General features: G+C 45.8%; 93 protein-coding genes and 1 riboswitch. Of the genes, 55 read left to right on the top strand and 38 right to left on the bottom strand.

Translation table 11 applies throughout. The features are described from left to right. Positions 1-57: 57 nt before the first annotated feature. Positions 58-1,566: a RagB/SusD family nutrient uptake outer membrane protein gene (locus AC1DFM_RS16930; protein ID WP_477077918.1), complete on the top strand. Its 1,509-nt coding sequence runs from the start codon at positions 58-60 to the stop codon at positions 1,564-1,566. Positions 1,567-1,738: 172 nt separating this feature from the next. Here the strand turns inward: AC1DFM_RS16930 and AC1DFM_RS16925 are convergent, their stop codons facing one another. Beyond that, on the bottom strand, positions 1,739-2,773 hold the full coding sequence (locus AC1DFM_RS16925) for a glycosyltransferase family 2 protein (RefSeq protein ID WP_477077917.1): 1,035 nt from the start codon (positions 2,771-2,773) through the stop codon (positions 1,739-1,741). Positions 2,774-3,296: 523 nt separating this feature from the next. Here AC1DFM_RS16925 and AC1DFM_RS16920 point away from each other — a divergent pair. Together AC1DFM_RS16920 and AC1DFM_RS16915 are read left to right on the top strand one after the other, a co-directional pair. Continuing rightward, a complete protein-coding gene (locus AC1DFM_RS16920) occupies positions 3,297-4,472 on the top strand; it encodes a glycosyltransferase (RefSeq protein WP_477077916.1) in 1,176 nt (391 codons plus the stop codon). A gap of 10 nt (positions 4,473-4,482) precedes the next feature. Then, the gene (locus AC1DFM_RS16915; RefSeq protein WP_477077915.1) at positions 4,483-5,613 is read left to right on the top strand and encodes a glycosyltransferase family 4 protein; all 1,131 of its coding nucleotides are present in this window, start codon (positions 4,483-4,485) and stop codon (positions 5,611-5,613) included. Here AC1DFM_RS16915 and AC1DFM_RS16910 read toward each other — a convergent pair. From AC1DFM_RS16910 to AC1DFM_RS16890, 5 genes are all read right to left on the bottom strand, one after another. Beyond that, positions 5,552-6,610 carry a glycosyltransferase family 2 protein gene (locus AC1DFM_RS16910; protein ID WP_477077914.1) on the bottom strand — a complete coding sequence of 353 codons (1,059 nt, stop codon included), beginning with the start codon at positions 6,608-6,610 and terminating at the stop codon, positions 5,552-5,554. The genes AC1DFM_RS16915 and AC1DFM_RS16910 overlap by 62 nt on opposite strands. Before the next feature lie 8 nt (positions 6,611-6,618). Then, on the bottom strand, positions 6,619-7,719 hold the full coding sequence (locus AC1DFM_RS16905) for a glycosyltransferase family 2 protein (RefSeq protein ID WP_477077913.1): 1,101 nt from the start codon (positions 7,717-7,719) through the stop codon (positions 6,619-6,621). A gap of 257 nt (positions 7,720-7,976) precedes the next feature. Further along, a complete protein-coding gene (locus tag AC1DFM_RS16900; RefSeq protein WP_477077912.1) occupies positions 7,977-10,190 on the bottom strand; it encodes a rhamnosyltransferase WsaF family glycosyltransferase in 2,214 nt (737 codons plus the stop codon). A gap of 32 nt (positions 10,191-10,222) precedes the next feature. Continuing rightward, positions 10,223-11,977 (bottom strand): erythromycin esterase family protein, encoded by a 1,755-nt coding sequence (locus AC1DFM_RS16895; RefSeq protein WP_477077911.1) that lies wholly within the window; start codon positions 11,975-11,977, stop codon positions 10,223-10,225. A 103-nt stretch (positions 11,978-12,080) separates the two neighbouring features. Then, on the bottom strand, positions 12,081-12,629 hold the full coding sequence (locus AC1DFM_RS16890) for a hypothetical protein (protein ID WP_477077910.1): 549 nt from the start codon (positions 12,627-12,629) through the stop codon (positions 12,081-12,083). A 486-nt stretch (positions 12,630-13,115) separates the two neighbouring features. Between AC1DFM_RS16890 and AC1DFM_RS16885 the strand changes: the two genes are divergently transcribed. The 3 genes from AC1DFM_RS16885 to AC1DFM_RS16875 are packed head-to-tail and all read left to right on the top strand — an operon-like array spanning position 13,116 to position 17,588. After that, positions 13,116-15,407 (top strand): peptidase domain-containing ABC transporter, encoded by a 2,292-nt coding sequence (locus AC1DFM_RS16885; RefSeq protein ID WP_477077909.1) that lies wholly within the window; start codon positions 13,116-13,118, stop codon positions 15,405-15,407. Between the two features lie 3 nt (positions 15,408-15,410). After that, positions 15,411-16,766: an HlyD family secretion protein gene (locus tag AC1DFM_RS16880; RefSeq protein WP_477077908.1), complete on the top strand. Its 1,356-nt coding sequence runs from the start codon at positions 15,411-15,413 to the stop codon at positions 16,764-16,766. A gap of 24 nt (positions 16,767-16,790) precedes the next feature. Further along, positions 16,791-17,588, top strand: a complete 798-nt coding sequence (locus tag AC1DFM_RS16875; RefSeq protein ID WP_477077907.1) for a beta-1,6-N-acetylglucosaminyltransferase — start codon at positions 16,791-16,793, stop codon at positions 17,586-17,588. A 131-nt stretch (positions 17,589-17,719) separates the two neighbouring features. Here the strand turns inward: AC1DFM_RS16875 and AC1DFM_RS16870 are convergent, their stop codons facing one another. After that, positions 17,720-19,381 carry a RagB/SusD family nutrient uptake outer membrane protein gene (locus AC1DFM_RS16870; RefSeq protein ID WP_477077906.1) on the bottom strand — a complete coding sequence of 554 codons (1,662 nt, stop codon included), beginning with the start codon at positions 19,379-19,381 and terminating at the stop codon, positions 17,720-17,722. Positions 19,382-19,392: 11 nt separating this feature from the next. Next, a complete protein-coding gene (locus AC1DFM_RS16865; RefSeq protein ID WP_477077905.1) occupies positions 19,393-22,560 on the bottom strand; it encodes a SusC/RagA family TonB-linked outer membrane protein in 3,168 nt (1,055 codons plus the stop codon). Positions 22,561-22,861: 301 nt separating this feature from the next. Here AC1DFM_RS16865 and AC1DFM_RS16860 point away from each other — a divergent pair, with 301 nt between their 5' ends. Together AC1DFM_RS16860 and AC1DFM_RS16855 are read left to right on the top strand one after the other, a co-directional pair. After that, positions 22,862-23,611, top strand: coding sequence for a DeoR/GlpR family DNA-binding transcription regulator (locus tag AC1DFM_RS16860; RefSeq protein WP_477077904.1), 750 nt, complete (start codon positions 22,862-22,864; stop codon positions 23,609-23,611). A 70-nt stretch (positions 23,612-23,681) separates the two neighbouring features. Next, the gene (locus AC1DFM_RS16855; protein ID WP_477077903.1) at positions 23,682-24,335 is read left to right on the top strand and encodes a hypothetical protein; all 654 of its coding nucleotides are present in this window, start codon (positions 23,682-23,684) and stop codon (positions 24,333-24,335) included. Positions 24,336-24,444: 109 nt separating this feature from the next. Here the strand turns inward: AC1DFM_RS16855 and AC1DFM_RS16850 are convergent, their stop codons facing one another. After that, positions 24,445-25,953: a serine hydrolase domain-containing protein gene (locus AC1DFM_RS16850; protein ID WP_477077902.1), complete on the bottom strand. Its 1,509-nt coding sequence runs from the start codon at positions 25,951-25,953 to the stop codon at positions 24,445-24,447. A gap of 224 nt (positions 25,954-26,177) precedes the next feature. On the opposite strand from AC1DFM_RS16850, the gene AC1DFM_RS16845 reads away from it, so the two are divergent. The 5 genes from AC1DFM_RS16845 to AC1DFM_RS16825 all read left to right on the top strand — a co-directional run bounded on the left by AC1DFM_RS16845 (position 26,178) and on the right by AC1DFM_RS16825 (position 34,426). Further along, on the top strand, positions 26,178-26,723 hold the full coding sequence (locus AC1DFM_RS16845) for an RNA polymerase sigma-70 factor (RefSeq protein ID WP_477077901.1): 546 nt from the start codon (positions 26,178-26,180) through the stop codon (positions 26,721-26,723). Between the two features lie 90 nt (positions 26,724-26,813). Continuing rightward, complete coding sequence (locus AC1DFM_RS16840) at positions 26,814-28,073, top strand: FecR family protein (RefSeq protein ID WP_477077900.1); 1,260 nt, start codon at positions 26,814-26,816, stop codon at positions 28,071-28,073. 119 nt (positions 28,074-28,192) lie between these two features. Beyond that, the gene (locus AC1DFM_RS16835) at positions 28,193-31,765 is read left to right on the top strand and encodes a SusC/RagA family TonB-linked outer membrane protein (RefSeq protein WP_477077899.1); all 3,573 of its coding nucleotides are present in this window, start codon (positions 28,193-28,195) and stop codon (positions 31,763-31,765) included. 10 nt (positions 31,766-31,775) lie between these two features. Then, positions 31,776-33,296 carry a RagB/SusD family nutrient uptake outer membrane protein gene (locus tag AC1DFM_RS16830; RefSeq protein WP_477077898.1) on the top strand — a complete coding sequence of 507 codons (1,521 nt, stop codon included), beginning with the start codon at positions 31,776-31,778 and terminating at the stop codon, positions 33,294-33,296. A gap of 17 nt (positions 33,297-33,313) precedes the next feature. Further along, positions 33,314-34,426: a redoxin domain-containing protein gene (locus AC1DFM_RS16825; RefSeq protein WP_477077897.1), complete on the top strand. Its 1,113-nt coding sequence runs from the start codon at positions 33,314-33,316 to the stop codon at positions 34,424-34,426. A 34-nt stretch (positions 34,427-34,460) separates the two neighbouring features. Here AC1DFM_RS16825 and AC1DFM_RS16820 read toward each other — a convergent pair whose 3' ends face one another. After that, the gene (locus tag AC1DFM_RS16820) at positions 34,461-35,585 is read right to left on the bottom strand and encodes a serine hydrolase domain-containing protein (protein ID WP_477077896.1); all 1,125 of its coding nucleotides are present in this window, start codon (positions 35,583-35,585) and stop codon (positions 34,461-34,463) included. A 142-nt stretch (positions 35,586-35,727) separates the two neighbouring features. Between AC1DFM_RS16820 and AC1DFM_RS16815 the strand changes: the two genes are divergently transcribed. From AC1DFM_RS16815 to AC1DFM_RS16780, 8 genes are all read left to right on the top strand, one after another. Then, positions 35,728-36,126 carry an NUDIX hydrolase gene (locus AC1DFM_RS16815; protein ID WP_477077895.1) on the top strand — a complete coding sequence of 133 codons (399 nt, stop codon included), beginning with the start codon at positions 35,728-35,730 and terminating at the stop codon, positions 36,124-36,126. Between the two features lie 116 nt (positions 36,127-36,242). Further along, positions 36,243-37,022, top strand: coding sequence for an AraC family transcriptional regulator (locus AC1DFM_RS16810; protein WP_477077894.1), 780 nt, complete (start codon positions 36,243-36,245; stop codon positions 37,020-37,022). Positions 37,023-37,093: 71 nt separating this feature from the next. Next, positions 37,094-37,945, top strand: coding sequence for a class I SAM-dependent methyltransferase (locus AC1DFM_RS16805; RefSeq protein ID WP_477077893.1), 852 nt, complete (start codon positions 37,094-37,096; stop codon positions 37,943-37,945). 131 nt (positions 37,946-38,076) lie between these two features. Next, a riboswitch (cobalamin riboswitch) is annotated at positions 38,077-38,284 on the top strand. 107 nt (positions 38,285-38,391) lie between these two features. After that, positions 38,392-40,461: a TonB-dependent receptor gene (locus AC1DFM_RS16800; RefSeq protein WP_477077892.1), complete on the top strand. Its 2,070-nt coding sequence runs from the start codon at positions 38,392-38,394 to the stop codon at positions 40,459-40,461. Continuing rightward, positions 40,458-41,609 (top strand): YncE family protein, encoded by a 1,152-nt coding sequence (locus AC1DFM_RS16795; protein WP_477077891.1) that lies wholly within the window; start codon positions 40,458-40,460, stop codon positions 41,607-41,609. Before AC1DFM_RS16800 ends, AC1DFM_RS16795 begins: the two co-directional genes overlap by 4 nt. 17 nt (positions 41,610-41,626) lie before the next feature. After that, positions 41,627-43,102, top strand: a complete 1,476-nt coding sequence (locus tag AC1DFM_RS16790) for a hypothetical protein (protein ID WP_477077890.1) — start codon at positions 41,627-41,629, stop codon at positions 43,100-43,102. A gap of 47 nt (positions 43,103-43,149) precedes the next feature. Next, positions 43,150-44,079 (top strand): DUF4465 domain-containing protein, encoded by a 930-nt coding sequence (locus tag AC1DFM_RS16785; protein WP_477077889.1) that lies wholly within the window; start codon positions 43,150-43,152, stop codon positions 44,077-44,079. A gap of 68 nt (positions 44,080-44,147) precedes the next feature. Next, positions 44,148-45,665 carry a hypothetical protein gene (locus AC1DFM_RS16780; RefSeq protein ID WP_477077888.1) on the top strand — a complete coding sequence of 506 codons (1,518 nt, stop codon included), beginning with the start codon at positions 44,148-44,150 and terminating at the stop codon, positions 45,663-45,665. A 69-nt stretch (positions 45,666-45,734) separates the two neighbouring features. Here the strand turns inward: AC1DFM_RS16780 and AC1DFM_RS16775 are convergent, their stop codons facing one another. From AC1DFM_RS16775 to AC1DFM_RS16760, 4 genes are all read right to left on the bottom strand, one after another. Then, positions 45,735-47,444: a RagB/SusD family nutrient uptake outer membrane protein gene (locus tag AC1DFM_RS16775; RefSeq protein ID WP_477077887.1), complete on the bottom strand. Its 1,710-nt coding sequence runs from the start codon at positions 47,442-47,444 to the stop codon at positions 45,735-45,737. 24 nt (positions 47,445-47,468) lie between these two features. Then, entirely contained in the window at positions 47,469-50,594 is a 3,126-nt protein-coding gene (locus tag AC1DFM_RS16770; RefSeq protein WP_477077886.1) for a SusC/RagA family TonB-linked outer membrane protein, read from the bottom strand. Positions 50,595-51,161: 567 nt separating this feature from the next. Continuing rightward, on the bottom strand, positions 51,162-52,352 hold the full coding sequence (locus tag AC1DFM_RS16765; RefSeq protein ID WP_477077885.1) for an MFS transporter: 1,191 nt from the start codon (positions 52,350-52,352) through the stop codon (positions 51,162-51,164). 75 nt (positions 52,353-52,427) lie between these two features. Further along, positions 52,428-52,703 (bottom strand): ArsR/SmtB family transcription factor, encoded by a 276-nt coding sequence (locus AC1DFM_RS16760; protein WP_477077884.1) that lies wholly within the window; start codon positions 52,701-52,703, stop codon positions 52,428-52,430. A gap of 148 nt (positions 52,704-52,851) precedes the next feature. Between AC1DFM_RS16760 and AC1DFM_RS16755 the strand changes: the two genes are divergently transcribed. From AC1DFM_RS16755 to AC1DFM_RS16745, 3 genes are all read left to right on the top strand, one after another. Next, positions 52,852-53,451 (top strand): hypothetical protein, encoded by a 600-nt coding sequence (locus AC1DFM_RS16755; RefSeq protein WP_477077883.1) that lies wholly within the window; start codon positions 52,852-52,854, stop codon positions 53,449-53,451. A gap of 224 nt (positions 53,452-53,675) precedes the next feature. Beyond that, on the top strand, positions 53,676-54,857 hold the full coding sequence (locus AC1DFM_RS16750) for a histidine kinase dimerization/phospho-acceptor domain-containing protein (RefSeq protein ID WP_477077882.1): 1,182 nt from the start codon (positions 53,676-53,678) through the stop codon (positions 54,855-54,857). 27 nt (positions 54,858-54,884) lie between these two features. Continuing rightward, a complete protein-coding gene (locus AC1DFM_RS16745; RefSeq protein ID WP_477077881.1) occupies positions 54,885-56,234 on the top strand; it encodes a sigma-54-dependent transcriptional regulator in 1,350 nt (449 codons plus the stop codon). 71 nt (positions 56,235-56,305) lie between these two features. On the opposite strand, the gene AC1DFM_RS16740 is transcribed toward AC1DFM_RS16745, so the two are convergent. Further along, positions 56,306-57,655 (bottom strand): outer membrane beta-barrel protein, encoded by a 1,350-nt coding sequence (locus tag AC1DFM_RS16740; RefSeq protein WP_477077880.1) that lies wholly within the window; start codon positions 57,653-57,655, stop codon positions 56,306-56,308. A gap of 356 nt (positions 57,656-58,011) precedes the next feature. On the opposite strand from AC1DFM_RS16740, the gene AC1DFM_RS16735 reads away from it, so the two are divergent. The 7 genes from AC1DFM_RS16735 to AC1DFM_RS16705 all read left to right on the top strand — a co-directional run bounded on the left by AC1DFM_RS16735 (position 58,012) and on the right by AC1DFM_RS16705 (position 68,536). Further along, on the top strand, positions 58,012-58,554 hold the full coding sequence (locus AC1DFM_RS16735; RefSeq protein ID WP_477077879.1) for a hypothetical protein: 543 nt from the start codon (positions 58,012-58,014) through the stop codon (positions 58,552-58,554). Between the two features lie 270 nt (positions 58,555-58,824). Further along, positions 58,825-59,430, top strand: coding sequence for an RNA polymerase sigma factor (locus AC1DFM_RS16730; protein WP_477077878.1), 606 nt, complete (start codon positions 58,825-58,827; stop codon positions 59,428-59,430). Positions 59,431-59,508: 78 nt separating this feature from the next. Continuing rightward, complete coding sequence (locus tag AC1DFM_RS16725) at positions 59,509-60,636, top strand: FecR family protein (protein ID WP_477077877.1); 1,128 nt, start codon at positions 59,509-59,511, stop codon at positions 60,634-60,636. Positions 60,637-60,806: 170 nt separating this feature from the next. After that, positions 60,807-64,256: a TonB-dependent receptor gene (locus tag AC1DFM_RS16720; protein ID WP_477077876.1), complete on the top strand. Its 3,450-nt coding sequence runs from the start codon at positions 60,807-60,809 to the stop codon at positions 64,254-64,256. A 28-nt stretch (positions 64,257-64,284) separates the two neighbouring features. Continuing rightward, entirely contained in the window at positions 64,285-66,177 is a 1,893-nt protein-coding gene (locus AC1DFM_RS16715) for a RagB/SusD family nutrient uptake outer membrane protein (RefSeq protein WP_477077875.1), read from the top strand. A gap of 49 nt (positions 66,178-66,226) precedes the next feature. After that, the gene (locus tag AC1DFM_RS16710) at positions 66,227-67,435 is read left to right on the top strand and encodes a DUF4959 domain-containing protein (protein WP_477077874.1); all 1,209 of its coding nucleotides are present in this window, start codon (positions 66,227-66,229) and stop codon (positions 67,433-67,435) included. Between the two features lie 30 nt (positions 67,436-67,465). Further along, positions 67,466-68,536 (top strand): DUF4998 domain-containing protein, encoded by a 1,071-nt coding sequence (locus AC1DFM_RS16705; RefSeq protein WP_477077873.1) that lies wholly within the window; start codon positions 67,466-67,468, stop codon positions 68,534-68,536. An 87-nt stretch (positions 68,537-68,623) separates the two neighbouring features. On the opposite strand, the gene AC1DFM_RS16700 is transcribed toward AC1DFM_RS16705, so the two are convergent. Beyond that, complete coding sequence (locus AC1DFM_RS16700; protein WP_477077872.1) at positions 68,624-69,370, bottom strand: hypothetical protein; 747 nt, start codon at positions 69,368-69,370, stop codon at positions 68,624-68,626. Between the two features lie 187 nt (positions 69,371-69,557). On the opposite strand from AC1DFM_RS16700, the gene AC1DFM_RS16695 reads away from it, so the two are divergent. Together AC1DFM_RS16695 and AC1DFM_RS16690 are read left to right on the top strand one after the other, a co-directional pair. Further along, on the top strand, positions 69,558-70,376 hold the full coding sequence (locus tag AC1DFM_RS16695; protein WP_477077871.1) for an AraC family transcriptional regulator: 819 nt from the start codon (positions 69,558-69,560) through the stop codon (positions 70,374-70,376). A 41-nt stretch (positions 70,377-70,417) separates the two neighbouring features. Next, positions 70,418-72,001, top strand: a complete 1,584-nt coding sequence (locus AC1DFM_RS16690) for an FAD-dependent monooxygenase (protein WP_477077870.1) — start codon at positions 70,418-70,420, stop codon at positions 71,999-72,001. On the opposite strand, the gene AC1DFM_RS16685 is transcribed toward AC1DFM_RS16690, so the two are convergent. Continuing rightward, entirely contained in the window at positions 71,998-72,921 is a 924-nt protein-coding gene (locus tag AC1DFM_RS16685) for an AraC family transcriptional regulator (RefSeq protein WP_477077869.1), read from the bottom strand. The genes AC1DFM_RS16690 and AC1DFM_RS16685 overlap by 4 nt on opposite strands. A 93-nt stretch (positions 72,922-73,014) precedes the next feature. Between AC1DFM_RS16685 and AC1DFM_RS16680 the strand changes: the two genes are divergently transcribed. The 10 genes from AC1DFM_RS16680 to AC1DFM_RS16635 all read left to right on the top strand — a co-directional run bounded on the left by AC1DFM_RS16680 (position 73,015) and on the right by AC1DFM_RS16635 (position 86,289). Further along, complete coding sequence (locus tag AC1DFM_RS16680; protein ID WP_477077868.1) at positions 73,015-74,091, top strand: Gfo/Idh/MocA family protein; 1,077 nt, start codon at positions 73,015-73,017, stop codon at positions 74,089-74,091. Between the two features lie 81 nt (positions 74,092-74,172). Then, the gene (gene ilvD, locus AC1DFM_RS16675) at positions 74,173-75,918 is read left to right on the top strand and encodes a dihydroxy-acid dehydratase (RefSeq protein WP_477077867.1); all 1,746 of its coding nucleotides are present in this window, start codon (positions 74,173-74,175) and stop codon (positions 75,916-75,918) included. Continuing rightward, the gene (locus AC1DFM_RS16670; RefSeq protein WP_477077866.1) at positions 75,899-76,759 is read left to right on the top strand and encodes an amidohydrolase family protein; all 861 of its coding nucleotides are present in this window, start codon (positions 75,899-75,901) and stop codon (positions 76,757-76,759) included. Before ilvD ends, AC1DFM_RS16670 begins: the two co-directional genes overlap by 20 nt. A gap of 68 nt (positions 76,760-76,827) precedes the next feature. After that, positions 76,828-79,899: a SusC/RagA family TonB-linked outer membrane protein gene (locus AC1DFM_RS16665; protein WP_477077865.1), complete on the top strand. Its 3,072-nt coding sequence runs from the start codon at positions 76,828-76,830 to the stop codon at positions 79,897-79,899. A gap of 10 nt (positions 79,900-79,909) precedes the next feature. After that, the gene (locus AC1DFM_RS16660; RefSeq protein ID WP_477077864.1) at positions 79,910-81,565 is read left to right on the top strand and encodes a RagB/SusD family nutrient uptake outer membrane protein; all 1,656 of its coding nucleotides are present in this window, start codon (positions 79,910-79,912) and stop codon (positions 81,563-81,565) included. A gap of 2 nt (positions 81,566-81,567) precedes the next feature. Then, the gene (locus AC1DFM_RS16655; RefSeq protein ID WP_477077863.1) at positions 81,568-83,934 is read left to right on the top strand and encodes an alpha-L-rhamnosidase-related protein; all 2,367 of its coding nucleotides are present in this window, start codon (positions 81,568-81,570) and stop codon (positions 83,932-83,934) included. 8 nt (positions 83,935-83,942) lie between these two features. Then, complete coding sequence (locus AC1DFM_RS16650) at positions 83,943-84,863, top strand: alpha/beta hydrolase (RefSeq protein WP_477077862.1); 921 nt, start codon at positions 83,943-83,945, stop codon at positions 84,861-84,863. 141 nt (positions 84,864-85,004) lie between these two features. Further along, positions 85,005-85,334, top strand: a complete 330-nt coding sequence (locus AC1DFM_RS16645; protein ID WP_477077861.1) for an ArsR/SmtB family transcription factor — start codon at positions 85,005-85,007, stop codon at positions 85,332-85,334. A 27-nt stretch (positions 85,335-85,361) separates the two neighbouring features. Beyond that, positions 85,362-85,787, top strand: coding sequence for a VOC family protein (locus tag AC1DFM_RS16640; RefSeq protein ID WP_477077860.1), 426 nt, complete (start codon positions 85,362-85,364; stop codon positions 85,785-85,787). A gap of 25 nt (positions 85,788-85,812) precedes the next feature. Continuing rightward, on the top strand, positions 85,813-86,289 hold the full coding sequence (locus tag AC1DFM_RS16635; protein WP_477077859.1) for an SRPBCC family protein: 477 nt from the start codon (positions 85,813-85,815) through the stop codon (positions 86,287-86,289). Positions 86,290-86,293: 4 nt separating this feature from the next. Here AC1DFM_RS16635 and AC1DFM_RS16630 read toward each other — a convergent pair whose 3' ends face one another. Further along, positions 86,294-86,647 carry a winged helix-turn-helix transcriptional regulator gene (locus tag AC1DFM_RS16630; protein WP_477077858.1) on the bottom strand — a complete coding sequence of 118 codons (354 nt, stop codon included), beginning with the start codon at positions 86,645-86,647 and terminating at the stop codon, positions 86,294-86,296. Between the two features lie 110 nt (positions 86,648-86,757). On the opposite strand from AC1DFM_RS16630, the gene AC1DFM_RS16625 reads away from it, so the two are divergent. Then, positions 86,758-87,642, top strand: a complete 885-nt coding sequence (locus AC1DFM_RS16625; protein WP_477077857.1) for a PhzF family phenazine biosynthesis protein — start codon at positions 86,758-86,760, stop codon at positions 87,640-87,642. A 72-nt stretch (positions 87,643-87,714) separates the two neighbouring features. Here the strand turns inward: AC1DFM_RS16625 and katG are convergent, their stop codons facing one another. The 8 genes from katG to AC1DFM_RS16585 form a co-directional block, all read right to left on the bottom strand. Continuing rightward, entirely contained in the window at positions 87,715-89,994 is a 2,280-nt protein-coding gene (katG, locus tag AC1DFM_RS16620; protein WP_477077856.1) for a catalase/peroxidase HPI, read from the bottom strand. A gap of 408 nt (positions 89,995-90,402) precedes the next feature. After that, positions 90,403-91,107 (bottom strand): hypothetical protein, encoded by a 705-nt coding sequence (locus AC1DFM_RS16615; protein WP_477077855.1) that lies wholly within the window; start codon positions 91,105-91,107, stop codon positions 90,403-90,405. A gap of 106 nt (positions 91,108-91,213) precedes the next feature. Beyond that, positions 91,214-91,927: a hypothetical protein gene (locus AC1DFM_RS16610; RefSeq protein ID WP_477077854.1), complete on the bottom strand. Its 714-nt coding sequence runs from the start codon at positions 91,925-91,927 to the stop codon at positions 91,214-91,216. Positions 91,928-92,177: 250 nt separating this feature from the next. Further along, positions 92,178-92,639, bottom strand: a complete 462-nt coding sequence (locus AC1DFM_RS16605; protein ID WP_477077853.1) for an SRPBCC family protein — start codon at positions 92,637-92,639, stop codon at positions 92,178-92,180. Positions 92,640-92,651: 12 nt separating this feature from the next. Then, positions 92,652-92,975, bottom strand: coding sequence for an ArsR/SmtB family transcription factor (locus tag AC1DFM_RS16600; protein ID WP_477077852.1), 324 nt, complete (start codon positions 92,973-92,975; stop codon positions 92,652-92,654). Beyond that, a complete protein-coding gene (locus AC1DFM_RS16595) occupies positions 92,956-93,408 on the bottom strand; it encodes an SRPBCC family protein (RefSeq protein WP_477077851.1) in 453 nt (150 codons plus the stop codon). The genes AC1DFM_RS16600 and AC1DFM_RS16595 overlap by 20 nt, the downstream gene beginning before the upstream one ends. Positions 93,409-93,538: 130 nt before the next feature. Further along, a complete protein-coding gene (locus tag AC1DFM_RS16590) occupies positions 93,539-94,381 on the bottom strand; it encodes a hypothetical protein (protein WP_477077850.1) in 843 nt (280 codons plus the stop codon). A 159-nt stretch (positions 94,382-94,540) separates the two neighbouring features. After that, the gene (locus tag AC1DFM_RS16585; RefSeq protein ID WP_477077849.1) at positions 94,541-94,936 is read right to left on the bottom strand and encodes a cytidine deaminase family protein; all 396 of its coding nucleotides are present in this window, start codon (positions 94,934-94,936) and stop codon (positions 94,541-94,543) included. 111 nt (positions 94,937-95,047) lie between these two features. Here AC1DFM_RS16585 and AC1DFM_RS16580 point away from each other — a divergent pair, with 111 nt between their 5' ends. Next, positions 95,048-95,437 (top strand): DUF7793 family protein, encoded by a 390-nt coding sequence (locus AC1DFM_RS16580; protein WP_477077848.1) that lies wholly within the window; start codon positions 95,048-95,050, stop codon positions 95,435-95,437. A gap of 8 nt (positions 95,438-95,445) precedes the next feature. Here the strand turns inward: AC1DFM_RS16580 and AC1DFM_RS16575 are convergent, their stop codons facing one another. Further along, positions 95,446-95,844: a DoxX family protein gene (locus AC1DFM_RS16575; protein ID WP_477077847.1), complete on the bottom strand. Its 399-nt coding sequence runs from the start codon at positions 95,842-95,844 to the stop codon at positions 95,446-95,448. Positions 95,845-95,960: 116 nt separating this feature from the next. On the opposite strand from AC1DFM_RS16575, the gene AC1DFM_RS16570 reads away from it, so the two are divergent. Then, complete coding sequence (locus tag AC1DFM_RS16570; protein WP_477077846.1) at positions 95,961-96,302, top strand: winged helix-turn-helix transcriptional regulator; 342 nt, start codon at positions 95,961-95,963, stop codon at positions 96,300-96,302. A gap of 133 nt (positions 96,303-96,435) precedes the next feature. Here the strand turns inward: AC1DFM_RS16570 and AC1DFM_RS16565 are convergent, their stop codons facing one another. Further along, complete coding sequence (locus tag AC1DFM_RS16565; RefSeq protein WP_477077845.1) at positions 96,436-97,506, bottom strand: acyltransferase family protein; 1,071 nt, start codon at positions 97,504-97,506, stop codon at positions 96,436-96,438. Positions 97,507-97,745: 239 nt separating this feature from the next. Here AC1DFM_RS16565 and AC1DFM_RS16560 point away from each other — a divergent pair, with 239 nt between their 5' ends. The 4 genes from AC1DFM_RS16560 to AC1DFM_RS16545 all read left to right on the top strand — a co-directional run bounded on the left by AC1DFM_RS16560 (position 97,746) and on the right by AC1DFM_RS16545 (position 100,385). Beyond that, positions 97,746-98,414 carry a porin family protein gene (locus AC1DFM_RS16560; protein ID WP_477077844.1) on the top strand — a complete coding sequence of 223 codons (669 nt, stop codon included), beginning with the start codon at positions 97,746-97,748 and terminating at the stop codon, positions 98,412-98,414. A gap of 71 nt (positions 98,415-98,485) precedes the next feature. Continuing rightward, positions 98,486-99,262 (top strand): pseudouridylate synthase, encoded by a 777-nt coding sequence (locus AC1DFM_RS16555; protein WP_477077843.1) that lies wholly within the window; start codon positions 98,486-98,488, stop codon positions 99,260-99,262. Between the two features lie 46 nt (positions 99,263-99,308). Continuing rightward, positions 99,309-100,022 (top strand): ATP-grasp domain-containing protein, encoded by a 714-nt coding sequence (locus AC1DFM_RS16550; protein WP_477077842.1) that lies wholly within the window; start codon positions 99,309-99,311, stop codon positions 100,020-100,022. A gap of 42 nt (positions 100,023-100,064) precedes the next feature. After that, a complete protein-coding gene (locus AC1DFM_RS16545; RefSeq protein WP_477077841.1) occupies positions 100,065-100,385 on the top strand; it encodes a S24 family peptidase in 321 nt (106 codons plus the stop codon). A 21-nt stretch (positions 100,386-100,406) separates the two neighbouring features. Here AC1DFM_RS16545 and AC1DFM_RS16540 read toward each other — a convergent pair whose 3' ends face one another. After that, on the bottom strand, positions 100,407-101,186 hold the full coding sequence (locus tag AC1DFM_RS16540; RefSeq protein ID WP_477077840.1) for a hypothetical protein: 780 nt from the start codon (positions 101,184-101,186) through the stop codon (positions 100,407-100,409). Between the two features lie 357 nt (positions 101,187-101,543). Then, entirely contained in the window at positions 101,544-102,329 is a 786-nt protein-coding gene (gene xth / locus AC1DFM_RS16535) for an exodeoxyribonuclease III (RefSeq protein ID WP_477077839.1), read from the bottom strand. A 175-nt stretch (positions 102,330-102,504) separates the two neighbouring features. Here xth and AC1DFM_RS16530 point away from each other — a divergent pair, with 175 nt between their 5' ends. The 4 genes from AC1DFM_RS16530 to AC1DFM_RS16515 all read left to right on the top strand — a co-directional run bounded on the left by AC1DFM_RS16530 (position 102,505) and on the right by AC1DFM_RS16515 (position 105,432). Continuing rightward, positions 102,505-103,098: a hypothetical protein gene (locus AC1DFM_RS16530; RefSeq protein ID WP_477077838.1), complete on the top strand. Its 594-nt coding sequence runs from the start codon at positions 102,505-102,507 to the stop codon at positions 103,096-103,098. A 21-nt stretch (positions 103,099-103,119) separates the two neighbouring features. Continuing rightward, positions 103,120-104,376, top strand: coding sequence for a hypothetical protein (locus AC1DFM_RS16525; protein WP_477077837.1), 1,257 nt, complete (start codon positions 103,120-103,122; stop codon positions 104,374-104,376). An 86-nt stretch (positions 104,377-104,462) separates the two neighbouring features. Then, complete coding sequence (locus AC1DFM_RS16520; RefSeq protein ID WP_477077836.1) at positions 104,463-104,843, top strand: PH domain-containing protein; 381 nt, start codon at positions 104,463-104,465, stop codon at positions 104,841-104,843. 82 nt (positions 104,844-104,925) lie between these two features. Further along, positions 104,926-105,432 (top strand): hypothetical protein, encoded by a 507-nt coding sequence (locus AC1DFM_RS16515; protein WP_477077835.1) that lies wholly within the window; start codon positions 104,926-104,928, stop codon positions 105,430-105,432. Positions 105,433-105,437: 5 nt separating this feature from the next. Here the strand turns inward: AC1DFM_RS16515 and AC1DFM_RS16510 are convergent, their stop codons facing one another. Then, complete coding sequence (locus tag AC1DFM_RS16510; RefSeq protein ID WP_477077834.1) at positions 105,438-106,073, bottom strand: response regulator transcription factor; 636 nt, start codon at positions 106,071-106,073, stop codon at positions 105,438-105,440. Beyond that, on the bottom strand, positions 106,063-108,051 hold the full coding sequence (locus tag AC1DFM_RS16505) for a tetratricopeptide repeat-containing sensor histidine kinase (protein ID WP_477077833.1): 1,989 nt from the start codon (positions 108,049-108,051) through the stop codon (positions 106,063-106,065). The genes AC1DFM_RS16510 and AC1DFM_RS16505 overlap by 11 nt, the downstream gene beginning before the upstream one ends. Positions 108,052-108,271: 220 nt before the next feature. Here AC1DFM_RS16505 and AC1DFM_RS16500 point away from each other — a divergent pair, with 220 nt between their 5' ends. Next, positions 108,272-108,655, top strand: coding sequence for a hypothetical protein (locus tag AC1DFM_RS16500; RefSeq protein ID WP_477077832.1), 384 nt, complete (start codon positions 108,272-108,274; stop codon positions 108,653-108,655). 101 nt (positions 108,656-108,756) lie between these two features. On the opposite strand, the gene AC1DFM_RS16495 is transcribed toward AC1DFM_RS16500, so the two are convergent. The 6 genes from AC1DFM_RS16495 to AC1DFM_RS16470 form a co-directional block, all read right to left on the bottom strand. Beyond that, a complete protein-coding gene (locus AC1DFM_RS16495; protein ID WP_477077831.1) occupies positions 108,757-109,317 on the bottom strand; it encodes a dihydrofolate reductase family protein in 561 nt (186 codons plus the stop codon). Between the two features lie 81 nt (positions 109,318-109,398). Beyond that, positions 109,399-110,184, bottom strand: coding sequence for a helix-turn-helix domain-containing protein (locus tag AC1DFM_RS16490; RefSeq protein ID WP_477077830.1), 786 nt, complete (start codon positions 110,182-110,184; stop codon positions 109,399-109,401). 33 nt (positions 110,185-110,217) lie between these two features. Continuing rightward, on the bottom strand, positions 110,218-110,883 hold the full coding sequence (locus AC1DFM_RS16485) for a hypothetical protein (protein ID WP_477077829.1): 666 nt from the start codon (positions 110,881-110,883) through the stop codon (positions 110,218-110,220). A gap of 38 nt (positions 110,884-110,921) precedes the next feature. Then, positions 110,922-111,233, bottom strand: a complete 312-nt coding sequence (locus AC1DFM_RS16480; RefSeq protein ID WP_477077828.1) for a DUF1905 domain-containing protein — start codon at positions 111,231-111,233, stop codon at positions 110,922-110,924. Between the two features lie 107 nt (positions 111,234-111,340). After that, complete coding sequence (locus AC1DFM_RS16475) at positions 111,341-112,276, bottom strand: PorP/SprF family type IX secretion system membrane protein (RefSeq protein WP_477077827.1); 936 nt, start codon at positions 112,274-112,276, stop codon at positions 111,341-111,343. A gap of 20 nt (positions 112,277-112,296) precedes the next feature. Continuing rightward, a partial coding sequence (locus tag AC1DFM_RS16470) for an Ig-like domain-containing protein (RefSeq protein ID WP_477077826.1) occupies positions 112,297-115,343 on the bottom strand: 3,047 nt, incomplete at its 5' end.

Here is a 115,343-nt window from a genome sequence, read left to right as displayed (position 1 = left end):
GCTCAATCAATCATAAGAACCACCCGTCTTGCAATAGTATTTACCTGCGTCCTCACAATGGGTGCCTGTAAAAAATCTATTGATTTACAACCTCAGAACGCACTTCCTGCAACCATTGCCTTTAGTACAGCTGCCAATGTTGAATTGGCTGCTATTGGCATGTATGGCACCGCCCAGGCAGCGATCTTTAATGGCGATGAAATTATACATAATGAATTGCGTGGAGAAGATATGGTATCCAGCGGATTTAGTCCGAATATATACCTGAACAACATCATTACAACGGATGGTAACATAGGTAGTGCCTGGAGTGAGCTCTATGCAGTCGTAAATCAAACAAATACCTTTATTGACGGTGTGCATACCGCATTGGGAAAAGGGATACTTACGGCGGCAGCTGCGGCGTCTTATGAAGGAGAAGCTCGCTTCCTGAGAGCATTGGCGCACCATGAAATAGTGATTAATTTTGCCCGCCCGTTTTCGGATAATGCAGGTGCAAGTCCTGGTGTACCTTATCGCACCATTGCAGTGAATACGCCTGCCGGATTAACTGCGGCCCTGGCAGTAGATAGAGGAACTGTGAAGGATGATTATACGCAGCTGCTGGCAGATCTTGATTATGCCGAAACTAATCTGATCGATAATAAATCGTACACGATCTCCCGCGCCAGTAGGGGAGCAGCCATTGCACTTAAAACACGTATTAAACTGCACATGGGAGACTGGGCCGGTGTGATGGCGGAGGCTACGAAACTAGGAGCCAGTGGTAGTGGAGGCAATTATATCAGCCCAATAGGGGCCTATCAGCTCACCGCCAGTCCTGATGGCCCATTTGTGGACAATAGTCATAACTCAGAATCTATTTTCTCGATTGAAAATACGGCCAGCTCTAATGCGGGCGTTAATAACGCATTACCAGCACTCTTCGGTTACACAGATGGAAATGGAAGAGGGTTCTATATCACCAGCCCTAATTTTTATAATGCTGCTTTTTGGGTGTCCAGTGATTCCAGAAGAACATTATTACAGATTCAGAATACCAGTCCGGGCGCTTCCGCATTTTTCTTTAACAATAAATATCGCGACCTGGCAAATTTAACCGACTGGACACCGATCATCAGATACGCTGAAGTATTATTAAATGCTGCCGAAGCTGATGCGCGTATCGGCGCTACTACGGATGCACTCCATTTACTTAATGCCGTCCGTAACCGGGCCGTAGCTGTTCCCGATCAATATACCAGTACCTCCTTCCCAACAGCAAAGGCTTTAACACAAGCCATATTAAATGAAAGACGCATTGAATTTGCCGGAGAAGGATTAAGATGGCCTGATATACAACGCTTGTCTACAGATCCCATCTTTTCAACGGGAGGTATTCCGGCAAAAGTTTCCTATACAGACGTCAACGCAGATGGTTCCAACTACAATATCATTACCCGCCCGGTTTCTCCATCCAGGATCGCGGCAGTACCTTATACCGACCACCGGTTTATCTGGCCTTTTCCTCAAAGTGAAACGAATACTAATCCATTGATGGCGAAGGAACAAAACCCGGGTTATTGATGATCATTTTTTTACTGAAAGCTGATACGGCGTAGATGGGCCGTGGTACTATCCATTCAATGTTAATACTAAAACCGAAAGGGGGATGTCTCAAAAGGGCATCCTCTTTTTTTAGGGCGCCCCATTTGGTAGAAGCGGATTCTACAAGGTTTTTTTTCTGCACATCGGATGTCTATTTTCCGCGTCGTCTAAAAGAAAGATTAAGAAAAAGAGTTTGTTTGAATACTTTACGCAATTCCTTAAAAGTGACAAATTGCCATTCAAATAATCTACTTCCAAAATATAAAGGAAGAATTCCTTTTTCTTTTTTATGTCTCAACAATGAAAACCATTTTTTGTAGAGTATTTCATTGAATATATCGATGGAATAATTCCTGGATGTAGCATTACCCTGTTTTAAGGCCTCAAAAACCTGTAGAAATTCTTTTGAGCTTCTGGATGAAAACCGATAATTGAAGTAATCATGATGAATCCGAATTAGATTTTCATTTGTAGGAATACCCAGGTTTGTATGGATGTTTTCGATGATACGGAGTTCTGCGCTGAGAGCTTTCTCATGCTGAGCCTTTGAAATGTTATTGCTGTGAAGGCGGTAGGCGACAAGGACCTCGTTAAGATTTGCTACCGGATGATGTAAAGCGATTCTGTAAGAAAGGTCATAATCCTCCGCGGGAGAATAATCTCTATATCCACCTGCCTCCAGCATGGCTGATCTTTTGATCATTAAGGTTGAATTGGTAAAAGTATTGTGAAATACCAATTCGGGAGATATATTCTTCTCTCCGGCTATCACATTTAAGTCTCCGGTCTGTTTGCCGGATTCATCAATAGTGATGGCTTGTCCGCCACATATTGCGATTTCAGGATTTGAATCTAAGAAAGTAATTTGTGCTTTAAGACGATCAGGCATAGCTATATCATCGCAGTCCAGAATTGCGATGTATTGTCCTTTAGCTTCTTCAATCCCACGGTTACGGGTGAACGTAAGACCTTTATTGCCATCATTGTGAACTAAACGAATTCGGGGATCAGTAAATTTACCAATTATCTCAAGTGTACCGTCCGTAGAGCCGTCATTAATAATTAGTAGCTCAAAATTAGTAAAGCTCTGATCGAGGACACTTTGTATGGCCTTTTCAATATAAGCTTCACCGTTAAAGGCGGGCATAAAAACAGTCACTAAAGGGGTATTTACATTTTTATCCATGCGAATGCTATTATTCAATTGTTTTTTAGTTGAGCAGATGGTCAGGTTCCTTTTGATAGGCCTCTTTTACCTACGAAAAATAAGAGTGCTACTTTACCGGATGAGCAAAAGGTGGAGAAGATAATCATCCAGTGATATAATTAAAAACCCCTATGCTGCGGAGTTTTTAGGTGTAGAATGGCCAACCGGATATTCGGAATGTGAAATTTAATTCCTCCTTTATTATTCCAAAATGCGTATGAAGTCATATGTAGGTGTAGCATATAAAATTGATAATACAGCTATAATAATGATTGTAATATCATTATATATTGCCCAAATTTACAGTTAATCGATGAATTTTCATGAATCATATTATGTTGTATGTTTTAATGCTGATGATTTAAAATTCACACAACGAAGTTGAATCGGTAATAGGCGTTGGCATTCTCATGTCTTTGCAGATACGGTTGTTTCACCCCGTTTTAGGGAAAATGCCTTAGTTTTACAGCCTTATTTACAATTCTAAAAACGACAATAGCACTTGAAAAGGATACTCTATTTTTTTCCGTTAAATCCCATTGAGAAAAGAGGGGGAAGTCAGACCCGTGCCCTACACCTGCTGAAATACTTTAAAGCAAGGGACATGAAGGTGGACTTTATTACGAAGTCAGTGTGGGGTCAATACACGCCAGAAAGTGTGAAAGCCCTTGAAGACAGTGGTTTGGCGGAAAATATATGGGTGCTGGACCGTAAACCTGTGAAAGGCAATCCGGTAAAATATTTCTTTTCCTATAAGCTATGGCATATCCTGTATGAGCGGAAATTGAAGCTGGTACCTGGATCTTTCCCAAACCATACCACGCTGAACCTGCGTAGGCAGTTTGATGATATTCTACGCCGCCAGCAATATGACTATATCATTATCAGCTATGCTTACTGGGCTGATTTTATCCGCGATAATCCATTGGTGGGAAATGCGATGACCATCCTCGATACGCATGATCTGCTAGCTTCTCAGCACCAGCATGATGCTGGTTTTGATAGAGGGGCAGCTCTGGGCGATGAGCTGCGCAGGTTAGGACAGTTTCAACAGATATGGGCTATTTCGCCGGAAGAGACTTATTTCTTCGGACAGTTCCTGAAGGAAAAAGTAAAATATATCCCGATGATCATGACCGCGCCCGAACCTGTGAAAGAGGCGGTACATAAAGACTTTGACCTGGTGTATGTAGCATCGGACAACCCGCATAATCTCCGTTCAGCTGCCTGGTTTTTTAAAGAAGTATATCCCTTGCTGCCTGTTGATATTAAAATCTGTGTGGTGGGAGTTATTACGGCGCATATCAGCAAAGATTATCCCAATGTTACGCTGGTACCATTTGCTGATAATCTCGATGACTATTACCACCGGTCGCGGGTGGCGCTTTGCCCGATGCTGACGGGTACAGGAGTGAAGGTAAAAGTGGTGGAGGCTATGTCGCACGGCATGCCGGTGATTTGTTCAGAACGTGGCCTGGATGGCCTGCCGGATAAAACCGACAATGGCTGCCTTTCTGCCGACGACCCGCAAACTTTTGCGGCGAATATACAGCAGGTATTGTCGGATAAAGGATTGTATGAATTGTTGAGCCGCCAGGGACAGGCCTATTTTCAACGACACTTTTCCGTGGAAAGCGGATATCAGAAACTGGATAAAGCAATGGGAGTTACACGCTAAAAGCTAGTACATGGAACCGAGGAAAGTATGGTTAATATCGTTTAATGGGAAATCTTATGCTGGTGGCGTGGAGCGAGTGGTGTACTATCTGGATGAGTATTTGCATAGCCGTGGTATTGAAACAAAGTTGATCGATGAGGACTATCTTATCCATCATACCTTGTTTGGCGGGTTGTTTAACCAATTATTCCGGTACAAGCATTTTAGGAAACGTAAAATGCTTTACCTGGCACGTTATACTTCTGCTTTACTTTGGCTGACACGCAAGCGGGGCAGGGTAGTGATCTCCCAGGGAGAGTCGGTGCCTTTTTTTCCGGTAGATGTGACTTTTCTGCATGGCAGTTATCACTGTATGGAAGTCGCTTATGGGAGAACCGCGCCGGGACTGAGCCGTATGGCTGCCCTTCAACAGCGGGCCTGTAAAGTGGCAAAATTGGTAGTGGCTGTTGCTGCAGAGGTAAAAGAAGACCTGATCAACTACTACCAAACAGCGGCCCATAAGATCGTGGTATTGAACAATTGTGTGGACGCGACTAAGTTTCACCCATTCGAAAAGAAGGACACCACGAGACGCACCCTCTTATTTGTAGGCAGGATGGAAGGGCCAAAGGGGATGGATGTGTTGCTGAAGCTGGCGCCGGTCATTGAACAGTCGGCGCAGTGGCAACTGCTAATTGTCTGCAATCACTCACCTAATAGTGCTGCCTTTAAAGGGCTGGCGCATACCACAGTGAAAGAAGGCCTGCTGATCGACAACATTGGTCCCGAAGCCTATGCGCTGGCCGATATGCTCATATTACCTTCCAAATTTGAAGGGTTTGGACTGGTGGTGATTGAAGCATTGTCTGCTGGCATACCCGTAATCGGTAATCCGGTAGGAGCTATACAGGAATTGAGCAAACGGTCGTTCCCGGGAGTGTATTTATTGCGTGAAAAAGACCGGGAAACTCCCGATGCCGGTACGCTTGCTTACTTCGACCAAATATTGGATGCCTTTACAGCAGCCATAGATCCGGAAACATTGCATCAGCAGGTGGCAGCGGAATTTGGCATTGAAACATATTTTGAACAGCTGGACACTATTTTGGGGCCATTGTTTTTTCGTACCAACGGAAAAAACGGTGCGCCATCGAAGGGCTGACACGGCTGATAGCAGCGCCGATATTTAAAGCAACAATTCGTTTACGATATCCCCTGTACAGTCCTTTCCGGTCCATCGTAAGATCGCCCCGGTGTTGTTGCAGCTGTGCTATAAATATCTGCCAGTCAGCGGCCTGCGATGGCCTGTCTGACACATAGATGTCCATATAGCCACCATATTGCAGTATCCGGGTGTTATGGTACGCATAATAATAGGGACGATATTTCTCAAAGATGTTTTTTGACAGCAGAAATTGTTTCATTAATGCATCAGCACTATAAAAGCTGGTAATCTTGCGGTCATTGATTGGAGTCGAAGTAACTGACTGTCGGGTGGTATCTTTTTCCTGGATAAAATAAGCGTAAAAGGTTGCTGCCAGGCAATGAATATGGCGGGCAGCATATACTGCCTCCAGGAAAAAGGGAGAGTCTTCAAAAGTGGCCTGGCGGAAACGGAGCTGGTGCGCTTCAATGAAGGACCGCAGGTAAAATTTTCCACAGGTGGAAGTGTTGAGCTTATCTTTCCGGTGGGTAGCTTCGCTAAAAAAGCTAATGATATAATCGCTGCCGCTAAAGCTGGCGGGCTGATATATCCACGGCTCTCCCTCTACCAATGCCTCTCTTTGCTGGTAAACTTTCCGGAAACCAAAACAAACAATATCTGCAGCATGCGCCTGGGCTGCTTCCACACACTGGGCTACTGTTTCCGGAGCTATCCAGTCATCGCCATCCACAAAGAGCACATAGTCGCCCTGCGCGTGGTCCAGTCCTGTGTTCCTGGCTGGACCAGGACCGGCGTTGTCCTGTGAAATAATTTTTATCTGTGGATGTTGTTGCCAGGATTGTAATACTTCCAGTGAATTGTCGGTAGCACCGTCATTCACAAATATCAGTTCAAGCCGGGTATACGTTTGCTGTAAGAGTGATGCTATGCAGCGTGGCAGGTAAGGAGCCAGGTTGTATACAGGAACGATAATAGTGACTAATGGATGCTGCATTATATTTTTTAGTATATAATTAATAATGTAAAAACGATTATAAACAGGATCAGTTTAATGATCCGCCACCGATTGGTCCGGAAATGGTGCGGCGGTGCAAAATCGGAGTTGATCCGTTGCATAAAGGACGCGATACGTCCCTTTTGGGCAGCGGTTTTCAGGATGCTCCAGTCGCTGCATCCTTTCAACAAGGTCATATACCAGGCTACTTTGATACTATTATAACCTGCGGCCCTGGCTTTTCCGTAGTTGATCAGCAGTTCTATGAATGGAACGGCGAGCAGCAAAAGCAGCCATTTTTGCCAGGTAAGGAATAGGAGCAACAATGGTGCAGCGAGAAGAAATAACACGATTGACTCAACGGGATTGGGAAAGGCATACCAGCAGTATTTCTTAAATCTGGGGGCCAGCAACACCAGTACGCCGCCGTAGCGGGCAAAACGTCTGTAATTGGGCTGTCCGTCATTAAACCAGGGATGCAATATACGGGCGTCTTTCAGGCAAACGAAACTGGAGTTGTTCTGGATGCTCATCTGGGCGCCCAGGGCTTTGTCTTCGCCAGCACCGAATTTTGATAATTCGGCATCAAAGCGGAGCCCTTGCATTGCGGAGCGCCTATACATAATATTGGCAGTACCGCCCCAGGGAAACCTGTCTTTTTTGCGGGCAATGGTAGAAACGGTGGTGAGGCCAGCTGCGTCCAGCGCTTCCGTGAACGCATTGAATGGCGGGGGAAAATCGATCAACCCGATAAAGCCAATGGCATCGGGATGCTGTTCGATGCCCTTTACATATTGCAGCAGCAAGTCCTCGTCCGCTGTTACATCATCATCCAGACATAAGATCCATTCTCCGGTACCCTGGTCGATGCCCTTGTTGCGGGTTTCGCCGGGGCCAAGGTTTTTCTCGTTGATGATCAGGTGAATGAGGCCCTGTTCTGCCAGCTGTTTCAGGGCCTCGCCGGGCCGGCCCTGTGGATTATCTACAATGATATAGTAATTAAACTGCCAGCCTTCCGGTTTGGATAACCGGATCAGCGGCAGTAAAATACGCTCATCAGGACGAAATGTAGGTATGATGATATCGATAGAATATGGTGATGCTAACATAAGCTGCGAAGGTAATAATAAAATATTACCATGTGAGGGCAGTAGGATAAGGTTGGTCAGAGAGGCATCGCCATCGGATTAAACCAAACATTGCTGGCTATACGAATTCTCCCTTTTTTCTTGCCCTGCATGGTTTAGGAATTAAAGATCGGATCAGTAAAGCTACGGATATGAATAACGTTTTGGATCGATAAACGTATGTTACGCAATATTTGCTATATGTAATCGTACATCCTCCGAAAAATTTGTTAATAGTATTAAACAACACTCAGTCGCTTCCTTTTTTTTAAATCAGGAGCAACGGCACAATAATCATATATCAGAAAATCGCCGATTGCCTTTATGATGTTTTGCGGAAAGTCATGTTGTTCTTGCCGCCGCTCCAGTATTTTGGTTACCCAGGTCTTCAGGGCATCGGACCGCTCCTGTGGAATAAAATACAGTCTGGCATTAGACGTTCCTATGGCCGCATGGAGCGCTAGTTCTTCCACCGTGTGATCGATACCCCATTGATCAAAAGTGCCGGACAATAGTTCGATCGTATTTTGTTTCTGTGTTTTAAGATATTCCTCCCGGATGTTATTGGAAGAGATGCGGTAGAAAGTGAGGCAATCGGGAATATTAGCGGTTTTATGACTTTCGTTTATTCTTATCCATAGCTCATAGTCTTCGCAATATTTATATTCATCTGAGTATTGGTAGGAATTTAGTATGACGCGCCGCATCATGGTGGTAGGATGTGAAAATGGATTCATAAAGGGGAGCAGTGCTTTTATTTCCGGGTCTTCAGCCGGATATTCTTTCAATCCGATAGTTTTCCCATTTGAGTCTATGAGATAATGCCAGGACCCTACCAGTGAAATGTCCGGATGTGCCTCAAGATATTGTACCTGTTTCTCCAGGCGGCTGGAATGCATCTTATCGTCACTATCAATTCTTGCAATGTATTTACCCTGGGCCTGAGACAGTCCCTTGTTCAGGCTATAGACGATACCTTTATTTTGGCTATTTCTGGTATACCGGATTCGCGGATCATCATATTTTTCAATAATGGAAGCAGAATTGTCTGTGGAGCCGTCGTCAACAATGATGATTTCAAAGTTTTTCCAGGTTTGGTGCAGTATGCTGTCGAGGCATTCCCCGATATAAGCGGCGCCGTTGTATATTGGCAGGATTACACTCACCAATGGTGGCGGCATTAATATTTTAACCTTCCGGATATTCTCAGAAGCTTTGTCGTGGATCAGCTTTTCGTAAGTAGCGATAGTTTGTCCAATCATTCTCTTTACAGAAAACTGATTTTTTGCATAAACTTTTGCCTGTTGGCCATAGTTGCTGGCGATATCTTCGTTTTCAATCAGGTATAGTATTTTTCTGGACAGATCTTTTGCGTCAATACCAGCGGATGTGTCCGCGAGGTTCAGCTTTACCTTCAGTCCGCAGCCATCAGGAACCATTTCTTTGAGCCCATCTACGTTAGCTACGATAACGGGAAGCCCTGCACTCATCATTTCAATGGCAGTATAACTGCACTGCTCAATATAGGAGGGAACAATGCCTATGTCGGACATTCCATAAAATTCATACAACTGCTTCCTGGATAAATTTCCGGTTAGGGTAATTTTTGACCAACTGGTCTTGATGGCTTCCAGTAGTTTACTATGGTCGCCGGCACCAGCAAATATTAATCGCCAGCTTTTGCCAGGATAACGGCTCACGAGTTGATCAAATGTTCTCGCCAGATCAAAGGCGCCCTTTTTGTCCGTGACCGCCCCCGCAAAGAGAATAACCTTTTCGTTGGCGGGGATATTGTACCTGGCCCGCAATATGGCTTTTTTTTGCTGCATCTTTTGCAGATCAGGAATGGAGATGCCATTATAAATGACAGAAACTTTATTAGCGGGATAACGTAGTATTTTAGTCAATGATTGTTTACCTGATGCTGTAACAGCAATGATGTGATCCATTGACTCGTAAAACCATTTTTCCCTCATCAATACCGGAGATATAATACTTAACGGGGAGCCTTTGCCCTTCATCAGGGTATTTAGCCGCAGGAAGGTGGGGTATCTGTTGCTTATCATATCCCTCCAGGGAATACAATGCTTCGTCAGCAATGTTATGCAGTTTATTTTTTGTTTTAGCAGATGTCCAAAAGGGCAATGGTTGACCCAGTTGAAATGAAATATAATATTTTCCTTTCCGGCAGTTTCCTGCGCAAGGTAGTCGGCAGCCTTCTGATCAAATCTGTTCGGATCATTCCACGCTGCAATATGTCCGGGAAGATAATAGTGGGTAACTCCAGCTACCATCTTTTTTTCGATTGTTTTAGACACGGTACTATCTGTCCACACAAAATTTAAATTGATGCCCGGCTGTTTTGACAGCTGTTCCTGTAGCTGCGTAACGTAGGTGTTAAGACCATTGCGTTTGATGACGGTATAATAATCTACTATATAAATGTTCATCATAGTGTCGCTATCTGTAGTTGTGGAATAGGATTTTAATTTGGGAGGCTTTTACTGCTGTTGATAAGCTGGGCATACTTCGTTCTTTTTTCATAAAAGAAGTTTAGCATAAAGCGGAACCAATCCTTGTTAATGTTGGTGAATGCCCGGCTGTTGCCGGTATATATGCAGGCATCAAAACGGTCAGACAAACTGGTGAATTTGAAAGCATTTTTGTGCTGTCCGACCCGGGAGATGTTTGCAGCAGAAATAACTGTACTGTCGATATACCTTGTGGGGTAATAAAAGAAGGGGTAGTTTGTTTTTAAAGCGGCGTACTCAAAACTGTTAACTGGAATGGTTTGCAATGAATCATCTATTATTTTGACTGCCGCCATGCAGCTGTCCTGACAGAAGGTGCCCGAACCAAACGTGAAGTTAAGTGCATGATAGCGTGCGCCGTACCTTTCAGCAAGCAGGTTGCCCAAGGTAGATTGATATTGCTCATCAACCAGGTCGATTTTCTGAATATGACTCGAGTGTGCGAGTATGGCTATTTTTTCGTTGGGAGAGGTGAAAAGGCTATCGAGATAAGCGACCCGTAAAGCCATGTTCTGGTCCCGCTCCGAAAAACGTTCTTTTTCATCTTTGCTGAATTTGTCTCCCAGGGCGTGTAGGAAATAGGCGTAATTTTTTTCCCCCAGGGTACTCCTGATGCCTGCATCTTTTCGGGCAATTGCTGCTGCATCTTCGATCTGATTACTATAGAATTTCTGCAGATACATAGCTCCTTTCTCCTGGCCCAGTAATGCCAGTATATAATCCATCAATGGTATTGGCATGTTGCCTGAGCTGGAGTTGTCGATGCCTATGATATGCACTTTCTGATTCGTGGCGGAGTTATATTTTTTTAGCCATTTCAAAAACGACATCATCGGATGAACATCCATCCCTATTTTAAGATATTCCGCAATGATGGCTTCAGTAGTGTCATTGGTAAGGCCCTGCACGTAAAGATCATATAGCATTGGAACGTCGAAGTGTATTTCCAGCAATACCAGTTTGCATTGATGGCTGGTGATCAGATTTTTTAAAAAGAGGATTCTTGCATTTGCTATCGTTTCGCTACCATGGGTACATTCTCCCAGCGCTATTATCTTTTTGTTTTCAAGTGAGGGGACGCTCTTCAGCATATTGATGCTGTCTGTTGATTCGAGCGGTATTATTTTATCAGCGGCCAGGCTGGCCTGCTGCTTGCATTCTGTCTGCTGCATGTTTTTGCCATCCATCCGGACATTCAGTTTTTTCAGACTAATTTTCTGATCAGCCTTGGTGTTCCCTTTGAACCGTATGTATACATTGAATGCTTTTAAGTTTTCAGCGGGGCAGGTAACGGTTATGTCTTTCTCCTGCGAACTATTGTAAAGATGACTACTTTTTTTTAAGATTATTTTCTCATGCCTGTCTATCCCAACAATCGTGAGTGAGAGCGCGCTATCGGAGGTATTCCTTGCCAGGAGAGATACTTCCAGTGTCTTATAGTTTCCTGGTGGAAGAATAACATGTTTGTTGAGTGTGAACTCCATGTTGTCGGTGGGCATTCCGGCCCTTCGTTCATATGCTATCTGAAGTGAGCGGACTTTGGAAGCGTTATCGTACCCGATGCTGCAATTCCGCTTAAAATTGAGCCAGTCCCAATTGCAATCGTTAAATGCCTTGAAATCCAGGTCATAATATTGTGCTGATAGCTGTGCTTTGCAGAAAGTGAAGCATAACAGACATATGGTGGTGAGAAGTACTTTAATTTTCATCAGGAGTGTAATTGTACCAGTTTTCAACGCCTTAAATATAATCAAGCAAAGTTAAAATCTGTTGGATATACTTTGCTTGATTATTCTGAAGAGTTATCCTGGTCTAGTATCCATATGTTCCTATAATCCTTGGGTCCGTTTTGCTGATGGTGCCTGTTACACCAGATTGAGGATCATAGTAATAGTATTGGCCGGAGCTCGCATTGCCGGTAAGAACAATAGCGTGTCCGTTGCCTCCGCCATTGTTCAGGAATGCCACGGATTGGTCGCCTGATACGGAGTAACCGGATGCGCCATGAGGGGTGTCGCCAACATTAGTTAGCCCCATGTACTGGGCAAAGGCGGCGGCATTGTCGAAAGTTACACCGTTGGTCACCAGGTCATATTGCCAGTATCCGGAATTATGTGTACCTGTTGACGACGACATAAAGGCGCCATAGGCACTATACACTTCGTCGTAAGGCCTGCCGGTAGCAAAAGAAATTGCTTCGATCACGCAGTCGCTCCAGCCAGACACATATCCGCCTTTGAATGCATTTGACTCTACTGAGCTAAGTGCTTCCATTTCTTTCTCGAGCAGGTCGAATGCCAATTTTGCTTTATTACTGGTAACGGTTTTTTTCTCTCCCGTTGAGAGGGGTTGTTTCTGCATAGTGTGGATTTTTTGGGTGCTTATTGATTAATGAATATTTCCTTGGAAAAAATCATCATGTGCAGGAGGGTCAATGAAAATTGGAAAATAAGGTCAGCATATTTAGCGCATTATCCATTGAGCGGAAATGATGCGTTATAAATATAATAGTGCATAAAAAAGAGAATTTTATTAGCTGATACTGGTTAAAGTCAGGAATTGGTCAACCCGGTCAATGCTCATTGCTACTCACTTTTAAGGGTATATTTGGTTCACTGAAATTGTAGTGTTATTATGGAAACTGGTAAACGGAAAAAATAAAACAGGAATGTTTCTACAGTAAAATAAGTTTTAAATTGAATAATTCAGGAAGTATTTCTAACTAGATAAGATATAGATGAAGTTTGAGTTTAAGGAGATGAATGATCTTTATAATTTAGTTTTGAATCAGTTGTTTGGAATCCTTTTTTACTTTAAATTACAGAAGGTGAAAATGAGAAAGCCCCTATGTTAAAAACGTTCCCGTGTGACCGACAACTCGATATAATGGATTGCGGTCCTGCCTGTCTGAAGATGATAGCCAAACATTATGGAAAATATTATAGCCTACAATATCTGCGAGACAGATGTGGAATTACGCGGGAGGGAGTGTCGTTCCTGGACCTTAGCCATGGAGCTGAAAGTATAGGAATGCGGACTATTTCCCTGAAGGGAACTATAGAGGATCTGATCATAAAAGTTCCGCTGCCGGCGATCGTACACTGGGATAACAGTCATTTTATAGTTGTATATAAAACAAATCCGAAAAACGGAGATGTATATGTATCTGATCCTGCAAAAGGGTTGATACGGTACAGGAAGTCGGTGTTCATGGAACGGTGGATAAAGCACGAAGAGAGTAACAGGGGAATATTAATGGCCATAGAGCCGCAGGCAGAGTTTTATCAACGAATGGATGGTGAACGTATTGAACGGAAGAAAAACTTTGAAAATTTTATCGGCTATTTCAGACCCTATAAAAAGAGTTTTGTAAATCTTTTTGTGGTAATGTTGCTGGTTACCGGGCTACAAGGCATATTGCCCTTTGTTGCCAAGTCCATTATTGATGTTGGTATACAAACGCATGACCTGAATTTTATCAACCTCATGCTAATTGCCAATATTGCAATTTATGCGAGCATATTGCTCAGTAACGTGGTGAGGGATTGGATACTGCTGCATATCACTTCACGAATCAACATAGCACTTATATCAGATTATCTGATCAAACTGATGCTGCTCCCCATCACATTCTTTGAAACCAAGTTAACAGGCGATATTCTGCAACGCGCCAATGACCATGAGCGTATCCGGAGTTTTATTATGAATAACTCCATTAACATGGTTTTTTCATTGCTGACTTTTCTTGTTTTTGGTGCCATCTTGTTTGTATACGATACCACTATATTCTATATTTTCCTCATCGGAAGCGTCTTATATGTTGCGTGGCTGCTTGCATTTTTGCGACTTAGAAAAAAACTGGATTGGGAGTATTTTGATTTGGTATCTAAAAATCAAAGCTACTGGGTGGAGACGATCGAAAGTATGCAGGACATCAAGATCAATAACTATGAGAAACATAAACGATGGAAATGGGAAGGACTGCAGGCAAGGATCTACCGGGTTAATGTGAGATCGTTGAGTATTAGTAATGTACAGAATCTGGGGGCTCAGTTTATTGACAATATCAAAAACCTGGGAATAACTATTTTCTGTGCAAAAGCTGTTATCAAAGGTGAAATGACATTTGGTGTAATGATTTCCACGCAGTTTATTATTGGCATGTTGAATGGGCCACTGGTGCAGTTTATTCAGTTCATCGTTTCTTTTCAGTTTGCGAAGATCAGTTTTCTACGACTGAATGAAATACATCAGCTGAAAGACGAACATGAAGAGGTAGGATCGAACCCTATTGAATTACCTGAAAATAAAAGTCTTTTTATACAGAATGTTTCCTACCAGTATACACAAAATGCCCCGTTGGCCCTAAAGGGAATTCATCTCGTTATTCCGGAAAAGAAGGTAACTGCTATTGTTGGCGATAGCGGCAGCGGTAAATCAACGCTACTGAAGCTGATTTTACGCCTTTATAAACCTTCCTTTGGTGAAATACTAATAGGGAATATGAATATTAACAATATCAATCTGAAACAGTGGCGCGACAGATGTGGCGCTGTTTTGCAGGATGGAAAAATTTTTAATGACACGATTTTGAATAACATCGTGTTAGATGATGATAGAATAGACTATGTGAAATTGAAGAAGGTGTTGGATACCGCTAATATAGCAGCAGAGATTGAGAAACTACCGTTGGGTTATCAAACAATGATGGGAGAGCAGGGAAGAGGACTTAGCGGAGGACAACGGCAGCGGATATTAATCGCCCGGGCGCTGTATAAAGACCCTGATTATCTGTTTTTCGATGAGGCCACCAATTCCCTGGATACGATAAATGAACAGAAGATTGTGGCAGCGCTGGATAATGTATTTAAAGATAAAACAGTGATAGTAGTGGCGCACAGATTGAGTACCGTGCGTAAGGCCGATCAGATAGTAGTAATACAGAATGGGCAGGTAGTGGAGGTGGGCGACCATGAAAGTCTGATGAAAAGAAGGCAACGATACTATCAATTGGTAAATTCACAGATGAATCTGGGTGATGCGGAGCTGCTACGGGCAGAAACCATCGCCGAGTCGGGAGACTCCAGGTCTCTCAGCGCTGAAATGTCCACTGTACCCATCACCCCGGTAACTGAATAGCCAATGAACACAAATCCACCTGACGTTACCAATTCTTCCTATGCGGATCAGGCAAAATATCACAGCGCTGAGCGAACCGAGGAAATCAGGGATATTATTGAACGGATGCCCACGAAGTTTGGTCTCTGGATAAGCGCTATTGTAGTGGTAATTTTCCTGTTACTCCTCGTTTTTGGGTGGATTATCCGGTACCCTGATGTGATACTGGGGCAGGTTACGCTTAATACCGCAGTATCTCCCATCAAACTAATTGCGAATAATGCCGGAAAGATGCAGTTAAATAACCGGATGTCTCAGTCTCAGGTGAATAGTGGTGATGTTATTGCATATATCGAAAGTGCTGCCTCTTTTGATACGCTGCTGATGATAAAGGCAATTATTCATGAATATGATCCCAATAGCTCTTCCAATACAGAAGTATTGGCAAAATTGCCGCCTAAAGTAGCTTTAGGGGAACTTACATCCAGATACTATGTATTCCTTAGTGCCCTGCATCAGATAAAGAATTTTAAAAATGACCGGTTATATGAGAAACAGATCAATAGCCTGGAAAATCTGCACCAGCATGAGATAAATGAGGTCCATAACAGCTTCGAAAGGATATCCATTAATAAAAGTAACATGGAATATTCCGAGAAATTTTTTAGAAGAGATTCAATATTGTATCTGGACAAAGTTGCTGCAGAAGCGGAACTCGATCGTGCCAAAATGGACTACCTGAATAGCAGGGCTGGTTTTTCCAATGCCAGAAGCAATCAGATTGACGCTGAAAAACAGGCGCAGCAAACGCTCAGCAAGATTGCGGAAATAAATGTTCAGAAAAGTGAGAAACAACAGGAACTCAACATTGCACTGCTGGCTGCTTATAATGACTTAGTGGATAATATTGTGCTCTGGGAACAACGCTACCTTTTTAAAGCGCCGTTTAAGGGGCGTGTTCAGTTTCTTCGATTTTGGACTAACAATCAGTATGTGCAGTCCGGAGAACCTGTTTTTACCATTGTACCGGATGATAGTGAGCCATATGGACAGGTTATTTTGCCTGCCATGGGCGCTGGTAAAGTAAAAGTTGGTCAGGAAGTAATCATTAAGCTGGACAATTTTCCCTACAACGAGTATGGCTCCATATCAGGGGCCATCAACAGCATTTCGCTAACCACCAATACCGAGAAAAGTGCACAGGGTAATAATATAGAAACCTATTTGGTAACCGTCAAATTTCCCCGGGGACTGATTACGAATTACGGGAAGCCAGTGGCGTTTAAACATGAATCAAAAGGCACGGCAGAAATCATTACCAGGGATAGAAGACTCATAGAACGACTATTCGATAACCTGAAATATGTACTGAATAATTAGTCAGAAGACCAACGGAATAATTGTATGAATATCGCTTACCTCATACTGGCACATAAAAATGCTACCCAGGTGAATCGTTTGATAAACAGCCTGAAAGGACCGGGAACTTCCTTTATTATACACATTGATGACAGTGCTGATATCGATGAATTCATCTGCACTACAGCAGGTAATAGTGCCAGGATATTATTTGTAGAAGACAGGGTTTCCTGCTTGTGGGGAACCTTCAGTATTGTGCAGGCAACAATAAACAGTCTTATATTTATCCAATCTAATGTAAAGGAAGCCGATAGAGTGGTGTTATTGAGCGGACAGGATTACCCCATCAAAAGCCGGCAATACATCGATGATTTTTTTGCTGCAAAGCCGGCTGCGATATTCATGAACTATTTTACAATTCCGTATGAGAACTGGTCAATGGGTGGCGTTTTTCGCTTTCCTAACTTTGAAAAGGTTAATGCATTCATGACTATTTATGGCGGCTCACAATGGTGGTCTATGCCTATGGACGTTGTAAGAGAGGTGCTCCTGCTTTGTGATAAATATCCTGTTTTTGGGCGTTATTTTTCAAAAGTGAATATACCTGACGAAAGCTTTTTTCAAACATTGATATTTAATGCGGGTGATGCTGTATCACATCATATTGTTAACGACAATCTGAAGTTTACATTCTGGGATCTGCCGGATAATAATAGAAGTATTCTCAATATTCATGATTTCGACTTATTAAAAGAAAGCAAAGGCTTATTTGCCCGGAAGTTTGACGAAAAAATGGATGATGCTATTCTAAATAAAATTGATGTTGAATTTTTGAGTGTATGACCTATTTGTGGATCGTTTTTTCAATAGTTTGCCTGACATAAAAGCTGCTATTATCCAGGGTATCTGGACTTACAAATAGAACAGCGGTTTCGGACGAATGTCTGAAACCGCTGTTCTATTTGTAAGATATACTATTGCCATCCCGGGTTCTGTGATAAATTACCGGATGGATACAAAGCTATTTGTCCGCTGGGTATCGGCTGGAAATAATTTTTAGGATCGATGAAGCTACGTTGTGCAGTAGCAGCGGTATATGGTGTAATATAGCCATCTGCATCCCGGAGCACTTTCCCGTTGTCGGGAACTTTAGCCCCGCGCCAGATATCTTTATTGCTGGTATTCATGTAGCTACCTTTGGCCCAACGCATCAGGTCCTGGAATCGGAAGCCATCGAATAATAATTCCGTTCTTCTTTCTCTTCTGATTTCCCAGATGAGAGAGGGTACGGTGGCATCTTTGGCAGGGTCCGTATAGGCGGTACCGTTCACTGCCACCTGTTGTGCTCCTTTATATTGAAGCGCGGGAAGGGTAGCGCGAACGCGGAGCAGGTTGATGGATTTGTCGAGATCAGCTTGTGAGAAACTGTATTGAGCAAGATCATCCAGTTCAGCGGCGGCTTCGGCGTAGTTCAGTAATATTTCTGCCAGCCAGAATACAGGTGCATCTGTATCGTTGTAAGGCGCCAGCACGTTAGCTACAGCGGGTTGCAGGAATTTAGCCGGACGGTAGCCGGTACTGCTGCTGCGGCCATTAACGAGGTTGCCGTTGTAGCACAGTACGGTATCGATGCCCTGTAGCAGGCGTTTGTCTCTGTTGGTGCGGATATTGGTCAGGTTGTCATCGCCTTTGTAAAGAGGAGATAGTTTGATAGGTAACCCATCCGAACATAGGAAGGCGTCAATAGCTGATTTGCTGGGGCCAGCCATGGGAGTACTGCTGGTGAGATATCCTATCAGCGAGTGGGTGAGATATCCTGGCAGATATTTTTTGTAAAGCAACACTTCCTTGTTCCCGGCGAGGTCGAGCGAATTGTAAGTGGTGACGTAATCGGCATTTAGCACTGCTCCACTTGCCATTACTTTTTCGCTGGCATCTTTTGAGGCCAGTAAAAATTTGGCGGCGCCGGGAAGTTGCGGGGTATTGTGATATTTACGCCAGGTTCCTTCGTAGAGGCATATACGTGATTTAAGTGCCAATGCCACATTTCGGTTTATGGTGTTGTCCAGGTCTTTTACACGGATATTGGTAGTAGCGAAGTCAAGATCTGCGAGTACACTATCCATCACTACCGTGCGGGGATCGCGTGATTTATAGATATAGCCGGTATCGCTGACATCCATGGACCTTCCCATCCAGGGTACATCTCCGTAATCTTTCACACGCGTAAAATAAACGAGTGCGCGGAAAAAGCGAGCCACACCTTTCCAGTGATTTTTTGCTTCGTCTGAAATAGGGGCCCGGTCTATTCTTTCCAGCATGATGTTAGCTTTGCGCACATCGCTAAAGTTCCAGGCGCTGGAACTGGCGGGAACGTTTTGCGTGAATTTTGTGAAAGCGGTGCTGGCCTGGTCATCGGAAAAGGAAGTGAAGTAAAAGTCGCCGAAGCTATTACCGTTACCATAGCCCAGGAAATTTTCATAGAAAGGCCAGTTGTACGAACGGATGTTATCTTCTGACCGCCAGAAGGTGTTGTCATCAAACTGATCGGGCAGGCCTTTGTCTACGTATTTTTTACAGCTGGTGCCAGCTATCAGACATGTTAATATAACGGAGAAGTATATATGCTTTTTCATGGGTGCTTAGTTTAAAGGGTGACCTGTAATCCGAATGACCAGGTTTTTTGAAATGGCCACGTTCTGCCGAGGATATTTCCTTCGCCGGTAGTGATTTCAGGGTCCAGTGGTACCCCTACATTGGAAATGGTAGCAATGTTTTGGGCGCTGCCGTATATACGTAACCGTTGCAGATGGATTTGTTTGGTGATATTGGCGGGGAGGGTATATCCCAGCGTAATATTTTTCAAACGCAGATAAGCGAGGTTCAACAGGTATTTCGACTGCGGATAAAAGTTATTACCACCAGATAGTAAACCAGAGATCTTGCCATTGGCATTGCCCGGATAGGGCCGTGGATAGTAGGCGTTGGTGTTGGTAGGAGTCCAGTAGTCCAGTTGGTGGTCATACATGATATCACCGGCGCGGTACAGCGGCAGGGTGATGTCTCCCAGTCCCCAGTAGTTTACTTTACCTACGCCCTGGAACAATACATCGATATCAAATCCTTTATAGGTGCTGCCGAGGCGGAAACTGTACTGATAGCGGGGGAGGGAGTTACCCAGCAGTTTCAGGTCGCCGTGATTGCTGCGGGTCACTTTTCCTCCATCGATAACGCCGTTGCCGTCCAGGTCTTTATATTTGACGTCACCCGGGCCAAATGCGAAGTTGCCGTCTGCCAGTTTCGACTGATCAGGTAGTTTACTGAGGTCATCATCTTTCGTAAAATAACGGTCTGTTTCAAACCCCCATATTTCCCCGAGCATCTTTCCTTTATAGTTCAGCGATAACAATTCGGAGGGGTTGTTCCATTCGGTGAACATTGTTTTGCTGTCCCAGAAAGCCACGGTGCCATAGAGCGCCCATTCTTTTGTGATATTGTAATTGGCGTCTATTCCAATTTCGTAGCCGCGGGTACGGAGGGCGCCATTATTTTCGCGTGGGGCGTCTGTTCCAAAGGTGGCCGGTACGGCTCTGTTGGTAAGCATTTTATCGGTAGTGCGTTCGTACCAGTCTACGGTAACGCCTATATGATTATTAAACAGGCTGATGTCTGTACCAATATCGAGGGTACGCACTCTTTCCCAGGTAAGGGAGGCTGCTACTGCGCGGGGCGCGTTTACACCGGAAGCGTAGTTACCGCCATTCATCCAGTTGACCTGGGTGTTGGTCGTCATGGCAGGTATGTACCATTTTCCACCCATGTCCTGATTGCCCAGCGTACCATAGGATGCCCGGATTTTCATATCTGACAATACTTTTTTGAGTGGGTCCATAAACTTTTCTTCCGTGAGGCGGTATCCTACAGAGGCCGATGGGAAGAAGGACCAGCGGTCGGCGGGAGGAAAGGAGGAGGCGCCATCGTATCTGCCATTCAATTCCAGTAACCATTTATTTTTGTAGCTGTAGTTGATTCTTCCAAAAAAACCTGCGTAAGCATTGGCCAGATGGCCGCCACTTACCAGCTGGTCGCCGCTGGCCAGTGGAATTTCTGCTTTGGTAGGATCTAATGGATTGCGGCGATAGGCGCTGAAGTTCAGGGTATCTTCATCTTCCGCATTGACACCGGCAATAAATTTCAGCTGATGATTGGCGCTCAGTTGTTTATCGTAGGTAGCATACAGGTTAAAGGTGTTTACTTTATAGTTGCCGGCTGCATAACCTACCACATCCTGTGAAGCGGTGGCGATATTGGTGAGAGGCATACCGGAGGCCCAGAAGTCCCAGGCCATTACTTTACCACCTACTTCATGACGCGTAATATTATCCCGGCCAATGGTATACTCTGCACGAACGTTTAAGTCTTTTGTCAACTTCAATGTAGCGCCGAGGTTTACGCGGGTATACGCGTCGGTAACGGTGCTGGTATTGGCATTGGCAAGGTATCCTGGTGTGTGATGGAAGTATTTCCCCTGGTAGGTACCATAAGGGAAATAGGCGCCCCATCGCCACATGTATTGAAAGTAGTTTTGGTATTGGTAAGGGTAATCGTATTCAAAGTTGCGGTACATCATGCGCACGTCCATGTCCAGCCATTTGGTAACGGATGCGTTGACGCTACCGGTGATGTTGTATTTTTTCAGGTTGTCGGGATTCATCTTCAGGATACCTCCGGTATTACTGTATCCGCCGGACATATAGTAGGAGATTTTTTCGCTGCCACCTTGTACGCTGATATTCTGAATTTGCTGAGGAGTAGATTTTTTAAGCAGCATATTTTTCGCATCCCATACTCTGTAGAAATAGGTGGGGCCGCCATTGGGATCAATTTCAAAATCTTCTCCCGGCACCATTTCAATGCCTTTGCGGTTATTTGCGTATTTCTCCTGCCAGTTTTTGATGCCATCGCGCAACTTGAGTAGTTGCATACCGAATAGTTCCGGCGAGGTAGTACCTGCGCGTACACCGGCGTCATATAGCCCTGTCAGTTCTTTTACGGGATCGGCAAAGTTGGGCAGGGAGGTAGGGTTACTCCAGGAGAAGTTGTTGGAGTAACGTACCCGGGTAGGCATGTTGCGGATGCCTGTTTTCGTTTTGATCAGGACCACACCGAAGGCGGCGCGTGCGCCGTAGATAGAAGTCGAGGCGGCATCTTTCAGGACGGAGATGCTTTCGATATCATCGGGGTTGATCATCGTCAGGTCAGGGGTTTCCACGTTATCGACCAGGATGAGCGGGCGTCCGCTTCCGTTTACAGAACCAATACCGCGGATGTTGATAGCCGGCGCCTGGGTAAGCCCTCCATTGGCGAAGGAGATGTTGAGGCCGGGTACAATTCCCTGCAATGCTTTGGATGGATCGGTAATCGGCCGGCTTTGCATGGTTTTGGCCACATCCACGGTGGTCACAGCTCCGGTCAGATTGGCTTTTCGCTGGGTGCCGTAACCTACTACTACCAGCTGTTCGAGCGAGTGTTCATCAGCGCTCAGCACAATCGTGTATTCTTTACCGTTGTTTAATGGAATTGTCTGCGATTTGTACCCCACAAATGTGACGTGTAAAGTGGTAACGCCTGTTGGTACCTGCAGCGTGAATTTCCCGGCCGGGTCGGTAACAGCACCATTTTTTCCGGCCATAATGGTGGCGCCAATAATGGGTTCCTGGCTACTTTTATCTATCACGGTACCGGATATATGCTGGGCCCATGAACTGGCATAAAACAGCAGGAAAGCGAAAGTGATGAGTATCCTTTCTTTCATGTTGGGAAGGTTTGAATTTTGGTTGAACAAGTGATTATGCTGACAAAAAATTGAATTACAGTATTTTATATGTCCACAAGTTAGATTTATCGGGTTGCACAGTTCCTTTCTGTTCTGATATGCTGCAGCTTTATTGCAGGTATTTGCGGTTTATTGCATGAATATAAAGCAGAAATGCGATATTTTGTATTAATAAATGTTTAAACGCGTTTTTATTGTATTTTAAACATGCTAAAACACGCATAATCAGATTGGATTACTTTTTTTTAAATTTGAGCAGTTTTAAAAACACACGCCGCCAATGTTGAAAGATGAACGTCAGGCCTTTATCATGAGGCAGATCAACCTGCATAACAAAGTATTGTCAACAGATATCAGCGCTATGTTGAGCATTTCAGAAGATACCGTTCGGCGCGACCTGAAAGAAATGGCGGAAGAAGGAAAGGTGTTAAAAGTACATGGCGGTGCCATTGGCCGCTCTTTTCATTATCCGTTTAATGCAGATAATACCGTGTATGCGCAGTCGGCCAAGCAACAGATTGCACAAAAAGTGATTAAACTCCTGAAGAATGATATGGTGGTGCTGACCGGCGGAGGTACTACTATGATTGAACTGGCCAAAAGTATCCCTGATAGCCTGCGTGCAACATTTTTCACCATCAGCCCACTCGTGGCGCTGGAACTGGTGGAACACCGCAACCTGACCGTCATCAGCATCGGTGGTCAGCTTTCCCCCAGCTCTCATGTACATATGGGTGCAAGCGTGATCAATCAACTGGCGGATATTAAAGTAGACCTTTGTTTGCTTGGCGCCAACGGCTTCTCCGTTCAGGATGGTATGACCGACTCCGATTGGGAAGTAGTACAGGTGAAAAGAGGCATGATTCGCGCTGCGAAAAAACTGGGGATTATGAGCATCGCAGAAAAACTGAATTCTTCTCAACGCATGAAGGTGTGCGACCTTAACCTGATCAACTACCTCATCACAGAGCTGGAGCCGGATAACCATTTTCTTTCTCCTTACCAGCACCTGGACCTGGAATTACTTTGATAAATTATAGAGGCATACCCCGATCTGGAATTGTTTTGAATAATGTGGTAAGAATATTATTTTGCGCCCCATGCTTTACAGAAAAATCTATCTACCGCTGCTGGCATGCGCAATGTCCGCCTGCAGTAAATCAGACAAAGAAAAGCCGAATGACACCGATCCGGCCGACTTGAATAGTATATCCATTACTATCACAGGAGAGGCTAACCAGAAAATCGAGGCCCGTGGTCAGGATGTGCATGTCGGCTTACTGAACTTCACCAAAACTTCTCTGGAGGGATTTGCTGTGGGTGGCTTGATACCTGATGCCAACGGCAATCTCAAAACTGAAGCTTCCACTGGCTTAATGACGCTGCAGTTGCAGGCAGGCGCTGAACAAGCTGGAGCAGCTACCGGTTCTGTAACACTACGAAATGGAAGCAGCGACGTGGGGTATTCCGGCCAAATGTATTTTCTCTACTACGAGACGGATATTAATGGAAGCAATAGTAAAGCTTATCTGACGCTAACAGAAGTAAAGGATACCGCTAATCTGTTGAAGTTAACAGGACAGTTTAGATACAACGCAGCTTATGGACCCGATACGCAATCCGATGCCTGTGTGATKGACGGTATCCACAATAGTGGCCGTATGCCAATGTACAACCCGGACATTTGTGGTGCTAAAAAAGTGAAGGTAGCGGGTAAATTCACGATCTATCTCGACAAAGTAATGCAGCACTAAATAAATGCTTTCACAATACCATTGATAGCGCTTATCAATATCTGTATGACAGGTGTTGATAAGCGCTATTCGTAAATATAACGGGCTGGTGGAATAAGGCTATGCGCTCTTAATTCGCTATCGACACCGGAAATACTTCATTGATGTGATGCGTATCTTCTTTTATGGATACTTCATTTCCTTTATCGCCGGTTTTAAAGTCAATCAGGTATTTATTAATCTTTGACAGCTGATTAAATTCGATCTCAAATTGGTCGGAAGTTTTCCAGTATCCTCTTAACGCATAAAGATGCCCTGAGCCCGCATCCTGATAAAACTTATAGGCCGCATCAACGCCTAAAGGGTAGGTAATAATTGGTTCACCGGTTTGCTTTAAGCGGAGCGACAAGTTTCCTTTGTTCCATATAATTTCTGCGCTTTGAATCGCTAAACTATTGGTGGGGAAAATAATCTTTTGATTAAACAACGCCTCTTTTTTAGTCGTATGTACAATCGAATTGTCCGCTGCCAGTGCGGCCTGACGTTCTATTTTCTTGAAGCGGCTGAAAGCTGCCGGATCACTATTCAGTTTTTTATCCGGGAAGAGGGCATGGCCAATCAATTCACCAATTCGTTCCTTTTCCTCGTTTTTAAGTCCGCCGGCAGTAACTACCACAATTGCCTGGTGTATAGAGTCGATGTGTAATCGCTGTGTCCCTCTGCCTTCCGCATTGTAGCCGTTATCTTTATCGATCCAAAACCCATAGCCGTAACCGTTACCATTTGGAAATACGGTATTCATCGACTTCGATTTTCTAATCCAGTCTGCAGAAATGATAGTTTTGTTATTCCATTTTCCACCATCCAGTAATAGCTGGCCTATTTTGGCAAGATCAATTGGTTTCAACGCAAGATCTCCCCAGCCATAATTAATACCACGGCTATTCTTCGACCAATAAACGGACGTTATCCCTATATCATTAAAAAGGTGTTTTTTAGCAAAATTTTCAGGAGATAATTTAGTAGCCCGATAAATAATCTCTCCCAGCAAATAATAATTACAGCTACAGTAAGAAAATTGCTGCCCGGGACTGGTTACAAAAGGAATATTGAAAATAAATTGAGGCCAGTTGTTTGACGGAAATAATTTATTGAACAAACTATCTTCATTGGAGAAGCCGCAATCAAACCCCGACTTCATCGTGAGCAGGTCTTTAACAGATAATGTTTCAAAACCTTTACCGGTTAGTTTGATCTCTGGAAAGAAAGATGACACCAACTGCGCTTCACTCTTTATATATCCTTTATCGATGGCAATGCCAATCAGTAGGGAAGTGATTGACTTGGTACACGACGCCAGGTCGTGTCGTAAATCTGCGCGGAAGGGATAAAAATAGGCATCCAGTATGATCTTCTTATTCCGTATAATTAACAGGCTATGAATATTGATTTTATTATCTTTCGCATAAGTAAATATCTCACTCAGTCCTTTTGAAGAAAAGCCTTCCTCTTCCGGTGTGGAAAGAGAAAACAGGTCATGTTGCTGTTTAGGAGGGGTAGTTGTCTGGGAGAACGTCAATGCTGTTTTGAATAACAATAGTAGCAATAGTGTTATCTGCTTATAATAGGGCAAGTGCATAATTGGAATTTATGGATGGATGAAGATAAAGAAAATCGCGGAGCATGACGCATCCACTGCTGCATTCATAGTTCGGTATCCCGCCGCTTTTTACGCTCCTGCACATAGAACTACGCAATCCTTTGATTATCTTGGCGTAAATTTTATCTTTGAAAGGTATCTGTAGGCTAAAAGTTGTATGAGTATTGCAAAACAGTGATTTACATAGTGGGAAAGATTTGATTGTGAGTATAAGCGATGGTGATGTAGCCGCATTCGACCAACTTTTTATGGAGATGTATCCCGCGCTTTGTCTGCTGTCGAACAAGATTGTAAGCGACGAGGCGACCGCTAAAGACATCGTTTCTGAGGTTTTTCTTCAACTATGGAAAACCAGGACCTCCCTGCATGAAATCAAAAGCATCGATGCCTATCTGTATATCGCCACCCGTAATCGTTCCCTAAACTACCTGAAAAAACAAAAGCGGGACGAAAAGAAAGCACAGCAAGCGTACGAAAAGCAACTGAGCGAAAAAACGTATGAAGATATTTTGCAGCATGTTTTTAATGCAGAAGCCATTCGTGTTTTACATGCAGCCATATTAACACTCCCTCCCGAATGCACCAAAGTAGTCCAATTAAATATTGAAGGACTTACCACCAACGAAATTGCGTTGAAACTGGGGATCTCTCCGTCGGCAGTCAGCCATCAAAAAGCCAGAGCCATCAGATTGCTGCGGGAAAAAATTGCTCCCGGCATGGCGCTTCTTAGTCTGTTACTGGCCGATTAATTCATCTCTTTAAAAAAAAATTAAAAAAAAGTGACTGCGGAAGTCAAATCCGGTAGCCGAGCGTTGTCTTATAGTAAATAGAGATTGTCCATGATGAATGACGCCGATATACCGGAGGATGATTTATCTGCATTACTGCGGGCTGCAAAGCTGACGGCTTACGAGAAACTGGATCAGTTGTCGGAGGCGGAACGGCAGGAGTTAGCCACGTGGCTGCAACAAAAATCGCAGCACGGGGATTGGCACACCTGGCTCCAGGAAGGTGACGGTCTTTCTCAGCTGAACGAAGAATACATTGCTTTTAAAGCCGCCGCCGCAAAGGAGCTGGAAGCATTTCACCGGGAGCACCTTTCAGCACCGGAAGTAACGGCGCCTGTCGGCAGGATTCATTGGCTGCGCCGTCCCTGGACCCGCTATGCGGCAGCTGTATTGCTACTGGCGGCAGGTACCTGGTTCTTTTGGCCGGAAAAAAATAAGGTGCAGCGTCCACCACTGGCATCAAAAGAAGTACAACAAATTATGCCGGGGCAGGATGGAGCCATTCTTACATTGGCAGATGGTTCAAAGATCCTGCTGGATTCTGTTGGGAATGGAATTGTAGCCCGGCAGAGTGGCGCTGTATTGTCTGTGAAAAATGGTGAACTCGAATATACAACAGCCGGAAAAACGGCCGGCGAAGAAACGTTTAATACACTGGTGACAACCAAGGGGCGGCAATTTAAAATGCTGCTGCCCGATGGTACCATGGCATGGCTGAATGCAGCCAGCTCCATTCGCTTTCCCACACAGTTTACGAAGGATGTTCGCCGCGTGGAGATCAGCGGGGAGGTATATTTTGAGGCGGCTCCCATGATCACCGCCGGAAAAGTAGTGCCCTTTATTGTGAATGCAGATAACAGGTTTGAAGTAACGGTACTGGGTACACATTTTAACGTGAATGCCTATACGGATGAACCTACGCTGAATACCACGCTGTTGGAAGGTAAAGTGGCGGTAACCATGAAACGGCCGGAAGGAAAGCAGCAAATAATATTGCAGCCCGGCGATCAGGCCAGGCTGACCATGAGCGGTGATATGGTAAAAAATATGGTGGTTAAAGCCGGCGATATCGGAAAGGTGATGGCCTGGAAAAATGGTGTTTTTGATTTTGAAGATGCCAAAATTGATGAGGTGATGCGCCAGTTAAAAAGATGGTATGATATCGATGTTAAATATGAGTCCGGCGTACCTGACATTGAGTTTGTCGGAAAAATGACGCGGGATATTCCCCTGAATGGGTTGTTGATTGCACTGGAAAAATCAAATGTTCATTTTCGTCTCGAGGGCAGAACGCTGATTGTCATGCCCTGATACTATGCCGCTGAAATAAAAAGCCGGAACCGATTGGCCTCGTTTCCGGCGGTATTTTAGTTGATTATAAAAGGTTTCGCAAACCGTTTTTTATTCACAACCAAAACTAGTCACAAGTTATGCAAAAAACTGCTTACGGTGGCCTGTATTTCCCTGCGCGCCGGGGAAGCAGGCTGCGGGCACAAATTTCAAAAGTAATGAGGCTGCTACCTGTATTTCTGATCACGGCCCTGGTTTCCGTGAAGGCGGCTGTTTCTGCCCAATCGGTAACGCTTTCAGGGAAAAATCTTCCACTGAAAAAAGTATTTGCGGTTATCGAAAAGCAAACAGGCTATGTGCTGTTTAGCAATAAAGAATTGCTGGCGGCAGCAAAAACCGTTTCCCTTGCTGTTAAAGATGTTCCTTTAAACAAAGTACTGGACCTGGTATTGAGAGATCAAAACCTGGATTATGTGTTGCAGGGAAAAACAATTATCCTGTCCGGAAAACCTTCGGTGGCTCCTGCCTCCACAGCGGTGGCGCCGGCGCCTGTGAAAGTGATCACTGGCCGGGTTACCGACATGCAGGGCACTCCATTGCCCGGTGTGACCATCCAGGTGAAAGAAACTCAAAAGGGAATCGCAACGGCGGCGGATGGTAGTTTTTCGGTGAGTGTTAGTGAAGGCAATACACTTCGCTTCTCTTATGTAGGCTATACCTCCCGTGAAATTACGGTGACCGCAGACATGCTCAAAGAAGGACAACCGGCATTAACGGTAAAGTTGACGCAGGCTTCTACCAAACTCGATGAAGTAGCAGTGACGGTAGTTAATACCGGGTATCAGTCTATCTCCCGCGAAAGGATGACGGGCGCTTATTCTTCTGTGCAAACAAAGCGACTCGAAGGTAAATTGCAACCCAGCCTGTTGACCATGCTGGAAGGGCAGGCAGCCGGTGTAGCGGTTACCAAAGAGGGTAAAGTAGAAGTGCGCGGCAGATCTACCTTCCTGGCCAATGGTGATCCATTGGTAGTGATTGACGGATTTCCGGCACCCGGTGGACTGGAATCAGTGAACGTGGACAATATTGAAACCCTCACGGTGCTGAAAGATGCGGTAGCTGCCTCTATTTATGGCGCCCGTTCTTCCAACGGTGTAATTGTGATCACCACCAAAACACCTAAAACCGGAAAGATGCAGGTAGGCTATAAGGGTAGTATGGGAGTAACACTTCGTCCAAAATTATCTTACCTCCACAAAGCGAGTGCGGCAGACTATGTAGATGCCGAAATAGACTACTACAACAGCGATGCAGCCAGTATTCTGGAGGATTATGAAACTAATTCAGCTTACGGCCGTGTTACGCAGCTAATGATCATGAAGGACCAGGGACTCATGTCCGAAGCGGAGGTGAATAAAGAACTCGACCAGCTGAGAAAAAATAACACCCAGGATCAGCTGGAAAAATATTTATACCGCAGAAGTTTAACACAACAACATAATCTTTCTATTTCCGCTGGATCAGACAAATTCTCTACCAATGCGGCTATTCGTTACATCACCACACAGGGTAACATGAAAGGTGTTGACAACAATCGACTGATTCTGGATCTCAAAAACGATTGGAAACCAGTGAAGCGCGTTACCTTTAAAATGTTCTCCAACATCAACTTTTACAATAGTAAAACACCGATGGATGTTGCCGACATGCTTGATTTTACCAGCTGGAAAACCATGAAGCCTTATTATAACCTGGTGGACCAATCAGGGAACCCACAGAACCTCCCTGTTGGAAGACCGGATCTGCTGGAGCGCTATGCCAACTACGGCCGCCTTAAATCGATGGAATACAACCCGCTGAACGACCTGGGATTGAACACTTCCCGGAATCAGACCTTTCAGGCGAGATTGGGCGGTAGTCTGGCCGTAGACATCGCGGACGGATTAAGCGCCGAAGTAGGTGGTTCCTGGACCCGCGGGAGTGGTTTGCTGCGCGCCCTGCGTGACGCCAACTCTTTCTATGTGCGGTCACTGTATAACGCTGCTTCTTCTATCTCCAGCCCAGGTAAACATTACCTGCCGGAAGGCGCTATATTAAATGAAACTCGTAGCCAGAGCGAGGCCTACACATTCAGAGCACAGGCAAACTATAATAAAACCTTTAATCGCATTCACCGTATTTCATTGATTGCAGGTAGTGAAGTAAATAAAGACCTGGTCGATAACAACGTGGTGCCCGGCAAAGTGGGTTATAATGATCAGGCAGGCACTTTTGCACCATTCAATTACCAGGATTTCAATACCAATGCTTATGCAGCAGATTTCCTGTTCCCGGCTGGTGCAAAGATTATTAACTATGGTTCCTACTCACTGCGTGATAACCGTTTCTTCTCTGTATATGCCAACGGTTCCTATGAATATGATAATCGCTTTATTCTGAGTGGTAGCGCGCGAATTGACCAGGGCAACCTGTTCGGTACCAATCCTAAATACAGGTATAAACCCAATTGGTCTGTTGGTGGAACGTATAAACTGGGCCAGGAGAAATTCTTTCATGTGCCTTGGATAGATAAACTGGATATACGTGGTTCCTATGGTATCAACGGAAATATTTCTTTTACACAAGGACCGTTTTTATTGGTAACACCTGCGCAGTACTCTGCAACCACAGGAGGAATTCCTTATTCCATCGCTTCTCTGCCAGATAATAATCTGCGTTGGGAACGTACTATCATCTCCAATATAGGAACTGATGTGCGTTTGCTGAATGGAAGACTGAATGTATCCATCGATTATTATAATAAACTGAGTAAAGATCTGCTGGCGCCTGATTTTATTGATCCTACTTATGGAAGACCAATGATTACCCGAAATGCAGGTTCCGCAAAGAATACCGGTATTGAGCTGTCTTTGGAATCAGATGTGGTAAAGGCCGACAAATTCGGTTGGAATATCCTCTTCAATGGTAGTTATAATAAGAGCAAGGTATTACAGTTCAATTACGACTATCCAAGTCCTAACTTCCTCACCTTCGCCTTTTCCAACACTATTCTGGGAAGTAATGCCGGCGGTGCGGTATTAAGAAGCGGCTATCCGTTGGATGCGATTTTCAGCTATCAGTTTGCTGGATTGGATGATACTGGTACACCACAATATTATTCTGAATCAGGAAAGAAAATATATGGAAACGACCTGGCGGTGAAAGACATGGTGTATACCGGAACGGCCAGACCTAAATTTATATTGAGTTTAACCAACACGTTCACCTATCAACGCTTTGATCTCTCCTTTATGGTGATCGGGCAAATGGGTGGCGTATTCCGCAGGGATACTTATAACGGAGATAACCTGGATCATAAAGACGCTGTCCTGCGCTGGCGCAAACCAGGGGATGAGAACAGTACCATTTATCCGAAGCTCGCTGCTTTTAACTCAGACAAATATTTTTTCCCGTATACGTCTATGATGATTCAGAAAGCAGATTTTCTGAAACTCCGGGATCTTACATTGGCCTACCGGCTCAACAATAAAATATGGGGGAATACGGGCCTGAACAATGCAAGAATTTATTTCCAGGGTCGCAATTTGTTGATGGTAACAGCGAACAACGTAGGCATAGATCCCGAAACACTAGAGCAGGTGACGAGCTTCCCGGTGTTAAGGGGACTTCCTATGAGACCCGAGTTCTACATCGGATTTTCAGTAAATCTCTAATCTAATTATTATGATCAATCAAAAATATATTATACTCGTTGCAGCTGCTTTACTGGCAAGCTCCTGTAAACGATACCTCGACGTAAAGCCCAAAGGGAAACTGATTCCATCTACCGTAGCAGATTATGATCACCTGATGGATAATACCAGCACCGTAGATCTCAACTTTCTGGATGGTAATAAAGGATCGATATTGGCTACCCTGGGTGATAATCTTGAAATAACAGAAGGACAAGGCAAAGTAGGATTTGTACTCAACAGTCATCCGAACGTGGAGCGTTACTACGCGCATATCTTCCGTCAGCCTTACAAAAATCCTAATACGGATGATCAATTCTGGAGTTCAGGTTCAGCTGGAATTTATCCGCAGATATCGTATTTCAACAACATCATTGAAGGGATTAGGGGTATTGGCCAGAAAACAGCGGAGGATGAGACATTTGGTAAAGCCACGGTGGCACAGGCAATAGTGGCAAGGGCATGGTGTTTCTTCAATGCTAACATGATATACGGACCGGTATACAAACCCGGTACGGCCAATGCCACCAAAACCATCCCTTATGTAGTGGCTGGTGATGTAAACATGCCCATTCCTGAATTATCTACCACCGCAGAAGTAGCTACCCGCGTACTTCGCGACCTGCATGAAGCATTACCGGATCTGCCGGTAAGAGCTACCTGGCCTTCCCGCGCCGGTAAGGCCACTGGTCATGCCATGCTGGCTTATTATCATCTCTTTACCCATCAGTATGATAGTGTAGTATATTATGCTAACCTGGCCTGGACAGCTGCTGGCAACCCGGCAGCCGTGTTATACGATTACAATAAAATCAAACTGGCAGATCCTTCCAAACCACTTACTTCGTTGTTGGTGAGCTCCCAGGATGGCTTCATTAACCTGGTAAATAGCCGGGAAATGTTGTTTTACCGGGCCACCGACAGAGATGCCGGCGTAGCGGCTTCGCTGTCTTATCCTTCTGCGGAGTTACTGGCATTGTATGACCGGACCAATGATCTCCGGTTCAGTTTATTCTTCCTCAATGCACCTGGCTACAAAACAAACCTGGGTGGTGGCTTTGATGATGGTATGCGCATCAGCACTTACCGCTTCCGGAAAACAAAAATGACGGACGGCTTCTCCTGGCCGGAAGTATTGCTCATGCGTGCAGAGGGATACGCCAGGACGAATAAACTGGAGCTGGCCATTGCCGATCTGAATACACTGCGCCAATACCGCTTTAAACCCGGTACGCCGCAGCTGACAGCAGGTACCCAGGATGAAGTGATGCAACAAGTGCTGGAAGAAAGAAGACGGGAGCTGCCAGTGGGCGGTTTCAAAAGATTCCTGGACCTGAAACGCTTTGCATTGGAAAATGGTAAGCCCTGGTCTAAATCACAGATTACGCATAAAGTAGGTAGTCAGACTTACACCGCTACCATCGATTCAAAAGATTTTATTGTGCCCATCAGTAATGTGGTGCTACGGTATAATCCTCAATGGGGTATTCCACTCGAAACCCGTTCCTATTAACCGTTTAATGTATGCCGATGCAAAAAATATTTTCAGTTTTACTAATGATGGGATGTTCCGCCGGTGTGATGGCCCAATCAAAGCTGGTGATTAAAGGAACTGTAAAAGGGGATCTGGAAGGATATAATAAGATGTATGTGTTGGAAGAAGGAAAGAAGAAGGATTCTGTTGAAATAAAAGATGGCCGGTTCACTATCAATCTTCCCTGGGTAAAAAATGCGGCTCCTCAGCTTCGTACGGAGTATGAAATGCGGCAGAAACCCATTCCTTCGCCGCTGTTCGTAGTTGCGGAAGGTCCGGGTACTATTTATGTAGATGTAGCGGATATCACCAAAGGGACTCGCTCGGCAAAGATCCGTGGAAGTCGTTCAGCGATTGCGTTTCAGGAATTTGAAGCAGGGAGGGAAAAGGTGAGAATAGAAATGACGAATGCCATAAATGAACGTTTCCCGGATAAATCTGGTCGCGATTCAGCCAGAGGCGCCGCTTTCCAGGAATTGGTGCAAACACGGATGATCCCTTATGTCTGTAATTTTATAGAAACCCATGCAGATAACTATGTCGGTACGTTTATCCTTGGCCGTTATCAAGCGATAATACCACCAGCAGACCTGGAAAGGCTGTATAATAAACTGAGCCCAATTCAAAAACGTTCTGATTTTGCTAAGGAAGTTGTGGCCCGTTTGGGAGGTATAAAAAATGAGACAACAGGTTTTGAGGTAGCAAATTTTACATTGAATACGCCGGAAGATCAACCGCTTAATCTCCATAGTTTTCGGGGGAAGTATGTGTTGATTGATTTCTGGTCGAGCTGGTGCGGCCCCTGCAAAGCCTCCTTCCCACACATGAAGGAGCTATATAAAAAGTACCGCAGCGATAAATTTGAGGTGCTCGGCATTTCCATCGACCAGGATAAAAACGCGTGGTTGAATGAATTGAAAAAACAGCAGCTGCCCTGGCCACAGGTGTTGGATACTAAAAAGGTGTCCGTGAACAACTTCGCTGTAACGGCTGTTCCCACTGCTTATCTGATTAGTCCGGATGGAAAAATAGTGATGAAGCAAATAGGATTTGGGGAAGCTGGTGATGGAGACATAGAGAAAAAGCTAAAAGAGTTATTTGGCATATAAAACAAAAAAGCGCACTACGGTGCGCTTTTTTTGTTTATAACAGCTTTGAAAGAAGTTCATTTTTTAAATCAGCTAATCTGTCCTGGCCACTGCTGTCGTTTACCAATAGGATAATGGCGGCATCATTATCCGGATAAAGGTAGCACAGCGCTGTAAAACCGCATCCATCCCTGCCAGTATGCATAATAAAAGGAACCCCATTGTCTTCTTTATCTAACATCCAGCTTAACCCGATATGCATGCCATCCGGCTTTGTAAAAGTAATGTTATGACTGAGGGCAAGCGCCGCGTTTTTGTTGTGGAGATTAGCCATTGCATATTTTAGCATATCTGCTGGTGTTGAAAACATGGAAGGAGACGCCCGGAAGCCATTATCAGGAATAAAAGCTAATACTTTGCCGTCCGCATCATGGCCGGGAAGCAATTGTTTTTCTTCCGTTGCCGATAGCATGGGCGTGGTGTTGGTGATGCCGAGTTGTTTCTTCAGAAATGACGTCACCAGTTGCTGATAAGGCATATGATATACCCGCTGTAATATCGCGATAAGCACCATCATGCCGTTTCCATTGTAACGATATTTCGTGCCGGGAATGGTATCCAATGTAAACTGATGCATATCCCGGAATAAACTATCCACCGTATAAACGCTGTAAAAATGCCGGAATGCCAGCGGTTTCAAATTGGTTACACTGTCAAGATATTTATCGTCATATGTTCTGGACATGCCCGGTAAGGCAGACGTATGGTTGGCCAGATCCACCACCCGAACCGGATGCCCCTGGTATTGTAAATTAGGATAGCTACCTGGTAAATATTTCCGGATATCATCCGTGAGTTGCAGTTTTTTGTCAAGTACCGCCTGTGCCAGCATCATGCCGACAAATGTTTTGGCGATGGAACCCAGACCATAGATCCGGCCGCCTTCACTAACTGCACCCGCTCCACGATGAAAAGTATATTGATGCGGCAGCCCATTTTTAATGATACCAATGGATAAATCAAAGGTGGCCGGAGATTGCATATAATGTGCTGCCGCCTGCTGCACGGCGCTATCCAGCGGGGTTTTCAGCGGGTTATTACTTTTAATAACGGATGCCTGCCCATAGCAGTAGGTTGATAGAAAAAGGAGTGCCGTGAGAATTTTTAACGGTGTCTTCATCTGTAACGATATAAAGCTTGAGACAATAAGCTACATAAAACATTGTTTTTTTCAAAGCGGCTCTTTCAGAAGATAAAAATAATTGCCAATACATTTCTCATAACGCGTTAATTTTGACGCTACCATTGCTTAAATAAATTATATGAAAGTCATCGATAAACTCGCCTGGATAGAAATAGAAAACAAGGCGATATTATCTACCAAATCTTTTGGTAAACAAAAATATTATATCCCTGGTGGCAAAAGGGAAGAGAATGAAAATGATCAACAGGCGCTGTGCCGCGAAGTGCTGGAAGAGTTGACTGTTGAGCTGGACGTGCCATCCATAAAGTTTGTGGGCATATTCGAAGCGCAGGCAGACGGCCATCCGGAAGGCGTGTATGTAAGAATGACCTGCTACAGCGCCAGTTATAAAGGGGTATTAAAAGAAAGTGCAGAAATAGAAAATTTCAGCTGGTTAAAGTATGCCGACAAAGACAAGGTTTCTGAAGTGGATAAGTTAATATTTGATTTTTTAAAGGAACAAGACCTGATCGACTAGTAACCAATCAAAAGGGGCTGTCAGAGCTTGATTAACATGCTTTCCGCACCTTGTCTTTAAATTTGGTAAATTTGGGTATAGGAAGATAAATACCGATCACTTTACTTTACGCAAAKATGGATGCCAGGATCATATTACCCGTAGCGCCGCTTCGAAAATATATTCGTTTCTTTTGGCTATTGGAAAACAACAGTACCGATGTTATTGAGAAATTTAAAGTGATTCCTGACGGAGCACCAGGACTGGTCTTTCAGGAAAATCCCACCGCAGTATACAAAGACAATCAAACACTGCCACAATCCTTTCTATTCGGACAAGCCACGCAATACCTGGAGATGAGTGCCAGAGGACACTTCCGGAATATAGGCGTCAGCTTTCAGCCAACGGCATTACAACCTGTTTTCGGGGTAGCGCCAATTGAATTAACACAACGGCATGTTGACCTTCACGATATCCTTCACACCACCATCAGTGATCAACTCGTTAATGAGTCATCATCTGTAGCGCGTATTGCTGCATTGGAGCAGTTTTTCCTGCAACTCACCAGGAATAGTAAAAATGAAGATGATCCGGTGAGATATGCCATTGCTCAGTTTCAGCAGGGCGGAGAATTAAAACAGGTGCAAACATATCTGCAGATATCAGAACGTTCGTTGGAACGGATGTTTAAAAAACATGTGGGCATATCTCCCAAATTGTATGCAAGGATATGTCGCTTCCAGGCTACGTTGAAAACGCTGCGTACCACGCCGATAGCATCATTAACAGCGCTGGCCTACGGGGAGAATTATTTCGATCAGTCCCATTTTATCAGAGACTTTAAGTTCTTTGCAGGGACTACGCCCGGCGCTTTTTTACAGCAGGCCAGGGAACGATTCCCTGATTTCAGTGCTTAAATGAAGGGCTGTCGGGTTTATACAATTCCTTCAAATGAAGGAGCGTTAATTTTGCAACATCAACAACAAGCATGATGGAAACAAATAACCCAATACAACCTGATAACACCGCACTAAGAACGGCTTTGTGGAGAGCCTTACACGTACAGACAGATGCAAAGCCGCATGTGCTGGAAGATGAAATAGGATKGCAGTTAATAGCACCGCCAGACGATTGGCAGGAGCGCCCCGATATGAAGTATACGAAGCGGCTCAGGGCCTCTATTGTAGCCCGTTCCCGGTTTATTGAAGACCTGGCGAAAGAACAGATTGCCAAAGGCGTAAAACAGTATGTGCTGCTCGGCGCAGGATTGGATACGTTTGCGCAGAGAAATAAAGCCATCAGCGCACCAGTAGATATATACGAGATAGACCAACCCAATACCCTGACCTGGAAGGCAGCACGACTCCTTGAAAAAGGATACCCCATGCCCGATAATCTTCATTTTGTGCCGGTTAACTTTGAAGTGTCCTCCTGGTGGGAAGAGCTGTTGCACAGCGGCTTCCAGGTACAGCAACCCGCTTTTGTTTCCTGCACAGGTGTTACCCTTTATCTTACCCGGGAAGCAATTATAGACACGCTCCGGAAAATGATGTTGCTGACATCTGGATCATTGATAGCTATCGCCTTTTATTTGCCGGTAGCATTGCTGGAGCCGGAAGATCAGCCCCTGCTGGAAATGGCGATTAAAGGAGCTGCTGCTTCAGGAACACCCTTTGTCAGTTTTTTTTCAGAAGAAGAAATCGTCGCATTGGCGAAAGAAGTGGGATTAAAAGATATACAAACGATTTCCACGAAAGATATGACAGACCGATATTTCAGCGGAAGAACAGATGATCTGCTGCCTGCCAGCGGAGAAATATTTCTGGTAGCCAGGACCTGAACATCCCGGTGTATTTAATTTATCTAGTGTGGTGTTTTGTTTTTTGTCATCTATAGAAAGATGAGCAACAGCATTCCCCGTGCTGTTGCTTCATAATTATTCTCCTCCTTGCTCTTATTCAATAATTTATTGTACTTTCACGCCGCAATTTGGTTGCTAACATGATTTCACAATGTTAGCATTAATAGGGAATCAGGTGAAAATCCTGAGCAGACCCGCTACTGTAAGTTCTGTTATAACACTTTGACATCTGCATGCCACTGTTTTTAGAAAATAAAAATGGGAAGGCCGTTCAAAGTGAGAACAAGCCAGGAGACCTGCCATTGCAGATACGTTTAAAGCTTTCGGCGTTGAAGCTTTGAATACAGCTACCACTGAATTTATTCAGGAATTTTTTTAGTATGTCTTCCGGTGTAGTCATCGGGCGACTTCAACTATTAACCTATATGCAAAACGCATTAAAAGCGTTGCCAATGCTATTTCTAATGGCTATTGGCATTCATCTGTACGGACAGCAAACCGATCGTAGCATTACACGCGTAGATACGATGCGTGTCAGAACATTGAAGGGGGTCACTATTTCCACCATTGGATATAGAGAAGTGATTCCTTCGCAGAAATTGTCCGATGATCAGTTGAAAAGTTTGAACAGCTTTTCTGTAGCAGATGCTATCCGGTATTTCGCCGGTGTACAGGTAAAAGACTATGGCGGTATAGGTGGCCTGAAAACGGTTGATATGCGCAGTATGGGCACTAACCATATGGGCGTATTTTATGAYGGTATCCAGTTAGGAAATGCCCAAAACGGACAAATAGATCTTGGGAAGTTTTCCATGGATAATATCGAATCTATCTCTGTTTACAACGGTCAGAAAAGCGAGATCTTTCAACCCGCCAAAGACTATGGCTCCTCAGGCAGCATCTATCTGAGAAGCCGGAAGCCTGTTTTCGATTCTTCCAGAACTACCCATTTCAAAGGTGTTTTTAAAACAGGTTCGTTTGATCTGATCAACCCATCTGTATTATTTGAGCAGAAGCTTTCAACAAACGTTAACTATTCCGTAAGTGGAGAATATGTTAAATCTTCCGGCCGTTATCCATACCGTTATAAAAGAGTATTTCATGACTCTCACAGTATTGCCTGGGATACCACTGCCATCAGAAAAAATGGAGATATCAATGCCGTAAGAGTAGAAGGTGGACTATATGGCAATATCAACCGGGGTTGGTGGAATGCGAAGGCATACTTTTATGATTCTGAAAAAGGCATTCCCGGCGCCATCGTTAACAATATCTGGAAACGCTCACAGCGGCAGTGGGACCGGAGCTTCTTCGTGCAAGGGTCTTACCAGAAAAATATTGTCAAAGGGTACGATTTACAAGTCAACGCGAAGTACGCTAATGACTACATGCGCTATCTCAACCCGGATACAACGTTAATGTATATCAATAATATTTTTCGCCAGCAGGAATGGTATGGATCTGTTGCCAACAAATATGCCGTGTCGAAAAAAATTGATATCAATCTGTCCACAGATGTTCAGTACAATACGCTGACCGCTAACCTGGATGGTTTTGTATTCCCTAAAAGATTCACCTCCCTCGTAGCCCTGGCCGGCGCAGGGGAATTTGGGAAAGTGAAAATACAGGCCAGTGTTTTAGGTACCTTTGTGAATGAACAGATTACCATCGGAAATACTTCTAAGGGAGATTCCGCAGCAGCAGCTCCCACGAAGCATGAAATAACGCCCGCGGTATTCTTCTCCTACAAGCCTTTTTCAAATAGAGATTTTAACATCCGCGCCTTCTATAAGAATATCTTCCGGATGCCTACTTTTAATGACCTCTATTACACGGATATTGGTAATATCCGTTTGCAACCCGAATATACCCATCAATACAACCTCGGATTTTCCTATGGGAAAAGTCGTCCGGGATCGCTGTTGAGTGAATGGCAAATCCAGGCAGATGGCTACTTTAACCAGGTCACCAATAAAATACTCGCTATTCCAAAAGGCAGTGGCATGTTTCGCTGGACCATGATGAATGTTGGGATGGTAGAAATCAGGGGAGTGGACATTGTGGGCGATATGGCTTTTAATCTTCCCAAAAATATCTTCTTCAATATAAGAGCGGCGTATACTTATCAGTCGGCACAGGATTTTACCAAACGAAAAAGTACCGAATTACAAAAGGTGACTTATGGCGGACAAATTCCTTATGTCCCCTGGCATAGCGGATCACTTATTTCGAGTATACAATATCAGTCGTGGCGACTGAACTACAGTTTTATTTACGTAGGCGAACGTTATAACAACTCCGCGAACATCCCCGTTAACTACGAACAACCGTGGTACACCAGTGATATATCTGCCTCAAAAAATATCCGGTTTAAGCACTACCAATGCCGGATTGCCGGAGAAATGAATAATGTACTCAGTCAGGATTTTGATGTAGTAACGAATTATCCGATGCCTAAACGTAATTATAAAATCATCTTATCTGTTGAGCTATGAGAACACATCCCTTATTTTTTATCGTGTTGTTGGTGTTCGTAGCTACTTCCTGCAGAAAAGAGGTGGAAGTTTTCACAAGTGAAGACACCTTGCTGGATTCGGCTTCACAAAACGGCTTTGCTGGTTTCTATCTCCTGAATGAAGGTAATATGGGCAGCAACAAAAGTACGCTCGATTATTTTGACTATACCAAAGGAGAATATAAACGGAACATTTATGCCGCCATCAATCCCACGGTGCCCAAGGAATTAGGAGATGTAGGGAACGATATTGCTATTTACGGCGGCCGGCTTTATGCGGTAATCAATGCTTCCAATAAAGTGGAAGTGATGGATGCAAGGACCGCCCGTAGAATTGGACAAATTGAAATTCCTAATTGCCGCTACATTAAGTTTGATAAAGGATTTGCCTACATCACTTCTTATGCGGGCCCTATCCAGATTAATCCCAATTACACGCAAAAAGGCTATGTCGCCAAAGTGGATACTGCTACGCTTTCTATTGTTGCCAAATGTATTGTAGGCTTCCAACCAGATGGCCTTGAAATCACGAATGGTAAAATTTACGTGGCTAATTCCGGCGGCTACATGGGCGCCGGGAGCACAGAAAAATACGAGCGAACCGTTTCTGTCATTGACCTGGCCACCTTTAAAGAAGATAAACGAATTGACGTAGCCTATAATCTCGATCACATCAAAGCAGATAAACGCGGTGACCTCTGGGTAACCTCCCGGGGCGATTATAAGAAGCTGCCTTCCCGGCTTTATTTTATTGATAAAACACTGGAAAAAGTAACAGACACCATACCTATTGCCGTGAGTAACTATTACCTGGATGGCGACTCCCTATATGTGTATAGTACGGAGTGGAGTTATATTACATACTCCAATGTTATTACCTATGGCATCGTGGATACGCGCACGCATAAGGTGGTGAGCCGCGCTTTTATCACGGATGGAACAGATAAAGAGATAGAGATACCGTATGGAATTATGGTACATCCCACCACCAAAGATATCTATGTAACAGATGCTGGTAATTACGTTTCGCCTGGCATGCTATACTGTTTTACAAAAGAAGGCAAAAAGAAATGGGGCGTACGTACAGGCGATATACCCGCACATTTTGCTTTACTGCCTAAACCTTAATCACTGAAAATTAAAGTATGAGAAACATTTTTACACTAAAATGGCTGATAGTCGTTGTGTTGTTCATTGCCTCCTGTAAAAAAGAGGAGTACCGGGCTCCCGGTATCTCTGGGGGAAACGCAGATACACTGGTACTGAATATCGGTGATAAAATTGTACTGGCGCCTAACATTACTAACCTGAAAGGAAATGATTATACCTGGTTAGTGAATGGAAAACAAATGGCGGCAGGGCAGGTAAACTATACCTTTGAAGCCGCTGTAGCGGGTAATTTCGAGGTGGTTTTTAAAGTCAATAATAAAGGAGGGGCTGCGGAACAATCTTACAAAATTAAAGTAGAGCAACCTATTGCCATATCCATAGCAGAGCAGCCGGAAGTGGCCATGTGTTCCGTAAGAGAAATCAATCCTACCATCACCGGACCAGATCGTACCGACTACGACTATGAGTGGTCCATCGGAGATTCAGTGATTGGTAAAAAAAGAAACCTGAGCTTTATTGCAACGGTAGCCGGCACCTACGAGCTGAAGTTTCGCGCCACAGTAGGCAAGCAAACAACTATTTCTTCCCGCAGCATTACGGTGAAACCGATGCAATATGTAAACAATGCATACATGGTGCTGGAGTATGCGCCCGCACCCGGTAAAAATCATAACTGGTCTATTGTAGGGTCTTCCGAATTCTGGAAGTATGGCGAAGAATATCCGCTGTCGTATAACGATTTTCTGGCCAAAGCGTCTGATATCCGGAAAGAAGATACGTATGCATCGTTGATGATCGGCTCCTGGGGCGGATCTGCCACCTTTAAATTTGATCACACCGTAGCCAACGTAGCAGGTAAGCCTGACCTGGAACTGAGAGCTACTTTTTCAAAATTAGATTTACCTGCTGTGTATGTGGCGTATGATCGTAATAAAAATGGTAAGCCGGATGCAGATGAATGGTATGAAATTAAAAATGATGATTACGGACTGGAAGATATGCCGGACTATGAAATCACTTTTACATATAATAAAACAGATACTGACGCAAGGAGAGTATACAGCTACTACAACTGGAAAGATAACCAGGATAAACCTGCATCTGGTGAAATAGTAACGAACAAAACCTTTACCAGCGCTACTACCGAAGCCGGTACTTTCTCTACCAGAGGCCTCTTCCCAGGTTTAAGCATGCCGGATATATCTACTAAAAAAGTGGTATTGCTGGATGGATGGAAAAGTAATTTCTCCCGTAAAGGTAAGCGTATCACGAAAAACGTTACCGGCGGAAACCCTTTCCAGCAGCTGCTAAGCATTGATATTGATATGGCCGTAAACAGCAAAGGAGAAATTGTGCAGTTACCAGGTATCGATTTTGTAAAAGTAGTGAAAGTCATTTATCCTATTGAACAGGATTTTATGAACGCTGGCGGAGCCACTGTAGATAGTAATATGGAAGAAGGACGCATGTTACAGGTAGCGGGGATCACTGATAAACACCTCAAAAAATAAAGAAAGCCGGGCCACCCGATTAAATATCTCACAAAAAAATAAGACTTATGAAGACATCCTTTTCTTATAAAACCCTTATAGTCGCAATTCTTGTACTGGCAGCATCCTGCTCCAAGCAAAATGATCTGTCGCCGGTGCTAACCCAACCGGAGGGAACCACTAAAACAGCGAAGGCCAATTCCTTGCTGTCTACTTCCTACACCATCACTTTTGATGGAATAGGTAGCAGCTATATGGCCGGACCTACCTCTTACGGAGATAATGCCTATTCCGCCTGGACTGGTACCCAGATAGCCCCTTATACACATACCCCCAGCAATCTGAAGTTTGCAATCAAAGGCGCTGGTGGTACTACACCTGTTGATTACTGGAACGGCGGGTTCGTTATTTCCGACTGGAATTACAAAGCAAATATTCCTGGTAAAACCGGTGACTGGTGGTATTCTTACCTCAATCAGTGCAGCGTGTATTCCGGTACCAGCGGCTCGAAAAATGGCGGCTATGGTGGCAGCAGCAATTTTGCCACCATGTTTGGCTATGTAGATGCTTATAACTCCAGCTACGCCACCCGTCCTAAAATTGACTTTACCAGCGGCAGCGGACTGATAGAAGGAATGTATGTATGTCTTTCTTCTTACACCTATGGTGTGATCATGAATGGTAACGCCTTTGGCTCTTCCGGCGTGGCAACACCGTTGAAGGACGTAGCTAGCGGGAAAGGCTATTTTAAATTACTGGCATATGGCTTTAATGGCAGCACACCTACTAATGGTGGCGCCCCTGTTGAAATTTATCTGGCACAGTATAATAACCATTTGCCGGTAGTAGCCCCGGTAACGGCATGGACTTACTTTGACTTGTCAGACTTAGGTACCGTAACGCGTGTTGAATTYAACTTTCAAGGTAACGATTCAGGTACCTATGGGTTAAATACACCCGCTTATGTGTGCATAGACAACGTTAAAGTGACGTTGTAATCATTACAATGCCCGGCTTTCTTTTAACGCTGCTCATCAATGATGACGGCATAAATAATTTTGACAAAATGAATAATAGATTTAAATCACTCCTTTATCTGGCCTGCGCTTTATTTTTAATTAGCAGCTGTAAAAAAGAAGAGGCAGAGATTCCTGAAACGCAGCCTGTTATTAAAGGGATAGAGGCGGAATATTATGTGGTAGTGAAGGAAACGCTGCTCCTGAAACCTACTATCGAAGGTAAAATAGATTCCATTGTATGGATACAAAATAATAAGAGAGTGGTGAATGCACCGGAATATAATTTTCAGGCATCTGCTAACCCGGAAACGTATAGCCTGGTTATCATGGCGTACAACAGGGGAAACATCTCTCAAAAAGTATTAAAAATTACTACCGGCAGGTATCTCAACAGGGAAACCACTGCCAATAGCGTTTTATCGTTGGAAGCATCAAAGAAATTTGACGGTAAACAGGATGTAAAGTGGCAGGTATTATCAGCGCCGTCTAACCTTTACAGACTAACGGCTAATAATGCTACTGCGTTGTTTAGCACTGTCGACAGAGGTACTTACCAATTAAAAGTTTCCTCCGGCGACCTCGTGGATACACTGCAGATAACCGTAAAGCAAACCGCGCAGGCGCCATCTCCTTACATCGCAAAAGTGTTCGACTATTTGCCGGCTCCGGGACAGTTTGTCAATGAACTACCCAAATACGCAGCTGGCGACAGTTACGAAACCATGGTGACGAAAGCCGGTAGGGAGCTGATAGGAGAAAATGCTAACCTGATTACCTTAGGAGGCTGGGGCGGTTACGTGGTACTGGGTTTTGATCATACGATCGTAAACGTTGCCGGCAGACGCGATTTCAGAATTCAGGGGAATGCTTTTGGCGCCAATGCCAACCCACGTCCTAATGCACCTTTTGGAGGAAGCTGCGAGCCGGGCATCATCATGGTGGCATATGACAAAAATAAAAATGGTAAGCCGGATGAAGAGGAGTGGTATGAAATAAAAGGAAGTGGTAGTTTATCGGCTGAAAATGAGCCATGGTACAGCACTGCCGTTAGTACTAAAATTGATACGCGTACTTTTCACAACTACGAAATGACTTACAACCGTCCAACTACGGAGCAACCTGGTGACCCTCAAGGCCATGTGAGCATCAGTAATTACATTCGTTGGTCAGATAACCAGGGACAACAGGGATATAAAATCAAAAATACCTATCACGCGCAAAGCTATTATCCTGCCTGGGTAAAAGAAGACAAGCTTACTTTTAAAGGTATCCGTCTCGCCAACAACGGGATAGAAGAGAGTGGACAGGGTAGTTACTATGTACTATATGCATTCCGGTATGGCTATACCGACAACTATCCTAATGGACACGATAATTCTGCTATCGATATCGATTGGGCGATTGATAAAAATGGTAATAAAGTGAATCTTCCGGGCATCGACTTTGTAAAAGTATACACTGGTGTAAACCAGGAAAATGGCTGGCTGGGAGAGAATTCTACCGAAGTAGGACGTGGGGAAGACCTGCACCTGCTAGGCACCAACATTGCGACGATCAACCAATAGACACTAACTTCATAAAAAAAGCGTGATACATTCCTAAAGAGTGTATCACGCTTTTTAGTTGATGACAGATTAGTTAGTATAACCCTGATTCTGTTGCAATACCGCACCTGTATTCTGTGTGATTTCAGTGGTAGGTATTGGCCAGAGGTTGTGATAGGTTTCGATCGATAAACCAGATTTTGGATTATATCTTTTATCACGATCGTACAACAGTCCTAAGCGGGTGAGCGTTACCGCGCGGAATTCTTCCATATACAATTCACGTAAACGTTCATCCAGGATATAATCCATATTGATGTCGGCAGCAGTGGCGGCGGTGGTTTGTGCCCTGCTACGCAATACATTGATATCATCTGCGGCCAGTTGTTTTTGTCCTTTGCCGAGATAAGCTTCTGCTCTGAGCAGGTAGGTTTCTGCCAGGCGCGCCATGTATTTCGGAATGAATAAACGGGAAGCGCCGTTCAACAAAAATCCGCCAAATGGATTAGTGATATTCGAAAGGACCGCCGGGCCGGCCGCAGATACGAAGTCACCCGCAGATGGCGACATCTTCCTGATAATCGGATAAAAGTTACGGATGGTATCCCTGTAGTCGGCTGGTTGCACTTTGGCTTTATAGCCGTCTTTTACATACCATTTGCCGTAATCCGGGGAGGTAGCCGGTACACCGGAAATCTGAAGGTCCCTCACTATGTTGTTCGGAGAATTGCGGATATCTCCCGGTGTCCATATTTCATAGAAGAAGTGGGAGGTAGGGCGTATCCAGCCGATGCCGTTAGACGAAACACTGTCTACAAATTTTGCATTGAACAAAATAGACATCTTGGTTTTTGTGGTGGATTCTACAATTCTTACCCCTCCGAGACTGGGAACTACCGCCCATGCTGTTTGATCGCCCACGGCAGCAGAGTTGTTCAGCGCGGTTTGTATCACCAATAGGCCTTCATGGTTGCCGGTGCTATAATTCTGGTTGTTGTATTCAAACAAGTCGCGGTAAGCATCCCCGGGCAAATTAGCTCTTCTGCCAAATCTGCTGGTCATCAGCGATACACCGGAAAAGTTGATCACCTCGGATGCGCTGGTGATGGCGCCATCATAATCTTTTAGGGAGATGAGTACTTCCGTGAGGACATGTTTGGCGATCTGTTTGTTTACTGTTCCATCAGGCACCTGGCTAATATCAGATAGTAGGCCGATGGCTTGCAGCAGGTCCTTTTTACTTTGCTGATATACTTCGTCTCTGCTGGCACGTACATAGTCGTAACGCGGCGCCTGTAACTCATTCAGTTCAATAGGCACTCCACCGAACAGGTTAGCCAGTACGTTGTAGGAATACGCCCTGAAAAATAAGGCCTGACCCAGGAAATTCTTCTTATCTGCGTCACTCAGCTGGTTGGGCTTATTCAGTTCCGCGATGATCAGGTTCGCATTGGTGATGATTTTATAGTAGGCAGTCCAGATGCCCTGCGGAATGAAATAGCTGGGTACCATGGTGGCCTTATAGGCGTTGAGTTTCGCTGCCGGATCATAGTCGGTGCCGTTATAAGCGAAGTCGGTGGCATAATATAATCCGAAATAGGTATCCAGGTTCATATTACCCATGTAGATGTTCCTGAGACCGTTGTACAGGTTGTTGGTAGCCTGCTGGTACTGGATAGCTGTTTGCAGTGAGTTGTCCGGTGTATAGATCGATAACGGTTCTTCATCCAGGAAGCTTTTGCTGCAGGAAGATAACACCGTGCCAATGCCAAAGAGATATATGAGAATTCTTTTTTTCATTTCTTACAGTTTACGGGTGAAGCATTAAAAGGTCACGTTAACGCCCAGTGAAAAGTTTTTCATCACAGGGTAGCCGTTCTGGTCAAGTCCAAGGCCGCCTGGTATTCTCAGTCCCAATGATGACCGCTGAGTGGAGGGGGGATTGGATTCAGGGTCCCATCCGTCCCATTTGGTGATGGTCAGCAGGTTTTGCGCATTCACGTATACACTGGCAGCCTTTACCACTTTTAAGCGGCTTAATATTCCTTCCGGAAGCATATAGGTGAGCGTAACATCCTGCAAGCGGATAAAGCTGCGGGACACATAAGGACCAAAGTTTTCACCCAGCGTAGCTACATAAGCAGCAATGCTTCTATAGCGGGCGTTGGGATTGTTAGGTGTCCAGTAGTCGTATACAAAACCATTGTTGTTACGGATATTATCTGGATTCAGTAACATAATACCTGGTGCGCCGAGGTAACTGTTTTTACCACCCTGGATAGTATTGATAAAGAATTTCAGCTGGAATGCTTTGTACTGGAAGCTGTTGGAGATACCGAGACTGTAAGATGGATCCAGTTTGCCGAGTATTTGTTTATCTGCCGGTGTAATTTGTCCGTCGCCGTTTTTATCTTCAATTTTATATTGACCTGCTTTAAAACCCTGTGCAGCAAGACTAGCGGGAATTTGTTCTCCCAGTTGATACATGCCGGTGATTTTGTAATCGTATACTACACCGTAAGGCTGACCAATAAAGTAGCTTAAGATAGGATCTCCACCATTGATCAGATCATTTTTGGTACCGTCTATATCCAATACTTTGTTCCGGTTGCGGAAGAAGTTAGCGGTGACTTCCCATTTGAAGTTTTTGTTGCTAACCGGTACGCCGGTGATGTTCAGCTCTTGTCCTCTGTTCTGGATTTTTCCGATGTTGATGAGGAAGCTGTTGAAGCCGGTGACAGTAGGGGTAGCTCGTGAGTTCAGCAGGTTTTCTGAATTGGAGAAATATAAATCCAGTGAACCAAAGAGCCGGTTGTTGAAAAAGGAGAAGTCAACACCTGTGTTGAAGGAATGAGTGGTTTCCCAACGCAGGCCAGAATTAGGTAACTGGTTCAGGAAAGAACCCAGTTGTGCGCCGCCGGAGCTGCCATACAGGTAACCGTTTGCCAGGCCAACGCTCATCTGCGCCAGTGTTTGGTAACGGCCTACGGTTCTGTTACCGGTAGAACCGTAAGACAATCTTAATTTCAGATCATCGAGGAAGCTGACAGACTTCAGGAATTTTTCTTCTTTCATGCGCCATGCAAAGGCAACAGAAGGGAAGGTAGCCCATTTGTTGAGAGCAGAGAAGCCAGAAAATCCATCTCTTCTGACAGTTCCGGTAATGATATATTTTTTATCGAAAGAATAAGACAGCCTGGCCATTTGATAAAGTGCCTGTTCCTGCCATGGGAGGGTGGACAGATCGTTTGATACAGTAAGCCGTGCAGGATCACCCACATCCAGCCTGTTATAAGATAGGGAGCCATTGGTAATACCACCTGCGGAAGTGGAAGTACCATCATGGATGTTTTTCTCTGCACCATACAACAACGTCAGGTCTACACCATGTTTTCCAAAATCTCTTTTATACGTGAGGATATTATCCAGTGTCAGGAAGTAATCCGTCATGTAAGTTTTGTAGGCGGTGGCTTCAACAGAAGGTGCGTTATAGTTAAAGCGGTTGGTGTAAATGTAGTTGTTACCAAAGTTAACGCGGTAGTTCAATCCCTTTATATACGGGATGTCTACGCTCACGAAGAAGTTGCCTAAGATATTCAGGTTACGGTCGAAGTCGCGTGATCTTTTCAGCACTTCCAAAGCCGTGGGGGTAGTCGTTTGCGGATAAAATTCCAGCATCTTACCTGTTTTAGGATCGAAGGGCAGGTTGTATGGCTTCAGCTGCATGATGTCGGAGAACGTAGGAGACACGCCGCTATAGTCGTTGATAGAAAGTCCTGTTTGGGCGCCTACGGTGATCCAGTCGGCGGGTTTGGCTTCCACGTTGATTCTCACACTATTCCTGCGGTAGTTATCATTTTTAATAAGATTGATCTGATCGAAGTAGCCATAGCCGAGGTAGAAGCGGATTTTTTTAGAGCGTCCGCTGAGGCCAATATTATGGTTTTGTATCCTGGGGCGGCTGTTGGTCATCAGGTCCCACCAGTTAGCTTCATATCCGGCTTTGTAGTTATCGCCTTCAATGCCTGGCATTTTCGTAGTGGGGTCCCAGTTAGGATTCATTTTGGTCATGTCGTTGGGGTCCCGGCTTTCGGACAGGTACCAGTCGCCCAGCTTTTGAATGTATTGAGCGCCGCTGGCAGGCTTCATCTCTTTTTTGGTCATTTCCTGTATGGAATAGGCGCCGCTGTAGTCGACGGTGAGTTTATCAACGCCACCTGCTCCGCTTTTGGTCGTCACCAATACCACGCCGTTAGATGCCTGGGAGCCGTATACAGCGGCTGCACTGGCGTCTTTCAGCAGGTCGATGCTGGCAATGTCAGCAGGGTTGATAGAGGTGAGTGATCCTCTATAGATCAAACCGTCTACTACAATCAGTGGAGAGGTAGTACCGGAAATAGAGTTTCTGCCGCGTACCATGAGGGTAGGGTCGGTGCCCGCTCTGGTGACTTGTCCTACGGTGAGGCCGGGAACCGTACCGCGTAAGGAAGACATCACGTTGGCATTGGGTGATTGTTTTTGCAGCTGCAGGTCGGCTTTAGCTACGGAGCCGGTAACATCCTGTCTTTTCCGGGTACCGTATCCGATCACGACTACGCTGCTCAGTTCACTTACACTGGAAGTTACTGCAAACGATAGCGTAGCATTATGCCCCGGCACAATTTTATATCCTGCAAATGATTTTGCGTCGTAGCCAATCATGCGCACATTAAAAGCGTAGTTGCCGGCTGGTAAGTTTTTGAATACAAATTTTCCGATGCTATCGGAGATGGCAATATTCACACGTTTGCCGTTGACGGATGCCTCAACGGTGGCGCCGGGGAGTGGTGTTCCTCCCTGATCCGCCACTGTACCGCTTACGCTGCCCGTGGTGTTTTGTGCGTAAGATTGGATAAATGCAGTACAGAGCGTCAGAATAATTACAATAGTTAGTTTCCCTGTTACTCTCATAAAACGATTTTTTGGTTGTTAGCTATGATGGGATAAAGTGCGTTTAGGTAGTCGCAGCAACTACCCGAATTTTCTTCATTCGTGGTTTTTTCCATAATGTGTTTTTTAACGTGAATCGATGTTGGTTGAGTGTTTTATGCAATCGTTTGCATGATACGGCGAAAAAAAAAGTTCTACAGTTTATAAGATGAAAAATATAATTATCTGCTTATAGGAAAACGGCTGCTTGTTATGGCTATCAGCACATCTTTCCATTACACATAACGGCGCCCCGGTGATTTCATATCGTTTGAAAGTGGAATTAGTAGGTTCTAACATAAACGTGTTTTTGTAGGGCAATGACAGGAAGTTATAGAATAAATAATATTGCTCGTGACAATTTTTGGGCTGCTGGTAAAATAATATTAATAATTGCTTAATTTATATTTAAATCCTTGCTGAATGAAGGTGAGGCATCAATACAATTACAAAGCGTGATACACCTTCTAAAATGTATCACGCTTTGTAATTTATATGGCATGATCAATGGGTACTTCTTAAAGACAGCCCAACTGACCAATGATTGTTTTAAGCATGCATCATGCGGGCAGCAAGTTCCTCTTCTGTTATCGGTTCCGCTACCGTTGCGGGCTGTGTTTTTTCAAAGGTTACAAAGCTCAGTGCCAGGTTAACGGTCAGCAATCCTATACTCATCCACAGTACATTATGTACGCCGTAGTGGGCAATGATAATACCACCCAGCATGGTGCCTAATGATATCCCGATATTATAGCAGGAGGTGAGCAGACTATTCACAAATTCCAGTGCATGATGTGGTACGGTGCGCGTGGTGCGGATATTACCGATTAAGAACCCGCCGGTATGAATAGCGCCCCATATCGCCAGTACTGCTACCATCGGTGTAAAGACGCCGCCAAAGAAATAAGCGAGGACCTGGATGAATATCAGTGAGGAAAAAAATATCCGGGTCACCAGCATCACGTTTTTGCTGATAGTGATACCAATGATCAAGTTACCCAGTAGCCCCATTCCGCCAAACAGCAGCAGCATGATACTGATTTGTGCGCCATTCATGTGCGTTACTTTTTCGAGATAAGCGGCGAGGTAACCATAACTGGAGAACATACCCGCCAGCATTAAGATCGTAGTAGTGAGATTAAGCCACAGCTGCGGATTTTTCAATACATACAGCTGACTATTCCCTGCCACTTTTTTAGCAGCCGGCATAGAAGGAACAAACAGTAACATACCGGTAAATGCAATCAGGCTGATAAAGCTGGCCAGGAAAAAGGAAGCCTGCCAGTTGTTGAAGAATTCAGCGGCGTAAGTGGTCATCGGTACACCCATGACGGCAGCAATGCTCACGCCGGACATCACCACCGATACTGCTTTACTGCCGGACTCTTTAAAGGCAGTTGCCAGCGAAATATTCCAGAACAGCGGATGCAGGAAAGCTGGTAACACACGGGCAATCATCAGTACCGTGAAATTAGGAGAGAAAGCCGAAAGCAGGTTGGACACGACGAAAACAGCCAACACAGAAGTCATCAGTATCTTCTTATTAATGTTGCTGGTCAATGCCGTGATAAAAGGGGAAGATACGGCCACCGTCAGCGCAAAGGCGCTCAGTAGCCATCCTGCCGTTTCCAGGGACACACCAAATACCTGGGCAAGATTGGGGAGCACACCTATAACGCCAAATTCGGTGGTAATAATGCCAAAAGCTCCCAGAGCCATTGCGTATATTGACTTTTTCATTAGTTAAATTAATTTGAATATTTAAATGATTCGATATAATTAAGCCGGCAAATAGGCCATCTTCTCCATAAAAAATTATTTCCTTAACGCATTCAGGCGATCGATATATGCGCCAAGGACTTCCTGGTTCAACAGGTACTTAATATTCCTTCCTTCTTTTTCAGATATCAGCAAATCGGCATCTACCAACTGCTTCAGGTGGTGGGAAACGGAGGGCTGGGTCAGATCCAGCATATCGGTGATCTCTGCACAATACATACATCCCTGCTTCTTACGCACCTCCTGCAAGATCGTAATCCTGCTGGCATCACTCAGTGCACGGGATATCTTCTCAAATTTTTTATTGTCCATATGCAATAACAAATTTATTCCGATGTAAAAGTAGTAAAAAAATAGATAGAAACATATAAATGTTTCTATGATAATTTTATGACGTTTTTTAAATGTGTAATTATTGTTATGTTTACAGCTCGACAATTATTTCAATACTCCCTTTACCATGGAATATCCAACAACGGCTACCCCGACACAACAGCAGCTCCAAAGCGTTTTAGGCGGACTATCACTCATGATCATCAATACACTTATATGGACAACCATCGGTGAAATCACCTTGCATGGCCGGGATTACGGGCTTATCGGCGTTTTATTTGCCGGGGTGGTGATATCGTTTATAACTTTTTATACCAGGTTTCGCAAGGCAGCAAAGCAACTGCCACCAGAACCAGTGGTGGTAACAAACGATCAAAAAAAGAGTAAAGGATTTATGTATATTTTTATCGCCGAAGGCGCAGCGATATTAATATTGAAAAATGTATTGGTGAATATTGACCGGGACGACTGGTTCCTCCCAGGGGTGGCTGCAATCGTTGGCCTGCACTTTTTCCCTTTGGCAAAAGTATTTAACCGCAAATTCGATTACTATATGGGCGCATTCGTTTGCCTGGTAGCAATTACCGGGTTTGTATTACTCAGCAAGGGATACTCCACAGCAGTAACAACCCCCGTTGTTAGTACAGGTTGTGCAATTGCGACTTCCATCTACGGCACCATGATGGTGCTGAAAGGAAATAAAATACTAAGGGAAGAAATCCGCTGATATCATCTTCCACCTGCTATGACAGGCATCTCCTTTCAGGAAAAGATCGTTTTCATGTCAAAATGAAAAAGACCCTCCCATTTTGGTATACCTGCTATAGCCCGGCTGATATTGACATTTTTATAATCCATTTATTGTCAATGAATTGAGCTGGGAAACGATCCCTAACGCAACATGGCATTGGTTTAGTGGCGCTGCTGATACACCCACTCAATTCAATGCAAATGTCACTGAACTTAAAAACAAAATTTTCCCTGGGATTGATTTTCCTGTTCCTGATGACGCTGGCCATCAGCATGCAGGGAATTTATCAGATCTACCAGTTGAATGGAGATGTGCGCCTGATCCTCCGGGAAAATATCAGATCCATTATGTTCTCCAACAACATGCTGGGCGCCCTTGAACGACAACCAGTACAACTGGATGTATTAAAAGAGAACCTGCTGCTTCAGGAACAAAATGTAACGGAACCCGGGGAAGACAGTGCCACCACACGCGCTGCATCACTGGTGCAACAACTTCAGCTGCATCCGGAAAACCCCCAGTTGGTGGTGGAACTACGACACGCCATTCTACAAATATCGGCCATCAATCAGCAAGCCATCATCCGGAAAAATAATATATCTTCTGCAGCAGCTTCCCGGGCCATTCTTACGTTATCTGTCATCACCCTGATACTACTCAGTGTATCCATCCTGTTTATCTTCAGCTATCCGCATATTATTACGCATCCTATCCATCAACTGATTGCCGGAATCCGGCAGATTGCCGATAGGAAATACAATACCCGCATCCATATTGACCGAAGCGACGAACTAGGCGAATTGGCCACTGTGTTCAACAGGATGGCAGAGAAATTACATGAATATGAAAACAGCAACCTGGAGAAAATAAAACTGGAGAAAACAAGGATAGAAACAATCATCAATCAGATGAACGATGGTATTATTTGTTATGATACCCATCATCAACTGCTGTTTATGAATGAAGTGGTGACGCGTTTATGTGGCCCACAACTCATGGAAAGAGCCATCATGCTGGCGTCTATCAACAAACATCCGGTCAATCAGCAGCTGCGGATCGGGCCGGCCGTTTTTATAAAAGAAGTCATCAGCAATGACCAGGGAACAGTCACTGTACTGCGCGATATCAGTGCATTTGAAGCACTGGAAGCTGCCAAAACTAAATTTATCGCTACGGCGTCGCACGAACTCAAAACGCCCATAGCAGCCATGAAAATGAGCCTCAGCTTATTATCGGATAAAAGAACCGGGCCATTGCAGGAAGGACAACAGGCGCTGCTGGACAGCATCAGCGAAGATGTAGAACGTATCTTACAAATCAGCAGTGAACTGCTGGATTTTACTCAAACAAAAGTAGGGTCGATCCCTAATCTCCGGCATTAATTTTTTTCAATTTTAATACACCAAAACATGACAACCGGTACGGTTTTACTCGTAGAAGACGAAGAGAAACTTCGTCAGTTATTGAAACGTATTATTACCTTGGAAGGCTTTCGTATCCTGGAATGTGATACCCTGAAAGCCGCACGGCAGCTGCTGCATACAGAAACCATAGACGTAGTACTCAGTGATATCATGCTGCCCGATGGCAATGGCATCGATCTGGTTACGCACATGCGGGAAAAACAGCTGCCCGCTGAAATCATCCTGCTAACAGCTTATGGTAACATCGCCGACAGTGTACGTGCCATCAAGAATGGGGCCTTTGATTATATCACCAAGGGCAATGATAATGCCCGGATCATCCCGTTGCTGCACCGCGCGCTGGAGAAAGTACAATTGCAAAACCGCGTAGTACAGCTGCAAACAAAAATCAATAACAACTACGCCTCTTTTGATGCGCTGCTGGGTACTTCGACCGGGATTCGTGAAGCCCGGAAAATGGCGATGAAAGCGGCGCCCAGTAATGCTGCCGTATTGCTGTTGGGAGAAACCGGTTCCGGAAAAGAAATGTTTGCACAAGCCATTCATAATGCCAGCCATCGGGCAGAAAAAGATTTCCTCGCCATCAACTGCAGTGCCATCGGGAAGGATATACTTGAAAGCGAAATATTTGGATATAAAGCAGGCGCATTTACCGGCGCAGTGAAAAATAAAAAAGGACTGATAGAAGAAGCACATCAGGGTACTCTTTTCCTGGACGAAATAGGTGAAATGCCATTGGACCTGCAAGCTAAGCTATTAAGGGTCCTGGAAACCAGTGAATTTATAAAGGTAGGAGACACTAAAGTAACGAAGGTGGATATACGAATTATCGCTGCCACAAACCGCAACCTGGTGCAGGAAATTGAACAGGGGCGGTTTCGGGAAGACTTGTTCTACCGCCTCAATGTATTTACCATTGAGCTACCGCCACTAAGGGAAAGAAAAGAAGATATTCCTTTATTTGCAGCGCATTACCTGCAACAGTTTGCCAGCAAGTCCAATACACAGGTAGCGCAGATGAGCCGGGAGTTTATAGAACACCTGAAACTACATGAATGGCGTGGGAATATCCGGGAATTGAAAAATATTATGGAACGCGCCGTCATCATCTGTACCGGCAATACACTTACCATGGATGATTTGCCATTGGAGTTCACCCTGCATAAGCATCCGGTAAAACAAAAGCCCGGTACTTTTGATCTGGCAGTGATGGAGAAAATGCATATTCAATGGGTAGTGGATCATGTAAACGGTAATAAGTCGAAAGCCTCCCGGCTATTGAATATCAGCTTGTCTACCCTTTACCGGAAGATGGATGAATATAAGATGGCATGATAAAAAAAAACTGCCTGGTAAAGAATTACCCGCAGTTGTATAATACCTATATTAAAAATCAAACGAGTTTATCAGAACCGTACAATGAGATCCATGGCTGCTGTAAACTGATCTCTGCGCGTTCCATTATCATATGGGGTAGCATCGTTGTTCCACGCTTTTTCATATCGTACTTCCGGCCTTATTCTGATCAGGTCGTTGAAGTGATGGACCCAACCAATCGTATGACTGGTATAGGTGGTGGTGAAACCGGTGCGATTGCCCTGCGGATCGTTCAGGAGGTCATTTCTGACAGACAGATAGTCTTTCTTCGCCGATAACTGTATCTGGAAATAATTCACGGCGCCCACAGCAGATGCAATACCTGGAATGGTATTACCTAAGCCGGTACCCATGTACCACTCTTTCCCCGGACCTTCAATGGCGGTACCACCTACGGCAGCGTCATGTTGCCACATATAATATACCTCGGTATTCATATGTACTTTTTCACTGAATTTATGTCCCCAGGTAGCTACTGCCATTTGTAGATTGTCGTGTGCATCTTTATAGTAGCCTTTACCAAGGCTATTAATGCCACCATACAGCGAGTTTCTGTTATTGGAAGATACCCAGCGTACCATGGCGAGGCCATTCAGACTGGAGGAACTGCTCCATGGCGCTATATCATTACCGCCATGCGCGCCTACAGAAAGCTGCCAGTGGGAATTCAGCCGTAGTATGGCATGTACACCGGTGAACGTATACGGGTCTACCGTAAACATCAGGGAGTGCGAATACAGGTAATTATCCGGCGCCCATTGGGCTTCAATATCAGCCGGAGAAATAAAGCGACCTACCTTAATCAATAAGCCTTCTGCTACTTTAGGAAGATATAACATGCCATACACCTGTGTGGGATCATACCCATACAGATGGTTGTTTTTTAACAGCTGGTCACTGAAAATACCTTTTGCCAACGTATAGCGATAATCGGTACCATAAATATTATCAATTACAAAACCCCAGTCGGCGTGATCCCGCTGTACGGTATTCGGTTGCCGTTCTATGCGTAAAATAGCCTGATCCAGTACTACCCGGTTGGGTACAAGATTATAGGAAGTAGGTGCATTCGAATTTTTGGAGGTACTGAAATTAGCACCGATGTCTATCCAGCCATAAATTTTAATCCGGCTTTTACTTTTTGCGAGTCCTAATAGTTTGGTCAGTGGGTAGTCTGGTGCGTCTGCAGGCGCTCCGATAAGGGGCCCGCCTACCCATTCCCCGCTGGGAAATGGCGGAGAAGAAAGGGGAGAAGGTAAGCATCTTCCATTAGATCCATCTACAATAACAGATTGGTTTTTACCAGTAGTGTCTTGCTGCGCGTATCCATATGACAGGGACAAAGTCAGGATAAGCGACGTTACAAATCTTCGTTTCATTTTTTTGCTCGTTTATACAATTTGGCGGTTACATTCCCAATTGTGTGCCTGTGTAAGTAATGTTGAATGTTGGTTTGGTGAAACCCTTATCCAATAAACATTCTGGCTGTCAGAAAGTTCAGGCCGTCTGCTTGAAAGGGAAAAGAGAAGTATGTCAAAATGAGAAACCAGGTCATTTTGAAGCAGGGGTATTTCATTTTGACTACATTTCTCATTATAGTATACTCCTGTAATTTTTTTTTAGGGAGATGTGTACGCCGGAATCCTATGCCCATCAACAGATGCCGGTATCGATGCTGCAGGAATAATAAAGGGCATCCCAATTGTAAAAGAACGGATATAAATTATCATATATCATGAAACAGTTTTTAGCAGCCCTGTTGATGGCAGGTGTGTTGTCTCCGGTAATGGCTGGTGTGGGCCATCAAAAAACAGGCGGGCTTTATCTCTCTATGTCCGACTATGTGGCCAATCATCTCCGTTATGAGCATGGGAATATTAAGTTACATTCCCGGAGATCCTACCTGAGTATTCAATTGAACAATGGACCCGTGCAGGTTTCCAAAGATTCCGTATTTGCAGTGGCATTAAAGGATGGAAAAACCTATCGGCTGTTGGCCCATGTGAACTACGAAATCCTGAACAGGAATGCCACGTTACTATTGTATAAAAAGCAGAAGATGGCCACTGGAAAGGCATTCCCCAGAGACGACTTCCAATATTATTTTTCTGCGGGAAATGGCCCGGTGCAGGAATTAACAAGCTGGAATTTGAAAAAGGCTTTCGGTGAGAGGAAAGCTTTGCCGGATCAGCTGGATGAAAATTTCAGACAGGATAGTGATTTAATGACTTATGATTCATTTCATCACATGTATAAGCTGGAGTGGCTTTTACGGTAACCCCCATTTATTTGTGCCGCGATATTATCAATTTTCGATGCTTTTTTGATCGGTCTGATTCTCCCGATGTCCGTTGCTGAAAATATGGGGTTGTAATAGATTTGGCTAAAAATCCAACTGGTATTGAGTTTTAATATAGCCGGTTGGTAATAAGGGTATTATTTGCTATCTGCTGAAGGATCGATATCACTTCTATTGACCCTTCTGCGAAAGCAAATAATCCTTATTTTTAGCTGGTTCACCTTTTTTTAGGGCAATTTTCCACGTGGTATGATTTCGTCAAATACGGTATCTGTTAGTAATTCCCAGCTATTGCAACTGGTGGCGGAGGGAAATGAAAATGCCTTTCAGCAATTATTCGATAGCTATGCCGACAGAATTTACGGTGTAGCATATACGTACACAAAATCGGCTCATCTCTCTGAGGAAATAGTGCAGGACGTTTTTATAAAAATATGGCTTAAAAGAGCCGCCTTACCCACCGTTAAAAGCATAGCTGACTATGTTTTTATTATTGCCCGCAACAGAATTTTGAATGAGTTACGCCGGCTCCGGTTGGAGAAGGACTACCTGCGGCAGCTATTGTCTGAAGAAACAGACGGGCTGCAGTCACCGGAAAGTGAGTATGTTTTAAAAGAATCCCGTGGTCTTATTATAAACGCCATTAATAACCTGCCTCCTCAGCAAAAAGTCATCTATCAATTGAACCAACTCCAGGGAATTAAGCTGGGAGAAGTGGCATTACAATTAGGTTTGTCCAGGAATACTGTCAGGAATCACTTGTCGAGAGCTACACAATCGATTCGGGAATATCTCCATGAACACCTGGATGAGCATACTTTTCTCTTCGTGATCCTATTTCTTGCATTAAAATAATACCCCACTGGTACATTTTTCCAGGTCGCGTGTCTTTATATCTGAATCAGCTACAACTGTACTGGTAACATAAGCATTATGCAACGATTCCACCGTATAATAAAAGCATACCTGGATGGCAGGGTATCGAAGAGAGCGTTGTCGAAACAATTATCTGTACTCGATGATGAGCTGCATACAACGATTCACGACCAGTTGGAATCGGGGACTTTCGACGGCCTTACCAGTCCGGAAAGCCGGCAGGCCATGTACCATCGTGTAATGGCACAGGTAAAGAAAAAAGAGAAGAAACCCATTATCTTCTACCATAAATGGCTCCGGGCTGCCGCTATGCTGTTACCATTGATGATAGTGGCCGGGTGGCTGTATGTTGCCCGCGAAAAGCATCCGGGGAAAATAGCACAATATCGTACCACGCTGCTGGCAAAGAATAAGGTGATGCTCACGCTGTCGGATGGTACTGCTATTGAGCTGGACAGTTCCGGTAAGGGCGTAGTAGCCCAACAAGGAAATACGGTGGTATTGAAAAAAGAGAATGGACAATTGGTCTATCATCCATCAACCAATAAAGGTGGAGAAATATTGTATAACAAGATAGCTACCCCAAAAGGAGCCACCTTTCAGGTAACGTTGCCGGATGGAAGCGTAGCATGGCTAAATGCCGCTTCCTMCATCCGTTTCCCTGTAGCGTTTTCAAAGGATAGCCGGCAGGTAGAAATAACGGGAGAAGCCTATTTTGAAATAGAGAAAGATAAAGCCCCTTTTCGGGTAAAAGCCGCTGGCGGAGAAATACAGGTCCTTGGTACGAAGTTTAACGTAAACGGCTATACGGATGAAAGCGCCCTTAAAGTAACATTATTGGAAGGTGCGGTGAAAGTGGCTGGCCACAGGGATAGTGTGATGCTGCGCCCGGGCCAGCAAGCAGTGCTGGTCAGCGGACATGCGGATGTTACCCCGGCGGATATCGACKAAGTGATGGCCTGGAAAAATGGCAACTTCGTTTTTAACAGTCTTACCCTACCCGAAATTATGCGCCAGATTTCCCGCTGGTACGACATAGAAGTAACTTATGAAGGCCCGGTTAGTCAGAAGCGTTTCACCGGAATAGTAGGACGCAATGAAAGCATTGAAGAAGTACTCAGTTTTATGCAGGCAGCCGGTATCAGGTATAAAATGAACGATAGAAAAATAATAGTAATGCAATAAATATCACCAAAATCAGCCCATAAAAAAACCGCTCTGTGTGCGAGACAGAACGGTTGTATGCGGGCGAATAATCTGGGCATAGTATCCGGATAGGAAGTGCCATGCTCAGAAGTCTCTGATTCTTCACCCAAATCCACTCATTAAAAATGAGTAGTTGAAAAAACGAATGTATGAATTTACGAGGACATTTCCTTGCCCACCCGCGTTGTAAAACAACCACTAAACTGTTGATGATGATGAAGTTTGCCACTTTCGGCCTGCTCTGTATTTGCATGCAGGCCAGCGCCACCGGGTACAGCCAGAGCATTACATTGTCAGAAAAAAATGTATCACTAAAGACGGTGCTGAAAGAAATCAACCGTCAAACAGGCTACCGCTTTTTCTATGAAGATGACCTGATCTCTAATGCCAGCGGCATCAGCATTGACATGCACAACGCGCCATTGCCGGATGCTTTAAAAGCCTGTTTTAAAGGATTGCCCTTAACCTGGTCCATCTCCAAAAACAGGATTATGATTGCGGGCACCACTACTATGGCAAGAGACTCACTGTTGGCGGCAGCGCCCTTAGCTATCGAAGTAACCGGTACGGTCGTGAGTGAAGATGGTACACCACTGCCCGGCGCCACGGTGAAATTGAAAGGTACCGCCAAAGGCGTAGCCACCGATGCTAACGGACACTTCTCCATTCAGGTACCCCGCACCGGTGTATTATTAATCGTGTCGTTTATTGGCTATGAACCACAGGAAGTAACTGTGCATGCCGCAGAACCACTGCTGATTGTGCTGAAACGCCTGGACGCTAAAGTGGACGAAGTAGTGGTGGTAGCACACGGAAAGCAAAAGAAAACAGAAGTAGTAGGTGCGGTAACTTCTATTAAACCTGCTGAACTGAAAATCCCCAGCAGTAATCTCACCAACGCGCTGGCAGGAAAGCTGGCAGGTATCATTGCCTACCAGCGGAGCGGCGAACCAGGATTCGACAACGCGGATTTTTTTGTAAGAGGAGTCACCACCTTCGGTTATCGTAAATCCCCGCTGATCCTGATCGATAATATAGAAGCATCTACTACGGATCTGGCACGTTTGCAGGTGGATGATATCGCCAGTTTTTCTATCATGAAAGATGCGACTGCCACGGCATTATATGGTTCCAAAGGTGCCAACGGCGTGATACTCATTACCACAAAAGAAGGGAAGGAAGGATCTGCGAATGTATCATTCCGGGCGGAAAATTCTTTGTCGCGTTCAACGAAGAATGTGCAACTGGCAGATCCGGTTACTTATATGGAACTGGCTAATGAAGCAGTGCTCACCCGGAATCCGCTGGGAGGATTACTGTATTCGAAAGATAAGATTGAGAATACCCGGAATGGTACAGATCCTGTCATATATCCGGCTACCGACTGGCAAAAAATGTTGCTGCGTAATTCCGCGCTCAATCAGCGTTATAACCTGTCGGTAAACGGTGGTGGGAAAATTGCCCGCTACTATGTATCCGGTGCTATGAATATGGATAATGGGATATTGAAGGTAGATAAGAAGAGCAACTTCAATAGCAATTCCAAACTGAAATCCTATTCTATCAGAAGTAATGTCAACGTCAATCTCACCCCGTCTACCGAAATGATTGTGCGTATATCCGGGAGCTTCGATGATTATTCCGGCCCCATCAGCGGGGGGCAGGATATTTATAATCAGATCATGCAATCCAATCCGGTACTGTTTCCGGCATACTATCAACCTACAGAAGAAACAAAGTACGTACGGCATATTATGTTCGGTAATGCAGCCGACGGTAAGTATAATAACCCGTATGCTGATCTGCAGAAGGGGTACAAACAGTTTAACCGCTCCGCCATCAATGCGCAGCTGGCGTTGAATCAAAAGCTGGCTTTTATCACAGAAGGGTTATCTGCCAGAGGCTTAATTAATATTCAGCGGAATGCCTACTTCTCTGTATCGCGGCAGTACAATCCATTCTATTACGTGGCTTACAACTACGATTATGTAACGAAAGGCTATTCACTGAATGCCATCAACCAGGAAGCAGGGCAATCGCAGGCGCCTGCCGGTACAGAGTACCTTAATTATTCAGAAGGTGATAAAACATTGTCGTCCGATTTTTACGGTGAATTAGCCGTAGACTATCGCAGAACATTTAACAAAGTACATGGCTTCAGTGGTACGCTGGTGGGCGTAGCAAAAAATAGTCTCACCGGCAACGCCGGCAGTCTGCAGAATTCCCTTCCTTTCAGAAATGTGGGACTGTCGGGAAGAGCTACCTATCTATACGACAACAGGTATGCAGCGGAATTTAACTTCGGATATAACGGGTCAGAACGATTTTACAAAACTCAGCGCTTCGGTTTCTTCCCCTCTGCAGGCGTAGCTTATACGGTATCTAATGAAAAATATTGGGAAAGCCTGCAACGTGTGGTGACCAAACTTAAATTAAGAGCCACCTACGGTCTGGTAGGTAATGACGCTATTGGCAGCCCGGACGACCGCTTTTTCTACCTGTCCAATGTAGACATGAACAGCAGCATCAGAGGAATGAGATTTGGTACCCTGAAAGATTACAGTCTTACAGGTATTAATATTTCCCGGTATGCCAACAATGATATCACCTGGGAAAAGGCGGCAAAAACCAATCTCGGATTTGAAGCGTCTTTCTTCGATCGCCTGAACCTGGAAGTAGATCTGTATAATGAAAAAAGATCCAATATCCTGATGCCTCGTACGTCCATCCCCACCACCATGGGACTATCTGCCGGCCTGAGTGCTAACGTCGGAAAAGCTGCTGCAAAAGGGATAGATGTAGCGATGGACTATTCTCATCAGATCAGCAATAAATGGTGGGCCAAGGCCATGGCGAATTTCACGTATGCTACCAGCCGCTTCGATGTGTACGAAGAACCTGCGTATCCCGAGAAGAATAAGTTGCACGTAGGACACTCGCTTACCCAGCAGTGGGGCTACGTTGCAGAGCGACTGTTTGTAGACGACCTGGACGCTAAAAATGCCCCCAAACAAAACTTCGGTATTTATGGGGGTGGAGATATTAAATACAGAGATATAAATGGAGATGGGAAAATCAGTGAGCTGGATATGGCGCCAATCGGTTTTCCGACGACACCGGAAATAGTGTATGGCTTTGGATTTTCGTCTGGTTATGATCGTTTCGACGTCAATGTTTTCTTTCAGGGACTGGCCCGCGAATCCTTCTGGATCGATGCCAAAGCAACTGCTCCCTTCATTGATGATCAACGCCAGCTCCTGAAAGTATGGGCAGATAATCACTGGAGTGAAGACAACCAAAATATTTATGCGCTATGGCCCAGGCTGAGTACCAGTATTATCGATAATAATAATCAAACCAGTACCTGGTTTATGAGAAATGGCGCCCTTCTGCGTATCAAATCTATAGAGATTGGTTACACACTGCCCACGCCTTTGATGAAAAGACTACGCCTTACCAACGCCAGATTTTACCTGAATGGCACCAACCTGTTCACCTTCAGCAAATTTAATCTGTGGGATGTGGAAATGGGAGGTAATGGCTTAGGCTATCCTATTCAACGGGTGTTTAATATCGGCGTTACCTGCTCATTTAAATAGCCACTCGCTCACCATGAAAAAAATAAGTATGAAAACGATAAAGATAATGTTACTGGGAATGCTCATTTCCTTTAGCCCTGCCTGTAATAAATTTCTCGATATCATTCCGGACAATGTGGCCACCCTGGACCAGGCCTTTCAGATGCGGGCCACGGCGAAGAAGTACCTGTTTACCTGCTATTCCTATCTGCCATTATTGGGTAGCCCCTCGGATAATTATACGTTCCTGGGATCGCGGGAAATTGCCACGCCTTATCCCGGTTCTCAGGCGCCCGGAATTCCGGAAGGAATTATGCAGCTGTGCTACGACTACCAGAACGTAGTAACCCCCATCGCGAATTACTGGGACGGAGAAAACGGTGGCATGGCCATGTTTACGGCGATGCGCACCTGTAATATTTTCCTGGAAAATATAGGTAAGGTCCCTGATATGACCGAGGTAGAAAGAAAGAGATGGATCGCTGAAGTAAAGGTATTAAAGGCCTACTATCATTTCCTGATGATGCGGATGTATGGTCCTTTTCCCATGATGAAAACAAATATTCCGGTTTCGGCAGATGTGGAAACAGTTAAAGTAAAGCGTGATCCGGTAGACGAAGTATCTGCCTATATCGCGCAGCTGGTAGACGAAGCCCTGCCGGATCTGCCACCTATGATCACGAATCAGCGGGAGGAGCTGGGACGTATTACCGCGCCCATTGCGCTGGCCATTAAAGCCTATGCATTGACGCTGGATGCCAGCCCGCTCTTTAATGGCAACGCAGATTACGCAGTGTTGAAAAACAAAGATGGGAAAGCCCTCGTGAATACGGCATTTGATAAATCAAAATGGCAAAAGGCCGCAGACGCCTGTAATGCAGCTATTGTATCCGCTAATAGCGCCGGATTCCAGCTGTATCAATTCGAAAAACCATTCGACCTTACGCAGATCAGTGATACCACGAAGAAATGTATGGACATCCGGGGAGCCATTACGGAAGACTGGAACCAGGAGTGTATATGGGGCTTTCCTCAGAGTACTACGTCAGAGTTGCAGCGTGAGTGCGCTCCCAGGAATGATGTGTACTCCTATACTTATGCCCTGTGGGCGGCGAACATGAATGCGTGTGAAATATTTTATACCGGCAATGGGGTGCCTATCGACGAGGACCTTCACTGGGATTACGGCAACAGATATACGAAGTTGGTCACTATTCCCGACGGGATGCGCAGTATTTTAAAACCGAATTATACTACCTCGGCGTTTAATGTAAACAGGGAATATCGCTTTTACGCAGATCTCGCCTTTGACGGATCTTCTTATTTTATCAAACAACGCCCCAATGAAGACAATCTGCTGTATATAAATACCATGTGGGGATCTTCTTCTGCCCAGTCATTGTCCAGGTATTCGTTTACCGGCTATTGGCCCAAAAAACTGGTGAGCTGGAAAACGTCGGGTGATAATGGTTCTTACACTGCAGATGCTTATACCTGGCCTGCTATCCGGTTAAGCGCGCTTTATCTCATGTACGCAGAAGCGCTCAATGAATCAGAAGGCCCATCTGCTAAGGTGTATCAATACATTGATGCCGTGCGTAGCAGGGCAGGTCTGGATGGGGTGGTGCAGTCCTGGGCAGCACATTCCCGCAATGCCACCAAGCCATCTTCCAGAGATGGGTTGCGTAGTATTATTCAGCAGGAAACCATGATAGAATTTATTTTCGAAGGAGAGAACTATTGGAATATGCGCAGGTGGAAGCGACTGGATTTAATGAACCGGCCGGTGACGGGTTGGAATGTTTCCCAAAGTACTCCCGCAGCATTTTACAGTGTGAGAGCTATTTATCAGCCGCACAATACTTACAAAGATTTCCTGGCGCCCATCAAGGAAGATAACCTTTACGTAAATCCCAACCTTGTGCAGAATCCGTTGTGGTAGCAGGATTAAGATAGTGCAGCCCACCTATTATCCATCAAATTTTAAAAGAATGAAAAAACAATTATTGCTGAATATACTGGCGTTAATAACTGTAGTCACTGCGGTAACGCTTTTCTCCTGTCAGAAACAAACAGGTACCAACCTGGAACCCATTTATAAGAGCAACAAGAAACCGCCTGTGGTCACCAATGTACGGGTGAATGACTTTCCCGGTGGCGCGCTAATTATGTATGATATCCCGGCTGATCCGGAAATACTCTATGTGCAGGCTGATTACATGATTAACCAGCAATCAAAACAGCAGGTAAAAGCATCCTATTATACCGATACGTTGAAAGTGCTGGGCTTTGAGAAATCAGGCCCCTATAAAGTAAGGTTGTACGCCGTTAGCAGAAGTGAAGTAAAGTCCGATCCTGTAGAGGTGACGGTAACCCCGCAAACACCGCCTTATCTGACGGTGAAGTCTTCCCTGGAAATCCTGGCAGATTTTGGCGGCGCCAACATCCGGTTCAGGAATGTTACAGGCGCTGATATTGCCGTGGTGGCGCTGGTAGATACGCTCGGGAAGCCGGAGAATGTATATGCTAACTACACAAAAGATACGGCCGGTAACTTCTCGCTCAGAGGGTTTTCTCCAAAGGAAAGAAAATTTGGCGCCTTTGTACGGGACAGATGGGGAAATGTATCCGACACGGTGTGGGCAAAGGTAACCTCCATGAATGAGCAGGAACTGGACCGCACAAAGATGAAGGCGCTGGTATTGCCGGGCGACCAGATAGCCTGCTGTGGCTCCGATTTTAACGTGCCACTGACCAACCCTTATAAGTCGGGCGACTGGGCCTTTTACGGGGGAACTGGCCCCAATGATTCAGTGCCTGCCCGGGTAACTGTCGATTTCGGCAAGCCGGTAGTATTGAGTCGTTTCAGATACTGGATGCGGCAAAATGGGGGCGCCGAATTCAGGAATGGTACGTTGCGCTTTTTTAAAGTATACGGGAGCATGAATCCTAATCCCAATGGAGCCCTCGATGGTTCATGGACACAAATAGGAGGGGTGTATGAACTGGTGAAACCATCCGGTCTTCCTTATGGTCAGCTGAATAGCGCAGATTATGAGGTAGTCAATAATGGATCGGAGTTTATATTTCCATTGCCGGCAGTGACCATGCGCTATTTCCGCCTGGTCATTGTGCAGAACTACTCCGGTGGCGCTGGATTGGAGATGGCATCCATCAAGTTTATGGGAGATTACAAGTAATGGTATCTGTTAGTACTTAAAAAGGTTATTATGAAGAATATTATTTACGCCCTGATCCTCACAACAGGATTACAGGCGTGTACAAAGATGGATCATGAATATGCTCCCTACCTGAGCAGTGGCGAAGCTTTTTACACCGGTGTTGCTACTAACCTGGAAGCGCATCCCGGCAGAGGCAGAATAGAATTGCAGTTTACCCGTTCGAAAGATCCGAATATCACCCGGTTTGTGATTTATTGGAATAACCGGAGCAGTCACCTGGAACTACCGGCAACGAATGAGGTGATACAAAAGGTAGTAGTACCTGGTCTTGCGGAGGGAGAGTATACTTTCGAGATAGTGGCATATGATAAAGCCGGTAATTCATCCACCCCTGGATCGGCCATTATCAGTGGCGTCAGCCTTGGGGCGGTGTATGAAAGTAACCTGCAGGTCAGAAATGTACAGATCTCCAATAGCCAGGCGGGCATCTTGCTGAATTTTTCCTCTGTAGATACGCTCTGCAGATATACTACTGTTGGTTATACCACCCAGCCGGGAACAACAGGATCGGTGAACTATACTGCTACAACTGCATTTACAGATACGCTGAAAAACGCGTCATCATCTCTGCTATCCATTCAGTTGAAAACAGCCTACATACCTGTCGCCGGTATTGACACGTTTTATGCACAACAAACGATGCCGGTCAACCTTGCCGTTGGAAGGTATACCTGTACCGGTCAAATGACGGACTATACAAATGCAGGACTGATGGGCGCATATCCCTGGAATGTAACACTCCGCATGGCGACCGCCACGCAACTGGAACTGGTCGATAATGATGAAACGAACGATGTATATCATAAGATCCTGAACGGTGGCAGTAATTCTTATTATGGATCGTTCGGTGTGGTATTTAATCTTGATAATAATTATCACGTGATCAGTGTGATCAACAAATACGGGCAGCCTGCATCCAATGGCAGATCAGCAGAATTGGATCTGTCGGGTGTAAATAAATTTGATCCGGCCAGCCGTATTTTAAAAGTGAAGTACTGGATGAATCAGCCCGGAAGTACACACCGGACTTCCTTTGATGAAACTTTTACCATGAAGTAAAGAACCTTTTTTATTTTTTTCGGGAGAAGTGTAGCGCCGGTGAATCAGCTGCTATATCAGGTAACAGCCTGATATAGCAGCTGATTCTTACTTCACCCTTTCATAAATGTACTGTTGTATCACCGCGTAATAAGAAAAGTATTCCCCCTTTTTTACATTCTCAATGACACTGGGATAATTAATAATCAGGTGGCCTTTTTCATCAATACCATACTGTGACACGCCGCCACCGGATTTAAATACTTTGTACATCATCAGTGACCGGTTGTTTTCAACTTTGTATTTCCCGGACATCATTTTTTTGAAGCTGGTTTTGCCGGCTTCTTTCACATACATTTTAATGCTGTTATCCGTGATGACCGCAAAGGCGTCATCCTGACTTTTATCGTCCAGGATCACATCCGGCAAACGGTAATAGGTTTCAGTAGGGAGATAGACAGAATCATTAAACCGGATGGAGCGGAACTTCAGCATGCGCCAGGTGCCTGCTAATTTACCCGGATCATTCACCATGGTGCTGGTATCCAGTTGTGCGTGAGGGATAATAGAATTGGGGGATAAGGTAGTAGTGACGCCTTTGTCCTGGAAGTTCAGGTACGACTGCGTTTTCTTCATCGCCGGCGTAATAAAGGATTGATAAGCGTCATAATCGTCATCCCATGCCTGAACAAATAGTCGGGGCCGGGCGATTTTATAATCGGGTGGAAATGCGTGGGTGGTATCCCTGGGTATTTTCGACAATGCTTCAAAATCGGCTTCTTGTGCATGTGCATCAGGAGCAACAGAAGCGGCCAGTAGCAAAGCAGGCAGCAATTTAAATAAATGATTAGCCATAGTCAGTACAGGTATTTTTCGTTGTTACCAATATACATGGTTTTTTGATGGCGGAGGTTCCAAATAGAGATAGATCCCGGGCTAAATGCAGAGAACCCCGTTCTTGTTGTGAAGGAATACGGTTTTAGGGAGCTGGCGAATGGCCCTGGGTAACTTTTCAAGTAGGTATAATTTCCTACCTTTAAGCATGTTGCATGAGGAATTTGAATCTCCGGAAGAACTACGTGATGCCATCAAATGTTTTTGGTATAACTGCCGCGAAGCAGAGGAACATCCATCACCTTACGAGGTGATGCCGGATGGTTATGCTGAAATTATTTTTCATTTCGGAGAACTATATAGCGTGGCGCCTGATGGCGAACGGCAACCATTGCCCTCACCGTTTATGGTAGGCCTGCTCAACCAGCCGGTTTTTTTCTACACGCCACATCGTTTGGAAATTATTGCCGTCAGGTGTTTTCCATGGACAGTGTTCGACTTGCTGGGACTATCTGCTGGTAAAGATAGTGTGCGGATATTTAACCATCCTGTGGCGGGGCTGCAGAGCGTCCTGCGCGAGCATGTACAGGCTGGCGACATCGCAGCAGCTATTAACGTAGTGAAACAATATTTCCTGGACGCAAGAGTACACGTGGCGCCCGACAGCATGCTGTTCAAGGCAGGTGTAGCCATGAGGAAGGCCAATGGTAATATCCCCGTTAGCGAGGTGGCCGCTGCGGCGCATGCCACGGTACGTACTTTGGAGCGCAACTTCAAACAATCTTCCGGACATACGGTAAAGGACGTAGCGGCGCTGATACGTTTTGAGCAGGCCAGAAATCAATTATGGCAACATCCGAATACCAATATCGCTGGCCTGGCGCACGACCTGGGCTACACCGATCAATCGCATCTGAGCCGGGAATTCAAGCGCTATAGCGGCACTACGCCCGCCGCATTCGCGCGAAATGTGAAGAAGGGCCAGCGGGTGGTGGCAAATAATTTTGTCGCGTTTATACAATCCTGATAGGTTAGTATTCGGGAATTTTGTGTCTCAATCATGCTTATATGAACGTAACACAAACCCAACAACCATCCATGCAAAACCCATTTACTCCCGATGTTATTATTTCCGGCGCCGGACCCGTAGGGCTTTTCCTGGCAGCTGAACTGGCGCAGGCCAATTGCTCCGTACTGATACTGGAGAAAGCCGCTGATCCTGTTTCCCCGTTAAAGCAACTGCCTTTCGGTATGCGCGGCCTTAATGCGCCCAGTATAGAAGCGTTGTATCGCCGTGGATTACTCGATGAACTGGAGATCCACAAACGCACGAAGTATCCGCACAGTCATTCCGTTAAAACACAGACTGCCCCACCTGTTGCTGGTCCCGGTGGCCATTTTGCCGGCATTCAGTTTCATATCGGGCAGGTAGATACTGCTCAGTGGAAATACCGTTTGCCGGAATCTACCGCCACCAATTTAATGTCTGAGATGATGGAGCTGGAAACGGTGCTGACCCGCCGTGCACTGGCCCTCGGTGTAGATATTCGCAGAGGCCTGGCCGTAACCGATATCCAACAAACTGCCGACGGTGTCACCGTGCAGGCAGGCGATCAAACCTTCACCGGCAAGTGGCTGGTAGGTTGTGATGGCGGTCGTAGTACGGTGCGCAAGAAAGGCGGTTTTGAATTCGCCGGTACGGAGCCTACCTTCACTGGTTACTCGGTAGCGCTGGATATTCCCGATGCAGAGAAGCTACGCCCCGGCCGTAATGTCACAGAAACGGGCATGTACCTGCTATCTCAGCCCGGCTACCTGGTCCTGCAGGATTTTGATGGCGGCGCTTTTCATCAGGCAGCCCAACCCATCACCCGTGAACATGTGCAGACTTTATTACGCCGCATTTCCAACACTGATGTTACCGTAACGGCGGTACACGTAGCTACCACGTGGACGGACCGGTCGCGACAAGCCACTGCTTACCGCAACGGCCGTATTTTACTGGCCGGCGATGCCGCGCATATCCATTCACCACTAGGTGGGCAAGGTCTCAACCTCGGTCTGGGAGATGCCATGAACCTGGGCTGGAAGCTCGCTGCCACTATTCATCAACACGCGCCCGAAAGTTTGCTCGATACATATTATACCGAACGACATCCGGTAGGAGCCCGGATATTGGACTGGTCCAGAGCACAGATCGCCATCATGCATCCCGATCCGGCTGCCCGCGCCCTATACGCCATTGTACGTGACCTCATGCATACCCGCGATGGCGCTACTTATATGGCCGGCAGGATATGGGGCATTTCCACGCATTATCCGATGGAGGTGCAACATCCACTGGCGGGTTACAGTGTGCCCAACTTTACCTTTGAAGATGGTACAGATATCGGTGAGCATCTGCGCGATGGCCGCGCCATACTACTCGACTTCGAAGTAAACGTCTCTCTGAAAAAACTAACTACCGCTTATGGCAACCAGGTCAGGTATATTTCCGGTGCTGTAAAAGACAGGTTAGGACTCAGTGCAGTGCTGATCCGCCCCGATGGCATTGTGGCCTGGGCCGCTGATGGTACTCCCGATAGTGATGAGTTGCAGCAGGTGATGGACCATTGGTTTGTTCAACCAACTACTCCGGTAAATGCTGACTAAGCATACCGCTGCGCCGGCGCAAACTCCTGCTTAAACGCCTGCGGGGTCTTCTTCTTAAACGTTTTAAACTGCCGGTTAAAATAGGAGATGTTATTATAGCCACTCATAAAACAGATCTCGGTAATACTCCGGTCATCTTCCTGCAATAATTTACAGGCATGACCAATCCGCAATTCATTCAGAAAGTAAGTGAAATTTTTACGGGTCCGTTTCTTAAAATACCGACAAAAAGCAGAAGGACTCATATTCACCGCCTGCGATACTTCGTAGGTAGAAACGGGGTCCGTAAAATGTTGCATCACAAATTCGTAAATGCGATTCATGCGTTCCGCATCTTTCACATTGATGCCGCTGGCGCCGCGACTGGACAACAAGTGATTATCACCCGCGCCTGCGGCCAGGTGTAACATCGACAATAAATGCAACAGGCGATCCATTCCCGTAGTATGCACCATTTGCTGCATTTTATCCGCCAACAACGTACGGGTGTTCCCGTGAATGCTGATACCCTGTACTGCTTTATCCAGCAGCTTGCGGATGGCAGCTGTTTCCGGCAGGTGGAAAAAAGCAGCACCCAGAAACTCCCGGTTAAATTGTATCACAATAGACTTTGCCTGCAAAGCCGGATCATTGGCATAGTAGGCCGCGCTGTTCCTGTACCAGTGCGGAAGATTGGTACCGAGTAGTACCAGGTCCCCAGGGGAAAAGTCTGCGATGCTGTCGCCCACAAAGCGGGTGCCATCTCCCTGTAATACCAATACCAACTCATATTCCGGATGAAAATGCCAGGGCGTATCGAAATACGGTGAGCAAAATACCTGCACCGCAAAGGAGGCATCTGTGGAAACGGGGACTTTTTGCAGAATAGCTTTCATAACGTTGGCGGTTTTAAATGCCGTGGTAGTACTAATATAATCCATTTACCCACTATTAATATTAAAATGATCAAAATAGTGCAGGTAATGTCCTTTAAAGTGTTGGTTTGATCCCTTAATTTGGAAGAAATTTGAATCATGGAAAAAGGGATCACCATTCATTATCAACCACAGTTACCGATACGTCCCAGGCCCATCGCTATTATCGGGGCAGGAGGCATTGTAGGAGGTGCACATTTGCCCGCCTATCAAAAAGCCGGCTGGCAGGTGATAGCCATTTGTGATCCCGTGATAGAAAAGGCGCAACAACTGGCCGATACTTTTCATATTCCACAGGTTTATGATAACGTGGCGCAACTGATAGCGCAGGCGCCAGACGATGTGATTTTTGATATCGCCGTTCCCGCATCGGTGTTGCCGGGTATTCTCGAACAGCTGCCACCACGTGCGGTGGTGCTTATGCAAAAGCCCATGGGAGAAGACATTGCAGGCGCTGATCGTATCCTGCAACTATGCCGTGAAAAAGAATTTACCGCCGCCGTGAATTTTCAGATGCGCTTTATTCCCGCCGTGATGGCGGCGAAAGACATCATTCATCAAGGTCTTATCGGTACCCTGCACGATATGGAAATACGGATGAACATTTATCATCCCTGGCATCTCTGGGAGTTTCTGTTCGGTATTCCCCGCATGGAAATGCTGTATCACAGCATCCACTACATGGATCTATTGCGTTACTTTTTCGGTGAACCGAAAAGCGTATATGCGAAAACGTTAAAGCATCCTAAAATGATGCAGCTGGCTTCTACACGCTCTGTGATTATGCTGGAATACGAGGAGGCCGTGAGGGCTTTCATTAACACCAATCACGGTCATGAATTTGGATTGAAGTACCAGGATTCTTTTATCAAATGGGAAGGTACCAAAGGCGCTATCAGAACTACGCTGGGACTCAATATCGACTATCCGCATGGGGTGCCGGATACATTTGAATACGTGTTGCTGGAAGAAAATAAAACGCCGGAGTGGCAATCCGTGCAACTGGAAGGCACCTGGATGCCCGATGCATTCGGTGCGTCAATGGCTAACCTGATGTGCTATGCGGAAGGATCGGCGCCGGTATTAATCAATCATGTCAACAGTGCCTATAAGACCATGCAGGTGGTGGAAGCAGCCTATGCTTCCAGTGATGCAGGCGGAACATTGGTTGGATAACAGCTACTTTATGGATGTCGTTACCACAGCTGTGTAAACAGCTGCAGGCATTCCTTTGCTTTCACTTTAAAAAAGGATCATATGAATCACCAGCTAAACAGGTATAGCCGGATACTTACGCAGAATGTCAGCCAGCCTTCTTCCCGTGCCATGTTACATGGCGCCGGACTCACGGCTGCGGATCTCGAAAAAGCCCAGGTAGGCATTGCCAGTGCAGGGTTTGAAGGCAACCCCTGCAACCTGCATTTGAATGAGTTGGCGGGCCTGGTAAAACAGGGTATCACGGAAGCCGGTTTGGTAGGACTCATTTTTAACACCATCGGGGTGAGTGATGCGTTGACGATGGGGACGGCGGGCATGCGCTTTTCACTGCCTTCCAGGGATATCATTGCCGATTCTATAGAAACAGTCGTGAGTGCGCAGTGGTATGATGGACTGGTAACGGTGATGGGATGCGATAAAAATATGCCAGGCGCCGTGATGGCCATGTGTCGCCTGAACCGCCCGTCTATACTGGTGTATGGCGGAACCATTGGATCTGGTATTTATAAAGACAGGAAAATCAATGTGCTTTCTACTTTAGAGGCCTATGGCGAACAGCTGGCTGGTAAATTATCGCCTGCTGATTTTGAAGGGATTGTGCAGAATGCTTGTCCCGGCGCAGGTGCCTGTGGTGGCATGTATACGGCCAATACCATGTCGGCCGCCATTGAAGCCATGGGGCTTTGTTTGCCTTACAGCGCTTCCAATCCCGCCCTCAGTACAGAAAAGAAACAGGAATGCCTGGCCGTGGGCGCTGCGCTGTATCGCTTGCTGGAACAGGATTTGAAACCACGGGATATTTTAACAAAAGCCTCTTTTGAAAATGCCATCCGGTTGGTGATGGTATTGGGAGGCTCTACCAACGCGGTATTGCACCTGATTGCGATTGCCCGTGCGGCAGAAATAGGGTTGGAATTATCAGACTTTCAACGTATCAGTGATGAAACACCTTTGCTGGCAGATTTGAAGCCCAGCGGGAAATACCTGATGGAAGATGTACATCAGGCAGGGGGTATTCCTGCTATTATGAAAACGTTATTGGAAGATGGATTACTCGACGGCAGCTGCCTGACTGTGACCGGCGCCACGTTGGCCGAAAACCTGGAAGATGTAGCACCGCTGGGGACTACGCAGGGCATCCTTTATCCCATGAGTCAGCCGCTGAAACCAAACGGTCATCTGCAGATATTATACGGAAACCTTGCTTCGCAGGGAGCGGTCGCTAAAATTACCGGTAAGGAGGGCGAAACATTTGAAGGCCCTGCCAAAGTTTTTGATGGGGAGTTTGCAGCTATTGCGGCGATAGAGCAGCAACAGGTGCCGGCAGGAGCGGTGGTAGTGATTCGTTATGAAGGGCCCAGGGGAGGCCCCGGTATGCCGGAGATGCTGAAAGTAACAGCGGCGCTGGTAGGGGCAGGACTGAGCAAAAGTGTGGCGGTGATTACCGATGGCCGTTTTTCCGGTGGTACACATGGGTTTGTCATTGGGCATATTACCCCGGAAGCCTATGATGGTGGCCTGATTGCACTGATACAAGATGGAGATATCATATCAATAGATGCCATCCTCAATGAGATCAATGTACAGTTGAGCGATGCCGTTATTTCACAACGGCGGGCGGTATGGCTACCGCCGGCGCTAAAGTACCGCAAAGGAATATTATATAAATATAGTTTAACCGTATCGTCGGCCGCAGATGGCTGTGTAACGGATGAAGGACCCTGGCTGCGTACACTGGAAGCCTGGCATGCAAAACAATCGTCCCATGATGCACGCGTTGACTGACATACCGGTGATAGATACCCATGTGCACCTGTGGGACCCGCAACAGCTGGAGTATCCATGGCTGCAGGAATTCCCGTATATCCACCGCCGTTATACGATGGAAGATTATCAACAGGCTACCACCGGTGTACCCGTTAGTGAGGTGGTATTTGTGCAGGCGGCTTGTCGCCCGGACCAATACCTGCAGGAAGTAGATTTTGTGATGCAGCAGGCGCAAACAGATAAGCGCATCCGCGGTATAGTAGCTTATGCGCCACTGGAACAAGGACGCGCTGTGCGCGATGCCTTTCAGCTGCTGGCGGCCAATCCATTAGTAAAAGGTATCAGGAGGATGTATGATGATGATCCCTCCCTATGCTGTAGCAGTGCTTACCTGGATGCGGTGCAGTGGTTGCCGGAATATGGCTGGTCGCTCGATATCAGCGCAAAGCCGGCATCATTGCCCGCTACCATAAAAATGATTGCCGCCTGTCCCGATACGGTTTTTATACTGGATCATCTGGGAAAGCCGGATATCAAAGGCAATGGACTGGAAGCATTCAAAAGAAATATCGACCAACTGGCTGCTTTCCCAAATGTGTACGCCAAATTATCCGGGCTGATCACAGAAGCAGATCCCGATCACTGGACACCAACAATATTAGCACCATATATCAACCATGCTATCAGCAGCTTCGGGTATGAACGACTGCTGTTTGGCAGCGACTGGCCGGTAGTCTTGCTGGCTGGTACGTATCATCAATGGCTGGACGCACTACTGACAGTGCTAACCAGCACGGGCACACGAAAAGAACTGACTGGCTTATTTTATGAAAATGCACTACGCATTTATCGGCTCTGAGTAAGGCATAAGCCTGTATTCCATGCATTACGCAATGCGCAACAACCACCAGTATTAATTACTATGTTATGACCAGGATCTTCTTCCCGCGGGCACTGTACCCGCATGTATCACATTGCTGTTTATTATTGTTGATGGGTATGCTTCAACTATTTGCCATCCCATTGGCTGCACAAACCGGTACTATATCCGGTAGAGTGAATGACGAAAAAAATAATCCGCTGCCCGGTGTTACCGTAACGGTAAAAGGCACCAGCACCGGCGTTCAGACGAATGCAGAAGGGCAGTATGTATTAAAAGTTCCGGGCACCGAAAGTGTGCTCCTCTTTTCCGCCATCGGGTATACCACACAGGAAATACGATGTGGCGGAAGAACAGTGGTCAATGTTTCATTAGCAGAAGTATCCACAGCGCTGGGAGAAGTGGTGGTAGTAGGGTATGGTACACAAAAAAGAGTAAACCTGACCGGCGCAGTGGCTACCATTAATGGCAAGGAACTGGAAAAACAACCAGTGGCTAACCTCACCAACAGCATTGCCGGCCGTTTGCCCGGCGTTATTGCCACCAATCCCAGTGGCAAACCAGGTAGCGGATCAGTGCTGCAAATCCGCGGACTCAGTACCCTGAACGATAACACACCACTCATTGTGGTAGATGGCGTGGTACGCCGTACTATGGACGACATCGATCCGGCAGATGTAGCCAGTTTTTCCGTATTGAAAGATGCCTCCGCTGCCGCCGTATATGGCGCCCGTGCCGCCAACGGCGTATTTCTCATCACCACCAAACGCGGACAAACGGGCAAACCCACCATCAGCTATTCAGGTATGGCCGGCATTCAACAGCCTACCGGGTATCCAAAAATTATGAGTCCGTACGACTATGCCCTTTTCCGCAACCAGGCATTAAAGAACCAGGGCAGTCAGCCCGTGTTTACAGATGCCGAACTGGCGGATTTTAAATCCGGAAAAATGGGCACCGACTGGTATAAGGAAACCTTCCGGAAAAATAGTCCGCAAACCAAGCACCATTTGTCGGTCAACGGCGGATCTGGCGCGGTGCGTTATTTCGCCTCACTCGGCTATACCGACCAGGAAGGGATGTACAAACACATCAACTACAAACGCTACAACTTCCGCGCAAACATGGATGCGGATATCACCAAAACGCTGACCGTATCTATTAATCTTTCCGGAGAACAAGGCATGACTTCCACGCCCGGCTACGATGAGTTTTTCATTTTTGCAGAAGCACTGCGTACGCGGCCAGATGTGCCTGCATATACACCTTCCGGCCGTCCGTACAATGCCAACGGGCCGCATCCGGTGGAGATTGTAGACGGCTCAGGCTACCGCCACACGACAGATAACCAGTACGCAGGTACGATTTCTTTTGAACAACAACTGCCCTTTATCACAAAAGGACTATCGCTGAAAGGAACCGCCGCCGTGATTAAAGATCACCTGTTCGATAAATATTTCTCCATCCCTTACCTGTTGTATAACGAAGATAGCCAGGGTAACATCACCGGTACCAAAGCGGTAGGCCAACCGCCTGCACTAACGGAAACGTATACACCGATGACCACCACCAACTATAATATCGCCTTAAACTATGCGCGTACATTTAACCGGCATGCCGTAGGTGCGTTATTGTTATACGAGCAATACGGCATCCAGGGGGATCAGCTGCAGGCCACTAAAGCAGATTTCCCTAATACGCTGCGGGATGAGTTGTATTACAGCGGTCCGGCTAATCAGAGTGTTACCGGTACCGGTATTTTGCAGGATGCCCGCCGGAGTGTGGTAGGCCGCGTCAACTATGCGTATCACGATAAATACCTGCTGGAAGGATCTTTCCGCTATGATGGCTCTTACCGTTTCCCGGCTGATCATCGTTTCGGGTTCTTCCCCGGCATATCTGCCGGCTGGCGGGTTTCGGAGGAATCATTCTTTAAAAATGCTGCTGCGCTCCATTTCATCAATAGCCTGAAACTGCGTGTATCCAAAGGCGTTATAGGGAACGACCGGGTCAATGCTTTCCAGTTCCAGGATATCTACAATATCAATTCCAGCAGCGGCCCTATCATGGATGGAAAGGCGGTGTCTTCCCTGAACTACGGCGTTTACCCCAATACCGGCATTACCTGGGAAAAGCAGGATAACAACAATATCGGCCTGGATGCGGAACTCTGGAAGGGATTGCTGGGTATTGAGTTTGATTATTTTTCCCGTGTCACCAAAGATATCCTGTGGAGCCGCGTGCGCTCGGTACCAGCCACCTTCGGACGTAGCCTGCCGGCAGAAAACTATGCACAGATGAAAAGCCATGGCTGGGAGCTGAGTCTTTATCATCACAATAACATCGGCCCTGTGAGCTATGATATCCGGCTCTCCGGAAGCTTTGCCACCAATAAAGTCACACAAATTGATGATCCGGCCAATGCACTGGATTTTCAGAAACAGCTGAACCGCCCGTTGGGCTTTGTGGCGGGCTATCATGCCCTCGGCATTTTTAAAAGCCAGAAAGCGGCTGATGACTGGTACGGGGGGACGCAGTTTGGTCAGCATACATTAGCCGGCGATATCCAATATGCGGATTTGAATCATGATGGGAAGATAGACGCCAAAGACCAGGAAATCCTTTCTCCCTATAGCAATACTCCGCGCATCATGTACGGTCTCTCGGTAGGCGCGGGCTACAAAGGGTTTGATCTCCACCTGCTCATACAGGGCGCGGCGCAGCGCTCCTTCATGTTACAGGGCGATGCCCGAACCATGTTCACCAATAGTGAAGGCAATAGCTTCGCTTACCTGGCCGACAGCTGGACGGCAGACAACCCCAATGCTAAGTTTCCGCTGGCATGGATTGGTGGCCGCTCTATGAATAACCGCGATTCGGAAATATGGCTGCGCAAAGCTGGCTATGCCCGGTTGAAATCTATCGATCTTGGTTACAATTTCACCCATTCATTGCTGAAGCAAACAGGCATACAACGGTTACGACTATACGTATCTGCCTTTAACCTGTTTACCTGGAGCCAGCTGAAAGAATTTGATCCGGAAGCGGTGACCAGGGGCGCGGGTGGCTACTATCCACAGCAAAAGAATTTTAACGCCGGTATTGACCTTACTTTTTAAACTGAGTGCCATGAAACGTTATCACCTACACTATCTATATACTTTGCTGCTGCTGGCTTGTATGGCCTGTGGCAAGAACTTCCTGGACCCACGCAACCCGGATGCTATTACGCCTGAAGAGGCGTTACATGACGCCGGGCTAACGGAGCTGATTGTGAACGGTATCTACAACGACTTGCTCGGCTGGAGCCGCGACTTATACCTCGCCACCACAGATGCTACCGATGAATCCAGAACGAATTATCCCGGCGAATCAGCCTGGCAGATATTGCGGGGCGACTGGGATGCCACTGGCAATCCAATGGATGTATGGGGTAACCTGTACGCCAGCATCCGGAAAGCCAACGAGTTTTTGTCGAAGATAGACGGCGCCACCATTGATGACGCCACCCGCAAGCGACTCAAAGCGGAAGTCCGCTTCTTACGCGCCTTCCAGTATTTTAACCTGGTGAAAAGATACGGTGGTGTGCCGCTGATCACGAAGCCTCAAAGTTTAACCGACGATTTGCAGGTAAGCAGAAACAGCATGACCGACTGCTTCGCTTTTATCACCGCCGAATTGGATGCCGCTGCTGCTGACCTTCCCGCGGTGGCGCCCAGAGGAAAAGCTGGCAAAGGTGCCGCATTGGCACTGAAGGCCAGAACGCTGCTGTATGAAGCAAGCCCGTTATACAATGAAAAAAAGGACGCTTCCCTGTGGAAACAGGCCGCATCAGCGGCCAAGGCCGTGATGAATCTGAATCAATATGGCCTGTATCCGGATATGAAACAGCTGTGGCAGGATATGTCTGCCAACAACAAAGAACCCATTTTTGAAGTGCAGTATAAAATGCCGGAGAAATACCATGGCTGGGATGCCATGCTATCACCGCTGGTAATTGCCAATGGCGATGCCGGTCACCTGTCGCCTTTGCAGGAACTCGTCAATGCGTTTCCCATGAAAAACGGAAAACGCATTACAGACCCAGGAAGCGGCTTTGACCCCGCTAACCCATACACTGGCAGGGATGATCGCTTTTACGCGGATATAGGCTATAATGGCGCCAAAAGAAAGGGGATGCTGGGTGGTACTCTGACTGAAATAACTTTGCTCATTTACAAAGGAGGGCGCGATTATGATTCCGTACCTTCTGCACAGGTATATAATACCATTACCGGTTATTATACTCTGAAGATGGCAGACCAATCCAATACCATCTATTCCTGGGGCTATGGAAGCGTGCAGCCGTGGCTGGAAATCCGTTATGCCGAAGTATTACTCAACTATGCCGAAGCACAAAACGAAGCGCTGTCCACGCCCGATGCCAGTGTGTATGACGCCCTGAACACCCTCCGGAAACGGGCCGGTATTCAAAACGACCTGGTGCCAGGTACGCTCGATAAGAACACGATGCGCGACCTGATAGTGAATGAACGCTATGTGGAATTTTGTTTCGAAAATCAGCGCTACTGGGACCTGCGTCGCTGGAAAACTGCGGTGAGCACCCTCAATGGTAAAAAAGGAACGGGTATGGTGATCACAAAACAATCCAATGGCACTTTTTCGTACGTCACCCAACCGGTAGATCCACAGGCTGCAGTATTCTCAGAAAAAATGTATTTTATGCCTATTCCTTTTGATGAGATCAGCAAGAATAAGAACCTTGAACAGAACACCGGATGGTAAATATGAAAACACTCTTCGCCAGCTTAATAGCCCTGGTAGCTCAGCTGCACTTGCAGGCCCAGTCTGCCGCCATTAACCCATCGCTTTTAACCGGCATCTGGCCGGCCGCATGGATTGCCTGTCCCGGTGCACCCGCCCGGGAATACGGCGTATACCATTTCAGGAAAAGCTGGTCGCTCGCCGACAAGCCAGACCACTTTGTGGTCAACGTCACTGCGGATAACCGTTACCGTTTGCTGGTGAATGGTACACCCGTGAGCAGTGGCCCTGCGCGGGGCGACCTCTACAACTGGTACTATGAAACCATTGATATTGCCCCTTATCTCCATTCCGGTAACAATACCATTGCCGCCCTGGTATGGAATATGGGTACCCGGGCGCCGGTAGCGCAGATTTCTAATCGCACCGCTTTCCTGCTGCAGGGTAACACCGAAAAGGAAGCGGCAGTGAGTACCGGCCGGGGCTGGAAAGTGCTGCACGACAGCGCCTACACGCCCTGCTCCACGGATAACAGTGAAAAATTGCAAGCCTATATCGTAGTGGGTCCCGGCGATGAAGTACGCGGCAACGTATATCCATGGGGGTGGGAACAACCCGGCTATGACGACAGCCACTGGGCCGATGCCATCACCATTCCGACGGGTGCTACGCCAGTAGGCTACGGTACTGATAACTACTGGACCCTGGCGCCCCGCAGCATCCCTTTGTTTGAAGAAACACGGCAACGGATACCCGTAGTTAAACGCAGTGATGTGATGCAGTTGCCAGCTGGCTTCCCCGATGGGCAGCATCCGTTGACCATACCCGCCAATAGCAAAATACATCTGCTGCTGGACCAGACCTACAACACCGTAGCCTATCCGGAACTGCAGGTGAGTGGTGGCAAAGATGCCGTGGTAACACTCACTTATGCAGAAGCCCTTTTTGATAAAAACGGGCAAAAGGGAAATCGCAATGAAGTAGCCGGCAAAGAAATAAAAGGCAACGTAGATATTTTTCATCCGGATGGGGGAGCAGACCGGACGTTCCGGCCACTGTGGTTCCGCACCTATCGCTACCTGCAACTGGATGTTACTACCGCCGGCGAACCACTGGTGATCACAGATGTCTACGGTATGCGCACCGGATATCCACTACAGTTAAAGGCTGCTTTCAGCTGTAACGATAGCAGCCTGTCGCAGATCTGGCAAACAGGCTGGCGCACAGCGCAATTATGCGCCGGTGAAACGTACTTCGATTGCCCTTACTACGAGCAGTTGCAATATGAAGGAGATACGCGTATCCAGGCGTTGGTATCGCTCTATACCAGCGGCGACGACCGTTTGGTGCGAAAAGCGCTGATGGATTTCTATCATTCCCGGACGCCGGAAGGACAGCCACAGGGCCGCTATCCCAGCAACCGGCTGCAGGTGATTCCTACCTTTTCCCTGTTTTGGATCACGATGATTCACGACTACTGGATGCATCGGCCAGATGAGGCTTTCGTCAAACAATTTTTATCCGCGATGAAAGATGTGCTCGACTGGCACGAACGGGGTATTGATCCAAAAACCGGTATGCTGGGGCCATTGAACTGGTGGAGCTTTATAGATTGGGTACCCGGACTGGAGAATTTTAGTGGTGGTGCAGAACATAACAGCGCTATCCGTACCCTCCACTATGCGTATACGTTAACACAGGCAGCAGAGCTGGCGGCATATTTTGGTCAAACAGAAAATGCAACGCACTGGCGGCAATTGGCCAGGTCGCTGAATACACGCACTTATTCGCTTTGTTTCGATGCGGCCAAAGGAGTGATGGCCGATGCACCACCAAAGAAAAGTTATAGCCAGCACGCCAATATCATGGCGGCACTCAGCGGCGCTTTATCCTCCAGAGAATTACCGCAGGTGTTACAAAAAGTGTTGACAGACAAAACACTGAGTCAGGCTACTTTTTATTATCGTTTTTATCTGGTGCAGGCGTTGAAAAAAGCCCATATGGCGGATGTGTATTATGATCAGCTGGGACCGTGGCGCGATATGCTGGAATTAGGACTAACGACTTTTGCGGAGAAACCGGAGCCCACCCGTTCTGATTGCCATGCCTGGGCCGCCAGTCCGAATTATGATTTTCTGGCTACCATCTGCGGCATTGTACCGGATGCGCCGGGCTTTAAAAAGGTGCTGATAGCACCGGCCATGGGCGCATTGCAAGAGGTGAAGGGAGTACTGCCGCATCCGGCAGGTGATATAACGGTGTTGCTTACACGAAATAAAGCGCATGGTGTAAGGGGGTCTATCACACTGCCACCGGGTGTTACTGGCCGGTTCAATTGGGAAGGCAAAGAAATTGTATTACACACAGGAAGTCAGCAAATTCATCTTTAGAAAGTAGCATGATGAAAAAGAAAGGACTATTATTACTCCTCTGCTTAAAAGTAATGACCGGGTATGCACAGCAGCAATGGCCGTTATATCCCGATAGTATTCCCAATGCTACCGGAGTGGCAGATGAAGAGCGGCGACGGCCGGACGCGGTAGTGGATACACTTGTAGACCATGTATCAAGGCCTACACTCACCATTTACCGGCCGCCTGCAGGCAAGGGCAATGGCGCTGCGGTGATTATTTGTCCCGGTGGTGGTTATCACGTGCTTTGCATTAAAATGGAGGGAGAAAAAATAGCGAAAGCATTTACTGAAATGGGCGTGACGGCTTTCGTGTTAAAATATCGGTTGCCTGGTCGCCATACCATGCGGGAGCCATCCATTGGGCCATTGCAGGATGCACAGCAGGCTATCAAAACGGTGCGGCAACAAGCGGCACAGTGGCAAATAGATCCGCATCGCATTGGATTGATGGGCTTCTCCGCCGGTGGACACGTGGCCGCTACCGCCGCTACACACTTTGATCAGGCATTTATCAATAATCCGGATGGCATTAATTTGCGTCCGGATTTCCTAATGCTGGTATACCCCATGATCAGCTGCACGGATAGCGTGACGCATATTGGTTGTCGCAATAATTTGCTTGGCACAACGCCCACGGCAACGCAAATAAAATGGTTCTCCAATGAGTTGCAGGTGACCGCTAAAACACCGCCCACGTGGTTGGTACATGCCACTGATGACACGGTGGTGCCGGTGCAGAATAGTTTGTTGTTTTATGAAGCACTACAACGTAATAAAGTAGCCGCTGCCATTCATTTGTATGATAAAGGAGAGCATGGTTTTCTGGGCAAGCCCCCGTTTGACGAGTGGTTTGGCCGTTGTGCCTATTGGATGAAGGAAGGAGGATGGTTAAGTCAATCCCAATAACTTACTACAACCATATTTCCCCTTATAGCCTTGGCCCGCTTACGACTTGTTAAGCGGGCTGCTCATTTTCCCATCTCCCCAAAAAAATAATTTTGTGCAGTCAAATAGCTGCATTAAATTGCAGTCAAATGGCTGCATATAATGGAAATTCGTAGGGATGTTTTTCAAGCCATCGCCGATCCTACACGTAGGGCTATACTGGCGTTGGTAGCGTTACAGGCAATGACACCGGGAGCAATTGCCGAAAATTTTAATTCGTCCCGGCAAACGATATCGAAGCATATTCAGATTCTGACGGAATGTGAATTGCTGCATCAACAACAAACGGGGCGGGAAATTCACTACCAGCTGAACCCGCGGAAGATGAAGGAAATAGCCGATTGGATAGCGCCGTATCAAAAGCTTTGGGACGACCGGTTAACCGCGATGGATGAGCTGTTGGGCGAGATGAAAGCAAAAAAGAAGAAATAATTCACTAATAACTTAAAACCAAATTTCATGGAAAAGCAATTGTATCCCTGTTTATGGTTTGATGGCCAGGCCAGGGCAGCAGCAGATTTTTACTGTACCATTTTCCCTAATTCTCGCATTGTGAATGACATCGGGATGGTGGTTAACTTTGAATTAAACGGACAGTTTTTTATGGGATTAAATGGGGGAGATCACTTTCATTTTAATGAAGCAGTATCCTTTGTGATTACCTGTGAAGATCAGGCAGAAATAGATCATTATTGGTACAAACTTATTGCCGATGGTGGTAAAGAAGGTAACTGTGGCTGGTGTAAAGATAAGTTTGGATTATCCTGGCAGGTGGTTCCTAAAGTATTAGGCGCACTGATGTCTGATCCGCAAAGGGGACAACGGGTAGCACAGGCATTTATGAAAATGAAGAAATTTGATATMGAAGCATTGCAAAATGCTTAATTCGCTCATTTCCTAATTGATCTTTATGGCGAAGCAAATTGAAGTGACAAAAATATTCAATGCACCTATTGACATGGTGTGGCAGGTGTGGGTAGATCCTGAGCTGGTAAAGCGTTGGTGGGGCCCTAAAGATTTCATTTCACCAGTAGCCAACATCGATTTTCGCGAAGGCGGTAAATCACTGGTGAGTATGAGAGCCCCGAAAGAAATGGGGGAGAAAGAGTGGTATTCTATCTGGGAGTATGTAAAAATAATTCCTTTTGAAAAGATAGAATTCATTCAGAATCTGGTGGATAAAGACGGTAATAAAACCGAGCCCACCAAAGTAGGGATGCCCGCTGATTTTCCCACAGATATCAGAACAGTAATTGTTTTTAAGGAGTTGGGAGATGATAGCACTGAGATGACGGTCACCGAATATGCGGAATTTGGCAGCATGAGCCATTTTGCACAATTAGGACTGGAACAGAGTATGCAGAAAGTGGAAGTTATTTTTAAATAAATGCTTACCTGATTTTTTGCCGGTGATTTAATCCCCATTCGACCAGGCTGTCATTTACGGTAAAAACACTGAGTCCGTATGGCGTGATCGCATAACTCACGCTGACAGGTTTTGTATCTCTGACGGTTCTGGTGATAAGCAGGTTAAGCTCCAGGTCCTGTAATTCTTTTGTCAGCATTTTGGCAGAGATACCTTCTACTTCCCGTTGAATTTTTTTGAACGTATTGACTTCATCCACATGGATGTTGAGATGACGCATAATTCTCAGCTTCCATTTGCCTCCCAGTACTTCCAGGCTATCGCGGATAGCCGCCAGCTCCTGCTCACAGGTAGCATTTTGTTTATCAGGCTGTTTCATGTTTTCAAGTGTGTGATAGTTAACCCGAGGTAACCGGTTACCCCGGGTTAACTCATGGCGAAAATAAACTATTGCCATCTAATTTTGAAAATATAACAGACACATAAAAAATGAAACAGCTTGATTATTACGTATTAGATGTATTTACGGACCAGCCGTATAAGGGAAACCAGCTTTCTGTGGTTTGCATCAACCAGGAATTGGAGATGGAACAGTATTATGATATTTCACGGGAGTTCGGTTATTCGGAAACCTCTTTTGTACATTATTCAGCGGAAGAAGGCGTGTTTAAAGTACGCTCTTTTACGCCTGCTAAATTTGAAGTTGCCGGCGCCGGACATAACTTATTAGGTGCGGTATGTTTGGCATTGATAAAGCAGTGGAATGTTTTCAGTCATCAGGGGGATTTACCCTGGGTGAAAGTAAAGGATATTCCTGTCGCGCTGCGGATAGGAGAGAAGAACAGTCTTCCTTATGTTGGCATGAAACAAAGGCCTGTCACGCTGCTGGCAACCATCCCGGAGGATATCATTGCGGAAGCCATTGGATTAAAAACAAGGGATTTGAAATTAAACGATTGGCCCGTGCAGATCGTTAAAACAGAAGTGGCTCATTTGATGGTACCGGTTATCAACACAACCGTATTGGAAAATGCCGCAGTGAATAAACGATTGTTAAAGCGTATATCACAGGAATATGGTTTTGAAGGATTTTATCTTTTTACGACCAACGGGGTTGCCGATGAAGTCACTGTGGAATCGAGATTTTTCAACCCAGGTATCGGGATAGATGAAGATCCTGCCACCGGCACGGCTGCTGGCCCTCTTGCAGGGTATTTGGAGAAACTGGGTTATATAGAGCAGCATAAAGATTATGTTTTTCTGCAGGGAAAATTTGTGCAACAACCATCTACTATTGCTGTTGTTGTTGAGGAAGATGGCATATGGGTGAGTGGTTCATCTGTAATAGTGATGGAAGGGAAACTGCACTTATAGTGACGTCATTGATACCATAAAAAAAAGAGCCTCCGCACAGGAGGCTCTTTTACTTTTCGTGATATCTTCTTACTACTGAGCAAGATCAAATCTGTCGAGGTTCATCACCTTATTCCACGCGGCGGCAAAGTCTTTCGCGAATTTTTCTCCGGCATCAGCGCTGCCATATACTTCTGCAACGGCTCTCAGTTCTGCATTGGAACCAAACACCAGATCAGCACGGGTAGCGGTCCATTTTTTGGCGCCGCTGCTACGATCGCTACCTTCATACAATTCTTTATCGGCCGATACTGCTTTCCATGCAGTATTCATATCGAGCAGGTTCACAAAGAAATCGTTGGTAAGCTGACCGGGGCGGGAAGTGAACACGCCGTGTGCGGAGCCATCAAAATTAGTATTCAATACCCGCATACCGCCAATCAGTACCGTCAGTTCAGGCGCTGTCAGCGTGAGCTGCTGCGCTTTGTCGATTAACAAGGCCTCCGTAGATGCGGCAAATTTTGTTTTGCGGTAGTTCCGGAATCCATCAGCAATAGGTTCCAGGTGACCAATAGATTCGACTTCAGTTTGTTCCTGGGAAGCGTCMATGCGGCCAGGTGTGAAAGGAAGGCTCACAGCATGACCGCCATCTTTCGCGGCTTTTTCTACTGCGGCTACGCCTGCCAGCACAATGAGATCAGCGAGAGAGACTTTCTTACCACCTGCTGCTGCGCTATTGAAGGCAGTTTGAATAGCGGTTAGCTTATCCAATACTTTTTGCAGTTGCGTAGGATTATTGGCCTGCCAGTATTGCTGCGGTGCCAGACGAACGCGTGCACCATTGGCGCCACCGCGTTTATCGGAGCCACGGAAAGTAGACGCAGAGGCCCATGCAGCAGACACCAGTTCGGATACACTTAATCCGGAACCCAATATTTTAGCTTTCAGATCTGTAATATCGTTGGCATCTACCAATGGATGGTTTACTGCCGGAATAGGGTCCTGCCAGATCAATACTTCTGATGGGATATCCGGTCCGAGGTAGCGGGCGCGAGGGCCCATATCGCGATGCGTTAATTTAAACCATGCGCGGGCAAAGGCATCCGCCAGTTCTTCCGGATGTTCCAGGAAGCGTTTGGATATTTTTCCGTAAATGGGATCAAATCTCAGAGAAAGATCGGTGGTCAGCATGGTGGGTACATGCTTTTTGCCATTGTCAAAGGCATCTGGTATAATTGCGTCTGCATTTTTAGCGTGCCATTGATGGGCGCCAGCAGGACTTTTAGACAGCTCCCATTCAAAGCCGAAGAGATTTTCAAAGAAGTTATTACTCCATTTGGTCGGTGTTTTTGTCCAGATCACTTCCAGTCCGCTGGTAATGGTATCGGCACCTTTACCGGAGCCATAACTGTTGGCCCAGCCTAATCCCTGCATTTCCAGGTCAGCGCCTTCCGGTTCTTTGCCCACGTGGGTGGCAGGTGCGGCGCCATGCGTTTTACCAAAGCTATGTCCGCCGGCAATTAATGCTACGGTTTCTTCGTCGTTCATAGCCATGCGACCGAAAGTATCGCGGATATCTTTGGCAGCGGCAATAGGGTCGGGGTTACCATCTGGTCCTTCGGGGTTCACATAAATCAATCCCATTTGTACGGCAGCCAGTGGATTTTCCAGGTTGCGGCTGTGTATATCGCCATCTGCTTTGTCATCCGTTGTTAATACGCCATGGTTTTCTTCTACACCCGGTGAGCCGTGTGCATAGCGGATATCACCTCCCAGCCACGTGGTTTCTGAGCCCCAGTATACATCTTCATCGGGTTCCCATACATCTTCCCTTCCGCCGGCAAAACCAAAGGTTTTAAAGCCCATGGATTCCAGCGCCACATTACCGGTTAGAATCAGTAAATCGGCCCACGAAATTTTACGTCCATATTTTTGTTTAATGGGCCAAAGCAATCTGCGGGCTTTGTCCAGGCTTACGTTATCAGGCCAGCTGTTCAGCGGTGCAAAACGTTGCTGTCCTGAACCTGCGCCACCGCGGCCATCTCCTACACGATAGGTACCTGCACTGTGCCAGGCCATACGGATAAACAACGGACCATAATGCCCGAAATCTGCCGGCCACCAGTCTTGTGAATCCGTCATAAGGGCGTGTAAGTCTTTTTTCACTGCTTCCAGGTCCAGGCTTTTAAACGCTTCGGCATAGTTGAAGTCGGCATTCATTGGGCTTGATTCCGCAGCATGCTGGCGCAGAATGCTCACCTTTAATTGGTTGGGCCACCAATCACGATTCCTGGTGCCACCACCGCCAACATTTTGTTTCATACTACCATTATGAAACGGGCATTTACTGATGTCGTTAGATTCTTGTCCCATTGTTACGAGTTTTGGGTATTGAAGAAATACTGTACCTATGTGTCAGGGCCTAAAAGTATGCTATTGTAGTTATAATGATAATCAATTAATTTGATAATTTAATAGTTTAAATCTATTTGGGCTGATTTGGCATCGGCGTATTGGATAACAATACGTGGTAGTAAAAAGTTTAATGAGCGGAAAGCAAAAAGCTATTTTAGCAAATGAATGGCACAGATATTCAATATCTGCGCTTTAATCATTTGCTAAAATAGCTTTTGAGCTTTCCGCTTTATGGTTTCATGGTTATTTTTTTAGTAGAAAAACAACTATGTTGACAAAAGGTCAGCGGCGCGTATAAGGATATTGTCCACGCCTATACGTTATTCTCAATAACGTATAGGCATAGAAGATAGATAAACAAAAGCGTTATTTCTTTTGTGTATCCATCATCATACGGGCAAAATGAGGATTCAGAGGGGTGATGCGACCGGTGTTGAACGAAAGGCCTACGGTTCCCGGAGGGGGGACGGCACCGCCCAGTCCGAAACCGGATACAGAATAATACAAGGCTACTCTTCCTGCTTCTCCCCGGATGCGTCCGGAGGAGCCGCCAAGCGCGCTGCCTTTRCTTACTTTTAGCGTTGTACCTTCCGGTAATTCATAACGGAGAAAACTATCTGCTGGAATCTTTACTTCTTCTCCATTTACTTTTAACGGCATAGGTTTTCCTTTGTTACCAAAGAGATAGACTGCATTCTTTTCTTCTCTGTCAGTATTCCGCGGTATGATAGTGGTGTCCGCAAAATATACATCCAGGATCAGCTCAGATTTGGTAGAATCACTTTCTGTGAAAGAACGGAGTATAAAAGCGTTGGCCCCCAATTTACCGGAGCTGTAGCTGATGCCTTCCCATAGCGCCCATAGCGATCTAAGTTCTCCCTTTGGCTGGGCGGAAAGTGTGGCTACATATTCCAGTCCCGCGGTATCGGCCGGATTGTTCCAGTAAATGAAATCGTGTTGTTTGCCTTTGGACGCAAAGGTGTCGGACTTTCTTATAACGTCTACTTTCTGGCTATATGCATGGCCACAGAAAAGCAACAGGCTAGTCAGTACAAGGTAAGGGAGCTTCATATTTCGCGTTTCTTATTTTAAGATAAATAAAAAGTGCTGGAATTGATACGTGGTACAGGGTTTTAATGAACTGGATCAGCTGAGGTGATTAAATGAACAACAGCAGTTATTTTTTTTGCATATCCATTATCATCCGGCCAAAGTTCGGATTCATCGGTGTAATATGGCCACTGCTGAGACTTAAAACTAACCCTACGGCGCCGAGAGCAGGTACATACATGCCGTTTGGTCCAAATCCGGAAATAGAAAGATACTCCGCAGTCTTCCCAAACGCCCACTGCGTGGTATAAGAGTCACCCGCAAAGCTGCCCTTACTGATTTTTAGTTCCGAGCCCACCAGCAGTTCATAACGCAGGGAGCTATCGGCGGGAATCGTCAACTGTTCTCCATTTACTTTTAAGGACATGGCTTTGCCTTTGTTACCGAAGATATAGACCACATTTTTCTCTTCGCGGTCTGTATTCCGCTGGAGTGCAGCTTTATCTGCAAAGAAAAAATCAAGAATTAATTCCGGTCTCGTTGAATCTGTGTCTGTGTAGGAGTGGAACCTAAATGTGTTGGCGCCTGATTTCATGCCACGACGTACGGCATAAGTCCATAGCCTCGCAAGCGCTTTGCTCTCCAGAGCAACAGCCCTGGAAGAAATGGTGGCCACATATTCCAGCCCGGATGTGTCAGCAGCGTTGCTCAAGTAAGAGATCTCACGCGATTTCTTTTTGCGTTGAAAGGTGTCAGATTTTTTTACAATGTTTACTTTCTGGCTATATGCGTGGCCACAGAAAAGTAATAGACTGGTCAGTATAAGGTAAGGGAACTTCATATTTCGCGTTTCTTTCATCAAGATAAATAAAAAAATGCGGAGACTGTTATCCCGCATAAGGTTTTAATGTACTTGATAATCAGAGGTGATTAGTGAATAAAAGCAGTTATTTCTTTTGTGTATCCATCATCATACGGGAAGTCCGTCCACCAGCAAAGTAGACGGACACGCAATAAAAATCATTATATCGCAAATAACTTTTTACTCCCGCATTTTACGCAGGCAGGCAGACATATCTGTACAGATAACATTATTCACGAAGTCCACCACCTGCTGGATTAGGTTGTCCTTTACCGGTGGTGATCAGGTCACGCAGGCTCTTATTAACGTATCCACTCCAGGCGTTATGGCAAATATCATAGCATTCGTATGCAGGTACCAGTCCGCGGTGGGTGAAATGAATCTCCGTCTGATTCCCTTTTGACGTGATATCAAATTCGAGGTGGGTATCAATCCATTCGCTTTTATCTTTGGTGAAGGTGAAGTTATTTTCGAGCACCTGCCATACCACTCTTTTGTCAGGTATTAATTCTACTAATTTCATGCTGCAGGTATGAATACCTGTTACTTCATAGAAAAACTCGTCATTAAGCTGTGTGGTGCCGCCAGTGATGTTTTCGGACCACCAGCCACGAATATTGGTGATCGCCTGAAATACGTCATGCGGCGCTTGTGGTACCACAAAGGTGGTGTTGAAATCTGGAGTTGCCATTTGGATTTTTTTTTAATTAGGTAATTTTTTATTCAACAGGGTTTCCAGTTTTTTCAGCTTGGATGCCCAGAAGTTATCAAAGTAAGAGATCCAGTTTTGTAGTTCACGGAATCCGTCGGGTTTCAATGTACAATAGCGTTCCCGCCCGATATCCCGGATAGAAATGAATCCCGCGGTATGCAGTATTTTGATATGCTTGGAAACCGCAGGGCGACTCATCTCGAAATTATCCGCCAGGCTATTGATGGTTAAACTATCTTCTGCCAGCAGCATCAACATTTTTCGTCTGCTGGGATCACTGATTACCTGGAAGGCATCAAGCGTTGGTGTGGCCATGTTGGAGCGTGTTTATGCGGTCGGCAATTTTATGCAGATTCTTTAACCAGCCATCTTTCAATGCAGCAAACATGCTGAGGTTTTCTGTTTCGGAGAAACCGCTATGTTCTAAAAATAATTCAGTGCCTTTGTCTTTGGGCTCCAGGCGCCATCTTACAACGGAGTCAATGGCGATTTTGCCGTTGCCGGGACCGCATTTCCAGGAATAGGTCAGCTTCTTCAAAGGCTCTATCTCTAATACTTTGCAATAGAAAATGCCGTCGAAGTCGAGGCTGGGTATGGGGCCTGTTTTGAATTGAAAGTCGAGGCCCACGATGGGTTGAAAATCATTTTTCATCAACCATTGTTCCATTAATGCTGGTTTGGTCAGATAATCCCAAACCATTTGTGCCGGATGTGGGAAAAAGAACTGATGTTTAATCGTGTTTGCCATGATATGTAACTTTTAAGTTACTCAAATGTATATGTAACTTTTGAGTTACCCAAATTTTTTTTAGCTGGAGAGGATAAAAAGCGAAACCATCCTGTTATGCAGGATGGCTTCGCCTTCGTACGGAGTATGTTTATTTGCCAAGGTCGGTATACTTATACGTTGTAATATACCCGGCTTTTTTGGGATCGGCCGCTGTAGCCTTGTACCAGCTGGTATCTGCAACGGTCTGCTGTTTGTCATTACGTTCACGGGTATACGAAACGAAGTCCGTTTCTGCTCCAATTGTATTGATAGTAGACCGGTTGGTTAATTCGTGTGCAGAAAGTAACTGTGCACTACCTCCCTGATCTGCCAGCAAATAATAAGGGAATGCCTGCGTTTTGCGGGCATTCGCTACATCATTATAACGATATTGATGGCTTTGTAAAAGTACTTTGAGACGGTTAGCAGCATCCCATTTGTGTTGTTTCTCTGTGGCTATATTACTACCATCCCAGGTGTACTCCAGTATTTTATCGATTTTTCCTGATCTGACTTTCGCCAACGTTACCACTTTATTATTCTCATACACCAGGGAATCATAGTTGGTAGCAGTTTGTCCGGGTGCATAAGAGCGGGTGAGGAGCTGGCCGGTATACTGGAATTCCAGAATAGTGGCGGGCGGTTCAGCCCTGCTGTTCTGGCGATTGAGCTTTACCAGCTTTCCGTTATCATAAACAAAGGTGAGCAGATCGTAATAAGTAAGCCCGTTATCAATGGAAAACTCTTCTGCGGTATGCAGTGTTTTATCAGCGTTATAGGTATACAAAATACTATCCTGGTTTTTTGTAATTATACCATCTCTTACCTGCGTGGCTACTGCCGTAGTAATATACCAATCATTGGCAGGCGTAATGGTATCTTTCTTGTCTTTCTTTTTGCAGCTGCTGGCAAGCATGGTGAGGGCAGTAAGGCCCAATATGAGTTTCCTCATTATGCGTTTGTTTTTGGGGGTATAAAATAAATGTTTGGCATACTGATATCAGTAGCAGATATAGGTTTTACCAGCACGCAAGTTAGCGGTAAAAGAGAATATTTACAAAGTAAAGATAGGTACAAGTTATCTTGTTGGATAGACGGTCAACCTACCTGATTATTCCCAGCGGAACGGAATCAGCGTTTTCATGCTGACAACCCTGTTGCCGTCCAGCAGCACTTCGCACTGATCATTTTCGTCATGCACCTGGCAGATGAATTCCCGGCACCGGCCGCAGGGACTCACCACTACATTTCCTTCCGTAACAGCCACCATTTTCACGATCCTGTTTTCGCCGGCTGTGATCATAGCCGCCACGGCCGCATGTTCCGCGCAAAAGCCCATAGAACAGGGCGTATCAATACACACGCCGGTATAAACGTTCCCCTTGTCGGTCAGAATAGCGGCGGCAACACCGCCTGCATAGCTGTTTTTCGACAGCTGTTTCGGTTGTAAGGTCTTACAGGCCACTTCGTATAATGCAGAAAATTCCATCCCTTTAAGTTTATTCATGATGAAAGTATAATAAATGAAGCAAACCACCATGGCGGAGTTCCCAATTTTATGCGCTACATTTATCGCCGTAAAACAATGGTGGTACAGCCATCATAAAAATAGCATTGCATGAATCCTCCGGAGCATCTACCAATTGTCAAGGGTGAAATAGCGGATTACTATTATGATCCTGCTGGCATTCTCTATTCTTATTCAAAAAATATTAGAAGAACAGTGGAGAATATTACCGGCAATATTACCCTGGTAAAACAGATCACCGGCAATCGGAAAGTGCCGCTATTGATTTACTTAACCAAATCGCCGGTGCCGGACAAAGCTACGCGGCAGTTTTCCGGTGAGCAGGTACCTACTGTGTATACCGCCATGGCCATGGTTTCTAAGCCTGGATTGTCTGCATTAATTATGAAGTTGGTGTTTGCCCTGAAAACACCGCCTATTCCCATGAAATCATTTACAGATGATGCCGCCGCCCGGGAATGGTTGCTGCAGTACGTTTAAGTAATATGTTATTTTGAGGAGACGGGAACCTTTTGGAATCTTCCCCATGCTACAAAAACAGCCAGGAACAAAAAGATAATATTCACACCAATCACACTGGCTTCCCCTCTGGATAGATGAAACACAACAGCGCATGCCATCAGCGCAGCCGCACCAACAGCGGCCCATGGCGTAAGCGCCGGTTTAATGCGTAGCCATGCAGGCAATATCAATCCGGCAGCACCAGCCAGATCTATCACACCCAGCAATCGTACTATATAAGAGGGTACCTGTCCGGCCCAGGGCATCATAGGCGCTATTTTTTCAATTGGCTGAAACTTCAGTACCGCACCAGTAAGAAAGAAAGCTGCGATGAGTATTTGCAGCGCCCATAATGTTCCGTTCATTTTTCGCAAAGAGGATGTCATAAGATGTTTTTTTGAATGAGGCAAACCTACATATATTTGGTTTCAAATAGATAGCGCTTCCTTGTTGGATAGCGCTATCCAATTGGATAGTATCATAGTCAGTAAAGCCATTTTATATGTTAACAAAAGGCGGATGCCCTAAAAATGCATTGTCTATCAAAGACGCCCTGGAAGCCCTGGAGGGCAGATGGAAACTGTTGATTTTATTTGCGCTGTCAACCGGTCCTAAGCGGTTTAAACAGATAACAAAGGAAGTAACGGGTATTACTGATAAAACTTTGTCGAAAGAATTAAAGCACCTCGAAGCAAACAAGCTCGTTAAAAGAGAGGTATATGACACCTTCCCGCCAACAGTGGAATACACTATTACGGCGCATGGCAAATCACTGGAACAGGTAATAGAAGCGTTGCATTACTGGGGACTAAAGCACCGTAAGGAGGTGATTGGAAAAGCATAAATCAAAAAGCGAAAAGCTAAAAGCATAAAGCAAAAAGCTATTGTTGCGAGTGACTAACGCGTGTAAATATCCGTAATAATCACTCGCTACAATAGCTTTTTGCTTTATGCTTTTAGCCTTTCGCTTCTCAAAATCATTTCCTTCTCGCCGTTAAATATTTTCTCACCGGCGTATCGTATATCGCCATCACCAGCCAGCCAAAGCCAATCAGGAGCAGCGTGCCGAGTATAATCACCAGCGACAGTTGTGTTGGATTTGGATGATACTTATTGAACCAGTTGGCGAATATCCACATGGCGGCATAGTGACTCATGTATAACGGATAGGATAGCTTTCCTGAAAAAACACAAAACTTTTTCAACGCCGGCGCTAATTGCGCACCTGCGCCCAATGCGATGAGCAGCGGGAAATAAACCACCACTGTCAACAGTTCCGCCAGCCAGTTCCAGGTAAAGTAAGGCTGAAGAAATGCCGCCAGCAGTAATATTGTTAACCCTATAAAGCCTAATCTGTTTTTGATAATTAAGTTAAACCGGAATACAATTAACCCCGCGAGGAATGAATAAGAGATACGCGCGCAGCCTTGCCAGAAGGTGTCTTTGCTCCATCCACCCATCAGGTTACCGGTATGGAAAGCCACGTAGGAAATGGCCGCTGTAGCTACTATTGCCAATATTACGAGGTAACGACGCGACAACCGGTAAAGCACCAGTGCATAGAAGATATTCGCTGCATACTCCCAGAATAAAGACCAGGCCGGTGCATTCAACCCAAACAGGTTAAAGTAGCGATCCGGCATAAATGGGTAAGGAATCAGTAACAGGGAGCAGAGAAAGAAGATGCTTATTTCGCCAACAGAATAAATAGCTGGTGGTAATCCAAATGGATTGATCAGGAAGCCCAATAAACCCAGCACGCTCCCGGCTATCACCAGCGGATGCAAACGGATAATGCGCGATTTAAAGAATTCCCATACGCCCATTTTATCTATCCGGTTATCATATGCATATCCAATCACAAATCCCGATAGGCAGAAAAAGAAATCTACTGCCAGAAAGCCGTGTCCAATAAAGTTTTTACTGTAATCGGAAATGACTATTTCCATGAAGTGAAATACAACTACCGAGATGGCAGCAATTCCCCTTAACCCGTCTAAAATTTCAAAGTGTTGTTTCGTTTTTAATAAGGATTCGTTCGCCTTCATTGATCACTGTTTGGTTTAATGCGTCCACAACGGGTTAGCCTGAAAAAGCGGGTAAGATACACTGAACATTTTATTTTTTAACGGAAAGGTGGTATTCGTCCCGGTGACAACGGCTAGATAATTTAAAAATCGTCATGTGTGCCTGAAAATCAATTTTTTATGTATGGAAACTGCTGCAGAGGTGCAATTTATATGCTATTTTGTTGTCATCAATCCAAATACTATCTAATCTATACCGTATGAAAAAATTATTGTTGGTGGTATGCAGCGCTGCACTTATGCAGGGTGTATCTGCCCAAACGAAAGACATCCCTGCCTTCCGTATTGCCGTGAATGGCGGCTATAGTTACCGCCTTGGTAAAGTTGGCTCTCAGTTTTCCGGCGAAACCAGAGATTATGTAAAGAAACTGAAGTCAGGTTTTAATCTTGGGCTGGATGGTACTTATTATTTCAAAGAGAAGATGGGAGTAGGGCTGAAGTATAGTTATTTTCACGCTTCCAATAGTGGCGTGGTACCCTTGAGTGGAGGCAGTACTTCCACAAGTGATAATATTGGTATTAATTTTATTGGCGCCACTTTCGGCACCCGTTTATATAACCAGGCTAAAACCAATGCTTTTTATGCCAATGTAGGCCTGGGTTATGTAGGACTCCGGAATAACTCGGCTGTAGGAGCTACCAAAATGATAATAAAAGGTGGTACCGCCGGAACAAGCCTGGACCTGGGTTATGATTTCTACATTACACGGTACCTCTCTGCCGGCGCACAGGCATCACTGATCACCGGTCAGTTAAGTCGTATAAAAGTGGAACAAGCCAGTGGCACTACCACCAGAGAACTAAAAGATGAGGAAAGAGAGAATGTATCTCACCTGAATCTTTCCGCCGGTATACGGTTCACTTTATAAAAAATAGGAATCGGCCAGTGATTTTCTAAAAATTTTGTTAAATTTGCGCATTATTTTAAGAGAAAATAGTAATGCACAGCGTGGTAAATGAACCATCCGCGTTTTGCACGTTTGACGAATCAACAGCTATTCATGCACTGGCCGAAGGCCTTACCTTTTCAATAGACAATGCCCTGCACCCGCTTTGCCAGCTGGCGGCAGACAAACTACAGTCGCATCTGCAGTATCAGGAGGAATGGACGCATAATTTCGGGTTGTCATCTGATGCAGAAGGGGGGATTATAGGAAAAATGTTCGGCGTATTGGCCGTTCGTACCAAAGAAGATGAGCTGGGATACCTGGCCGCATTTTCTGGTAAACTGGCAGGTGCTAACCACCATGCTGGTTTTGTACCGCCTATATTTGATACCCTGGCAGAAGGAGGTTTCGTGAACACGGGAATGACCCAACTAACGCAAATGAGCGAGGAAATTACCGCCCTGGAATTGTTTGACCCCCAAAGCAACGCCGCGGACATCCATCTCCTGAAAAATTTACGTAAGCATCATTCTATTGCGCTGCAAAACAAAATTTTTGACCAGTACCATTTTTTAAATAAATCCGGGAAGTCAAAAAGCCTGGTGGATATATTTGCTGCTACCGGCCATAAAAAGCCGCCGGCAGGCGCCGGAGAATGCGCTGCCCCCAAACTGCTGCAATACGCTTTCCAACATGAAATGGAGCCGTTAGCCCTGGCTGAATTCTGGTGGGGATTATCGCCTAAATCCGCCTATTGGCAACACGGACATTTTTATGCACCCTGCCGCGAAAAATGCGGACCTATACTGGCGCATATGCTAAGTAATTAGCAGCACGCTTTATTTTTTAACCCTTTAAAACAAATGGCATCACCCTATGCAAACAGCCACCGTATTGTTAATACCCGAAAAAACCGACATAGAATTTGAACAGGTATTTGCCTCCTGGACCCGCAGAGGCGGACAAATACAGCGCCTCGGAAAATACTGGATTCACGACGAAGCACTGGCTGCACAACGTATAGCCATCTACGGTAATCAAACTTTTGCACTGGTACTGGCACAGCTATACCACCGGACGCTGCTTTCTCCAGACGATACCCTCATAGCAAGACTTGATCCATCATGGACCAAACGGCACATCACGCTCCGGCAAATCGGACAAATGACAACGGCCCATTTTCCCGTTTTTATTAAGCCTGTCATCCCGAAAATATTCCTGGCAGGGATCTTCGAAACGCTGACCGCCTTTAAGGAAGCCACCGCCGGCCTTTTGGAAACCGAAGAAATTCTTGTTTCCGCTATTGTTACACCCATACAGGCGGAAGCCCGGAGTTTTATAATGGATGGCCGGATAATGGATATCGCACTGTATGAAGGTGCCGCCGATCTCGGCACGGGAAACAGTTTCCTCGAAGCGTTTGTGCAACACCATCAAACGGAGCTGCCACGGGTAGTGGTAATAGACATTGCCTATAACGAACAAACAGGTTGGTTTATCCTGGAATTTAACGCCTGCTGGGGCGCAGGACTGAATAACTGCAGCGCTGAAAAAGTGATCGATTGTATCATGGGCGCTACGGTGGATTAACCCAACCCATATTTAAACCAAGCCCCCAAAATTTAAAACAAAATGAATAAGTACGAAAGATTAAAAAATGAACTCGAAGTGACGGGTACCGGAAAAATGAAAGCCTTTGGCAGCTCTATGTTGCCCATCCTGAAAAGCGGCACCCTGCTGACTTTTGTCAAAGCAACCGAATACGCCATTGGCGATATCGTATTTTGCAAAGTAAAAGGCCGGTATATTGATGCACACAAAATCACTAAAAAAGAGCCGAATAAAGGCTACCTGATCGCCAATAACCATGGCTATGAAAATGGCTGGACGAAAGTCATTTATGGAAAAGTGATCATAGGGGAATTCGAAAACCGCATCATTTATTCAAAGTGATCCGGGGAGAATTTCCCTTTTTTATTGGCGCAATAAGTTTTCCCGCCCCGCAAATAACTCCCCGATAAAAGCCTGTAGCTGTTCTCCCGCAAAAGTAATCGTTGATTCATGAGAGCAGTAAATCACCCAATCATACGCTTCATCACAATAAGCACATTCTTCTTTTTCCGGCTGGAAATCACCGGAGGGGATCGCGGTGATGATGCCTTCTTCCGTTATTTCCAGTACATAAGGTGCAGCATATGTGCTGATATAGTGGGTGAGTGCTGCATAGTCATTGGTGGTAAGGTCAGTTGTATGGAGATATATAACGCCGGTAGGACACTTGGGATCAATCGGGTCCCAGTAGTTACCATCATAATTCCAGCGTTCCAGTAATTGTTGATCTACCGCTTGCTTTTCTTCTTCGTTTAGTCGCCGCCGGTAGGGCAACGGCGCTGTTTGCGCCAGTATTTCCGGGGTAATGTGTTGTATAAAATCAATAAACTTTTTTCGCTCATCCTCAATGGCAGCCGCTTCCACGGGATGCTCCGCTTCACCGGAGAATGGAAGTTGCGCTGACCTGCCTATTTCAGCTATTGTATCACGTGAAATATTGTTTTGACCCGTGAACAACTCTATTTCACCCTGTATGGCCTGCAGGATATTATAACGGGGGAATAAATTGTAGTCGTTATCAGTATAGGTATATTCAGGAAAATCTTCGCCGGTGCGCTCCTGTTGATATCGGTTCGCCCAGTAGGTAATATGATCCATACAATAGCGGCGTGCCGCTGTCATCAATGCGTCTGAAAAGGTCATGTGCAATGATAAGAAAATAATCAATTAAACTGCAAAACTACCGCGTACAGAGGATTTGGGGACAAAGAAAAACGTTAACACTAGATAACAGTAGCGGCCTCAGTCTGGCACAGTTTTATCATTTATTATGATAGCGAAAAAAAATTAAACAGTCTGCAGATGTTTAACCTTACATTATTCATCACGTACATTCAAACCTGACAATCATGAAAGCGTTAAAATATTTCATTGTTTCCTTAGTATTGATAGCGGGATTAAGCAGTTGTCTTGTAGTCCGCGACAGGCCCGGATATTACCGCCCTTATCATCATCACCATTATCACGGATATTACAGATAGTGATGATCCTGCTGCATGATTAGCGTGCAGCAGGATTTTTTATTTCAATCCACACAGGTCCGTGATCACTGCTTTTCTCCCAGCCGCGTACATCTCTGTCTACTCCCGCGGCAAGGAGTAATGGCGCTACCGCCGGGCTCAGCAAAAAGTGATCTATGCGCAAACCGGCATTCCGGCCATATGCGTCGCGGAAATAATCCCAGAAGGTATAAATCTTTTCAGTAGGGTACAGGTGCCGGATGGCATCGGTCCAGCCCTGCGCCACCAGCTGATGAAAGGCTTCCCTGGTTTCGGGGCGGAACAGGGCATCATTCACCCAGCGCTCAGGCTTGTATACGTCCAGGTCTGTGGGCATTACGTTGAAGTCGCCCGTTAAAATCACCGGCGCGTTTTGTTCCATCAGGGTAAGCGCGTGCTGCGTCAGCCGTTTGAACCAGCTGAGTTTATAGTCGAATTTAGGACCTGGTGCGGGATTCCCATTGGGCAGGTATAAACAGCCAATGATAATGCCATTAATCTCTGCCTCAATATAGCGGCTGTGAGCATCTTCCGGGTCACCTGGTAATACGCGGCGGAGTTCTTTTATATCAGCAGTGCGCGATAAAATAGCTACGCCATTCCAGCTTTTCTGCCCATGCCAGATGGCGTGGTAACCGGCATCGCGGATAGCCTGCTCCGGAAATTTTTCCTGCGGTGCTTTCAGTTCCTGTAAACAGGCCACATCGGGCGCCGTTTCTTCCAGCCAGCGAAGTAATACAGGGAGACGGCCGTTTACACCATTAACATTATACGTGGCTATTTTCATGACAATAAGGGTTTAGCAATCTGATGTAAGGAGATCAATCGGGCACGTTAAATATAGGAAGTATTTAGGTGTATTGAGGAAACAGCCGGGATATTTTCTGCTCTCTGATAAATTATGTACTTTCAATGATCCAGGTAGATAATGTATTTTCTTACAGACAATTCAAAGAATAAAAATGATTTTCAGGAAAGTTTTAAGTAGTTCCCTGTTCGTTTTTTTGATGATGCTTTCTTCGGCTACGTTCGGGCAAACGGCTAATACGATGGTAACAGATGTCACCTTTGATTTGCTGACCTGGATCAAACATGTGAGCAGTGATGTAGATAAACAATCTTTTTCCATCGAAAAAGCCGGGCAGCTCAAACAAGGCCTGGCAGCCCTGAATGAAGACCTGACCGTTTACAAGAAAACCCGCAAAGTATTAGCCGACAGCCTTTTCCGGCATAACATTGCTCCCGGAAAAAAAGATCCCAATAACCTCGACCTGCTGAAGCAAAAAATGAGTAAGGTAATGGAGGGTATGCGTGGTGTGAATGATCTGGTGAGTGAGTCCGTGCAACAGGAAGGCGATAAGCTGAATGAAAAGATGTATAAAGTGCTGTATGAAGAGCAAGGCCAGTATTTATCGCACCTGGAAGCTTTTTTAGATGGCATGGACGTCACCAAAAAAGACCTGGCATTAGATGGCAGCGTATGTTTTACCCGTTTGGAAGAATGTATTAATCTCGTTGCCGGTATGGAAGGCCGGGTAGGGAAGAAGGTCAAATAAGCATATCAAAAAATATCTTTTGTGAAGAACCACTGCTTGGTATTGTTAGCCTGTTTATTCATTATTATTCAACCTGTAGCGGCCCAAACCGATCAATGGACAGGCATCTGGCGTACCGCTGTTAAACCGCCGGGTAGCTCCAGGCCCATTACCATGGAGCTGCATATTGGTCAGCCGGAAGCCGGTATGTTATACCCCGCCACCATCCAATTGCAATACGGTGCATTTACCGGCCGGTATGAATTATTGCTGGCAAAAAAGAATGCACGTCAACTCGGCATCGGACGCAATAAATATCCATTAGAACAAACGCCTTATAAGCTGGGACCCTGGATGTGGTACCTGAACGGTACACTGGATTATAAAGACGGGGTGTTGACATTGAACCGCATGTGGATTGATAAATTTGATATCTGGATGCGGGGATTGGATGAAGACGATGAAATTTACCAGCAATCCAAAGTAGCGCTGCGTGAGTTCCTGTACCGGGGCGCTGCCACACTCACAAAAGCAGGGAACAAACCAATGGCTGATTCCAGCGTGCAACGGATACTGCATCCGGAAGGCAGTCAGGTATACTTCGGCATTTACGATAGCATCATTGCGTATGACAGTTCAATCGTATTAAAGGTGGTAGACCAGGAGCAATATGATAAGGATACCGTTACCTTACTGCATAATAACCGCACCATTTTCAGCCGGGAACAAATCAATGACCATAATCGCCAACTAACGATACCGCTGGATACCGGGAAAAATTGCTTCATCTTTTTCGCAGACAACTATGGCCATCTGCCGCCCAATACCGGGCTGTTAGAGGTTACTATTGATCAGCACCCCTATGGCTTCAATTTTAGCAGTCGCCCTAACGCTTATGCCACCTTCCTGGTGGCGAATATCTACCATCCTGCCAGTCGCCCTGCCACTACCAGCAATAAAGTAACACAGCGGGAAAACGTCCCCGTAGCCACCATACCGGTGCACACCGCAGATATCATCCTGGAGTTGCGGGATACCAAAGTGCAGGACGGCGATAGTATTTCTCTGTCGCTCAATGGAAAGTGGGTAGTGACCGGCTTTCCTGTCAAAACGGCCCCACAGGAAATTCATATCCAACTACAACCTGGCGAAAACATTTTACTGTTCACCGCAGATAATCTGGGGTCGATTCCTCCTAATACTGCCGCCTTGCGAATCCGCTATGGACGTAAGTCTCAAACATTCAACCTGAGCACCGATATGCGTCGGAATAATGAAATCAAGCTAATACTGGAATAGCCGGCAGATAATTTCGTACATCCTTATCTGAAAAATGAACATATTTCATAGCTTTGCGCATGTAGCATCTAAACCAATTTCACTATATGGGATTTTTTTCGGGCCTGTTGGGCAATGCGGGGGAAGTAAGTCAGGAGCAGTTAATGAAAGATTATGGAAAACTGCTGATTGAGACAGAAAAAATTGAGCTTGGATTTAAGCTCATCAGAGACACCTTTATTTTTACGAACAAGCGTTTAATTCTCATTGATAAACAAGGTATTACCGGTAGTAAAACGGAGTATCGCAGCGTGGCTTATAAAAGCATTTCGAGGTTTAGTGTGGAGTCTACCGGGACTTTCGACCTGGATGCGGAACTGAAGATCTGGATTTCCAGCGAGACGATGCCCAGCATTGTGAAACAGTTCACGAAGTCCGTTAATGTGTATGAGGTGCAGAAGGTACTTGCATTTTATGTGTTGAATTAATACCTGAACGCCGCTTTGCACGGGCGGCTTGTTATTCCGTTGCACGCGAAACCCTATACGATTTTTATCTACCTATATAGTTATGCCAGAAGTACCTACCTCTATTTTTGACCAGGTTTTTTTACAGGAAACACGGGTACGCCGCCGGAAGCTGATGCCGAAGGCGTTGAAGATTTATGTATGGGTTTTTATGGTACTGCCATTGCTGACGCTGGGTTATACGTTGTATGTCCGGTGGACTTACCGGGCTTTTGCCGAAGGACTTGAAATCGATATGTGGGATGTCGTTAATCTCACGCTGGCATTTCTTTTTCCCCTCCTGCGTGTGGTAGCTAATTTTTTTATCTGGCAGGAAAAACGTTGGGCTGTCCTGGTGGCATTGGTAGTTGATTTTGTATTTATTTTGTMTCAGGCCTTTTCCATCTACACACTTTACTCCAGTGGTATTTCAGGGCTGGGTGTTTTTGCTATCAGTGCATTTTGGATGCTGATAGATATCCCTTACATCATCATGTTGCTAAAGATCAAGAAGAGTTGGGAACAGCAAGGGTATGCCGTTAACGAACTATCCGACGTCTACGTTAAGTAAACAGCTTATACCAGTCCTTGTTGCGTCGCTGTTTTTATCAATGCCGCTACATTTCTTACCTGGAATTTCTGAATCAGGTTTTTACGATGTGTTTCTATTGTGAGTGGACTCAAGTTAAGCTGAACAGCCATATCTGGCGTGGTTTTCCCCTCTGCGATTAAATGTAAAATCTCTTTTTCCCTTTTAGTGAGTTGTGGCGTGTCTTTCAGTTCTCCTAAAGAAGGACGCGCCATGATCTCTCTGGCGGCTTTGCTGAAGGTAATCAGCCCACTGAGTGCTTCCCCGATGCAGGCAATCAGTTCTTCTGCAGAAATGTTTTTCAGGAGATAGCCGGTAGCGCCGTTTTGTATCATTTGTAAAATCATGCTGCGTTCGGAATGATTACTCAGCGCCAGCACATGTGTGTCGGGTAACATCTCCTTAATCACTTTACATAATTCTATGCCGTTTACATCGGGCAGGGTGATATCCAGTAAAATGATATCTACCTGCTGTTGCTCCAGAAAGGCAATACAGTCGGCCCCGGTGGTGAAGCAGCCGCTAATGGTAATGTTGGAAACATTGGCCAGCAGGCGTTGCAATCCTTCCAATACAATTGGATGATCGTCCACAATTGCCAGGGTGGTATTTTTAGTTAACATGCAATTCAATATTTATGGTGGTGCCCTGATCCGGCGCCGAATCTATATCAATTTTTCCTTTTAGAAAACCTACCCGGTTTTTGATGTTACTAAGACCGATGCCGGATGTAGTGTTGTTTACCGAAGGATCAAAGCCTTTTCCATTGTCTTCCTGGGTAATAAAAAACAGGTCTTCGTGTTGGCTGCATTGCAATATAATATGCGAGGCCGTACCATGCCGGATGGCATTAGATAACAGCTCCTGTACAATGCGGTAGATATGTAATTGTACTTCTTCCTTCAAACTATTTTCAATTCCCAATGCCTGGAAATCGATCTGCGTGTTGTCGGTCATCAGGGATTCACAGAGATCTTTGAGCGCGGTGGTTAATCCGAATTTCAGCAGGTTTACGGGCATCATGTTATGGGCAATACGCCGAAGTTCTGTGACAGAATGATCCAGTTGTGCGGTAATTTTAGTGAGTTCCTGCCGCTGATCGGGAGAGAAGGTATCTTCAATCTGGGCCGACAAATTGATTTTAGCGCCTGCCAGCATGCCACCAAGGCCATCGTGCAGATCGCGCGCCAGGCGGCGGCGTTCCTGTTCTTCTCCCTGTAGAACGGCCTGACTAAATTGTAGCTGTTGCTGCTGCGCCATTTCGTGCAGGTGTTGCTGGTAGCTCAATTCCTTTTGTGCCATCAGCTTCTTCTTACTACGGTAAAGGATCAACGCAAAGAGGAGGATCACCAGTAAAAAAAGACTGGCACATCCCAGCAGCCAGTTGACGAGGCGGCCATTGTTGGCTGCGAGCGACTGCTCCATACGCTGGGCTTTCAGCGCCGTGATTTCTTTTTCTTTTTCTGCATCCCTGAACTTTATTTCCAATGCATGTACATCATTTTTTAGCTGACTCTGTGCCACGCTGTCGCTGAACTCACTGTAACGCTTCATCCATTCAAAGGCGGGCGCCCATTGCTTCAGGCCTTCGTAAGTAAGGGCCATGCCATAGTACAGCTGTAAACGGTTGGTGGACAAGCTCATCATGAGGTCCTGTGTCATCAGATAGGTGAGCACTTCTTTCGCTTTTACAAAACTTTTGGCATTGTAGTAGGCATAGAATTTTTGCAGTATCAGTCGTTGTTCCTCATATTTTAACCCAAGCTTTTGTGCGAGTGCAACACCTTTGTCCAGGTCGGCCAGGGCATTATCAAACTTGCCTTCGATGGTAAAATACATGGCTTCGGCGCCGTAGTAGTCGAGGTAATATTCTGAATCAGGATAAGCCTTTAGCAAGGGATACATGCTATCCAACGCGGCTTTAGCCTTTACATTTTGCCCGGACAGGGAATAGTTTTCCGCAATGGTGTGATAGGAGTCAATGAGCTCCTTTGCAGGAGGCGTAAGGGGTTTCAGGATATCAACGGCTTTTAGGCAATACGTTTCCGCTTTATCGAACTGGCCCGCATTTTTAAATACAATAGCGAGTCCCAGGAAATTTTTGCCGACCAGTACCTGGTCGCCGGATTGTTCTGCAAGGGGAATAGACTTATTGAGAATAATGTCGGCGAATGCTTTGTAGTCATCTTTCCGTTGTTGTATTCTTCCAAACTCATACCATGCCTGCGCCCTGAAAAGATAGGCTTCCTGCGTTTTGGTGTGTTGAAGTAAGGAATCCGTCAGCATATAATGCTGCTGGCTTTTGTCGGGATTACTTTTATTAAGCAGGCGACCTTCATAAAAATAGTACAGTGCCTGCAGGTACCGATGCTTTTTGATAAACGGAGCGCCTTCCTGCAGAAACTTCATGGCTTTAAGGGTGTCCTTCGCGGTCCAGTAGTCGCTCAGTGCAAAACTGGCCCTGGCCCGCACACTATCGGGTCCTGGTTGTATTAATATTTTTTCGAGACTGTCTGTTGGGGATGGGCCGGTTAAATGTACCTGCGCCAGACCCCCGGTAGTTGCTATCAGTAAGGATAAGAGGAAAAACAGTTTTCTCATGAAAGCAAAATAATAACTATTGCTGATAACACCTATCCGCAGTGGAAAATACCTGGAAACAGGTAGATATAAAACCCAGTAACCGGGTATTGTTGGCTGTAACACCCGAATTTAACTTTGTGGCTGTACTGTTGAATGTTAGCCAAAAACGGAAATGTCCATAAACAGGGAAGCCGAAAACTGTAGTATTAAAGAGTAGGCATGCTATCAATAAAGAATCATGAAATTACTGAAGAAAATTTTAATCCCCGCTTTAATGGTGGCTGCATTGTTTACGGCCTGTAAGAAAGACAAGGACGATGCACCCGCAAAAACCCACAAAGTAGTATTGAAGGTAACAGCTTCTAATGGAGTGAATTTATCTGATGTAGCGTACGGTTTCGATAATGAAATCACCACCGCTACTAATCTCACCGGGGCTACCTGGACAAGTCCGGAGCTCACCCAGCCTAACGGGGCAAGAAGTATCGGCATCAGCATCGGAGGTGCTGGACCTAATGCGTCCGCTACGATGAAAGTACAGGTGGTAGTAGATGGAGAAGTAAAAAAGGAAGGTACAGCCACTGGCCAGATACTGCATACTTCCGTGATACATTTCTTTTAACATAATTTAAGTGTGCAAAAACTAAGCACAGCAATCACGCTGTATGCTTGTCAGATGATCAATAAAAAGGAGACACTGGATCGCCAGCGTCTCCCTTTTTTTTATGCCGGTTGTCCGGCAGTATAGTAGAGCGCCACCACGCCATGTTCCAGCGTCGCTGTTTTTGTCAGTGTGAGCCCCGGTACTGGAACGCCCTCTCCAAAGAACCGTTTTCCACTGCCCATGATCACGGGATGCACCAGGAAGCGATATTCATCGATCAGCTGTAAATTGGCCAGGGATTGAATCAGCGCTGCACTGCCTTCTATCTGGATATCTTTTCCGGGCGCTTGTTTTAGTTGCCTTAATGCGGTGGCAATATCCCCGTTGACGATGCTGGTATTGTTCCAGTCTGCCTGCTGCAGGGAGGTAGATACCACATATTTGGGCGAATTGTTGAGCTGATCTGCTACGCCCATTTCATTGTTTTTCAGTGACGACCAATACGGCGCCAGCATTTCATATGTTTTGCGTCCGAAGAGGAAGGCGCCGGAGGCCAGGATACCGTCACGGATATACGCTCTTCTATCCTCGCTATCATAAGGGGCGAACCATTGGCCCATGGTGTCTGCGTCAAAAACGCCATCTATTGTCACCCAGGCAGAAACGATTATCTTTCTCATATGCTGTTGATTTTATGATACAAAGTAACTGCAGCCTCCAGCCAAATGATAGAACAAACCCGACAATCTTCCGGAAGGCCGTTAGCGGGGGAAATCATTGGCCGCCTTCAGGTATTCCAGTGGAGAGTAGTTGGTAAATTCTTTAAAGGCGCGGATCAGGTGACTCTGATCGGCATAGCCATTGGCGTAAGCTACGCTGATCATGTCTGTGAATTGATTTTGTTCGAGGTGCTGCAATGCGGAGTGAAACTGGCAAATCCGGCTAAATGTTTTGGGTGAGATTCCCACGTGGGATTCAAACAGCCGCTGCAGGGTTCGCTCGGTGACATATAATTCCTTTTGCAGGGCAGGCAGGGAAATGATGCCATGGCTGCTTTGTATGATCCGGGTAGCATAGGCAATCGCCTCCGGTGATGCGCCTTTCCTGGAATCGGCCAGTTTTAGTATATAGTTATCCAGTAATTTTAAACGGCTATGCAAATCGGGTGCATTTAATAGTTGTTCCTGCAGGCTCATTGTCCGGGCAACAGGGGTTACACTGAGATCTATACAAAAATCTGTCAGCTCTTTGGCATCCGCTTCAAAAAGAAATTTCAACATGTGCGGATAAAGAAAGTAGGCAATCACGGTCACATGCCCTGATACATGCAGGGGAATAGGTTTTATATTCTGCCCATATAATACCAGGTGATCTGTTTTAGTGCCAGCAGTCAAACAGGGATTGGTCAGCTGGAATACAATGCTGGGATAGCCTTTGGCAATGAGCGGCAAAATAGTTTCCCGGAAAATATTATTATTTTCTATTACCACAATACTGCTGATATACTCAGCAATAGGAGCAGGAGGTAAAATCAATTGCGTTCTCATGACAAAAATATCTGGTTAAAGATACAAGCGCTGCTAATCCTTAAAAGTAACGCCCTTCAAGAGTTTCCATTTAGGTGATCGATAAACATTTTCCCGTTTTATATTTTTATTTTTCGGGAGATAATAATCAAATTGTTGTCTTTCTAAATCTCCGATATAAATAAATGGGTAATAATAATTTTGTTCCCTTACTGTACCCACCAATATAAACGCACTATCTGATATCCATGTTGCTTCTTCCAGTGCAGCGGATGATCCCATAAAAAGTAGTCGTGTGGCGGTATGGCGGGTGTAGTCGCCCAGAAAAAAATATTGATCTATATCGAAAGCCGGGCTAACGGTTATTTTCCCATTTGTATGAATGGTATCAAAAACAATTTGTCCGCTATAAAAATCGAGGTACTTTTTTTTATCGGGTGAATAGCTGATGAGCTTCCCATAGGTTTGCCGGAATGCGTTATTGTCGTTGGACAACTGATTATCCTCGATGCTATTTTCGAAAGCGCTGGTGCGGGTATAAAGAAATGTGGACAGGTTAAAATGGGGCATAGTGTTGGCCCAATGCTTCAACCAGGGGTCGGTTTGAAATGTTTTTTGGTACGCTGATAGATTTTTTTGTCCGGCTGCGGTGATACTCAGCAGGCAGAGTACTGCTGCCAGGAATTTCGGGAATTTTGCTACTACGGGGAACGGGTTCATAGTAGCAAATTAATACAATTTCCTGCACGGAAGTGCGATTACCTGCGTTCTGTTATTCGGATGGTAACGGTGTCTCCGGCTTCTTTTCCGATAGTTTTCCGCAGATCTGCTTTAATAGGCAGTTTATGGGTGCCATTGCCGAGAGCCATGAAAGCGCTTTCAAAAGAAAGGTTATCTACTGCCCCTCTTACTTTTACTAATCCTCTGGTGCCAAAAAAAGCTACTGATTCGGGCCAGATGACATAAGTCCAGCCGCTTTTAGCAGGGCTTTTCAGCAAGGTGGCGGTAAACTGTTTGTTTAACGGTTTGCTGGCAGTATTGGCTTTGTGAGGTGCTGTTTCAGGTGTCATAGCAGTTGATTTAATGATGAGCGTATTGTATCACAAAGGTATTGCCAATACACCAACTACAGGAGGGGTAAGCGCGTATATCTGCGGGGCAATTGCGACAAAAGTGGCTATTGCCGTCTGAACAGGTTCACCGTAATGCCTATTTCATAACCGCCATCTACATAAGTCTTCATACCATTGGTTTGGGTGGTGTACATCGCTTGCAGGGTTACTGTTTGCAGGATATTAACGCCTATACCTCCGGTAAAGCTACCGGAGGTATGGTAGAGTGCCAGTACATTGGCTACTTCCCGGAGGAAGCCTACATGAAGACCGAAATCAAATATATTGTCGTACCCCCTTACCCCGCGGTAGCACACTTTAGGGACGATGCTGCTGATGGCGCCTTCCGGCAGGAATTTATAGGAGATGGCGGTGAAATAGATGGTACCGCCATCTACGGCTTTATCATCTCCGGTGAAAAGCGTCCGGATATTCGGTAAGGAGCCCTGAATATTCCAGTGGGTATTGGTATAGGCCATCCCAAATTCTCCTTCAAAGTAGCTGTCGCGGCGGTTGAATGCACCAATGGAAGGGTCGGAGCCGTCGCCATCTACGGCTTTATAGTCGATCCGCTGGAAGTTCATTGCCAGGGAAAGGCCGAAATGGAGCGTTTGTCCGCGATCTCCCAATGGGAGATGGTAGGCATAGGAAAGGGCTACGCGGGTACGGTTCATCAGTCCGGCCTGGTCATTAAAAATGTGTACTCCGCCGCCTACACGGTCACCAATGTAACCATCAGCCGTAAAAAATTTGGAGATAGGGGCGCCGTCAATACCATTCATTTGGCGGCGATAGGCAGCGTTCAGATGCAGGCCGCTATCAATACCTGCCATTGCCGGATTGGCCAGGTATTGGTTCTGGAAATACTGTGTAGCGGAAGGTTCCAGTAAGGCGGGTGTGTTACTGAGTGATTGTGCACCGCCTTGCAGGCATCCTGCTACTGCCAGCAGCAGCAGGATGATATATTTGCTATAGATGAATATGCCGGATGAGAAACGCATAATGTCATAATTTAATCGGGTCATTGTTGATCCCGGATGATAGTAATATATCCTTTCGCTGTTTTGGTATCGCCGCTGATGGTCAGAATATAGTAATAGGTGCCTTCAGCCAGCGGATGTCCGTTCACGGTGCCATCCCAGTCGTTGTTATAGTTTCTGCGCTGGAATACTATTCTGCCGGTACGGTCGTACACTTTCACTTCATTATTCGGGTAGCTGTCGATGTTACGGATCACCCATTTATCGTTTTTGCCATCACCGTTTGGCGTCAGGATATTGCTGGATTCTACTTTGAAATCGGCTACCACCGCAATATTGATGCTGGCGTTGTTGCTACATCCGGCGGCATTGACTACTGTCACTTCGTAGGTAGTATTTGTCATAATCCGGGCCTGCAATACCGCGCTTTGTTGTCCGCTGATAATGCCATCTACGGTAGCCCATTTGTAGTTGCCGCCGCCGGTGGCTGTCAGCTGAAGGATATCTCCTTTAGACACCGTGCTACCTTTGTTACTACTGATGGTGACGTCTGGTAGTGGATCAATGGTGATGTGGAAGCTGCGTTGTCTGGTATCTATGCCACCATTGGCAGTACCGCCGTTATCTTTGATAGTCACCGTAACATTGACGCTGCCGCTGGTAACACTGCTTTTCAGCTGGTAATGCAGGATGCCGGTGTTATCATCTACAGTGAGTACATCAAAGTCGGCCTGATCAGCTGCCACGGTCAGGTGGTAGGTTTGTCCTGCTTCTACAGCCGATATACCGGTTAATTGAATGGTATGTTCAGCAGTGCCGGCGCAATTGTTGGCATCCGGAATCGGGTCCAGTGTAGGCGGCTGATTAATGAAGGCTTTAGAGATATTGATGCTGATGGCTGTTGGTGTGCTGGTATTCAATCCATCGCTCACCGTAACGGTTACACGTACCGTAGTACCAGCTTTGCTGCTGAGTATCGCCGCATCTTTCACGGTGATATTGCCTTGTGCATCAATGGCGAAGGCGCCGCTGCTTTCATCTGCTGTGATCATCCAGTTTTGGATGATGCCGCTGGCATCTGTGGCGGTGAGTGTACCTACTACGGTGCCTGCCGGGCTATTGAAGTCGACATTCAGCGTTTGGGCGGTGATCACCGGTGGGGTAGCATCGTAAGTAAATTGCAGCGTGTTGGAGGCGGTGTTGTCATTACCTCCGGCATTGGTAGCGGCTCCTGCAGGTACGCTTACATTAACAGCGCCATCTGTGAGTGGTGTGATGACGGCAGAATAACGGATGTGATCTGTTGTCTGCAGGTTGCTCACGGTCGCATTGGTTGCCACGATGCCGGTAGTGGTAAAGCCATTCACCATTTCAGTGAAGGTGATAGTAATAGTTACCGGCGTATTTATCCGTGCAGGGTCGTTGGTAGTAATTACTACACCCGGATGCGTGGTGTTTACCAATACACCACTGGTGTTGCCCACGTTATTGAGCGTGAGCAGCGCGTTTTTGCCTGCGCTGTTGTGGATGCTGCCAGAGATGGCTGTACCCAGTGTAATACCATCCATATCCATGTCGCCGTTTTGTACGGTGTAGCTGAATAGGAAGGCGTTGGTACCGCTGCCACTCACGAGTGTAGCTTGTTTGGTGGCTGCGCCTATGAGGACATCCAGTGATGGCGTACCTGTAGCGATTACATTTTCGCTGAAGTGTACGGTAAAGCTGAGTACCTGTCCGGTGTGATAGATGCCGTTAGCCGGTACATCAACAGCGGTGATAACCGGAGCCGTGCCAGCATAAACGAGACTTAATGTATTGGAAGCAGTGTTGCTGTTATTACCCACGTTCACGGCTACACCGGCAGGAACTTGCAGGGTTACTGCGCCATCAACACTTGGTGTAACCAGCACTGTGTAGGTGATATTGTCCGTAGTCTGGAAGTTGCTGAGGCTTGCGTTAGTAGCCGTAATATCTGCCACTGTAAATCCGGTCACAGCTTCAGAGAAGGTAATGGTAGCGGTAAACGGTGCTATCACCGGTGATGTAGCGGAAGTGCTGATTGCTACACCTGGTTGAGTGGTGTTTACCAGCACACCACTGGTGTTGCCCACGTTATTGAGCGTGAGTAACGCGTTTTTACCTGCGCTGTTGTGGATGGTGCCAGTGATGGCAGTTCCCAGGGTAATACCATCCATATCCATGTCGCCGTTTTGTACGGTGTAACTGAATAGGAGAGCGTTGGTGCCGCTGCCACTTATTAGCGTAGCTTGTTTAGTGGCTGCCCCTATGAGTACATCCAATGTTGGTGTACCTGTAGCAATTACATTTTCGCTGAAGTGTACGGTGAAGCTGAGTACCTGTCCGGTGTGATAGATGCCGTTAGCCGGTACATCAACAGCGGTGATAACCGGTGCTGTGCCAGCGTAAACGAGGCTTAATGTATTAGAAGCCGTGTTGCTGTTATTACCAACGTTCACGGCTACACCGGCAGGAACCTGCAGGGTTACCGCGCCATCAATGCTTGGTGTAACCAGCACCGTGTAGGTGATGTTGTCGGTAGTCTGGAAGTTGCTGAGACTTGCATTGGTCGCTGTAATGTCTCCTATTGCAAATCCGGTCACGGCTTCGGAGAAGGTAATGGTAGCGGTAAACGGCGCTATCACAGGTGAAGTAGCGGAAGTGCTGATCAGTACACTCGGTTGAGCGGTGTTTACCAGCACACCGCTGGTGTTGCCCACGTTATTGAGCGTGAGCAGCGCGTTTTTACCTGCGCTGTTGCGAATGGTACCGGAGATGGCAGTTCCCAGGGTAATACCATCCATATCCATGTCGCCGTTTTGCACAGTGTAGCTGAATATGAAGGCGTTGGTACCGCTGCCACTCACAAGCGTAGCTTGTTTGGTGGCTGCACCTATGAGAACATCGAATGATGGCGTACCTGTAGCGATTAAATTTTCACTGAAGTGTACGGTGAAGCTGAGCACCTGTCCGGTGTGATAGATGCCGTTAGCCGGTACATCAACAGTGGTGATAACCGGAGCTGTGCCAGCGTAAACGAGGCTTAATGTATTAGAAGCAGTGTTGCTGG

This window comes from Chitinophaga sp. 05T412 (assembly GCF_056396465.1).
The sequence above is the reverse complement of the archived record's forward strand: the minus strand, read 5'-3'. Positions and strand labels throughout refer to the sequence as shown.

Bases quoted from the DNA above. Each gene is read 5' to 3' on its own strand.
- AC1DFM_RS16490 (WP_477077830.1), bottom strand. From the start codon at position 110,184: ATGAGAACGCAATTGATTTTACCTCCTGCTCCTATTGCTGAGTATATC.
- AC1DFM_RS16735 (WP_477077879.1), top strand. From the start codon at position 58,012: ATGAAACAGTTTTTAGCAGCCCTGTTGATGGCAGGTGTGTTGTCTCCG.
- AC1DFM_RS16555 (WP_477077843.1), top strand. From the start codon at position 98,486: ATGCACAGCGTGGTAAATGAACCATCCGCGTTTTGCACGTTTGACGAA.
- AC1DFM_RS16590 (WP_477077850.1), bottom strand. From the start codon at position 94,381: ATGAGGAAACTCATATTGGGCCTTACTGCCCTCACCATGCTTGCCAGC.
- AC1DFM_RS16795 (WP_477077891.1), top strand. From the start codon at position 40,458: ATGAGAACACATCCCTTATTTTTTATCGTGTTGTTGGTGTTCGTAGCT.
- AC1DFM_RS16740 (WP_477077880.1), bottom strand. From the start codon at position 57,655: ATGAAACGAAGATTTGTAACGTCGCTTATCCTGACTTTGTCCCTGTCA.
- AC1DFM_RS16625 (WP_477077857.1), top strand. From the start codon at position 86,758: ATGAAACAGCTTGATTATTACGTATTAGATGTATTTACGGACCAGCCG.
- AC1DFM_RS16600 (WP_477077852.1), bottom strand. From the start codon at position 92,975: ATGGCCACACCAACGCTTGATGCCTTCCAGGTAATCAGTGATCCCAGC.
- AC1DFM_RS16775 (WP_477077887.1), bottom strand. From the start codon at position 47,444: ATGAAAAAAAGAATTCTCATATATCTCTTTGGCATTGGCACGGTGTTA.
- AC1DFM_RS16885 (WP_477077909.1), top strand. From the start codon at position 13,116: ATGTTAAAAACGTTCCCGTGTGACCGACAACTCGATATAATGGATTGC.
- AC1DFM_RS16660 (WP_477077864.1), top strand. From the start codon at position 79,910: ATGAAACGTTATCACCTACACTATCTATATACTTTGCTGCTGCTGGCT.
- AC1DFM_RS16745 (WP_477077881.1), top strand. From the start codon at position 54,885: ATGACAACCGGTACGGTTTTACTCGTAGAAGACGAAGAGAAACTTCGT.
- AC1DFM_RS16850 (WP_477077902.1), bottom strand. From the start codon at position 25,953: ATGCACTTGCCCTATTATAAGCAGATAACACTATTGCTACTATTGTTA.
- AC1DFM_RS16570 (WP_477077846.1), top strand. From the start codon at position 95,961: ATGTTAACAAAAGGCGGATGCCCTAAAAATGCATTGTCTATCAAAGAC.
- AC1DFM_RS16710 (WP_477077874.1), top strand. From the start codon at position 66,227: ATGAAAAAACAATTATTGCTGAATATACTGGCGTTAATAACTGTAGTC.
- AC1DFM_RS16895 (WP_477077911.1), bottom strand. From the start codon at position 11,977: ATGAAAATTAAAGTACTTCTCACCACCATATGTCTGTTATGCTTCACT.
- AC1DFM_RS16530 (WP_477077838.1), top strand. From the start codon at position 102,505: ATGATTTTCAGGAAAGTTTTAAGTAGTTCCCTGTTCGTTTTTTTGATG.
- AC1DFM_RS16700 (WP_477077872.1), bottom strand. From the start codon at position 69,370: ATGGCTAATCATTTATTTAAATTGCTGCCTGCTTTGCTACTGGCCGCT.
- xth (WP_477077839.1), bottom strand. From the start codon at position 102,329: ATGAAAATAGCCACGTATAATGTTAATGGTGTAAACGGCCGTCTCCCT.
- AC1DFM_RS16585 (WP_477077849.1), bottom strand. From the start codon at position 94,936: ATGAATAAACTTAAAGGGATGGAATTTTCTGCATTATACGAAGTGGCC.
- AC1DFM_RS16685 (WP_477077869.1), bottom strand. From the start codon at position 72,921: ATGGATTATATTAGTACTACCACGGCATTTAAAACCGCCAACGTTATG.
- AC1DFM_RS16930 (WP_477077918.1), top strand. From the start codon at position 58: ATGGGTGCCTGTAAAAAATCTATTGATTTACAACCTCAGAACGCACTT.
- AC1DFM_RS16880 (WP_477077908.1), top strand. From the start codon at position 15,411: ATGAACACAAATCCACCTGACGTTACCAATTCTTCCTATGCGGATCAG.
- AC1DFM_RS16550 (WP_477077842.1), top strand. From the start codon at position 99,309: ATGCAAACAGCCACCGTATTGTTAATACCCGAAAAAACCGACATAGAA.
- AC1DFM_RS16870 (WP_477077906.1), bottom strand. From the start codon at position 19,381: ATGAAAAAGCATATATACTTCTCCGTTATATTAACATGTCTGATAGCT.
- AC1DFM_RS16730 (WP_477077878.1), top strand. From the start codon at position 58,825: ATGATTTCGTCAAATACGGTATCTGTTAGTAATTCCCAGCTATTGCAA.
- AC1DFM_RS16655 (WP_477077863.1), top strand. From the start codon at position 81,568: ATGAAAACACTCTTCGCCAGCTTAATAGCCCTGGTAGCTCAGCTGCAC.
- AC1DFM_RS16860 (WP_477077904.1), top strand. From the start codon at position 22,862: ATGTTGAAAGATGAACGTCAGGCCTTTATCATGAGGCAGATCAACCTG.
- AC1DFM_RS16840 (WP_477077900.1), top strand. From the start codon at position 26,814: ATGATGAATGACGCCGATATACCGGAGGATGATTTATCTGCATTACTG.
- ilvD (WP_477077867.1), top strand. From the start codon at position 74,173: ATGAATCACCAGCTAAACAGGTATAGCCGGATACTTACGCAGAATGTC.
- AC1DFM_RS16815 (WP_477077895.1), top strand. From the start codon at position 35,728: ATGAAAGTCATCGATAAACTCGCCTGGATAGAAATAGAAAACAAGGCG.
- AC1DFM_RS16520 (WP_477077836.1), top strand. From the start codon at position 104,463: ATGGGATTTTTTTCGGGCCTGTTGGGCAATGCGGGGGAAGTAAGTCAG.
- AC1DFM_RS16610 (WP_477077854.1), bottom strand. From the start codon at position 91,927: ATGAAGTTCCCTTACCTTATACTGACCAGTCTATTACTTTTCTGTGGC.
- AC1DFM_RS16545 (WP_477077841.1), top strand. From the start codon at position 100,065: ATGAATAAGTACGAAAGATTAAAAAATGAACTCGAAGTGACGGGTACC.
- AC1DFM_RS16575 (WP_477077847.1), bottom strand. From the start codon at position 95,844: ATGACATCCTCTTTGCGAAAAATGAACGGAACATTATGGGCGCTGCAA.
- AC1DFM_RS16605 (WP_477077853.1), bottom strand. From the start codon at position 92,639: ATGGCAACTCCAGATTTCAACACCACCTTTGTGGTACCACAAGCGCCG.
- AC1DFM_RS16760 (WP_477077884.1), bottom strand. From the start codon at position 52,703: ATGGACAATAAAAAATTTGAGAAGATATCCCGTGCACTGAGTGATGCC.
- AC1DFM_RS16765 (WP_477077885.1), bottom strand. From the start codon at position 52,352: ATGAAAAAGTCAATATACGCAATGGCTCTGGGAGCTTTTGGCATTATT.
- AC1DFM_RS16635 (WP_477077859.1), top strand. From the start codon at position 85,813: ATGGCGAAGCAAATTGAAGTGACAAAAATATTCAATGCACCTATTGAC.
- AC1DFM_RS16835 (WP_477077899.1), top strand. From the start codon at position 28,193: ATGCAAAAAACTGCTTACGGTGGCCTGTATTTCCCTGCGCGCCGGGGA.
- AC1DFM_RS16645 (WP_477077861.1), top strand. From the start codon at position 85,005: ATGGAAATTCGTAGGGATGTTTTTCAAGCCATCGCCGATCCTACACGT.
- AC1DFM_RS16820 (WP_477077896.1), bottom strand. From the start codon at position 35,585: ATGAAGACACCGTTAAAAATTCTCACGGCACTCCTTTTTCTATCAACC.
- AC1DFM_RS16900 (WP_477077912.1), bottom strand. From the start codon at position 10,190: ATGATGAACATTTATATAGTAGATTATTATACCGTCATCAAACGCAAT.
- AC1DFM_RS16905 (WP_477077913.1), bottom strand. From the start codon at position 7,719: ATGTTAGCATCACCATATTCTATCGATATCATCATACCTACATTTCGT.
- AC1DFM_RS16810 (WP_477077894.1), top strand. From the start codon at position 36,243: ATGGATGCCAGGATCATATTACCCGTAGCGCCGCTTCGAAAATATATT.
- AC1DFM_RS16475 (WP_477077827.1), bottom strand. From the start codon at position 112,276: ATGCGTTTCTCATCCGGCATATTCATCTATAGCAAATATATCATCCTG.
- AC1DFM_RS16705 (WP_477077873.1), top strand. From the start codon at position 67,466: ATGAAGAATATTATTTACGCCCTGATCCTCACAACAGGATTACAGGCG.
- AC1DFM_RS16495 (WP_477077831.1), bottom strand. From the start codon at position 109,317: ATGAGAAAGATAATCGTTTCTGCCTGGGTGACAATAGATGGCGTTTTT.
- AC1DFM_RS16580 (WP_477077848.1), top strand. From the start codon at position 95,048: ATGAATCCTCCGGAGCATCTACCAATTGTCAAGGGTGAAATAGCGGAT.
- AC1DFM_RS16875 (WP_477077907.1), top strand. From the start codon at position 16,791: ATGAATATCGCTTACCTCATACTGGCACATAAAAATGCTACCCAGGTG.
- AC1DFM_RS16670 (WP_477077866.1), top strand. From the start codon at position 75,899: ATGATGCACGCGTTGACTGACATACCGGTGATAGATACCCATGTGCAC.
- AC1DFM_RS16830 (WP_477077898.1), top strand. From the start codon at position 31,776: ATGATCAATCAAAAATATATTATACTCGTTGCAGCTGCTTTACTGGCA.
- AC1DFM_RS16770 (WP_477077886.1), bottom strand. From the start codon at position 50,594: ATGAGAGTAACAGGGAAACTAACTATTGTAATTATTCTGACGCTCTGT.
- AC1DFM_RS16695 (WP_477077871.1), top strand. From the start codon at position 69,558: ATGTTGCATGAGGAATTTGAATCTCCGGAAGAACTACGTGATGCCATC.
- AC1DFM_RS16910 (WP_477077914.1), bottom strand. From the start codon at position 6,610: ATGCAGCATCCATTAGTCACTATTATCGTTCCTGTATACAACCTGGCT.
- AC1DFM_RS16755 (WP_477077883.1), top strand. From the start codon at position 52,852: ATGGAATATCCAACAACGGCTACCCCGACACAACAGCAGCTCCAAAGC.
- AC1DFM_RS16925 (WP_477077917.1), bottom strand. From the start codon at position 2,773: ATGGATAAAAATGTAAATACCCCTTTAGTGACTGTTTTTATGCCCGCC.
- AC1DFM_RS16560 (WP_477077844.1), top strand. From the start codon at position 97,746: ATGAAAAAATTATTGTTGGTGGTATGCAGCGCTGCACTTATGCAGGGT.
- AC1DFM_RS16595 (WP_477077851.1), bottom strand. From the start codon at position 93,408: ATGGCAAACACGATTAAACATCAGTTCTTTTTCCCACATCCGGCACAA.
- AC1DFM_RS16650 (WP_477077862.1), top strand. From the start codon at position 83,943: ATGATGAAAAAGAAAGGACTATTATTACTCCTCTGCTTAAAAGTAATG.
- AC1DFM_RS16750 (WP_477077882.1), top strand. From the start codon at position 53,676: ATGTCACTGAACTTAAAAACAAAATTTTCCCTGGGATTGATTTTCCTG.
- AC1DFM_RS16500 (WP_477077832.1), top strand. From the start codon at position 108,272: ATGAAATTACTGAAGAAAATTTTAATCCCCGCTTTAATGGTGGCTGCA.
- AC1DFM_RS16485 (WP_477077829.1), bottom strand. From the start codon at position 110,883: ATGAACCCGTTCCCCGTAGTAGCAAAATTCCCGAAATTCCTGGCAGCA.
- AC1DFM_RS16825 (WP_477077897.1), top strand. From the start codon at position 33,314: ATGCAAAAAATATTTTCAGTTTTACTAATGATGGGATGTTCCGCCGGT.
- AC1DFM_RS16540 (WP_477077840.1), bottom strand. From the start codon at position 101,186: ATGACCTTTTCAGACGCATTGATGACAGCGGCACGCCGCTATTGTATG.
- AC1DFM_RS16480 (WP_477077828.1), bottom strand. From the start codon at position 111,233: ATGACACCTGAAACAGCACCTCACAAAGCCAATACTGCCAGCAAACCG.
- AC1DFM_RS16505 (WP_477077833.1), bottom strand. From the start codon at position 108,051: ATGAGAAAACTGTTTTTCCTCTTATCCTTACTGATAGCAACTACCGGG.
- AC1DFM_RS16720 (WP_477077876.1), top strand. From the start codon at position 60,807: ATGAATTTACGAGGACATTTCCTTGCCCACCCGCGTTGTAAAACAACC.
- AC1DFM_RS16565 (WP_477077845.1), bottom strand. From the start codon at position 97,506: ATGAAGGCGAACGAATCCTTATTAAAAACGAAACAACACTTTGAAATT.
- AC1DFM_RS16630 (WP_477077858.1), bottom strand. From the start codon at position 86,647: ATGAAACAGCCTGATAAACAAAATGCTACCTGTGAGCAGGAGCTGGCG.
- AC1DFM_RS16690 (WP_477077870.1), top strand. From the start codon at position 70,418: ATGAACGTAACACAAACCCAACAACCATCCATGCAAAACCCATTTACT.
- AC1DFM_RS16780 (WP_477077888.1), top strand. From the start codon at position 44,148: ATGAATAATAGATTTAAATCACTCCTTTATCTGGCCTGCGCTTTATTT.
- AC1DFM_RS16510 (WP_477077834.1), bottom strand. From the start codon at position 106,073: ATGTTAACTAAAAATACCACCCTGGCAATTGTGGACGATCATCCAATT.
- AC1DFM_RS16790 (WP_477077890.1), top strand. From the start codon at position 41,627: ATGAGAAACATTTTTACACTAAAATGGCTGATAGTCGTTGTGTTGTTC.
- AC1DFM_RS16665 (WP_477077865.1), top strand. From the start codon at position 76,828: ATGACCAGGATCTTCTTCCCGCGGGCACTGTACCCGCATGTATCACAT.
- AC1DFM_RS16865 (WP_477077905.1), bottom strand. From the start codon at position 22,560: ATGAAAGAAAGGATACTCATCACTTTCGCTTTCCTGCTGTTTTATGCC.
- AC1DFM_RS16680 (WP_477077868.1), top strand. From the start codon at position 73,015: ATGGAAAAAGGGATCACCATTCATTATCAACCACAGTTACCGATACGT.
- AC1DFM_RS16715 (WP_477077875.1), top strand. From the start codon at position 64,285: ATGAAAACGATAAAGATAATGTTACTGGGAATGCTCATTTCCTTTAGC.
- AC1DFM_RS16915 (WP_477077915.1), top strand. From the start codon at position 4,483: ATGGAACCGAGGAAAGTATGGTTAATATCGTTTAATGGGAAATCTTAT.
- AC1DFM_RS16890 (WP_477077910.1), bottom strand. From the start codon at position 12,629: ATGCAGAAACAACCCCTCTCAACGGGAGAGAAAAAAACCGTTACCAGT.